Here is a 113,267-nt window from a genome sequence, read left to right as displayed (position 1 = left end):
GTTGCATGTCGAGACTCCGTGTTTGCAGATGAAACGCCAAAGCCCACCGAAGCGGCCGCCTGCACACCGGCGATGCGGCCAAACGCGGTACCGATGGCCATGCCGATGCCGGCGGTGTAGCCCTTGCCCAGAACATTGCCGGCCATCATTTCTCCCGCGACGAACAGGTTGGGGCTCGCCTTGCCGTTGAAATGCACGGCAGCGGTTTCGTCGGTGGCGAGGCCGAGGTAGGTGAACGTGACACCCGGTTTAAGCGGGTAGGCGTAGAAAGGTGGTTTCACCAATGGCCGCGCCCAATGGGTTTTGGCGGGCATCAGTCCTTGGGTGTGGCAGTCGTCCAACGCCGTGTGATCGAACGTGCCAACGCGGCAGGCGCTGTTGTAGTCCTCGACCGTCTTGACGAATTTTTCTTGAGGCAGCTTCAACTGGCGGGCAAGGTCTTGCAGAGTATTGGCGGTGGTGCCGGGAAAGACCGGCGGCATGAAGCGGCCGATGGCTTGTTGATCGATGATCGAATACGCCTGCTGACCGGGTTGTCCGGCCACCAGACGTCCCCAGATCGCATACCGTTTTGGCCAGAAATCCTCACCTTCGTCGTAGAAGCGTTCGCCATCACGATTGACCACCACACCCAGCGATACGCAGTCGATTCGGGTGCAGATGCCGCCGTCGTAGAGTGGCGCACGGGCATCAATCGCGACCATGTGTGCTTGCGTCGGATCGCCGATCACATCGGCGCCAAGGTCGAGCATGCGCCGTAGCAAAATGCCGGTGTTGAATCGGGTGCCCCGGATCAGGAAATTGTCCGATGGCCATTCACCGCGTTCGTTCTGACCCCACGCTTCGCGCAGCCACTCTCGGTTGGATTCGAAACCGCCGGCCGCCAACACGCAGGCCCGGGCTTCAATGCGTTCGGCGGCGAAACGCTGACCATCGATCTCATGTTCGCCCACATGGGCGGCGACGAATTTCCCCTCATCCAACTCGATGTCGGTCACTTGCGCGTTGTAGCGAACTTTTACACCCAGGCGCTCGGCGCTGCGGAAATAGGCATTGACCAGCGCTTTGCCGCCGCCCATGAAAAATGCATTGGTCCGTGCCACGTGCAGCGCGCCGGACAGCGGTGGCTGAAAATGCACGCCGTGTGAACGCATCCAATCGCGGCAAGAAGACGATGCGCGAATGGCAATGCGTGCAAGCTTTTCATTCGTAAGGCCACCGGTGACCTTCAGCAGGTCTTGCCAATATTCTTCTTCCGGATAGGCATCGATCAGCACGTCCTGCGGTTCATCGTGCATGCACCGCAGGTTACGGGTGTGTTGGGAGTTGCCACCGCGCCAGATTTTCGGCGAGGCTTCCAGCAGCATCACGCTGGCGCCCGCTTCTCGCGCCATCAGCGCGGCGCACAAGGCAGCGTTGCCACCCCCTATGATTAAGACATCGATCATTATCGCTCCTCGATTTGCAAGGAAGCGGGAACGAAGTGCTCCTTGCGAGTGGGGAGAACGATAGGGTGGGGAAGGAATGGTCGAAAGGCTGCTTTTGACGCGGGGTGTTTAGTTTTTCTAAAGGCTTGGTCGTCAGGTGAAGGAGGATGACACGTCTACCCCTTCTATCCACGTAGCGCCAGGCCATTGTCTGTCGACGACCAGCTGTCGCGCCACATCGACGATGACCAACCGCGTTGCCAGCGCCGCCGGAGAAAGTTCGTCGTCAGCCAGCGTCGCCAGAAGATTACGCCGGCCCACATGGGGATCGGCAATCCTGATCACTGAAAGTCCGGACCTGTCCTTCAATGCAGCGGCCGCCCCCGGTTGTATCGTTGCTGCATGACCTGCCCGAACGGCGTTCATCAACACAGCCAGACCGTCGACTTCCATAATGACATTGGGTGTTAGCCCGACCCGCTCGAACGCGCTCATCAATGCCGTGCGCAATCCATGTTGCGCGCTGGGCATCACCAGCGGCAGGCCGCCAAGGTCGGCTAACTGCACGCTTTCACCAGAAGGCGCCTGTGGCAGGCTGGGCGAGGCAATGACAAAGAGCTTTTCATCCAACAGAGGCGTCACGCTCCAGCGTTTACCCCCTTCGAGCTGGAACAGGATGGCCAGATCAATTTGCCGTGCGTTGAGTTGCGCCGCCAAGTGGCCGGATAGCATTTCCACCAAATGCAGTTGTATGTCCGGATAACGCGCACGCATTGCGTTGATCAACGGCAACGCGAGCACTGTTGCGGTAGTCGGCGGCAAGCCGACGCTGACATAACCGCTCATTCGCCCGCGATGAGCGGCCATGATGGCATTTTCCGCCTGGCGTAGCGTCAATTGGGCATGGTGTAGAAACGCAAATCCGGCGCTAGTGGGTGTCACGCCGGTAGAGGTTCGATTCAGGAGGCGGGTGCACAGTTCGCTTTCCAGTTTGGAGATTTGCTGACTGAGGGCTGACACGCCAACGTCCAGTTCAAGTGCCGCACGTCCCAGGCTGCCAAGCTCGATGATTTTTACGAAATAGCGCAGTTGTCTCAATTCCAATGTGGCGGCTCCTCGCGAATCTGTTATTCAAATACCTGAACGTTTGCCACGCAAGTTACCAGGCCCGAAGAGGCAGCATTGTCGCAGGTTTGGGTTGATCGTTAAGCGCGTGCGCGTCGTCGAGGACGGGTAGCCGTTGACTCGAAGGTGTCATCGACACTGTGGCCTGCGACCAGCTAGTGCTGATTATTAGATTATGTATGGGACTCGGAAGGAATGAGGAGGACCAGATCAGTATCGCCTACATCGACACCACCTTGTGACAGCAAAGTCGTAACTTGGCCTCGGTGATGGGTCTGGTGGTTGAAGAAATGCATGACCAAGCCATAAAAGTTCTTGTCAGCGGGGGTTCCATTCATGCTTGTGTAATTGAGCGTGTAATCCAGATCCGACTCTGTGATCGAGCGAGACCACTCGACAATTACCTGATCGAGCCAAACGCGATGTGCCGAAAGTTCTCGGATATTCGAGAGCAGTGACTGATCGAGGCTTTGGGGGGCAGGGAGCTGTCGAATCGGCTCCAGAGCCAAGTAATTCGCTGGGTGCTTGGCAAATCGCTTTAGCCAGATAGTGTCCCCGGCCACCAGGTGGTTCAACGTCCCGAGAATAGAACCAAAGAATGCTTTCCTGTCCACTGACAGCTCTTCATCTGTCAGGCTTCTGGCCGCCTCATAAACCTTTGCGTTCATCCAATCGTTATAGTTCGCCATCAGGCAGATATGGTTGGTGCGGCCCATCGTGTTCATCCTTTGAGTGAAAACCTGGCAAGCGATCCCCGCTCACCTGGGGGCCATTCTAGAGAAGGGCTTTTTGAATCGCCCCTGACTTGATAGACACGTGAGCGGCTGCTCGGCTCGATGGCGGCCACTCATGATTGGCCGCCATCCGCGTTCCAATCTTCGAAGGCTTGCATCATCCTGCACCTGGTCATCACATCGGCAGGTATCAAATGTTCGATTCGCAGCGACTCCACGGTGATGTCCAGGGGCATGCCGAAGGTAGTGAAGGTTGAGAGAAAGCTCAACTCTCCATCCGGGGTGCACACACGGGTCAGCAGCAAAGGGCTGGCAGCGGGTGTCTGCAAGGCAATGGCTGGAGCTGGCAGGTTGCGCAAGCGCTTTGCGAGCGCTGGATTGCCGACTGACTCTCTGGAGGCGCGCTGCCACGCAGCAGCGCGAATCTCCTGTGCATTGGCCAACCGATCACCGAGCCCGCCGGGGCAGAGCAGTGTTTCCAGCAGATTGAAACCTGGCGCCACGTCCTGCGCCACCCCCGCCATCGCCAACAGTAGCCCCGTGCTCACGTTCGCAGCAGTGATATCCCAGTTGCTGTCGATAACGATGGCAGGCGCCGGATTGTTCGCACGCAGGATGTGATCGATGGCCGTGTGGACCATTTCCAGGGCGGGTGCATCGAGCGACGTTGCGGCGTAGCGAGGCGCGTACCCAGCGGCAAGAAAGACTTCGTTGCAGTGATCCAGCGGCGCCCCAAGGGCCGAAAGTATGGCGTGCAAAGTACTGGTGCTCGCCTTGGCGCGGCCTGTTTCAACGCAACTGAGGTGGCGCTGCGAAACCCCGGCCATGAGTGCAAGATCGAGCTGGCTTAGCCCTGCCTGCCGACGCAGCTGGCGCAAGTGCTGGCCCGCCGATGTGGCTGGCGGGGGATGTTTATGATGGAACAGGTGATTGCTCATGCTTCGCCTTTGACGTCCTTGTGCCTGGCTTCAATGACCTCACAGGTCATTGAGCGCCAGCAACCCTACCACTACTGTGCCAGGAAACCCTACCAAGGACAGGACTATGGTACTTCGCCTCATTGCACTGGCATCGCTGGTGCTCTTTTCGATGTATACCGGCTGGACGATGCTCAATGCTGAGCAGTCGCTGTTGGCCTTTGGGCGTGAGCTGATTTCCCGACCTGACACTGCCCAGTTGGTCATCGACTTGTACCTTATGGCAGCGCTGGCCTGCATTGGGATGGCGAAAGACAACCGATCGCGAGGTGGTTCACTCATTGGCCTGCTTCCCTACCTGATACTGACTGCTGTATTCGTTTCCGTGGGGCCGTTGCTTTACCTCGTGGTCAAAGGCTCTGACAGGGCGCGCCAGGCATGACCAGTGCGATGACCGTCTACGCACTCTGCGTGGTTGTGCTGTTCCTCAAGATGTTCGCGATCTCCTGTTACCAGGGCTTCTTGCGCATACGCTTCAGGGCATTCACGAACACAGAGGACGCCGCCGTTTTCAATCGAATCGCTCGTGAAAACGAGCTTGCGCAAGTGACTCGCGCGGCAAGGGCCTGGACGAACGACCTGGAAAGCATTCCGGCATTCTTCGCGCTGGGCGGGCTCGCCATTGCCATGAATGCACCTGCTTGCATCACGGCATGGTTAAGCGTTGTGTTCACCCTCGCCAGAGTCCTGCACACGTTGGCATACCTCAAGGGCGTCCAGCCTTGGCGCACCCTGTTCTATGGTGTCGGGATCATGTGTCTCTTGGGCTTGTGCACGACGATCACCATTAACGTGGTGATGCCATGATCGGACGGGCCATGGCTTTGCGTTCGTTGACTGTAGGGAGGGCCCGATAAAGGGCGAGGGCGCCCTGGCACTCGGTCAATCACCGCGTGCCAGGCGGCGGGGCGGTGTCACGTGTTGCCAGGACCGAGTGGCAGCCTTGCCTGATGGATAAACCACCTCCACAGGCCCGGCTGCCATTCCACTGAACTGCCGGTTTCAGCGTTTGATCAAGGAAATCTTCGTCCCTTCGATACTGATCCCGGCCATCAAGCCTTGCTGGTCGAAGATGAACGCGTAGGCGTCGTCCTTCAGCGTTGAACTGGACAGGTTCTTGGCAACCCCTTCGTCCACCACGACCACCGTTGGCCCTACGCCGATTTCCCAGCCTTTGGTTTCGGTGATGTATTTCACTGCCTTGTCGGTCATCAGGAACACCACATAACCATAGGACTGGGCGCCTGCCTGCAAGCCCCAGGAGCCGCCGACCGAGTTGTAGTAGTCAACGGCTTTGTTGCCCTTGAACAAGACACCTTCGCCGTAGCTGCCGCCAAACACCAGGCCCGCCTTGATGATTTTCGGGAAGACCAGCACGGCCTTGGCTTTTTGCGAGATGGATTCGGATGTGGGGTTGGTCTTGTACAGCGTTTGCAGCGCTTGCCGGGAGTCGGTGTTGAGGTCCTCGGCAGTGGCGGCGCCTGCCGTGTTCAGGAAACTGGCCGATGCCAGCGCGGCAACCGCAAGCCAGGCCGTCAGGAACAACCGTATTGATTGAGTCATTTGCGTACTCCGATAAGGGAGCATTGGATGGCAGCAGTCAGCACCTGTTTCAGACAGGAACCGAACCCACTGAACGTTATCCGGCGCACCCTGGAATGTGTGGAATGCAAGCGTCGCGGCTGAGTGGTACAAGTGATCAGTTGCGATGCCATCACTTGTTGTGACCACTGAGTGATGGCGGCGTTCATCGCTGGCGTTCGCTTGGCATCAGTATTAGCAGCAAGGGCATCAAGCCTCGCTTGAAAATGCTTGTTTAAGCGTGTTCAAGGTTACTTCTTGAAAGCCACAGGACCGTGCGCCGTTGCCTACGGGACGGCCACACCGCAAACCCAGTAACCTGTCGATCCGCCCGAACAAACGGAATGACTATGTACAGCCGACCGCGACGCAGCGCCCCCACCAGAACGGCAGGGGCGCCAGGTGGGTCAGAGTTTCGGCAACTGCCCGATGCGGCCCATCATTTCGGTCACGATCTGCAGGTCGAGCAGGAACTGCTCAGTGGTCTTGAACTCGTTGTCGTTGTGACCGGTGTACTTGACGTCCGGCATGGCCAGGCCGAACTGCACGCCATTAGGTAGTTCATGCACCGAGGTGGCGCCGGCGGAGGTGCCGAACTTGTGCTGCATGCCGAGGTTTTCGCTGGCCACGGCGAGCAAAGCCTTGACCCATTCGCCCTCGGGGTTGCGGTACATCGGCTCGGCGATGGAGTAGTCCAACGCCGGGGCGATTTTGCTCTGCTTGCTCCAGGCATCGAGCTTGGTGGCAATTTCTGATTTCAGCGTTTGCGGCGACTTGCCCTTCGGCACGCGCAGGTTGACCGCGAGCTTGAAGGCTTTTTCATCCATCCCGACGTAGGTCAGGGAGGTGGTCAACGGGCCCATGAACTCATCGGAGAAGCCCACCCCCAGTTTGCCGCCCAGGTAGTCCAGCCCCCAGTTGTCGGCAGCGTAGCGCGCCGCGTCAGTGATGTGGTTGTGCTTGAGCGCGACCTTGCCGTCGAGGCTGTTGATGAAGTCGAGCATCCTGGCCACCGGGTTGACGCCGGACTCGGGCTCGGAGGAGTGGGCGGACACGCCGGTGACGGTCAGCTTGACATCTTTGCCGTCAACCTTGGCGGTGACCTCAAAGTTGCCGCCATTGCGCTTGGCGTACTCGGAGCCGGCCTTTTGCAGGCTGGCGGCCAGCTCGGCGGGTTTGTCTATCAGCAGGGTGGCGACCGAGGTCGACGGAATCTGGTTGGTAGCCAGGCCGCCGGTCATCGAGGTGATTTCGGCGCCGTTGCCCTGACCCTGGCGCTTGGCGAAGCTGGCCATGACGGTGCCATAGCCTTTCTCGGCGATCACCACCGGGTACCCGCCATCGAGCGCCAGGTTGTAGTTGGGCGTGGGGTTGCGTTGGAAATAGTAGGGAATGGCGTCGCCAGTGGTTTCCTCGGTGGTGTCGACCAGCAGCTTGAAGTTCCTGGCCAGCGGCAGTTTCTCTTCCTTGATGACTTTCATGGCGTAGAGCGCGACCACGATGCCGTTCTTGTCGTCCTCGGTACCCCGACCATACATACGGTCGCCAACCAGGGTGACCTTGAACGGGTCGAGCCGGGTGCCGTCCTGCAATACCCAGTTCTCTGGCGTCACCGGCACCACGTCGGCATGGGCGTGAATGCCCACGACTTCATCGCCGGTGCCTTCCAGGGAGATTTCATAGACGCGGTTGTCGATGTTGCGAAAGCTCAGGTTGAATGCCTGGGCCAGGCCCTTGATCTTCTCGGCGATCCTGATGAACTCGGGATTGTCGTGCTGGGCGACGCCGTCCACGCGCACGGTGGGGATGGCCACCAGTTCACGCAGGGTTTCGGTGGCCGCGCTGCCGTACTTGATCCGGGTATAGAGGCCAAGCAGGCGGTGGATTTCGTTTTGCTGTCCAGGCGTCAGCGTCTTGTTGTCCTGGAAGGCACTGATGGCCGGGCCGAGGTCAGAGGTTTTAGCGACATCGCTCTTGGCCAGGCTCGTCAGGAACTGCCGGAAATCGGTGACCGACTCATCACTGAAGGTCTTGAGGATGATCGCGCTCTGTTGCGGGGTGATGTTGGCTTGGGCAGCAGTGGTGAACGACGACAGGCTGGCGAACATCAGGGTGGCCGCGGCCAGGTGCTTGAGTGAAAAGTCCATTGCTGGAGGCATTCCTTTGCAGGTGGGTTTGTAGGAAATATCTGATCGTTTAATCAGAAAGATCTGCAAACTTACACTGCTAAGGGGGGATGGGGGAGCCTCTGAAGTGGGATCTGTCGCACAGAAATGCAAAAGCGGCGCAGAAACGAAAAAGATGTTTAAGGGTTGGTTGGTATTGATGGCGATGGGGCGTAAGGCGACATTTATGTCGTTTCTACCTCCGCTATCGCTGGCAAGCCAGCTCCTACACAGGAGCTTTTGTTGTGCGTTTGGGCGCGGGCTTGCGCTTGGCCGGCTTGCGTTTGTTTTTCCACGGCGTGGCACCGCGCCCGGCAGGGCTGGCCGGGCCGCTGATGGTCAGGCTCAGGCCGGCGCAGCGACTGACTTGCTTGCTCATCCAGGCCGCCTGTTTGGTGACGAACTCGTCCAGGCTCATTTCCCCGCTTTGCACCATGTCCAAGGCCTGCTCCCAGATAGCTGTGGTGCCCGGGTCGGCAATGGCGCGCGGGACGGCATCGATCAAGCTGAAAGCGGCCGGGGTCGCCGCCAGCGCCTTGCCGTTCTTGATCAGGTAGCCACGGTCGAGCAGGCCCTGGATGATCGAGGCGCGGGTCGCTTCGGTGCCGATGCCGGTGGTGTCCTTGAGCTTCTGCTTGAGCAAGGGATCTTCCACCAGCTTGGCGACGTTCTTCATGGCCTTGATCAGGTCACCCTCGGTGAACGGTTTGGGCGGTTGGGTCCAGAGGTCCTTGAGTAACACGTCGGCCACCGCGCAATCGAGCCCTTCCCTGAGGCTGGGCAGGGTTTGCGGGGCAGGTACCTCGCGGCCCTTGGCCGGCGCAAGGGCTTCGGGCAGGGCGCGTTTCCAGCCCGGTTCGACGATTTGCTTGCCAACGGCACGCAAGGCCTCGCCGGCGCAGTCGAAGTCGGCCTGGGTGCGATCGAATTCGTGATTGGGCAGGAACTGCGCCAGGTAACGGGCGCGGATCAGGGTGTAGACCGCGCGCTGCTTGCCCACCAGGCGATCGAGGTTCTTCGCCGCGGCGGTGGGGATGATGCCGTGGTGCGCGCTGACCTTGGCATCGTTCCAGGCCCGTGAACGGCGCTGGGGTTCCAGGTAGTCTTGCAAGGCGTCCAGTGCCGGGTCGGCCTGGCGCAGTGCTGCCAGGATGCCCGGTGCTTCGCTGTGCTGGCTGAGGGGCAGGTAACCGCAGTCGCTGCGCGGGTAGGTGATGACCTTGTGGGTTTCGTAGAGCGCCTGGGCGATGTCGAGGGTTTCCTGGGCACCGAGCCCGAGCTTTTTCGAGCAGACCTCCTGCAAGGTGCCGAGATCGAAGGGCAGCGGCGCCACTTCGCGCATGCGCTCGGTGCGCAGCTTGATGACCCTGGCGCTGTCGGCGGCGCGCATGGCCGCCGCTGCCCGTTGCGCCAGTGCCTGGTTGAGGCAGCGGTCCTGGTCGTCGCAGACGTCGGACGCCGCCCGCCATTGCGCGGTGAAGGTGCTGCCGTCGTGCAGCAACTGCACCTCGACAGCCCAGTAGGGCACGGGCACGAAGTCGGCGATGCTGCGATCGCGGTCTACCACCAGGCGCAGGGTCGGCGTCTGCACCCGGCCGACCGGTAACACGCCCTGGTACCCCGACTGGCGTCCCAGCAAGGTGAACAGCCGGCTCATGTTCATGCCGATCAGCCAGTCGGCCCGAGAGCGCCCCAGCGCCGAATGATAGAGGCTGAAGGTCTGCGCACCGGGCCGGAGCGCGGCCAGGGCCTTGCGGATCGAGGCATCGTCCAGCGCCGATAGCCACAAGCGCTGGATTGGCCCGCGATAGCGGCAATGTTCCACCAGTTCCCGGGCGATCATCTCGCCCTCGCGGTCGGCGTCCGTGGCAATCACCAGCTCGGACGCTTCGCCGAGCAGGCGCTTGACCGCCTTGTATTGACTGGCGGTGCGCGGCTTGACGGTCATTTTCCACTTGTCGGGAATAATCGGCAGGTCGGCCAGTACCCAGCGCTTGTAGCGCGCGTCATAGGCATCCGGCGGCGCGGTCTCCAGCAGGTGGCCGATGCACCAGGTCACCGTGACGTCCGTTCCCAGCCAGCAGCCATCACCGCGCCGCCGCGCGCCAAGCACGGCCGCAATGTCTTTGGCCTGGGAAGGTTTTTCACAGAGGTACAGCCGCATAACCACCATCGTCGATCAGTGTCCGGGAGGAGCACAGGATGGCGGGAGTCGCGCGCGAGAGCAATCATTATCTGTATGGATGTACAGCAAAAACGTTGCATCTGTTTGCCCGACCCGGTGAATCCGTTCGGCTGCGCAGCCGTCGCAGGCCGGCTACTTGGGTTATACCTGATAAACCGAGGTTTCCGGGGCGTCGTGCAGCCCTGCAGTTACAGGTCCATCACCGTCATGAGGTGCGTATTCCATGAAAAGCTCCGGTCCCAGCCCCGTCATCACCATCGCCGAGCAGCCCGGCTGCCTGTTGGTGAAATTTCACGGATTCCAGGTGGCAGCGACGTCTCGTGCGCTGGTGTTGCTGGAAGCCAATTACCCGCCGGTGTACTACGTGCCGCGCGAGGACATCGACGAGAAGTATTACGCCCGTACCGATCACACCAGCTATTGCCCGTACAAGGGCGATGCCAGTTATTTCAGCTTGCAGGTACCGGGACACGAAGGCGCTAATGCGGCGTGGAGCTATGAAAAACCCAAGGTGTCAGTGAGGCAGATCCAGGAGTATGTGGCGTACTATCCGGATCAGGTGACGTTTGAGTTGATTGATATTGACGAGTGAGATCGTCGGCATGCCGGAGAAGGCGGTCTTGAACCTTTCGCTCGTTTTTCGGGCCTCATCGCTGGCAAGCCAGCGCCTACAGTGGATCAGGTGCGGCCGTGGGAGCTGGGTTGGCTATCAGTCCGCCTTCGCCGGCAGTGGGTAACTACAGGCGAAGGCTCATTGGGTAAACGTCAGTTTTTATCCAGGTCGACGTTACGCGTCTCACGCAGGCACAGCAGCCCCACCACCAGGCTCACCCCGGTAATCACCACCGGGTACCACAGTCCGTAGAAAATATCCCCGGTATAGACCACCAGGGCAAATGACACCGTCGGCAGGAACCCACCGAACCAGCCGTTGCCGATGTGGTAGGGCAGGGACATCGAGGTGTAGCGGATGCGGGTCGGGAACAGTTCGACCATCAGCGCCGCCAGCGGGCCGTAGCACATGGCGGAGATGATGATCAGCGCGACGATCAATGCCACGATCATCGGCTTGTTGATCTGCTGCATATCGGCCTGTTGCGGGTAACCCACCAGGGTCACCGCGCCACGCAGGGCCGCTTCGTCGAAGCCGTCGATCTTAATGTCACCGACGCTGACCTGCACACCACTGCCGGCCGGGGCCGCTTCGCTCTGGTAAGGCAGGCCCTGCTTGACCAGGAAGGTCTTGACCTTGTCGCAGGGGCTGTCGAATTTCGCCTTGCCCACCGGGTCGAACTGGAAGGTGCAGGTAGCCGGGTCGGCCAACACGGTGATCGGGGCCTGGCGGCTGGCCTGGTCGATGGCCGGGTTGGCGTAGTGGGCCAACGTCTTGAAGATCGGGAAGTACAGTGCCGTGGCGAGCAGCAGGCCGAGCATCAGCACCGGTTTGCGCCCGACCTTGTCCGACAGCCAGCCGAAGAAAATGAAGAAGGGGGCGCCGATGGTCACACTGACGATCAGCAGGCCGTTGGCCACTGCGGGGTCCATTTTCAGGAACTGGGTGAGGAAGAACAGCACATAGAACTGCGCCGCGTAGAAGGTCACCGCTTGCCCGGCATTGATGCTGAACAGGGCGATCAGGACCACCTTGAGGTTGTCCCATTTACCGAAGGAGTCGCGGATCGGCGACTTGCAGAGTTTGCCTTCCTCTTTCATTTTCACGAACGCAGGCGACTCGTGCAGGCTCAATCGAATCCAGGTCGAGATGCCCAGCAGGACGATCGAAAACAGGAACGGAATGCGCCAGCCCCAGACTTCGAACTGATCGCCGGTGAAGTACCGGCAACCGAGTACCACCAGCAGCGACAGCAACAGGCCGAGGGTGGCGGTGGACTGGATCCAGCTGGTGTGGAAACCGCGTTTGCCGATGGGGGCGTGCTCCGCCACGTAAGTCGCGGCGCCGCCGTATTCACCCCCCAGCGCCAGGCCCTGGAGCATGCGCAGCACCACGAGGATGATCGGCGCGGCAATGCCGATGCTCGCGTAATTGGGTAGCAAACCGACACAGAAGGTGGCCAGGCCCATGAGCACGATGGTGGCGAGGAAGGTGTATTTGCGCCCGATCATGTCCCCCAACCGGCCGAACACCAGGGCGCCGAACGGCCTGACGATGAAGCCGGCAGCAAACGCCATCAGGGCGAAGATGAACGCCGTGGTGTCGTTGACCCCGGCGAAGAACTGCTTGCTGATCACCGCCGCGAGGGCGCCATAGAGGAAAAAGTCATACCACTCGAAGACCGTCCCGAGCGACGAGGCGAAGATGACTTTCTGGGTTTCCTGGCTGGTGCCCGCGCTGCGCACGGCTTCCAGGGGTTGAACGTGTTCTGACATATCGGTATCCCTCACAGTGATTGTTTTTGTTGTTCCACTGTCGGCGCTTTCCTTGTGGGCTGGCGCCGCTACTGTCGTTGTGTCGGATGTACGCATTTCCTGTGGGAGCGAGCCTGCTCGCGAAGGGCCTTGGAACGCCGCGTGGTGTCATGTTTCCAGCGTTATCGTTGGCGACCATCGCGAGCAGGCTCGCTCCTGCAGTGTCCGTGCTGGAGTCACGGATGTGTGACCAGTTCCATTGTCTCGGTGATGCTCCGTGTGGCGGGGTTGAGGATCATGTGTGCAGCCTTCTCCGCGATCATCAGCGTAGGCGAGCAGGTGTTGCCCGAAGTGATGCGCGGCATGATCGAGGCGTCGGCGATACGCAGGCCGGGGATGCCGTGCACGCGCAGTTCGGCATCGACCACCGCGTCCGCGTCGTTGCCCATCCGGCAGGTGCCGACGGGATGGAAGATGGTGGTACCGATCCGCGCGGCGGCTTCGTGCAGCTGTGCCTCGCTCTGCAGGCTGTCGCCGGGTAGATACTCAACCGGCTTGAACGGCTTCAGGGCGGGTGCGGCAACGATTCGCCGGGTCAGGCGAATGGCATCGGCGGCCACCCGCAAGTCCTCGGGATGGCTGAGGTAGTTGGGCTGGATCAGGGGCGCTTGCTGCGGGTTGGCGGACTGGATTTCCACCCGGCCACGGCTTTGCGGACGCAAGTCGCAGACCGAGGCGGTAAACGCCGGGAAGGCATGCAGCGGTTCACCGAACCGCTCCAGCGACAACGGTTGCACGTGGTACTCCAGGTTGGCTGAAGTCTGCTCCGGCCCCGAGCGGGCGAATGCCCCCAATTGACTCGGTGCCATGGACAGGGGGCCGCTGCGGTCATACAGGTAGCGCAAGCCCATGCCCATCTTGCCCCACAGGCTGCCGGCCATCTGGTTCAGGGTGCGGGCGTTTTCCAGTTTGTAGATCAGGCGCAGTTGCAGGTGATCTTGCAGGTTGCCGCCGACCCCTGGCAGTTCATGCACGACGCCGATGCCCAGGCGCTGCAGCAGCGGGCGGGGGCCGATGCCGGAACGCTGGAGGATGCTCGGTGAACCGACGGACCCGGCGCACAGGATGATTTCCTTGCGCGCCTTGAAGGTCCTGGCCTGACCTTGCCAATGGGCGCTGACCGCCCAGGCGCGAGCGTTTTCCAGGAGCACCCGGTCGACTTCGACGCCGGTCAGCACCGTCAGGTTGGGGCGCTGGCGTATCGGCTTGAGGAACGCCTTGGCTGCATTCCAGCGCACGCCTGCCTTCTGGTTGACCTGGAAGTAGCCACAACCTTCGTTATCGCCCTGGTTGAAGTCGTCGATGCTGGCGATGCCGCTCTGCTCGGCGGCGCTGCGGAAGGCATCGAGAATCGGCCAGGACAGGCGCTGGCGTTCCACTCGCCAGTCGCCGCTGGCGCCGTGGAAGGTTGATTCGCCGGCATAATGATTTTCGCTCTTCTTGAACAACGGCAGCACGTCTTGCCAGCGCCAGCCGGGGTTGCCGTCGGCCGCCCAGCCGTCGTAATCGCCAGCCTGGCCGCGCATGTAGATCATGCCGTTGATCGACGAGCAGCCGCCCAGGACCTTGCCGCGCGGGTAACTCAGGGTGCGGCCCTGCAGGCCGGGTTGCGCCTCGGTCTTGAAGCACCAGTCGGTGCGCGGGTTGCCGATGCAGAACAGGTAGCCCACCGGGATGTGAATCCACGCGTAATTGTCGCGACCGCCGGCTTCGAGCAGCAGCACCCGGTGCTGCGGGTTGGCCGACAGGCGATTGGCCAGCAAACAACCGGCGGGACCCGCCCCAACCACGATGTAGTCGAATTCATCAAGGGAAGCTTGCATCCCTGACCTCGCTTGTTGTTCTTGTTGGGATCCATCCTAGTTGTTAGCTTTCGTTTAAAGAATGTTAGTTTTTACCCAGCTGCTGTGCGTTTTTAAACAACGCTGACCTAAGGATGGATGATGTTCGACTGGAATGACCTGCGCTTCTTTCTCGAGCTCCAGCGTAGCGGGCGTTTGCTCACTGCCGCGCGCCGCTTGAACACCACCCATGCCACCGTGGCGCGGCACATCGAGGCCATTGAAAAGAGCCTTGGCAGCGCCTTGTTCGTGCAGCATGCCCAGGGCTACGAGCTGACCCCGGCCGGTGAAGCATTGCTCAAGCACGCCGAGGCCATGGAGAATGTCGCGCTGCTGGCGCAGGAAGAAATCACCCAGTCCACGGCGCCGCTGGGCAAGATCCGGGTGGGGGTGACGGAAGGGCTGGGCATCATGTTTCTCGCCAGCCGCATGAACGGCCTGTTCGAGCGTTACCCGGGGCTGGAAGTCGAGCTGGTGGCGGTGCCGCGTTTCGTCAGCATCCTCAACCGCGAGGCGGAAATCAGCATCCACCTGGAACGCCCGGCCGCCGACATGCTGGTCACGCGCAAGCTGGCCGACTATCGCTTGGCGCTTTACGCCAGCCAGGACTATCTCGACCGTTCGCCAGCGCTGCGCAATCGCGAAGACCTGGGGCGGCACGCCTGGATCGGCTACGTCGACGACTTGCTGTTCAGCCAGGAACTGATGTTCCTCAACAGCTTCTGCCGCAACCCGCAGGTGGTCTTCCACAGCACCAGCGTCATCGCCCAGCAACAGGCCGCACGCGCGGGCCTGGGCATCGCCGTGCTGCCGTGCTACATGGCCAGCGACGATCCCGCCCTGGTGCCGTTGCTCCCGCAGGAGAGCATCCTGCGCAGCTACTGGATCAGCACCCGCCGCGAGCTGCACAAGTCGGTGCGGCTGCGGGTGATGTGGGATTACGTGGTGGAGTTGTGTGAGCGGGAGCAGGAATTGTTGCTGGGGCCCAATCCTCTTCCCGGGGGGTGAAAATCCTGTGAGTGAGCCTGCCCATCTCTCTCGCTATACCCGGTCCTCTGTAGGAGCTGGCTTGCCAGCGATGGGGCCCGAAAGATCAACGCAATGTTCAAGGCCGCCTTCGCTGGCAAGCCAGCTCCTACAGTGGATCGCGTGTGGGCGCGAGAGAGATGGGCAGGCTGGCAGGCCGCCTTCGCTGGCAAGCCAGCTCCTACAGTGGATCGCGTGTGGACGCGAGAGAGATGGGCAGGCTGGCAGGCCGCCATCGCTGGCAAGCCAGCTCCTRCAGTGGATCGCGTGTGGRCGCGAGAGAGATGGGCAGGCTGGCAGGCCGCCATCGCTGGCAAGCCAGCTCCTGCAGTGGATCGCGTGTGGGCGCGAGAGAGATGGGCAGGCTGGCAGGCCGCCTTCGCTGGCAAGCCAGCTCCTACAGTGGATCGGGCCAGCCGTGAGAGCGATGGCGCCCGGAAGACCAACGCAATGTTCAGTAGCGCATCTCAACCCAGGATTTCGAAGGCGGTGCTCGCCAGCCGCTCCCCGTTCACCAGCACATGCACCGCGTGCTTGCCCGCGTAATGCCGGCGAGTGGTGAGTTCCTTGATGTGCTGGCCACGGGCGATGGATTGTGTCGCGTTGCCCGGCAGCGTCAGGGCCTTGAGCTTGAAGACCTTGGCCGAAGTGCTGCCGTTGGCCTTGACGTAATCGATGGCGTAGTCGATCACCAGGCGCTGGCTGTTGTGGGCCGTGGATTTGACCGCGAAGGACAAGGTGATTTTTTCGCCTAGGCCAATCACCGGCGGATTGACCTGTACATCGATGATCTGCACTTCAGGCTTGGCCCCCGCGCCGATGATCGCCAGGGCTCGCAAATTGCCCTGTTTGATCAGGCTGCGCAGCGCATGCCTGGCGATCCACGCAGTGTGTGGGTTGTCCAGCGACCAGCCCTCGATCAGGTCCAGCACCCACTCGGGATGGTCCTTGGTGATGTCGTTGAGGTGGTTGGCCACGGACTTGCGCACGTAAAGGCTGGGGTCGGCCTTGAGGTTGTCGAGGATTGCCGCCGCCAGGCGCGGGTCGGCCTGGATCTGTTCCAGGCGAAACGACCACGGCAGGCGCGGTCGGCTACCTTCGCTGGCGAGGCGCCGGACATGCTCGTTGGTGTCCAGTGACCAGTCATGCATCAGTTTCAGCGAGCGCTGCATATCGGCGCGCAGGAAGTGGCGGATGGCGAACTCCGAAGAACCGAACGCGGTGAAGTACTTGAGCGCCTCCATCGACAGTTCGAAGCGGTCGGCGCCATAGGTCGCCACGTAATGCGGCAGGCACATGCTGACAAAGCCACTGTTGAGGCGGGGGGCGAGTTCGCGCAATAGCGCAAGGGATGCTTCATACCCCGCTGGCAATACCGCGTGCAGGCATTCGCTGACGCGAGCCAGACGCTGCATCACCGACAACTCGGCCAGACCGTTGTTGGCCAGTTTCAGGAAACCCTTGGCATTGAAGCCGGGATACACCGCCGTCATCTCGGCGGCGATGTGCCGCAGGCGTTCGGCGTTGAAGATTTCCTTGAGCGCGGGGGATGTGTCGCCAGCCATGGTGTACTCCGTGTGGTTGTGGTTTATCGCAAAGCGGCCAGGTTCACCTCAACCGTTCCTGGCCTGCTCTTCCAACTGGTCCGACTCAAACAACCGTGCCAGTTCCGCCCGCGCTTCCTGGGCCGTCTGCTTGACCTTCACTGCGTCGTCGTAGATCGCATGCTGGGCTTCGAGCACCTGTTCGTCGTGATGCTTGAAACGTTTGATCCGTGCATCGGCCTGCTCGGGGGTCAGTCCGAGTCCGATCAAGGTCTGGCGGCTCATTTCCAGGCTGGAGTAGAAGGTTTCGCGCACCGCGTGGGCGCCCAGGTCCACCAGCCGGTGCACATGCTGGCGGTTGCGCGCGCGGGCAATGATCTTGATGTGCGGATAGAGCTTGTGGACCAGCTCGGCGGTCTTGATGTTGGTGTCCGGGTCGTCGGTGGCGATGATGAAGAATTCGGCATTCCCGACCTTGGCCGCGCTGAGGATTTCCGGGCGCATCGGGTCGCCGTAGTACACCGGCACGCCGCCGAAGCTGCGCGACAGTTCGATGGTTTCCACCGAGGTGTCGAGGGCCACGAACTTGATGTTCTGCGCCCGCAGGATGCGCGCGACGATCTGCCCCATACGGCCCATGCCGGCGATCACCACACGGGGTTCGTCGGCATCGATTTCGCGAAACTGCTCCGGCACCGCCACCGGTTGCACCTTCGGGCTGACCAGTCGGGCGCATAGCAGCAGCAACAATGGCGTCAGTGCCATCGACAGGGTGATCGCCAACACCAGCAAGTCGTACAGGCGCGGATCGAACAAGCCATGGTCACGGCCGATCTTGAACACCACAAAGGCAAACTCACCACCAGCCGCCAGCACGATGCCCAGGCGAATGGCGCTGATCTTGTTCAAGCCGCCGGCGACTTTACCCACGATAAACAGCAACGGCAGCTTGACGGCGATCAGCAGCACGGTCAGCCCCAGCACCACGATGGGTTCGCGCAGGAGCAGGCTGAGGTTGGCACCCATGCCGACGCTCATGAAAAACAGCCCCAGCAGCAGGCCCTTGAAGGGTTCGATCTGCGCTTCCAGTTCGTGCCGATATTCGGAGTCCGCCAGCAGCAGGCCGGCAAGGAAGGCGCCGAGGGCCATGGAAATACCAGCCAGGTCCATCAGCCAGGCGGTGCCCATCACCACCAGCAACGCGGTCGCGGTGGACACCTCCGGCAAGCCGCTCTTGGCCACCACGCGGAACACCGGGCGCAGCAGGTAGCGGCCGCCGACCACCACGATGGCGATGCTGATCAGCACGCGCAGGCCCTGGTTCACATCGTCGGCAGCGCTGACGCTTTCAGCGCTGCCCGCCAGCAACGGCACCATGGCAATCAGCGGTATCGCTGCGATGTCCTGGAACAGCAGGATCGCGAACGCCAGGCGCCCGTGGGGGCTGGTCAGTTCCTTGCGCTCGGCCAGGCTCTGCAGGCCGAATGCGGTGGACGACAGGGCCAGCCCCAGGCCCAGCACGATAGAGGTGTTCACGGGTTGCCCGAAGACATACAGGGCCAACGCCCCCAGCAGCGCTCCAGTCAGCAGCACCTGCGCCAGCCCGACGCCGAACACCGCCTTGCGCATCACCCACAACCGGCGTGGCGACAATTCCAGGCCGATGATGAACAGCAGCAACACCACGCCGAGTTCCGAGATGTGCGCGACGCTTTCCGGATTGCCGATCAGGCCCAGCCCCGAGGGGCCGATGATCACTCCGGCAAACAGATAACCCAGCACCGCGCCCAGCTGCAGACGCTTGGCCAGGGGAACGGTGAGTACGGCCGCGAGCAGAAAAACGACTGCGGCTTGTAACAGACTGCCTTCATGGGGCATTAGAAAACTCCATCAACTCGGTACGGCGGGTCGACAAGGATAAAGGCTGGTCTTGGGTCAACGCTATCGCGCGATAGAGATTATGGGCGGGCAATGCCACGCCGCTACAACAATTCGCCCAGGTCCCAGAGCCGCACCAGCTCAGCGGGCGCCTGGTCTTCCGGCACCTTCAACACCATCTGGTCGTCGTGTTCGCCTTCGTGGTAGTGCAACTCGATCTGGTAAAAACGCTGGTCGCCTCCACCTGCGACCGAACTGGCCAGCGGCAGGCAACCTTCAAGCAAGCCATAGATGCGCGAGCGTTGATCGATGCTGCACTGAGCGAAATCGATCTCCCGGGGGCGAGTCATGGCCTGGATCGCGGCAAAACCGCCCTGGCGCGAAACGCACACGACTGCGCGCTCATCCAGCGTTGGCAAGGTTTTCATGGTTCCTCCTGCATCGCATCGACACCCACTTCAGACCAGCCCTGCTGCACCGCCCGGGCTTCCTTGGCCGTGAAGCGCCGCCGTGCATGCTCCAGGGTGAGTTTTGCAAAGGCACTGAATGACGTCTCGCGGTCCAAGCGCTTGTCGCACAGCGTGTCGTACCAGATGAGCCCGGCCTTTTCCCAGGCAAAGCCGCCCAAGGTCTTGGCTGCCAGGTAAAACGCCCGGTTGGGAATGCCTGAATTGATGTGCACACCGCCATTGTCCTCCTGGGTGATGACGAACTTGCGCATGTGATCCGGTTGCGGGTCCTTGCCCAGTAGCGGGTCGTCATAGGCGGTGCCCGGGTGGGCCATCGAGCGCAGGCCGATGCCCTTGATGCGCGGTGTCAGCAAATCCGCACCGATCAGCCAGTCCGCCTGGTCGGCGGTCTGCTCCAGCAGATACTGCTTGGTCAGCACGCCAAACACGTCCGACAGTGATTCATTCAACGCCCCGGACTGGTCGGCATAGACCAGGCCCGCTTCGCTCTCGACCACGCCGTGGGTCAGTTCGTGCGCGACCACGTCGAGGGAGCGGGTGAAGCGCTCGAATATCTCGCCATCGCCGTCGCCGAAGACCATTTGCGCGCCGTTCCAGAAGGCGTTTTCGTAGTCCTGGCCATAATGCACGCTGCCGACCAGGGCGAAGCCTTTGTTGTCGATGGAGTCGCGCCCCAACACCTTCCAGAAGAAATCGTAGCTGGCTCCCAGCGCATCATAGGCTTCATCGACCGCCGGATCGCCGCTCGCTGCCTGCCCTTCAAGGCGCACCGGCATGCCGGGCAAGAGCATTTTGCCCTGGGCATCATGCACGCTGCGCTGGGCCTGGCCGGCTTTTCCGGAAGGCGGCAGGATTGCGGCGGCAGCAGGGCGCACCGGTGGGCCAGGCGGGTGCCGCAGGGTGCGCACGTGGGCCAGCGTGCTCATGGCGCTGTGACGCTGGCGTTCGGAGCCGTGCGCGACGATACGATGCAGGATGTACGGCGGAATAAAACTGCGCAGGTCGTTCATCAGAGCATCCTTTCTGAGTGCGAAGTCGATACTTGTTCTGAGCGGCACAGGGGCCTTTCGGTTCCGACGGTTGCCATCGACGGCGGATTCTGCGAAAACCTGCGTCCGCGCCCGCAAGTCAGGGCACTGTAGATGAGTTAAGAACATGAACGACGAACTGCAAATCATTGATCTTGAGCCGGGTGACGGCAAGGCCGCCGTCAAGGGCGCGCTGATCACCACCCAGTACCGTGGCTGGCTGGAAGACGGTAGCGAATTCGACTCTTCCTACAGTCGAGGCAAGCCGTTCCAGTGCGTGATCGGCACCGGGCGGGTGATCAAGGGCTGGGACCAGGGCATTTTGGGCATGCAGGTGGGTGGCAAGCGCAAGCTGCTGGTGCCGGCGCACCTGGCCTATGGCGAGCGCACGATGGGCAAGATCACGCCGAATTCGAACCTGATCTTCGAGATCGAGTTGCTGGAAGTGCTGACGCGGGATGATTGATGCGGAAAAAAAAACGCCGCCTTCGAAGTCGAGGGCGGCGTTTTCATGGCAGGGGACGTCAGGTCAGACCTTGACGATCCAGCCTGCTGGCGCTTCGACGTCGCCGGTTTGCACGCCGGTCAGCTCTTTGTAGAGCTTCTGGGTGATCGGGCCGACTTCGGTTTCGCTGTGGAACACGTGCAAGTGGTCGTTGTAGCTGATACCGCCGATCGGCGTGATCACGGCCGCCGTGCCGCAAGCGCCGGCTTCCTTGAAGTCCGACAGCTTGTCGATGAACACGTCACCTTCGATCACTTCCAGGCCCAGGCGCGACTTGGCCAGCTCGATCAGCGACAGGCGGGTGATGCCCGGCAGCACCGACGGCGAGTTCGGGGTCACGAACTTGTTGTCGTGGGTGATCCCGAAGAAGTTGGCCGAACCGACTTCCTCGATCTTGGTGTGGGTCATCGGATCCAGGTAGATGGCGTCGGCGAAGTGGGCTTTCTTGGCCTGGGAGCCCGGCATCAGGCTGGCGGCGTAGTTGCCGCCGACCTTGGCTGCGCCGGTGCCTTGTGGGGCGGCGCGGTCGTAGCTGGAGATCAGGAAGTTGTGCGGGGTGAGGCCGCCCTTGAAGTAGGCGCCGACCGGGATGCAGAAGATCGAGAAGATGAACTCGGGTGCGGTGCGCACGCCGATGTTGTCACCTACGCCAATCACGAACGGACGCAGGTACAGCGCGCCGCCAGTGCCATACGGCGGGATGAAGCGCTCGTTGGCGCGGACCACTTCCTTGCACGCTTCGATGAACTGCTCGGTAGAGACCTGTGGCATCAGCAGGCGCGCGCAGCTGCGCTGCATGCGGGCGGCGTTCTGGTCCGGGCGGAACAGGTTGATCGAACCGTCCTTGCAACGATAGGCCTTCAGGCCTTCGAAGCATTGCTGGCCATAGTGAAGGGCCGTGGAGCCTTCGCTGATGTGCAGCACATTGTCTTCTGTCAGGGTGCCCTTGTCCCACTCGCCATCGCGAAAGTGCGACAGATAGCGCTTGTCGGTCTTGATGTAGTCAAAACCCAGCTTGTCCCAATTGATGCTTTCGTTACCCATGACACCCTCTATCACTTAACAACCGCCGAAACGGTTCAATGTTTCTGACGTTTTCTGGATGGGGACAACAATACTTCATTCCGGACCGATTTCGCAGCCCGGATTACATTCCTTGTAGGCGCTGGCTTGCCAGCGATCGATGCGACTCGGTGTGCCAGATCCATCGCCTTCGCCGGCAAGCCGGCTCCTACAGGTTCGGTGTACGCTTTGAATCACAGGTGCAACGCGTGCCCCAGGGCCCGCAACGCCGCTTCCTGAACGGCTTCGCCCAAGGTCGGATGCGCATGGATGGTGCCGCCGATGTCTTCCAATCGCGCGCCCATTTCCAGGCTTTGCGCGAACGCCGTGGACAATTCGGAGACACCGACACCCACCGCCTGCCAGCCGACAATTACATGATTGTCCCGACGAGCGACCACGCGCACGAAACCGCTTCTGGATTCCAGCGTCATCGCCCGGCCATTGGCCGCGAACGGGAAGCTCGACACGATGCAATCCAGGCCAGCGGCCTTGGCTTCGTCCGGGGTCTTGCCGACCACCACCAGTTCCGGGTCGGTGAAGCACACGGCGGCAATGGCGGTGGGGTTGAACTCGCGGTGCTTGCCGCTGATCAGCTCGGCCACCATCTCGCCTTGGGCCATGGCCCGGTGGGCGAGCATCGGTTCGCCACTGAGGTCGCCGATGGCATACACGTTGCGCATGCTGGTCTGGCAGCGGTCGTCGACCTTGATCGACGCGCCGTTCATGTCCAGGTTCAGCGCTTCGAGGTTCCAGCCCTGGGTGTTGGGTTTGCGACCGACGGCTACCAGCACCTGGTCGGTTTCCAGGTTCAGGGTGTCGCCATTCGGATCCAGAACTTGCAAAGTATTGGCTTGTGAATCAAAGCCTTGCACGCTGTGCTTCAAGTAAAGCTTCATGCCGAGCTTTTTCAGTTCATCGTGCACCGGCTGGGTCAATTCAGCGTCATAGGCCGGCAGGATGCGCTCCTGGGCTTCGACCACGCTGACGTCGGCACCGAGCTTGCGATAGGCAATGCCCAGTTCCAGGCCGATGTAGCCGCCCCCCACCACGACCAGGCGTTTGGGCACGGACGTCGGCGCCAGCGCTTCGGTGGAGGAGATGATCGGCCCGCCAATGGGCAGCATCGGCAAGTTGACGCTTTTCGACCCGGTGGCCAGCACCAGGTGCTCGCACTGGATGCGCGTGTCACCGACGTCGACGGTCTTGCCGTCGACGACCTTGGCCCAGCCCTGGATGACCTGGACCTTGTGCTTTTTCAGCAGGGCCGCAACGCCGGTGGTCAGGCGGTCGACGATGCCGTCCTTCCATTCCACGCTTTTGCCGATATCCAGGGTTGGCGCCGAAACGCTGATGCCCAGGGCCGAATGCTGGCTGTGATTGTGCGTCTGGTGGAACTGTTCCGCGACGTGAATCAGCGCCTTGGACGGAATGCAGCCGATGTTCAGGCAGGTACCGCCCAGGGATTGGCCTTCCACCAGGAGGGTCGGGATGCCCAACTGGCCGGCCCGGATCGCCGTCACATAACCGCCAGGACCGCCGCCGATGATCAGCAGTGTGGTGTTCAGAGTTTGCATCGTGCTCTCCAACAAATATCAGTCCACAAACAAGGTGGCGGGTTGTTCCAGCAGGCCACGCACGGCCTGGATGAATTGCGCCGCGTCCATGCCGTCGACCACCCGGTGATCGAAGGAACTGGAGAGGTTCATCATCTTGCGGATCACGATCTGCCCTTTGACTACCATCGGCCGTTCGACGATCTTGTTCACGCCGACGATCGCCACTTCCGGCAGGTTCAGCACCGGGGTGCTGACGATGCCACCCAATGCGCCAAGGCTGGTCAGGGTGATGGACGATCCGGACAGTTCGTCGCGGCTGGCCTTGCCGTTACGGGCGGCGGTGGCCAAGCGGGAGATTTCCTGGGCGTTGTCCCACAGGCTGCGGGCTTCGGCGTGACGTACCACCGGTACCATCAGGCCGATATCGGCCTGGGTGGCGATGCCGACATGCACCGCGCCGAGGCGGGTGATGACCTGGGCTTCGTCGTCGTAGCGCGCGTTGATCTGCGGGAAATCACGCAGGGCGACGACCAGGGCGCGGACCAGGAACGGCAGCAAGGTCAGCTTGCCGCGGGTGGCACCGTGCTTTTCGTTGAGGTGTGCGCGCAGTTCTTCCACGGCCGTGACGTCGATTTCCTCGACATAACTGAAGTGAGCGGCACGCTGGGTGGCGTCCTGCATGCGCTGGGCGATCTTGCGGCGCATGCCGATCACAGGGATCTGTTCTTCGTCGTTGCGCTGGCTGTAAGCGCTGCTGACGGTCGACGCATTCGACTGACCCTGGGCCAGGTAGGCCTCGAGGTCTTCGTGCAACACTCGGCCGGCAGGGCCGGTGCCACGGACCAGGCGCAACTGGATACCGAGGTCCAGCGCGTGCTTGCGCACGGCAGGAGAGGCCAGGGGACGCTCATTGGCTTCGCGGGCGACCATCGGGCCCTGGCACACGGCGGCTTTTGGCGCTGCGGCAACGACTGGCTTGCTTTGCACCACGCTTTCGACTTTCGGCGCTGCAACTGGCGCTTCTTTGGCCGGTGCCGGTTGCGCCGACTCCTTAACGTTTCCCGCGCCTTCGACTTCAATGCTGATCAGCACACTGCCGACCGCCATCACTTCACCTGGCTGGCCGCCCAGGGCGATTACCTTGCCATGGACCGGTGACGGAATATCCACCATCGCCTTGTCGGTCATGACATCGGCCAGCACCTGATCCTCGACGACCATGTCGCCGACCTTGACGTGCCATACCGACAATTCTACTTCTGCAATGCCTTCGCCAATGTCCGGCATTTTAATGACGTGCGTGCCCATTCAGACCTCCATGACCCGTTTCAAAGCCGCGCCCACACGGGACGGGCCAGGGAAATACGCCCACTCTTGCGCGTGCGGGTACGGGGTGTCCCAGCCGGTGACGCGTTCGATTGGCGCTTCCAGGTGGTGGAAGCAATGCTCTTGCACCAGCGCCGTCAGTTCGGCACCGAAGCCGCAAGTGCGGGTGGCTTCGTGAACGATCACGCAGCGGCCGGTTTTCTTCACCGATCTGGTGATGGTTTCCAGATCCAGCGGCCACAGGCTGCGCAGGTCGATGACTTCGGCATCGACACCGCTTTCTTCAGCGGCCACTTGCGACACATAAACGGTGGTGCCGTAGGTCAGCACCGTGACGTCCTTGCCCGGACGGGCGATAGCGGCAACGTCCAGCGGTACCGTGTAGTAACCGTCCGGAACCTGTGCGGCGGGGTGTTTCGACCACGGGGTCACCGGGCGGTCGTGGTGGCCGTCGAACGGGCCGTTGTACAGGCGCTTCGGCTCCAGGAAGATCACCGGGTCATCGTTTTCGATGGAGGCGATCAGCAAACCCTTGGCGTCGTAGGGGTTGGACGGCATGACGGTGCGCAGACCGCATACCTGGGTGAAGAGTGCCTCGATGCTCTGGCTGTGGGTCTGGCCGCCGTAGATGCCGCCACCGCAGGGCATGCGCAGGGTCAGCGGCGCGGTGAATTCGCCGGCCGAGCGATAACGCAGGCGTGCGGCTTCGGAGATGATCTGATCGTAGGCCGGGTACACGTAGTCGGCGAACTGGATCTCCACCACCGGGCGCAGGCCGTAGGCGCCCATGCCCACGGCGGTGCCGACGATGCCGCTTTCGGAGATCGGCGCGTCGAATACGCGGGAGGTGCCGTACTTGGCCTGCAGGCCTTCGGTGCAGCGGAACACACCGCCGAAATAGCCCACGTCCTGGCCGAACACCACGACGTTGTCGTCACGTTCAAGCATCACATCCATGGCCGAGCGCAGGGCCTGGATCATGGTCATGGTGGTCGTGGTCATGGCGGTTTCCAGCTCGATATTGTTGTTGTGATCGTTCATGTCAGATCCCCAACTCTTGACGCTGGCGCTTCAAATGCTCCGGCATCTCTTTGTAGACGTCTTCGAACATGGTCGCGGCGCTTGGAATCTGGCCGCCGGCAAGGGTGCCGTACTGTTCGGCTTCTTTCTGTGCGGCGATCACTTCGGCTTCCAGTTCGGCGCTGACGGCGGCATGTTCTTCCTCGGACCAGTGGCCGACCTTGATCAGGTGCTGCTTGAGGCGCGCGATCGGGTCGCCCAACGGGAAGTGGCTCCAGTCGTCGGCGGGACGGTATTTCGATGGATCGTCCGAGGTGGAGTGCGGGCCGGCGCGGTAGGTGACCCATTCGATCATGGTCGGGCCGAGGTTGCGGCGCGCACGTTCGGCGGCCCAGGCGGAAGCGGCGTAGACCGCGTAGAAATCGTTGCCGTCGACCCGCAGCGAGGCGATGCCGCAACCGACGCCACGACCGGCGAAGGTGGTGGCCTCACCACCGGCGATGGCCTGGAAGGTGGAGATCGCCCACTGGTTGTTGACCACGTTGAGGATCACCGGTGCGCGGTACACGTGGGCGAAGGTCAGGGCGGTGTGGAAGTCCGATTCAGCGGTTGCGCCGTCGCCGATCCAGGCCGAGGCAATCTTGGTGTCGCCCTTGATGGCCGAGGCCATGGCCCAGCCCACAGCCTGGACGAACTGGGTGGCGAGGTTGCCGGAAATGGTGAAGAAACCGGCGTCTTTCACCGAATACATGATCGGCAGCTGACGGCCTTTGAGCGGATCGCGCTCGTTGGACAGCAGTTGGCAGATCAGGTCTACCAGCGGCACGTCGCGGGCCATGAGGATGCTTTGCTGACGGTAGGTCGGGAAGCACATGTCGTCGATGTTCAGGGCCAGGGCCTGGGCGCTGCCGATGGCTTCCTCGCCAAGGCTCTGCATGTAGAACGACATTTTCTTCTGGCGTTGGGCGACCACCATGCGGTTGTCGTAGATCCGCGTCTTGAGCATGGCACGCATGCCTTTACGCAGGATCTCGACCGGCACGCCTTCGGCCCACGGACCCAGGGCATTGCCCTGGTCGTCAAGCACACGAATCAGGCCACGGGCCAAGTCAGCCGTGTCAGCCGGTTCAACGTCAACAGGGGGTTTGCGCACCGTGCCGGCATCGGTCAGGTGCAGGTAGGAGAAGTCGGTTTTGCAGCCGGGGCGGCCCGAGGGTTCGGGAACGTGCAGGCGCAGCGGTTCGTACGCTTGGTTCATGGCTTCTACGCTCGATCTTGTGAATTTCTTGTAGTGAGCTGACAGATTTCGTTCTGTAGAAGAAATCTTGTCCTACAACAATCATAGGCCCGGCCCAGAAGAATATTTCTCTCTGTTTCATTGCGCTCAAGATCATTTGCAGATAAAAAATCTACATAAACATAAAAAACAGGTGTTTTTGTCTCATGCGCAAACTGGACCGTACCGATATCGGCATTCTCAACAGCCTTCAGGAGAACGCCCGCATCACCAACGCCGACCTGGCACGCTCGGTCAACCTCTCGCCGACGCCGTGTTTCAACCGGGTCAAGGCGATGGAGGAGCTGGGGCTGATTCGTGAGCAGGTAACCTTGCTGGACGCCGATTTGCTGGGGCTGCACGTCAACGTGTTCATCCACGTCAGCCTCGAGAAACAGGTGGAGGAGGCGTTGCAGCATTTCGAAGAGGCCATCTCCGATCGGCCCGAGGTGATGGAGTGCTACCTGATGGCCGGCGATCCGGATTACCTGATTCGCGTACTGGTGCCGACCATTCAGTCGCTGGAGCGCTTCATGATGGACTTCCTGACCAAGGTGCCTGGGGTGGCGAATATCCGCTCGAGCTTTGCGCTCAAGCAGGTGCGCTACAAGACGGCGCTGCCGTTGCCGGCCAATGGCTTGACCCTGGGTACCTGATCGTTCACCCGCGCAGCGTGGCAATGCCGCCGGTGACGCTCCGCGTTCCGCTTTGGATGTGACGCAGAGCGTCACGGGATGCATTCCCACGCGGAGCGTGGGAACGATCAATATCTCACAGCTTGTTAATGGGGATTTTCAGGTAGGTCACCCCATTGTCTTCCGCCGGCGGCAGATTCCCCGCTCGTACATTGACCTGGATCGCCGGCAGCAGCAGCGTCGGCATGCCCAGCCCGGCATCGCGGCGGGTGCGCATGGCGACGAAGGCGATTTCGTCGATGCCGTCGCGCACGTGGATGTTGCTTTTGCGTTGCTCGCCGACGGTGGTCATGCACTGCGGTTCCCGGCCCTCGGGCGGGTAGTCGTGGCAGACGTACAGGCGCACGCTGGCGGGGAAGGCCAGCAGCTTGTGGATCGAGGCGAACATCTGGTGCGCGTCGCCGCCGGGAAAGTCGCAGCGGGCGGTGCCGACGTCGGGCATGAACAGGGTATCGCCGACCAGGATCAGGTCGCTGCCGATCAGGTAAGCCATGTCCGCCGGGGTATGGCCTGGCACATGCAGGGCGGTGGCCTTGAGGTTGCCGATGCGGAAGGATTCGTTCGGGGCGAACAGGTGATCGAACTGTGAACCGTCGATGGAAAATTCCGGCTCAAGGTTGAACAGGGTCTTGAACACCCCCTGGACCTTGCAGATCGACTCGCCGATGGCGATCTTGCCGCCCAACTCCCGCCGCAGGTAGGGCGCGGCGGACAGGTGATCGGCGTGGGCGTGGGTTTCCAGCAGCCATTGCACCTGCAGGCGGTGCTCGCGCACGAACGCGATGATCCGGTCGGCCTGCAGGGTGCCGGTGCGTCCGGCAGCCGGGGTGTAGTCGAGCACCGGGTCGACGATCGCACACTGCCCACCGTCATTTTCGTAGATCACGTAACTGTAGGTGGACGAGGCGTCGTCGAAGAAGGCTTCAATCAGGGCTGGCATGGAGGTTGTTTCTTCAAGGGTAAGTCATGAGGGTAGTTTCATTTTCCCCGCGCTGACCAGCCCGCGACAATTCTGTTAACGAAAAAACCACGCGGGCTCTATCCTGTCATCAATCGATACCGGGCGTTCCCGGCCTTTGTCATGGATTACGAGCGTTCTATGTTGCTGGCGAGTTTTTTTGGTGTGGTCATGGGGTTGGTGCTCGGTTTGACCGGAGCCGGGGGCGGCATTCTAGCGGTGCCGGCGCTGGTGTTGGGACTGGGCTGGAGCATGACCACGGCGGCGCCAGTCGCCCTGTTCGCGGTGGGCAGCGCGGCGGCGGTCGGTGCCATCGATGGCTTGCGCCATGGCCTGGTGCGCTATCGCGCGGCACTGTTGATTGCCCTGCTGGGGGCGGTCTTTTCGCCGCTGGGCATCTACTTCGCCCATCAGTTGCCGGAAAAAGTCCTGATGATCCTGTTCAGCCTGCTGATGGTCATGGTGGCCGCGCGGATGTTGCGGCGCGAGCGCAAGGAGGAGGGGCCGAGCGACCATGGCCATGCCAACTGGGGCCAGAAAAACTGCATGCTCGACCAGCAGACCGGGCGCTTCTCCTGGACCGCCAAATGCACCGCGACCCTCGCGGCCCTCGGTGCGGTGACCGGTGTGGTCTCGGGGTTGCTGGGGGTAGGCGGGGGTTTTCTGATCGTGCCGGCCTTCAAGCAACTGACCGACGTGCAGATGCGCGGCATCATCGCCACGTCCCTGATGGTCATCAGTTTGATCTCGGCCATCGGCGTGATCGGCGCCTTGCATGCCGGGGTGCGCATCGACGGCCTGGGCGTGGCCTTCATCGTATCCAGCATCGTCGGCATGATCGTCGGTCGCAAGCTGTGCGCGCGGGTGCCGGCGCGGGCGTTGCAGCTGGGATTCGCCAGTATCTGCCTGATCGTCGCTGTCTACATGCTGTTCCGGGCGCGCCTCTGAAAAATTGTAGGAGCCGGCTTGCCGGCGAAGGCGCACTTCAGGACGCCTTCGTCGGAACGCCGCCCGCTGCAAGCCGGGCTCCTACGAGGGGCGGTATTGCAGTGTGAAGGCCAGTTCAGTGGATTGCCCCTGCTCCAGCAAACGCAACCCCGGCCGGCCGGGCAAGTGGTGCGCGTTGACCGGGTGGCTGACCGGTTCGATGCAGAAAAATGCCAGCCCTGGCGGACAATAAAGAAGATAATAATCGCTGCCGCTGGCCTGGCATTCCAGCTCGTAGCCGAGGTCGGGCTGCTGGATCAGGCAGTGGCCGTCCCAGTTACAGAACGCGTTGTCGACCAGCGTCCGGGGCAGCGCCCCGGGCTGCTGGAAATCCCATTCGGCCGGTAACGCAGCCAGTTGCGTCGGGATTTTTTTCTCATCGCACATCCATACCTGTCGGGCCGTGGCCTGCAATCTCGTGTTGACACTGCGTGGCAGGTACGGGTGCAGCCCCAGGCCATGCCAGGCCGCATGTTCGGCCAGGTGGGTGACGCTCAATTCGATGCTCAGGCGGCCTTCGCTCAGATGGAATCGCTGACGGGCGCAATAGGCAAAGGGCTCGCTGCTATCGAGTTGCAGGAGCACTTCGTCAGCGGTTGAGCAAACCACCTGCCAGCGCTGCTGCCAGGCGCTGCCGTGAATCGGAAACGGATCGGGGCTGTTGGGCGCCAGGGCCAGCCAGCCATCCGGACAGTCGAAACCCCGCTCGGCGATGCGGTTGGACCACGGGACCAAAGGGAAGCAGCCCAGTTTACCGGGAAGACCGGTGTTCAAGGCCTGCTCATCGGCGTGGCGCAACAAGGGCTGGCCGGTGCTGCGCACGGTCCAGTTGACGATGCTGCCGCCCAGTTCGGGGGCGAGGGTGAGGCGGGTGAAGGCGTCTTCGAGTTCGAGCAGTGTGGGTTTCATGTTCACCAGCAATGGAAAGAGATGCGCGGAATGCCCTCTGTAGGAGCCGGCTTGCCGGCGAAGGCGCCCTTGAGTACGCCTGCGCCGGCAAGCCGGCTCCTACAGTAAAAGCGTTACAACACCAGATGCGGCAACCACAGCGACAGCGCAGGAATGTAGGTCACGGCCAGCAGCACCAAAAACAGCACGCCGTAGAACGGCAGCAGGGCCTTCACAGTTGATTCAATGCTGACTTTACCCACGGCCGACCCCACAAACAGTACCGCGCCCACAGGCGGTGTGATCAAACCAATCCCCAGGTTCACCAGCATGATCATGCCGAACTGCACCGGGTCCACGCCAATGCCGAGAATCACCGGCATCAGGATCGGTGTGAGGATCAGGATCAGCGGCGCCATGTCCATCACGGTGCCGAGCAACAGCAGCATGACGTTGATGCACATCAGGATCACGTAACGGTTGTCCGACAGGGTCAGGAACATCGTGGTGATCTTCGCCGGGATCTGCATCAGGGTCATGATGTAGCCGAAGCTGGCGGCGAAGCCGATCAGGATCATCACGATCGAAATCGTGCGCACCGTGCGGTGCATCAATTTTGGCAGCTCGCTCCACTTGTAGTCGCGGTAGATGAACATGGTCACGAAGAACGACCAGAGCACGGCGATGGCTGCCGATTCGGTCGCGGTGAAGATCCCCGAGAGAATGCCGCCGAGGATGATGACCATTGCCATCAGCCCCCACAAGGCTTCGCCGCAAATCTTCAGTGCCTCGCGCATCGGAATGACTTCACCCTTGGGGTAGTCACGCTTCTTGGCGAAGATCAGGCACAGCACCATCAGGCACGCGCTCATCAACAGGCCCGGTACCACCCCGGCCATGAACAGCGAGGCAATCGACACCGTGCCGCCCGCGGCCAGCGAGTAGAGCACCGAGTTGTGGCTCGGCGGGGTCAGCAGGGCCTGCACCGAACCACTGACGGTCACGGCGGTGGCGAATTCACGGGGATAGCCGCGGCGTTCCATTTCCGGGATCAGCACCGAACCGACCGAGGCAGTGTCAGCTACCGATGAACCGGAGATCGCGCCAAAGAAAGTCGACGCCATGATGTTGACCAGCGACAGGCCACCGCGCACGAACCCCACCAGCACCCCGGCAAACGCCACCAGGCGCCGGGACATCCCACCCTCGGCCATGATCGCGCCGGCCAGCACGAAGAACGGAATCGCCAGCAGGGAAAACTTGTTCACGCCACCAGCGACCTGAATCATCAGCGCCTGGAACGGAATGTCGATCCAGAACGCGCCGATCAGCGCAGAAAGTCCCAGCGCGTAGGCGACCGGCATGCCAATCAGGATCAACGCGATAAAACTGCCCAACAGAATAAAAGCGTCCATTCAGGCAGCCCCTTCGTTTTCTTCAACGAGGTCGAAACGCACGACCCGACGGTTGCTCTGGTCACCGAACAAGAGCTTCTCCAGCACAAAGATCAGCGTCAGCAGACCGCCAATCGGAATGGGCATGTAAGTGATGCCCACGCGCAGGGTCGGCAGGGCGCTCATGAACTGGTTCCAGGTCGACAGGCACAACTTGGTGCCCCAGATCGCCATGAACAGGCTGATGGTCGCCATCAGCAATTGCGAAAATACGCTCATGGCCTGGCGCAGTTGCGGCGACATGCGGTCAGTGAGCATCGCCACCGCCATGTGCGAAGCGGAACGATAACTGGCGGCGGCGCCGATGAAGGTGAAGACCATCATCAGCAGTATCGCCGTGGGCTCGGGCCAGCTGGAGCCGGTGCCGAGCACGTAACGGGCGAACACGCCCCAGGGAATGATCAGGGCAATGGCCAGCACGGACAGCCCGGCGACCCAGATGCAGGTCATGTAGAGCTTGTCATTGAAACGCAGCAGTAGATTCTTCATCGGGTTCCACCGTAACCGGGCGCGCACGGACCTGTTCCCTGGTCAGTGCGCGCCGGGCCTTTCTTGAATGCAGGGAGGGTTACTGGACGGCTTCGATGCGCTTGATCAGGTCAGCGTAGGGCGCGCCGTATTTCTCGCGGATCGAGGCGGTTGCCTCATAGAAAGGTTTTTTGTCGACGGTGATGAACTCGACGCCGGCGGCCTTGAGTTTTTCTTCGCTGCTGGCCGACTTGGCATCCCATAGGGTGCGCTCCTGGGCCTGCGCAGCCTTGGCGGTCTTCTTCACCAGGACTTGCTGCTCGGGGGTGAGCTTGTTCCAGGTGATCTTCGACATCACGATCGGCTCGGGCAGGATCAGGTGGCCGGTCAGGCTGTAGAACTTGGCGTTCTGGTAGTGATTGTGTTCGAGCAGGGTCGGCGGGTTGTTCTCCGCGCCGTCGATCACCCCGGTCTGCAGGGCACTGAAGATTTCACCGGTGTCCATGGCAATACCGTTGCCGCCCATGGCGTTGATGGTTTCGATGAACATCGGGTTGCCTTGCACCCGGATCTTCATGCCCTTGAGGTCTTCCAGGCTGCGCACCGGTTTCTTGGTATAGATGTTGCGCGTGCCGCCGTCCATCCAGGCCAGGGCGACCAGGTTGAATTCGGAGTGGGTGATCTTGTCGAGGATCTCGTCGCCGACTTCGCCATCGATGACCTTGCGCATGTGCGCCTGGTCACGGAACACGAACGGCATGTTGAACACGTTCACGTCCGGTACCACGGGGCCGACGATGCCGAGGCTGACCCGGGCCATCTGGATGGCACCGACCTGGGCTTGCTCGACCACTTCCTTTTCCGAGCCGAGCACACCGCCGGCGAACATCTTGAAGGTCAGCTTGCCGTCGCTGTCGGCCACCAGGGTCTTGCCCAGTTGCTCTTCGGCGACCACGGTCGGGTAGCCTGCCGGGTGGATGTCGGCAAATTTGATTTCCAGCGCCTGAGCGGCACTGCTGAGGGTGAAAGCCAGGGGAAGTGCTGCGGCGAGCAAGGTACGTTTGAAGTCCATCGGGGGTGTCTCCAGTCTTGTTGTTGTTTTTATTCAGGGCACAGCGGTGTAGCGCCAACAGTTGCGGTTATTGCTTGAAGTGCGGCTCCGGCAGACCCTTGACGCCGGGATCGAGGGCGAACACGCCACCGGCCAGGGAGTGTTCGTCCTGGTCGTCTCCCGGGCGGATCGAGGTCACGAACAAGGTGTCCAGGCGACTGCCACCGAAGGCGCACATGCTCGGTTTTTTCACAGGTAACGCGAGGGAGCGGTCCAGTCGACCGTCGGGGGTGAAACGGTGGACCAGCCCGGCATCGTTGCCGCAGATCCAGTAGCAACCCTCGGCATCGACCGCCGCGCCATCAGGGCGACCGGCGTGCTGGTTCATGTCGATGTACAGACGGCGGTTGGAAGGGGTGCCGCTGTCGATGTCGTAATCGAAGGCCCAGACCTGCTGCACCAGCGGGTGGGAGTCGGACAGGTACATCGTCCGGCCGTCCGGGCTGAAGGCCAGGCCGTTGGGCACGATCAGGCCGTTCAATTGCCCTTGGAGCGGCCCCTGTTGCCCGGCGGCATAGCGATAGAGCGTGCCCTCGGCGGCATTGGCGCCCATGTCCAGGACCATGCTGCCAGCCCAGAAGCGGCCCTGGCGGTCACAGCGACCGTCGTTGAGGCGCATGTCCGGGCGGGCGTGATCGACCTGGGCCAGGGGTTCGCTGTCGAGGCTGCCGTCAGCATGCGCATGCAGGCGGAAGAACCCGCTCTCCATGCCGGCGACCCAGCCACCGTCGGGGTGGCGGGCGATGCAGGCAAGCATTTGCGGGGCTTTCCAGGCGTGTACATGCCCGCTTTGCGCACTCCAGCGTTGCAGACCGCCAGCGGGAATATCCACCCAATACAGGGCGTTTTCCTCAGGTACCCAGACCGGGCTTTCACCCACGGCGTTGCGGGCATCGACAATCAATTCGGCATTCATGGCAACTCATTCCCTTGGTTGTGGGGGGGATCAGGACGGTCAGTCGCCGAACGGGCCAGCCGCACAAAAGGCTCCGCCCTGGTAGACCCGCGCCGGGTCATCAGCGGCCGGCAGCGGCTGGGCTTCGACTTTTTCACGGAACACTTCGGAAGTGTCCTGGGCCACGAAGCCCAACGCGCTGGCGTAGCGGTTGTCCCACCAAATGTCCTTGTTGTCGGACACGCCATAGACCACGGTGTGGCCGACGTCAGGGGTGTAGAGCGCACGTTCGAGCAACCGGGTGAGGTCGCCGAAGCTCAGCCAGGTGCTCATCATCCGGCGGTTCTGCGGCTCGGGGAACGAAGATCCGATGCGCACGCTGACGGTCTCGATGCCGTAGCGATCGAAGTAGAAGGTGGCCATGTCTTCGCCGTAGGACTTGGACAAACCGTAGTAGCTGTCGGGGCGGCGAGGGGAGTGGGCGTCGATGACTTCATCCTGCTTGTAGAAGCCGATGACGTGGTTGGAGCTGGCGAAAATCACCCGCTTGACGCCGTGGCGGCGCGCCGCTTCGTAGATGTGGAATACGCCGCAGATATTGGCGCCGAGGATTTCTTCGAACGAGCGCTCCACCGAGACGCCGCCAAAATGGAGGATCGCGTCCACGCCTTCGACCAATTGATCCACGGCCTGCTTGTCGGCGAGGTCGCAAGGCACGACTTCTTCGCGATCATCGATGGCGGGGGCGATGTCGGCGATGTCCGACAGGCGAATGACGTTGGCGTACGGGCGCAGGCTCTCGCGCAGGATTTTGCCCAGGCCACCGGCGGCACCGGTCAGCAACAGGCGATTGAAGGGCGTTGGGGCGGATGCAGTGGTCGTCATGGGAATCCCTGGACAGCAGTTATTTTTATTGATTCGTTGTAAGTTGTCGTACGACTAGGTGGAAGTATCGTTAGGCTTTCCGGTTTTTGTCAACGCGACATTGGTGGAAATTGACGGAGGGTTGTCGCCATCAATGGTCCGGAAAACCTCGACCCCTGTGAATGATCCGTGATCGCACTCAACCTGTAGGAGCTGGCTTGCCAGCGAAGGCGTCCGCGAGATCGCCTTCGCCGGCAAGCCGGCTCCTACAGGTACGAGGTCGATCCCCGGGAATTACAACAACGAAATCGGATAGCTGACGAAAATCCGGTTTTCATCAAATTCGTTGGTGCTGAAATCCTTGCGGATGCTTGCGTTGCGCCATTTGACGTTGAGGTTCTTCAGCGCGCCGCTCTGCACGGTGTAGGCCAGTTCCGATTCGCGGCCCCATTCCTTGCCGTCGGTGATGGTGCCGGTGTGCACGTTGTCGCCGCTGATGTAGCGGTTCATCAGCGTCAGGCCGGGAATGCCGAGGGCGACAAAGTTGTAGTCGTGACGCACCTGCCAGGACTTCTCCCTGGCGTTGTCGTAGCTGGAGTTGTAGCTGTCGTTGGCCAGGGTGCCGCCACTGGTGCCATTGACCCGCATCCACACATCGTCGCCGCTGAGTTTTTGCAGGCCGACATAGAAAGTGTTGCCGCCGTACTTGGCCGAGAGCAGGGCAAATGCGGTCTTGTTATCGAGGTCGCCGGCCAGGGCGCTGCCATCTTCCTTGCCGATGAAGTAGCCGAGGTTGGCGCCCAATGTCCAATCGCCGATGGGCTGGCTGTGGCTGATGTTGAAATACTGCTGCTGGTAGATATCGCTGAGCTCTGCGTACCAGACGCCCACCTGGGTGCGTTTTTCGTTGAACGCGTATTCGCCGCCGCCGAAGTTGAAACGGTCCGAGGTAAAGGCCGCCGACTTGCCGTTCATGAACATGTCTTCCATGCTCGCATCGTTGCGCGGGCTGTTCTGGCGGAACTGCCCGCCATAGAGCGTCAGGCCGCTGATTTCGGTGGAGGTCACCTGGCCGCCGCGGAAGGTTTGCGGCAGCGAGCGACCGTCATCGGAGCGCAGGATCGGCAGCACCGGCATCCATTCGCCGACCTTCAGTTCGGTTTTCGAGATCTTGCCTTTGAGTGCCACGCCCAGGCGGCCGAAGTTGTCGGCCGGGCGCCCGTCGTCGTGGATCGGCAGCAACCCCGTACCCCCGGTGCCTTTGCCACCATCCAGTTTCTGCGAGTACAGGCCGAGTACATCCACACCGAAGCCGACCGGACCTTGGGTGTAGCCTGACTTGGCGTCGAGAATGAAGTTCTGCGTCCACTCTTGCGCCTTGCCCTGAGGGTAGGCCGGGTTGGTGAAGTTGCGATTGATGAAGGCGTTGCGCAGATTCAGCGTGGCTTTGGCGTCATCGGTAAAGCCTTCGGCCTGGCTGGTGAGGGGCAGGGCGATGACCAGGCTGCTGCAACCGATCAGGCTCAGTGTGTGCAAACGGATAAAAGATGGGCGTGGAGTACGGGCGGACGAATCGCGGACGAGCTTGCTCACTGTGACGCTCCCTTGCTGCTTTTTGTTTTTATTTTTGTCATACGTCGTCGTACAACATTGGCGCAGATATTTGCGAGATTTTCAGGAGTTGTCAATGGGAAGTTATACGATGACTTGAGGCAGCGGGCGCGCGTCCACAGGGCGGGTGTTACGCCGCTGAATCCGTGTTCGCCATGTATTACTGGCCAACCGTGAACGTGTAGACGCCCTCGCTTTTGTGGCTATCGACCGACACGACATGCCACTCGATTTTGTAGTCTCCGTCGGTGAAGGGGACAGCCGGAGTGACAATCAGGGTCCTTTTATCAGGACCTTGAGTGATCAGGCTTTTTACCAGGATGTCGTCACCGTCGTGGCTGATCGTGACTTTGCACAAGTCGGCTTCGACCCCTTCGGAAAAGGTCAGGCTCAATTCCGAGGGGGCGCTGACGGTGCTATCGGCGGCGGGCATCTGGCTTTGCAGATGGGCGTGAGCAAACACGGATGAGGCACACAAGAGCGAGGCAAGCAGGGCGGCGGTCAGGGTGTTCTTCAAGCGCATGTCGAGTCCCTCGGCGGCAGGTTCGAAGTGAGGGTCAGTCTAGCCGCGCAAGGCCTGTTGCACGAAGTTTGCCTGTCTGCTGTCGCCGCGAGGTAGAGCGGATGCTAGTCTTGTTCAATGTTGTTGCCAGGGAGCCCTCATGGGCAATCACAAGATCGAGATTCGTCGCAGTAACGTCGAGAAAATTCTGCTGGGGGCCGAGAAGGTCTTCGCCGAAAAAGGCTTTGGCAGTACGGCCATGGCCGACATCGCCGCCGAAGTGCAACTGCCGCGCTCCAACCTGCATTACTACTTCAGCACCAAGACCGAACTGTACAGCGCCGTGCTCTTCGACCTGCTGGAAGTGTGGAAGCAGGACGCGCTGTGCTTCGAGATGTTCGACGACCCGCGCGTGGTGCTCAGCAGTTACATCCGCGCCAAGATGAACCACTCGCGCAGCCGCCCCTACGGCTCGAAAGTCTGGGCCAACGAAATCATCCACGGCGCGCCGACCCTCGGCGAGAAGCTGGACGCGAGCCTGTACGACTGGGCCAAGATGAAAGAAGCGAAGATTCGCCAGTGGGTGGACGATGGCCGCATCCTGCCGGTGGAGCCTTCAAGCCTGCTCTACATGATCTGGGCCTCGACCCAGCACTACGCCGACTTCGATCACCAGGTGAACATTCTCAATGATCACCAGCCGCTGTCGGATATGCAGTTCGAGCGGGCGGTGCAGACGGTGACGAGTGTGATTTTGCGCGGGATCGGGTTGGAGCCTTGAGATTTGTGTAGTGGCGCAGGGCATCTTCGCGAGCAGGCTCGCTCCCACGTTGATCCCTGGTGTACATCCAAGTCATGTACGACCGCAATCCACTGTGGGAGCGAGCCTGCTCGCGAAGGCGTTGTCTCAGGCACCGAAAGCTTCAAGGACTGACGTGGTAGGGATTCCTCGGATCATGATTCCAGTCCAGAAACGGCTTGCCGTTCTCCATCGGCACCATCTCGATGCAATCCTGCACCGGGCACGTGATCTGGCACAGGTTGCAGCCTACGCACTCATCCTCGATCACCTGATACTTATGCGTGCCATCCGCCTGCTTGACGCTCGCCACCGCCTGGTGCGACGTGTCCTCACAAGCAATATGACAGCGCCCACACCCAATGCACGCCTCCTGGTCGATCTTCGCGATCACCTGGTAGTTGATGTCCAGGTACTTCCAGTCGGTGGTATTGCCTACCGCCCGCCCGGAAAATTCGGCGATGCTGGCGTAGCCTTGGCTGTCCATCCAGCGTGACAGGCCGTCCTTCATCTCCTCGACGATCCGGAAGCCATGCAGCATCGCCGCCGTGCACACCTGCACCGAACCACTGCCCAAGGCCATGAATTCGGCGGCGTCGCGCCAGTTGCCGATGCCGCCAATACCGCTGATTGGCAAGCCATGGGTCTGCGGGTCGCGGGCGATTTCGGCGACCATGTTCAAGGCGATCGGCTTGACCGCCGAGCCGCAATAGCCGCCATGGGTGCTTTGGTTGCCGACGATGGGATTGGCGACCATGCGCTCCAGGTTGACGCTGGTGATCGAGTTGATCGTATTGATCAACGACACCGCATCCGCGCCGCCACGGTGGGCCGCGCGGGCAGCCACGCGGATGTCGGTGATGTTCGGCGTCAGCTTGACGATCACCGGCAGTGAGCAATAGGTCTTGCACCAGCGTGTGACCTGCTCGACGTATTCCGGCACCTGGCCGACCGCCGCACCCATGCCGCGTTCCGGCATGCCGTGGGGGCAGCCGAAGTTGAGTTCGATGCCGTCGGCGCCGGTGGCTTCCACCAATGGCAGGATGTGTTTCCAGGACTCTTCGACGCAGGGCACCATCAGCGACACGATCAGCGCGCGGTCCGGCCAGTCCTTCTTGACCTGGGTGATTTCCCGCAGGTTGATCTCCAGCGAACGGTCGGTGATCAGTTCGATGTTGTTGAAGCCGAGGACCTCCCGGTTGGCCCCGAAGTGCGCCGAATAACGCGACGACACGTTGACCGCCGCCGGGTCTTCACCCAGGGTTTTCCAGACCACGCCGCCCCAGCCGGCCTCGAAGGCGCGGACCACGTTGTAGGCCTTGTCGGTCGGCGGTGCGGAGGCCAGCCAGAACGGGTTGGGGGACTTGATGCCAGCGAAGACAATCGACAGATCGGCCATTTATGCAGCCTCCACATTGAGCATCAGTTGAGCGTTCATCGCCTCGGCAGCGAGTTTGCCGTGCTGCACCGCCTGCACGGTCAGGTCCTGGTCAAGACTGGTGCAATCACCGCCGGCATACACCCCGGGTATGCTGGTGCGCAGTTGTTCATCCACCAGGATCCGGTCGCCCTGGCGCTGCAGTTCACGGGCCAGTGGATCGGCGAGGGCGCGGCTGTCGAAGGCCTGGCCGATGGCCTTGAAAATCCCGTCGGCGGCCAGTTCGAAGGTTTCGCCGGTGGTTTGCAGGCGGCCTTCCACCAGATGGGTGCGGGCGAAGCGCATGCCGCGTACCTGGCCCTGGTCATCGAGCAAGACTTCCTCCGGTTGGGCCCAGGTCAACAGGCGCACCTGATTGGCCTTGGCGATGTCCTGTTCATGGTGGGTCGCCCCCATGTCATCAAAACCGCGACGATAGACCAGGTTGACGTCGCGGGCGCCCAGTCGGGCCATCTGCACCGCCATGTCGATGGCGGTGTTGCCGGCACCGAGGACGATGCAGCGGTTGGCCAGGGGTAACTGGCTCAGGTCATCAGCCTGGCGCAGTTCGCGGATGTAGTCGGTGGCCGCCACCAGGCCGGGCGCGTCTTCATGGGGTAGGCCCAGCTGCTTGCTGGCCGCCAGGCCGATGCCAAGGAACACGGCGTCGAATTGTTGATGCAGGTCGCTGAGGCTGAGGTTGTCGCCGAGTTTGTACCCATGGCGGATTTCGATGCCGCCGATGTCCAGGAGGAAATCCAGTTCCTTCTGCGCGTAATCGTCCACCAGTTTGTATTTGGCGATTCCGTATTCGTTCAGGCCGCCGGCCTTTTCCCGCGCCTCGAATATCACCACGTCATGACCGTGCATCGCACTGCGGTGGGCACAGGACAAACCGGCGGGCCCGGCACCGACCACGGCAATGCGCTTGCCGGTGGCGGCGCTGCGCGCGAACGGGTGCTCGGGGAAGTGCGCGTTGTCCACGGCGTAACGCTGCAACAGGCCGATTAGCACCGGCGCACATTCATGGGCGTTGTTGCGCACACAGGCTTGCTGGCAAAGAATCTCGGTCGGACAGACCCGGGCGCAACTGCCACCGAGGATGTTGGCCGAGAGGATCTTCTGCGCTGCACCCTGCACGTTGTCCTGGTGAATGTTGCGGATGAACGAGGGAATATCGATCTCACTCGGGCAGGCATTCACGCAGGGCGCGTCGTAGCAATACAGGCAACGCGAGGCTTCCAGGTGGGCCTGGCGATCGTTGAGTGGCGGCGCCAGGTCGGTGAAATGGCCGGCGAGGGCGGCCGCATTCTCAACGGGATGCGGGAGGTGAGTCAGGGTCTTGATCACGGTGTTGGCCTCACGGTAATTGAGGTGTTGCCTCTGTCGGGCATTGTTTTTGTGTTGACTGGGCCGGCCTCTTCGCTGGCAAGCCAGCTCCTACAGGGGAATGCATTTCAAACTGTAGGAGCTGGCTTGCCAGCGAAAGGCCGCAGGCCGCTATCAGCGTTTCACAGCAACCGGCTGATTCAACTCAGCCCGCTTGCTCAGCAAGTCGAACACCGCCGGGTACGGCGGCCGTTCGATGTACCGCCCGGCACCGCGCTCGGCGCGCAAGTCGCCATCGGCCCAGACCACGCGCCCCTGGCTGATGGTGTGGCTCGGTACGCCGCGCACGGTCTTGCCTTCGAAAATATTGAAGTCGACCTGCTGATGATGGGTCTTGGCAGAAATCGTCCGAGTACCTTGCGGGTCCCACAGCACCAGGTCGGCATCGGAGCCGACGCGGATCGCGCCTTTGCGTGGGTAGAGGTTGAAGATCTTCGCGGTGTTGGTGGAAGTCAGGGCGACGAATTGCTGCATGGAAAAACGCCCGGTGTTGACGCCTTCTTCCCACAACACGGCCATGCGGTCCTCGATGCCGGCGGTGCCGTTGGGGATCTTGCTGAAGTCGTCCTTGCCCGCGGCTTTCTGCTCGGCGCAGAAGCAGCAGTGGTCGGTGGCGGTGGTGTGCAGGTTACCCGCCTGCAAACCGTGCCAGAGGGCTTCTTGATGACCACGAGGACGGAACGGTGGGCTCATCACATAACCGGCGGCGGTTTGCCAGTCCGGGTGCTGGTAGACGCTGTCGTCCAGCAGTAGATGCCCGGCGAGCACTTCGCCGTAGACCGGTTGGCCCTTGGCGCGGGCGTAGGTGATTTCGTCGAGGGCTTCCTTGGTCGAGACGTGCACCAGGTACAGGGGCGTGCCGAGGGTTTCGGCAATGCGGATGGCGCGGCTCGCGGCTTCGCCTTCCACCTGCGATGGGCGCGACAGTGGATGCGCTTCCGGCCCGGTCATGCCCTGGGCCATGAGCTTGCGTTGCAGGTGAAACACCAGCTCGCCGTTTTCCGCATGCACGGTCGGCACCGCGCCCAGTTCCAGGCAGCGTTCGAAACTCGCCACCAAGGTGTCATCGGCGGCCATGATCGCATTCTTGTAGGCCATGAAATGCTTGAAGCTGTTGACCCCGTGATGAATCACCAGCTCAGCCATTTCTTCGCGAACCTGTTCACTCCACCAGGTGATGGCGACGTGGAAGCCGTAATCGGACGCCGACTTCTCGGCCCAACCACGCCACTGATGGAAGGCCTCCATCAACGACTGCTGCGGATTGGGGATGACGAAGTCGATGATCGAGGTGGTCCCACCGGCCAGACCCGCCGCCGTGCCGCTGAAAAAGTCTTCGCTGGCCACGGTGCCCATGAAGGGAAGCTGCATGTGGGTGTGGGGGTCGATGCCGCCGGGCATCAGGTATTGACCGCTGCCGTCGAGTATCTCGGCACCTGCGGGAACGTCAAGGTCTTCGCCAATGGCCTTGATCACGCCATCTGCGCAATACACATCGGCGCGAAAACTTTCATCATGGGTAACAACGGTAGCGCCACGGATCAACAGAGACATTCCGAGTTCCTCGCAGGCAGTGACCGGCTGATGCCGGTTCTAGATGTTTTATAGACGCAAGCGGCAACCGGATTAATCCTGTCAACGCTGTCAGGAATAAAAGCTAGTCTGAGTTATAGGAATGAGCAAGAATATTTTTTATAAGCTTATTGCTGATTTAACTAATTGAAAAATAAGGAATTAATACATGAATCCGCATAATGGTGCGGCCTCTCACCATTTTGACGCACTTGACAGGAACCAAATATGGTCAAGATTTCTTATGTGAAATCAGCCGTTTGAGGATGGTCTATGGTTGAGGCGTGACGTTGAAAAAAAAAGGGCTGCACCAGATTGAGTCCTGACGGTTCGGACAACTTGCCTGGCATTCGGCCTGAGTGACATGGCAAGTCATCGAGGTGCCCTGATAAAACTGATACATATCATTTAGTTGCACAGTGTTTATGGAACTGCCCGATGCGCAAGCGGGGCACCCGGCACGTTTATTGATGCCGCCAGCCCTCGATGAGCAAAAAATAACTCAAAGAACAGTGGAGCGGCCATGCAACAGATCAGATCGCAAGTGACCGAGCGCGACGGCTTGTTTGAGCTGGAAGCCGGCAGCGATGTCCTCGACAGTCCCCGTTACAACCACGACATTGCACCGACCAAGGTGCGCGAACGAACCTGGAACAAATGGCACATCACGGCGTTATGGGTGGGCATGGCGATTTGCGTGCCGACCTATACCCTGGGCGGGGTGCTGACGGCGTATTTCGGACTGAGTGTCGGTGAAGCGCTGCTGGCCATTCTGTTTGCCAACATCATTGTGTTGATCCCGCTGACGCTCAATGCCTTCCCCGGCACCAAGTACGGCATTCCGTTTCCGGTGTTGCTGCGTTCGTCCTTTGGCATTATCGGTTCCAACATCCCATGCCTGATCCGCGCGCTGGTGGCCTGTGGCTGGTTCGGCATCCAGACGATGTTCGGCGGCCTGGCGATTCACCTGTTCCTGGGCTCGGTGTTCGAGGGTTGGAAGTCCCTGGGCGGCACTGGCGAGGTCATCGGCTTCATGGTGTTCTGGGCGCTGAACCTGTGGGTGGTGATTCGCGGCGCCGAGTCGATCAAATGGCTGGAAACCCTCTCGGCACCGCTGTTGGTGCTGGTGGGGGTAGGGTTGCTCGTGTGGGCGATGCCCAACGTGTCGATGACCGAACTGTTGGCAATCGCGCCCAAGCGTCCTGAAGGTGCGGGCGTGGCCAGCTACTTTGCCGCCGGACTGACCGCGATGGTCGGGTTCTGGGCCACGCTGTCGCTGAACATTCCCGACTTCAGCCGCTACGCGAAAAGCCAGAAAGACCAGATTGTCGGGCAGATCATCGGCCTGCCGCTGACCATGTTCCTGTTTGCCTCCCTGGGCGTGGTGATGACCGCCGCCTCGGTGAAACTGGTGGGTGTGACGGTGTCCGACCCGGTGACCCTGATCGGCCATATCCCGAGCCCGGTGTGGGTGGCGCTGGCCATGGCGCTGATCATCATTGCGACGCTCTCGACCAACACCGCGGCCAATATCGTATCGCCCACCAACGACTTCCAGAACATCGCCCCCAAGGCGATCAACCGGACCAAGGCGGTGATGCTTACCGGGCTGGTAGGGCTGGCGCTGATGGCCCATGAACTGCTGAAAAAACTTGGGCTGATCGTTTCCGATGTCAGCCTGGAAACCGTTTATTCCAACTGGTTGCTCGGCTATTCGAGCCTGCTGGGGCCAATAGCCGGGATCATGGTGGTGGACTATTTCCTGATCAAGAAACAGCGCCTGGACCTCGCTGGCCTGTATCGCGATGACGTTTATCCGGCGTGGAACTGGAGCGGATTCATCGCGTTTGGTGTGCCGGTGGTGCTGACGTTGTTGTCCTTGGGCAGCGATGCGTTCAGCTGGTTCTACAGCTATGGCTGGTTTACCGGATCGGCCCTTGGCGGGTTGATTTATTACGGGTTGTGCGCGATGCGTCCTAGTCCGTCGATCGCGAAATCTGCGGTGTGATCGAGGGCCCCTTCGCTGGCAAGCCAGCTCCTACAGGTGACCGCGATCCCTTGTAGAAGCTGGCTTGCCAGCGAAGGCGGCCTCAAGGACACCACCCAATTGCCTGAAGCAACACACAAGAATAGCCTGAGGAGATCCCCATGAACGCGGCCGTAGACGTTCTGCAATCCACCCATCAGCACATCAACCGCGACCGCCTGTGGCAGTCGCTCATGGAGCTGGCCAGGCTCGGCGCCACGGTCAAGGGCGGTGTGTGTCGCCTGGCCCTGACCGACCTCGATCGGCAGGCCCGGGACATTTTCGTGGCTTGGTGTGAGGCGGCCGGCTGCACTGTCAGCATCGATGCCGTGGGCAATATTTTCGCCCGTCGGCCCGGACGCAATCCGGATCTGCCACCGGTGATGACCGGGAGCCACATCGACACCCAGCCCACCGGTGGCAAGTTCGATGGTTGCTTCGGCGTGCTGGCCGGCGTCGAAGTACTGCGCACCCTCAATGACCTGGGCATCGAGACCGAAGCGCCGCTGGAAGTGGTGGTGTGGACCAACGAAGAAGGCTCGCGCTTTGCCCCGTGCATGATGGGTTCCGGCGTATTCGCCGAGAAGTTCACCCTCGAAGAAACCCTGGCCAAGGTCGACGCCGAGGGCGTGACAGTAGGCGAAGCGCTCAATGCGATTGGCTACGCGGGCACCCGCAAAGTCAGTGGCCATGCCGTGGGCGCTTATTTCGAAGCTCACATCGAGCAAGGCCCGATCCTGGAAGACGAACGCAAGACCATTGGTGTGGTCATGGGCGCCCTCGGACAGAAATGGTTCGACCTGAAACTGCGCGGCGTCGAAGCCCACGCCGGCCCGACGCCGATGCACCTGCGCAAGGACGCCCTGGTCGGGGCCGCGGTGATCGTCGGCGCGGTCAATCGCGCAGCCCTGGGTCATCAGCCACACGCTTGCGGCACTGTCGGTTGCCTGCAGGCCTATCCCGGCTCGCGCAACGTCATCCCGGGCGAGGTGCGCATGACCCTGGACTTCCGCCACCTGGAACCGGCACGACTGGACTCGATGATCGCCGAAGTACGCGAAGTCATCGAAACCACCTGCGAAGAACACGGCCTGACCTATGAACTGACCCCCACTGCCGACTTCCCGCCGCTGTATTTCGACAAGGGCTGCGTCGAAGCGGTACGCGGCGCGGCGCAAGGGCTTGGCCTGTCGCACATGGACATTGTCAGCGGCGCCGGGCACGACGCGATCTTCCTCGCCGAACTCGGTCCGGCCGGGATGATCTTCGTGCCGTGCGAAGGCGGCATCAGCCACAACGAAATCGAGAATGCCGCGCCGGATGACTTGGCGGCCGGGTGTGCGGTGTTGTTGCGGGCGATGCTGGCGGCGTCGGCGGCAGTGGCCAAGGGGGCGCAGGCCGCTTGAAACGAGGAAGATCGCAGCCTGCGGCAGGCTGCGAATTGATGATCTTCAAACGGTTGCCGAACACTCGAGCTTTGCACTGACCACAAGATCGACCTGATGAATCGGTTTGCTTCGATGCCGGAGCATCCCGCCCTGGCGCTGGTTCATTACCGCCGTCATCTCGGCGAGTATTGCCAGCGCCACACTCTGCGGGGTATCGCCACCGAGGTCGAGGCCCATGGGGTAGTGCAGCGCCGAGCTGCCCGGGCCGATGTCGGCCAGCAGGCGTTCGGTGCGCTCCCTGGGGCCGAGTTGGCCGAGGTAGGCGGGTGAGGCCTGCAGCGCCAGCCCAAGCCAATGGCGGTCCTGGCGGTAGCTGTGGGTCATCACCGCGACCGCGGCGCCGTCGATCAGCGGGGACAAGTCGAACGGGTTGTCGAGGCTGGCGAAGACGACTGCGTCGGCTTGCGGGAATCGTTCGGCGCGGGCGAAGTGGCTGCGGCTGTCGACCACGCTGACATGCCAGTCCAGCAGTTTGGCCATGCGTACCAACGGTTGTGCGTCGTGGCCGGCGCCGAATATCACCAGGCGCGGCGGCGGGTCGAGGTATTCGATAAACACCTCGACCTCTCCACGGGCGTCAGTGTAGAGGCGTTTCGAGGACTTTTTGTGCGCCAGTGCCTTGTGCAGGTCATGGCGAATCGCATCGGTCAGGTGCGGGCTGCGCAGGCTTCCCTCGGTGTCGGACAGCAAGCGCTCGCCGACCCGGACGCAGGCATTGCGCGAGGTGCCGATCACCGTGGCCATGGCAGCCGGTTGTTGACGGTCGCGCACCCGGCGCAGCAGTTCGATGGCCGGTGCAGGGGATTTTGCGCGCAGGCGTTCGAGCAAGACGAAAACCGTGCCGTTGCAACCCAGGCCAAAGGTCAGGGCGCTTTGCTCGTCGTCTTCGTCCTCGGTGGCGCCGGTGCTGTAGCGGCGCACCAGCGGTTCGCCGGAATCGGTCAGCCACCAGGCTTTTTTTGCCAGGTCCTGCTCCAGGCAACCGCCACTGACGGTGCCAACGGTGCGGCCGTGCAACGGGATGAGCATTCGCGCACCGGGACGGCGGTAGGCCGAGCCTTCCACCTTGACCACGGTGGCGAGAATGGTTTCTTCGCCGGCCTGGGCGGCGGCGTCGATGGCGTGCAAGAGTTCGTTGAGGCCGGACATGTAATCACTCCAGAAAATGACGGCGATCCTTGCAGGCGCTGGCTTGCCAGCGAAGAGGGCGCCAAACCCAGCGCAGATATGGGCCTGACACACCGCTTTCGCTGGCAAGCCAGCTCCTACAGGAAGGTGGGGTGGTGGGTCACTCGTCTACCTTCATCAACTGTCGCACGCCCTCCCAGGCCTCGGCCCGCATCCGCTGCACATCCAGCCCCGGTATCACGCCGTCATCCACCACCACCCGGCCGCCGACCAGGCTGTACTTCACCGCAATCGGCTCGCCCGCCACCACTGGCGCCACGGCGATGTCGTGGAAACCGAAGAAGCGCGGATGATCGAGTCCATAGATCACCAAGTCCGCCGCCTGGCCGATTTCCAGGGTGCCCACCGCGCCCAGCCCCAGTACCTGCGCACCGCCAGCCGTGCCCCAGTGGATGACATCTTCGGCGGTGGTCGCCGATGCGCCTTGCTCCGCCCGGTGAATCAGCCACGCGGTGTTCGCTTCGCCGACCATGCTCCCTGATTCGTTGGACGCCACGCCATCCACGCCAAGGGAAATCGCCACCCCGGCTTCGAACATCTGCGGCACCGGTGCCACGCCGCTGCCCAGGCGCGCATTGCTCACCGGGCAGTGGGAAATGCCGGTTCCGGTTTGCGCGAGCATGCGTATTTCGCCGGGTTGCAGGTGCACCGCGTGGGCGAACCACACATCCGGGCCGAGCCATTCGTGTTCGGCGACGAATTCCACTGGAAGGCAGTTGTATTTCTCGCGGCAGAAATTCACGTAGTTCTGCGTTTCCGACAGGTGCGTGTGAAGCCGCAAACCGAGGCCGCGAGCGGTGTGGGCCAGTTCCCGCAGCAGCGTCGGTGGCAGGGAAAAAGTCGGCGTGGTCGGCGCGACCACCACCCGGCGCAAGGCATCCGGGGTGTCCTGGTGATAGCGCGACTTGAGCCGTTCGATGTCACCAACCATCTGGTCGAGGGTTTCCGGTTGCAGCGCGGTTTTCGAGAACCCCGGGTGGGCACTGGCCGACTCCAGCGCGCCGCCCCGGCACAGGACGAAACGCAGGCCGAATGTCTCGGCCATGTCGAACAGCAGGTCACCGGTCTCGGTGGTGCCGTTGGCATGGTAGAGGTAATGGTGATCGGCGCAGGTCGTCACCCCCGACAGCAGCAGTTCGGCCATGCCCAGTTGGGCGGCGATCCGCGCCAGTTGCGGGGTGAAGCGGTTGAGGCGCGGGTAGGGCACGCTGGCCAGCCAGCCTTGCAGGTCCTGGTTCAGGCCTTCGGGCACGGCTTTGAGCAGGTTCTGGAACAAGTGATGGTGGGTGTTGATCCACCCCGGATACACCACGCAGTGGCGCGCATCGATCACCCGCTCACCGGGTTGCGCTTGAAGGCCTGCGGCCATTTCGGCGATGCGCCCGTTGACGATGCGGATGTCCACGCCGCCAGCCCTGGCTCGCGGGCCACGCAGGCCGGTCATCACCGCCACCGGGTTCTTGATCAGGATGTTTTGCAGTTGAGTCATGGTCGGCTCCAGTCAGAGGCTATGGGTAGCGGATTTGCTGGCGGCGGCATCGGGCACACTGACACCGTTAAGGGTGGCGTTGAGCAGCACCGACACCAGGCAGGCGATGACCACGCTGCTGTGCAGGAATGGCTGGCTCCACTCGGGCAATTGCTTGAACAGCGCCGGCGCCAGCACCGGCACCAGGGCGGCGGCGATGGTGAAACCGACGATCAGCACGTTGTAGCGATTGTGCTCATAGTCGACCTTGGCCAGGGTCTGGATCCCTGCTGCCGCGACCACGCCGAACATCGCGATGCCCGCACCGCCAAGGGCCGCGGTCGGCATGGACGCGATGATCGCCCCGGCCTTGGGCACCAGCGCCACCGAGCACATCAGCAAACCGCTGACGGCGACGACCCAGCGACTGCGCACGCCGGTGAGGATCACCAGTCCGACGTTTTCCATGAAGGCAATGAACGGAAACGCCGCGAACATGCCGGCGATGGTGCTCGCCAGGCCATTGGCCCGCAGGCCGTTGATGACCTGTTTTTCTTCCACCGGTTTGTCGACGATGTCGCCGATGGCCACGAACAACCCCATCGATTCGACCATTTGCACGATCATCACCACCACCATGGTGGCGATGGGGATCAGGCTGAAGGTCGGCATACCGAAGTAGAACGGGTAGGGCACGGTGAGCCAGGGCGACTCCTGCACACTGTGAAAACTGCCCATGCCCAGCCCGTAGGCCAACGCCGCGCCCACCAGCATGCCCACCAGCACCGCCATGTTGCGCAGCATCGGGCTGCCGTAGCGGCTGACCAAGAGGATGCTGAGCAACACCACGGCAGCGACTGCCAGGTACGCTGGCGCGCCGAAATCACTGGCGTGGCGGCCACCACCGACCCACTCGTAGGCGATCGGAAACAGCTGCAGGCCGATCACGGTGACGATGCAGCCGGTCACCACCGGCGGAAAGAACCGGCGTAATCGACCCACGAATGGCGCGATCAACATGGTGAAGATACCGGCTCCGATCACGGCCCCGCAGACTCCGGCGAAACCGACTTGCGGGTTGGTGCCGATGGCGATCACCGGCCCCACGCTACTGAACGCAACGCCCTGCAGGATCGGCAGGCGCACACCGAATTTCCAGAAGCCGACGGTTTGCAGCAAGGTGGCGATGCCCGAACAGAACAGTGTGGTGCTGATCAGCACCACCGTGTCGGCCTGGGACATTTTCAGGGCGCTGGCGACAATCAACGGCACGGCGATGGCGCCGATGTACGAGACGGCCATGTGTTGCAGGCCGAGGGTGAGCATTTGTCGGACCGGCAGAATCCGGTCGACGGGGTGGAGGGTGGATGTAGCGGGGGTATTGGCTGACGACATGGGGAATCACCTCTAGCTGTTGTTATTCGGTACAGAGGGGTATTCGTTCTGATGCCCGTTCAGGGACGCCTCATCCCTTGTGTAGGAGCTGGCTAGCCAGCGAAGGCGGCATATCAGTCGACATCCATGCCAACAGGCGCACCGCTTTCGCTGGCAAGCCAGCTCCTACAGGGTTTGTGTTGTCCTGAAAAATGGGCATCAGTTGTTCATGTGCCCGGAACCGCCATCCACCGGCTCCGATGCCTTTTTTCAGCCTGCCAGGCAGGCGGCGAAGCCCTGGTTCAGTGCCGCGCGGTCCAGGTCGCGGCCGATGAACACGATCTTGCTGGAGCGCGGTTCGCTGCCCCACAAGGTTGACGCACGGAACTCGACCAGGCTGTGCACCCCCTGCAACACGTAGCGCTGGTCCTGATCCGCCACCGCCAGCACGCCCTTCATGCGGTACAGGTTGTCGGCCTGTTCGGTGCGTAGCCGGGTGATCCAGCGGTGGAAGTCGCCCAGGTTGACTGCGCCGTCCACGGCAATGCCCACCGACGTCACGCTCGGGTCGTGCTCATGGTCGGGTTCGTCGTGGACGTGGTGATGCTCGTCGGCGTGGTGATCGTGCTCGGCACCGATTTCCATGAGTTTTTGCGTGGACTCGAAGGCGCCGATGCCGAGGATTTTCGACAGGTCGATTTCGGCATAGCTGGAAGTCACCAGATCCGCCGTGGCATTGAGCCCGCGGATTTTCTCGCTCAGGGCCGCCACTTCGGCGTCACTGACCAGGTCGACCTTGTTGATGACGATGCGGTCGGCGCAGACGATCTGGTCCACGGCCTGATTGTCCACGCCATCGAGTTGCAGGTCTTCCAGGTGCTGGGCGATGTGTTTGGCGTCGACCATGGCGACGATGGCGTCGAGCTCTACTTCATCGGCAATCGGGTCGTTGATGAAGAAGCTCTGGGCCACCGGGTACGGGTCGGCCAGGCCACTGGTCTCGATCAGGATATGATCGAGTCGCACCGGCCGCGCCACCAGTTCGCGGACGATGCGCACCAGGTCCTCGCGAACCTCGGCGGTGCAACACACGCAGCCGTTGACCATCTCGTAGATTTCTTCGGTTTCCGAGCTGAGCACCAAATCGCCGTCGATGCCGACTTCGCCGAACTCGTTCTCGATCACGGCGATCTTGCGCCCGTGGTTCTCCTTGAGGATGTAGTTGAGCAGGGTGGTCTTGCCGGCGCCGAGGAAGCCGGTGAGGATGGTCACCGGGATCTTGGTGTTGGGGGTTGGGGCGTTGAAGGGCGTGTTCATGTCATGCTCCTTGATTAACTAAAGGCTCGCAGTGCTTGCAACTGTGGGAGCGGGCTGGCTCGCGAATGCGGTGTGTCATTCAGCGAAAGTGGCGACTGATTCACCGTTTTCGCGAGCAGGCTCGCTCCCACAGGGGGGGTGTGTGATTGCTGGTTCTCGCCAGCGCGTTGCCGTGCCGGCATCGAGGCCGAACAGATCGAGGACGCGGCCGAGGCTGTGATCGACCATTTGCGCCAGGTCTTGCGGGCGGGCGTAGAAGGCCGGGACGGGCGGCGCGATGATGCCGCCCATCTCGGTGACCGCCGTCATGTTGCGCAAGTGGGCGAGGGTCAGCGGGGTTTCCCGGGCCATCAGCACCAGGGTGCGACGTTCCTTGAGGGTGACGTCGGCGGCGCGGCCGATCAGGCCCGATGAGGTGCCGGTGGCGATCTCCGCCAGGGTGCGCATGGAACAGGGGGCGACCACCATGCCCAGGCAGCGGAACGAACCGCTGGCGATCCCGGCGGCCACGTCGTCGGCGCGGTGGTAATGGCTGGCCAGCGCGGTGACGTCAGCCAGTTTGTAGTCGGTTTCATGGGCCATGGTCAGCAGCGCGGCGCGGCTGATGACCAGGTGGCTTTCGATGTCGAGTTCGGCGAGCAGTTGCAGCAGGCGCACGCCGTAGATGAACCCCGACGCACCGCTGATGCCGACCACCATGCGCTGGCGATTCATGATTGCAGGCCTGCGAGCAGTTGGCGGGCGCGCTCGACCACCTCCAGGTCAAGCTGCGCCTTGATCCCGTCGAATCCCGAACCGCGCGTGGCGTCCAGGCCCATGCGCGAGGTGGTACCGTTGACCGAGGACGACGGGTCCAGCGGGCTGCCGGGCAGGCCATCGATGACGAAAATGTCCTGGTGCGGCTGGAAGTGCGTGGCCAGTGCCCATAGCACCTGGCTGTCGTCACTGATGTCGATGTCGCTGTCCACCGCGATCACGGTTTTCAGGTAAGGGTCCCAGCCGAGCAGGGCGAGCATGATCTGCCGTGCCTCGCCGTCGCGGCTCTGCTCCAGGGCGACGTAGCAATGAAAATGGGTGCCGGAGTTGGGGTAGTGCACGGCGGTGACGGCGGGGAAGCGCGCCTTGAGTTTCTCGCTCATCTCCGCTTCCCGGGGCAGCCGCGCCAGGGTCAGGTGTTCGGCGTAGCGACCACCGACCACGTCCACCAGCCAGGCGTCCTTGCGCCGCATCAGGGTGTCGACCCGCAGCACGTTGTTGGTCGAGCGATCCGAGGAGTAACCGCTGAACTCACCGAACGGGCCTTCTTCGGCATAGGCCGTCGGATCGATCGCACCTTCGAGCACAAATTCGGCGAAGGCGGGCACGCCGATGCCATAACGAGGTGTCTTGACCAGCTGCAGCGGCTCGCCAAACAGACCGCCGGCCACCGCGCGTTCATCGCTGCCGAAGGGCAGGCGTGCGGCGGCCGCGAGCATGAACAGCGGGTGCGCACCCACCACCATGGCCACGCGCAGTTCTTCGCCACGTTCGCGAGCGGTTTGCAGCATGCGCCACAGATGGCCACGCGAATGCAGGCTGGTGGCCAGGGTCTGCCGGGCATGGCGCATTGAGCGGTGGTAGCTCATGTTGGCGATACCGCTAACCGGGTCTTCGGCAATGATGATCGCGTTGGTGATGTAGGGGCCGCGGTCGCTGGCGAAATGCTTGAGCATCGGCAGCAATGCGAGGTCGACCGCTTCGCCTTCGAAGATTTCATCCAGCACAGGGCCGGTCTCGACATAGCACGGGGCGATGGGATGGTTGGCGCGCTGTTGGAACGTCTCGTGCAATTGCGCCGGGGCGACGCCGAAGATCCGGGCGATGCGGGTGCGGGAGGCGAACAGGTTGGTGACCACCGGCGCACCGAAGTTGCCGACTTTTTCGCAGATCAGCAGCGGGTCGCGACCCTGGCTGGCGAGGGCATCGACCAGGGCGGTGACGTCCTGGTCGGCGCTGAGGGATTGCTGGACGGCGAGGACATCGTCCGGGTATTGCCGGCGATAGGCGTCGAGAAAATCGTGAAAATCCTGGGTATCGCCGAGCGTCGAGAGGGTCATGGTTTCACCTCGTGAAAAACGATGCGGTTATTTGTAGGAGCCGGCTTGCCGGCGAAGGCGTCCGTAAAAGCCGCACACGACTCACGGGCCTCTTCGCTGGCAAGCCAGCTCCTACAAGGTTGGCGCTAGAGGTAGGTGGTGGTCAGACGAATGTCCGCCTCGGCCAGGTCCTTGGGTGGCGGCGTCGGTTCGATGCCGCACAACCGGGCGATGTTGTTGCCCAGGTAGTCCTCCAGGTGATCCTCATCAATGCCCAGGCCTTGCGGCGCCGGCGAGCACAGCACCTCCAGCTCGCGCAGCCACATGCCCGGCTCGTTCGGCGGTGAGTCGGTGCCGAACACGATCTTGTTGCGCGGCAGGTCCTTGGCGAACTCGACGATCCGCGATTGGAAGCACCAGCCGGATTCGCAGTACACGTTCGGCGTGTCCATGGCCATCCAGAACGCCTCGAACGAGTAGTTGCCGCCGGTCTGGATGCCGAAGTGACCGATGATGAAATTGACCATCGGGAACTCGCGGATGATCGGGTAGAACATGGTCGGGATGGTGTACGGGCCGTCGCCGGTGTGGATCAGCACGACGATGTTGTACTTGGCGCAGACTTTCATTGCCGGACGCAGCCAGTCCAGCGCCCGGTCCGGGCGATAACCGTGCATGTTGGCGTGCAGCTTGAGCATCTTGAAGCCGTATTCCTTGATGTGGAATTCCAGCTCTGCCGCACCATTTTCCGGTCCCCAGCGCGGGTTGAAGTTGAAGTTGCCGATGAAGCGGTCGGGGTACTTCACGCACAGTTCGGCGACGTAGGACATGTAGTCGCGCACGCCTTCACGGCCGCGGCGGTTGCCGTCGCGGTAGCCGGTGTTGCCCGGTGGTGGCTGGATGAAACCCATGTCGATGCGGCGCGGCTTGCCATTGATCATGTACGGGCCGTCCATCAGCTTGAGCATGCGCTCGCCGGTGAAGGGTTCGCCGGTATGGCGCCAGGCCTCGTCGACCAGGTTGGTGGGGTGCAGATGGGTGTCGATGATCATCGGTTCAGCTCCTGGCCAGTTGAGTGGTGAGGGGGCGCTTGAGTTGCGCCTCTGCTTCGGCAACGGAACGTGGCGGCGGGGTTGGTTCGAGGCCGATCATCCGGGCGGTGTTGTTGCCCAGGTATTCCTCCAGGGTGTCCTCGTCGAGGTTCAGGCCTTGCGGCGGTTCGTGGCACAGCACTTCGAGCAGGCGCAGCCACATGCCTGGTTCGTTCGGCGGAGTGTCGGTGCCGAAGAGGATCTTGTGGGTCGGCAGGACCTTGGCGAACTCGACGATCCGCGATTGCAGGCACCAGCCGGATTCGCAGTAGACGTTCGGCAGCTCCATCGCCCATTGCATCGGTTCGAACACGTAGACGCCGCCGGTCTGCACGCCGAAGTGCGCCATGATGAAATCGACGTTGGGGAATTCCTTGATCATCGGCACCCATTCCGACGGGATGCTGTAGGGCCCGTCGCCGGTGTGCAGCTTGACCGGGATGCCCAGCTCGGCGCATTTCTCGAAGGCCGGACGCACCCAATCCAGGGCGCGGTCGGGACGGTAGGCGTGCATGTTGGCCTGCATCTGCACCATCTTGAAACCGTGTTCCTTGACGTAGCGCTCGATCGCCTCGACACCGTTTTCCACGCCGCAGCGCGGGTTGTAGACGAAGCAACCGATGAAGCGATCCGGGTAGGTCTGGACCATTTTCAGGGTGTAGGCCATGTAGGCGTCGATGGACTCGCGACCGGTCAGGTCGCCATCGGTCCAGGTGTAGATGGTGTTGCCCTGGGGCGGCTGGATGAAGGCTTTGTCGATGCGGCGAGGTTTGCCGTTGACCATGTACGGGCCATCCATCATCTCCAGCAGACGCTCGCCGGTGAACGGGTCACCGTCATGCCTCCAGGCGAGGTCCACCAGATCGGTGGGATAGCAGCTGATATCGATGATCATTGAAGTCGATCTCCTGATAGCGGGAAGGGAACCTTGCGGTTCACAAGCAGCCACGTCCGGGCAATCGGCCATTTCTATGCGTGAAGGCTCACGCATTCCCTCGCCTGGTCGCATCCGGCTCGGGACGCTGGCTGCTTGGGGAGGAGTATTGGAAGGGGGGGTGAGGTTCGTACAATATTAATTGGGCGGGGGTTTGATATGCGTTCGATATGGGGAGATGGGTGGCGGATGCGCCGGCCGCTTCGCTGGCAAGCCAGCGCCTACAAATGATCGCGATCCCCTGTAGGCGCTGGCTTGCCAGCGAAGGCGTCAGGATTGTGTACGCAAAGCCAACTCTTTGATCGCCTCAACCACCGGCGCCACCCGCTCACCGTGCCCCGGCGGCCATACGGCGTAAAGGTTGTAATGCGCCGCAATCCGCGCCTCGTTCAACACCACCAGCCGCCCGCTGCGCAAGGCGTCCGCCGCCAGCAACCCACGCACCAACCCTGCGCCAACGCCGGCTTCTGCAGCGGCAATCAGGTTCGCTGCGTTATCGAACACCACCCGTGCCGGTGGCTCGACGGGTGGCATTCCCGCCGCATCCAGCCATGGAATCCACGACCGTCGCGTGTAGCCCAATAACGGTAATTCAAGGATCTGCTCCGGACTCAACGGCCGTTGCACACCCTGGCGTTCCAGCAGCTCAGGCGACGCCACCGCCATCACCCGATCCCCGCAAATCTGCGTCATCTCGCAGTCTTCCCAATCGCCATAACCGTAGCGCAAGGCCAGGTCCACGCGTTCGAACGCACTGCGATCCGATCGCGGCATCGACAGCATCACCACCTCATGCCCGGGCAACAGATCCAGCAGCTGCGGCAGGCGCGGATTGAGCCAGCTCTGGGCCAGTTCGCTGTCGACATCCAGGGTCAGCCGCTGCGCCACGCTGCGGTTCTTCACCGAAGACAGCGCCCGGTCGATCTGTGCCAGGCCGTCGGACAGCACGCTGGCGAAGAGTTGCCCGGCGTCGGTCAGGTTGCTGCCGCCGCCTTCGCGCACGAACAGCGGCTGGCCGATGAAGTCTTCCAGGGCGCGGATCTGCTGGCTGATGGCGCTGTGGGTGAGGTCGAGTTTGCGCGCGGCACTGGAGAAACTGCCGCTACGGGCCGCCTGGATGAACGCACTCATGGACTGCACCGACGGGTATCGCTTGTACATGCTGTTAGTCCTACTTACACAGGATGGCAGAAATCGTCGCTGGCCCGATTTTCCCAAGGCTCCCAATAATCGAGCACCAGGCCTGCACAAAGACGGGCCGCTCTCTTGGAGCCTGACAATGATCGAATTCACGGTAAACGGCGAACGACGCGAGCTGGTAGAGACATCGCCCTCCATGCCCTTGTTATGGGTGTTGCGTGACCACTTGAAACTCACCGGCACCAAGTTCGGTTGCGGCATGGGCCTGTGCGGTGCCTGCACCGTGCACCTGGACGGTGTCGCGGTGCGTTCCTGCCAGGTGCCGGTCGCCGCCGTGGCGGGGCACCGCATCACCACCATCGAAGGCTTGTCGCCCACCGAACAGCATCCGCTGCAACTGGCCTGGGTTGCCGAAGATGTGCCGCAATGCGGCTACTGTCAATCCGGTCAGATCATGTCCGCGGCCGCATTGCTCAACACCGGGGTGACGGTCACCGACGATGCGATCCGCAATGCCATGTCCGGCAACCTGTGCCGCTGTGGCACTTACGGTCGGATCAACAAGGCCATCAAGCGTGCGGCGTCTGCGCCGAAGGAGGCGTGATGACGATGTCCCCGATGAATCTTTCGCGGCGCATGTTTCTGCAGCGAACCGCAACCGTTACCGGCGGTCTGGCCATTGCGTTTTACCTGCCTGCGGGCCTGGCTGCGACTGACCTGAAAGTCCCTGCGCCTGTCGGCGAGTTCGAACCCAACGCCTGGGTGCGAATCCTGCCCGACGGTACGGTCAAGCTGGTGGTGCACAAACACGATTCCGGCACCGGCACGCACACTGCGTTGGCCGCGTGCGTCGCCGAGGAACTGGACGTCGACCCGATGACCGTGCAGGTGATCTCGCCGGAAGATCCGTTCTTCGAGACCTACATTCATCCGATCTGGAAAGTCTTCTCCACCGGCGGCAGCACCAGCGTATCGCTGGAGTACGAGCGTCTGCGCATGGCTGGCGCCACCGCCCGGGCGCTGCTGGTCACGGCGGCTGCCAGGCAATGGAAAGTCAGCCCCGACGGGTGCACCACCGACGAAGGCCGTGTGGTTCATGCAGCGAGTAAACGCAGCCTCGGCTACGGTGAACTGGTGAACGTCGCCGCGCATCTGCCGGCACCGGCCACGGTCGCGCTCAAGGACCCGGCGCAGTTCAAGTACATCGGCAAACTGCGGCACAAGCGCGACGCCCGGGCCAAAGTCTGCGGCCGCTTCAAGTACAGCATCGACGTGGTGTTGCCGGACATGCTGGTGGCGGTGATTGAACGGGCTCCCGTGGTGGGGGCGAACGTTGTGTCGGTGGACAGCGCGGCTGCGTTGCAAGTGCCGGGCGTGCGCAAGGTGATCAAGGTGCCGGGGCGTCCCGATGTCCTTGGCGGCAACGTCGAAGGCGTGGCGGTGTTGGCGGATAGCTACTGGGCCGCGCATCAGGGCCGTGAATTGCTCGAGGTGAAGTGGAGTGGCTCTGCGTTGGAGGGGTTTGACAGTGATGAACTGGCCAAGGCCCAGGCTGCGGCGCTGGATGACCAGGGCGCGCAGCGGGTGACCGCGATGGCTGCGGGTGATGTGAACGCACAATGGCCGGTCGCTGCAAAGCTGCTCGAAGCCGATTACCGCATGCCCTACAAAGTGCAGAATCCGCTGGAGCCGATCTGCATCACCGCGCAGGTCAAGGATAACGCCATCACTTACTGGGGCGGTGTGCAGGTGCCTTCATCGGCGCTGGAAGCCGCGCAAACCGTGTGCAAGATCGCCAAGGACAAAGTCACTATCAACGAGCTGGTGTCCGGTGGCAGTTTCGGTGCCCGGGAGGCCAAATACTGGTTGTTCGAAGTCGCCTACCTGGCGCAGCAGGCCAAGGTGCCGGTGAAACTGATGAACAGTCGCGAAGACGAAATGCGCTCGCTGTTCATGCACCCGGCCACTTTGCACCGGGCCAAAGGCGCGCTGGACACCCAGGGACGCCTGGCCGCGCTACAGCTCAACGTGGTGTCGCCGGCCTCGCCGGAGCAGTGGGAGCCGGGCTATTTCGAGCGCCCGGACAAGATGGACTACAGCACCACCGAAGCCATCACTGCATGGGACTTCGCCTATCGTCCGCCCCATCTGGATCTGGTCTGGGTCAAGCACGAAAGCGCCGTGCCGAGCGGCTGGTATCGCTCGGTGAGCTTCATTCCCAACGTGTTCGCCGTGGAGAGCTTCATGGATGAACTGGCCCACGGCGCAGGCCAGGACCCCTTGGCGTTTCGCCTGGCCAACATGCAAGACCGACCGCGCCATGTGGCAGTGCTCAAAAGCGCCGCCGAGCGTGCCGGTTGGGGCCAGCCACTACCGCCAGGGACGGCGCTGGGGATCGCCACCAACCAGGGCTACACCAGTTTCATTGCGGTGGTCGCCCGGGTGGCGCACAAGGACGGCGAGACCAAAGTCGAGAAGCTCACCTGCGTGGTCGATTGCGGCCTGGCCGTTTCACCCGGCGGCGTCGAAGAGCAGATCTATGGCGGCCTGATGTGGGGCCTCGGCCATGCCTTGTTCGACCGCATGGACATCAAGCAAGGCAGGGTGGTGCAGAGCAACTTCCATGACTACCGCGTGACACGCATGTCGGACATGCCGGAGGTTGACATCCTGTTGGTCGAAGGTGAGCCATCCAAGCCAGGAGGTGTCGGCGAACTGGGCAGCCCATCGGTAGCCCCGGCCATCGCCAATGCCCTGTTCAGCCTGACCGGCGTGCGCCAGCGCTCGACGCCACTGACACTGGGGTAGCCACCATGGACTTGCGATTGCTGCGCTACTTCATGGCGCTGGCCGAGGAACTGCATTTCGGCCGGGCTGCCACGCGGCTGCACATCTGCCAACCGCCACTGAGCCAGCAGATTCGTTTGCTGGAAGAAGAGTTGGGCACGCCGCTGTTCGAACGCAGCCACCACCGGGTCGAACTGACAGCCGCCGGGCAGATGCTCAAGGAGCAGGCGCCACTGGTGTTCGAGCAGCTCAACCGTGCCCTGGACCTGACGCGTCAGACCGGTCGTGGTCAGTTGGGCGAGCTGGAAATCGGCATGATCAGTTCGGTGATGGTGGGGGTGCTACCACGGGCCTTGCACCTGTTTCGCGAGCGTTACCCTCAGGTGAACTGGCGCTTGCATGAAATGACCCCCGCCGCGCAGGTCAAGGCGCTCAAGGAAAAGCGCATCGATGCCTGCGTGTTCCGGGTCGGCTATGACGATCCGCAACTGCGCAACGAGCTGCTGATCTACGAGCCGATCCGGGTTGTGATGCCAATGGACCACCCCTTGGCCCGACGCGACAGCCTGGCACCCGCTGACCTTGCCCAGGAGCCGTTCGTGGCGCTGGAACTGAAGCAGTCGCGGTTTGCCGACTTTCTTTACCAGTGCTGCATCCAGGCCGGGTTCACACCGCAGATCCGCCAGCAGGTGATTGAAGTGCAAACCCTGCTCAGCCTCGTGCGCGCCGGTTTCGGCGTGGCACTGCTGCCTGCGTCCATCGAGCAGTTGGCGCCGGCCGGCCTGGTATTCCGGCGCCTGACCCCGGCCTTGCCGGAAGTGCCGTTGTACGCCACCTACCGTGCGGACGATGATTCTCCGGTGCTCAAGCTGTTTCTCGATACGTTGCGTGAACTCGTCGTGCAAGACCTCGACACCCTTCCCCTGTAGGAACTGCCGCAGGTTGCACGATCATGAACGCCTGTGGTCGTAACCTTCACAGAGGCACTACGCGTGGAGATCCAATGAGCCAGGACGTCCTGACCACCGAAACCAACCGCCGGCAATTGCAGCAGATCATCGCCGGTCTGTCCGACGGGGTGATTTTGCTCGATCCCGACCAGAGCATCCTCTGGGCCAATGAGGCGGCGCTGGCCATGCACGGTGTCGAACGGGTCAGCGACCTCGGCGCCGATGCCAGGGCGTACGCCAAACGCTTCGCCTTGCGTTATCGCAACCATCACCCGGTGCCGGTCGACAGCTACCCGATCAGCCGGGTGGCGCGGGGCGAAACGTTCAGCGATGTACTGGTCGAGGTCACGTCCGTTGCAGACGAAGAGCGCACCTGGGTCCATCGCGTACGCAGCATGGTGTTGGCCGACAGCCACGATGAGCCGGAATCGTTGGTGTTGATCATGGACGACGTCACTGACTGGGCCAGTGCCGAGCAACGCTTCGAGAAAACCTTCGCCGCCAACCCGGCACCGGCCGTCATCTGCCGTCTCAGTGACTTGCGCTACATCAAGGTCAATCCCGGGTTTCTCGAAATGACCGGTTACTCCCGAGACCAGGTGATTGGTACTTCGACCTATGAACTGGATGTGCTGGAGCAGGCGCAAAACAAGGAGCTGGCCAAGCAGCGCCTGCGCGAAGGCGCGACCATTCCGCAGATGCAGGCCGAGTTGCGATTGGCCGACGGTGGCAACAAGCAAGTCATCGTGGCCGGCCAGCCGCTGGAGCTCAATGACGAAGCCTGCATGTTGTTTTCCTTTGTCGACATGGAGCCCCGGCACAAGGCCGAGGTTGCCCTGCGCCAGAGTGAGGAACGCTTTGCCAAGGCTTTTCGCCTGAGCCCGGTGCCGATCATGGTGTGCAGCGCCAGCGATCAAGTGGTGATGGATGTGAATGAGGCGTTTCTGGTTACCCTCGCGTACGCCAACGAAGAAGTGCTCGGCAAAACCATCGCCGATATCGACGTCTTCCATGACAAGGGCGCCCGGACACGGCTCTTCACTGCCCTGGAGAAAACCGGAAGTCTGGACCGCATTGACGTACGCGTGCGCAGGAAAGACGACGAACTGATCGATTGCGTCGTCTGTGCCGATACCGTGAATATCCAGGACAGCCCTTGCTACCTGCTGGTGTTGATGGACATCACCGAGCGCAAACACACCGAGCTCGAGATGCTGTCGGCCATTGAAGAGGTGATGAAAGACGCCTCCTGGTTCAGCCGGATGCTGATCGAAAAACTCGCCAACGTGAAACACGTCAAATCGCCGCAGCTGCCCAGCGTGGCTTTTACCGACCTGACGGCCAGGGAACGCGACGTGCTGGAATTGATCTGTGAGGGCCTGGCGGACAAGGAGATCGCCGCGCGCTTGAAACTGGCGCCTAACACCGTGCGCAACCACGTCGCGACGGTGTATTCCAAACTCGATGTGCACAGCCGCAGCGAAGCGATTGTCTGGGCGCGCGAGCGCGGGTTGTTTTCCAGTCAATGGGGCACGAAGGGCCAGCGGTAAGGTGCAAATGCACTAGTGTGTGGGGTGCAAATTTACGTTCTGAGTGGCTTTGCCAAGCAGTAGCCTAAGAGCGGGTGGATGACAGTTCTGGATCATTCCCCGTTTCTCGGATGCTAAAGGAACAGCCATGCACGACGAACGCCCCACCAGCGCATTTGATTGCAACACCGGGTTATCGCAATGATTCAGGTGTCCCAGTTACGCACGCAAATTGAACGGACCTTTTCGCCCTTGGCTTGTGAGTGCAATGTCTCCGGCGATCATTCGTTGACCATCAAGCTTTACGACCCGGTGTCCGGACAAGTCGATCTGGTGGTCAGTGGGTTGAACGTGGCCAGGCTGCAGTCACCCGAATCGGTGGCGGCACTGCTCGAAGAATTGCGCTACGAACTGCAAAGCAACAGCCTGCAACGCCCGGACCCGGTAGTGTAGGAATTGCCAGGTTAGCCATGCCAGGACGGCTGAATGCGCGATAAAAAAGTACAAAAGTGATATTTCTGCGACCCCCCGTGAACTTTCCGGCGGGGTTCTGTTGTCACACAAATGTGTACATCCCTTATCGCGGGTCAACCTATGAAAAGTCTTGGGAAACGCGTTTTTGCACCCCTGTCGCTCTGCGCAATCATTCTCGGCGGCTGCGCCAGTCCGCCACCGCCACCGCCTGCCGCACCACCGCCACCGCCTGAAAAGACCTGCCAGACCTCCGATAGCACCCAAGTAATGGGCGATATGCGGGCGGAAGGGCAGGTGACGCGCGAAACCACCGTGACGCGGTGCGTCACACAGTAAACAAAGCGCCAAGTTTGTGCAGGAGCGAGCCTGCTCGCGAAAAACGGCAACGATGACGCAGGGTGCCTGACACCCCGCGGCGCTCTGACCTCCATCGCGAGCAGTCTCGCTCATACATTGACAGGGTCGTATCAGGTCAGGACAGGAAGCCACCGTCCACGTTCAGCGAAACGCCGGTGGTGTAGCTTGAGGCATCACTCGCCAGGTACAGCACCGCACCGGCCATCTCGCTCGGATCGGCTACGCGCTTGAGCGGGATTTGTTGCAACGCGGTATTCAGGATGGCCTCGTTTTTCACCAGCGCCGAAGCGAATTTGGTGTCGGTCAGGCCCGGCAGCAGCGCGTTGCAACGGATGCCGAACTGCGCGCATTCCTTGGCGAACACCTTGGTCATGTTGATCACCGCCGCCTTGGTCACCGAGTAGATGCCTTGGAATATGCCCGGCGACACGCCGTTGATCGACGCGACGTTGATGATGCTGCCGCCGCCGTTCTCGCGCATCAGCTTGCCGGCTTCCACCGACATGAAGAAATAGCCGCGGATATTGACGTCGACGGTTTTCTGGAAGGCGCTGAGGTCGGTGTCCAGCACGTTGCAGAATTGCGGGTTGGTCGCGGCGTTGTTGACCAGGATGTCCAGGCGCCCGAACTGTTCCTTGATACCGGCGAAGACCTGGCTGATCTGCTCCATTTCGCCAATGTGGCAGGCGATGGCGGTGGCTTTGCCACCGGCGGCGATGATCGCGTCGGCGACGTGTTGGCAGCCTTCAAGCTTGCGGCTCGAGACAATCACGTGGGCGCCTTGCTGCGCCAGCAGTTTGGCGATGGCTTCACCGATGCCACGGCTGGCGCCGGAGACGAAAGCGATCTTGCCGTCGAGGTCGAACAACTGAGTCTTGGACATGGTTTTTCCTTGTTATGGAGCCGAATCGCTGTTCGTAGGAGCCGGCGAGCCGGGCTCCTACAAGGGCTGTGTTGTATCAGAGGCTGGATTTGTGGATGACCTGCAGGCTCATCTGCTCCAGCAATTTGTTCATGTGAATGAACTGCGCGAAGCGTTTGTCCTGGGTCTGGCCATGGTAGAAGCGGTAGTAGATCTGCTGCACGATGCCAGCCAGGCGGAACAGGCCGTAGGTGTAGTAGAAGTCGAAGTTGTCGATCTCGATGCCGGAACGCTCGGCGTAGTAGTCGACGAATTCGCGGCGGGTCAGCATGCCCGGAGCGTGGCTGGGCTGGCGGCGCATCAGCTGTACCGGCGCCGGGTCACTGGCTTCGATCCAGTAGGCGAGGGTGTTGCCGAGGTCCATCAGCGGGTCGCCCAGGGTGGTCAGTTCCCAGTCGAGCACGCCGATGATCTGCATCGGGTTGTTCGGGTCGAGGATGACGTTGTCAAAGCGGTAGTCGTTGTGCACGATGCTGGAGGTCGGGTGATCGGCCGGCATCTTGTCGTTGAGCCAGGCTTTCACCGCTTCCCAGTGCGGCGCGTCGGGGGTCAGGGCTTTCTCGTAGCGCTCGCTCCAGCCTTTGATCTGCCGTGCCACGTAGCCTTGCGGCTTGCCCAGGTCACCCAGGCCATAGGCGTTGTAGTCGACACGGTGCAGCTCGACGAACTTGTCGATGAAGCTCTTGCACAGGGTTTCGGTTTTTGCCGAGTCCAGCCCCAGTTCCGGCGGCAGTTCGGAGCGCAGGATGATGCCGTTGACCCGCTCCATCACATAGAATTCGGCGCCGATCACCGCTTCGTCGGTGCAGTGCACGTAGGCCTTGGGGCAATACGGGAAGCCGTCGCGCAATTGGTTGAGGATGCGGAATTCGCGGCCCATGTCATGGGCGGACTTGGCCTTGTGACCGAATGGCGGGCGACGCAGGACGAATTCTTGCTCGGGGTATTCGAGCAAATAGGTGAGGTTCGACGCACCGCCCGGGAACTGGCTGATGCGTGGCAGGCCGCTCAGGCCTGGAATGTGGGCCTTGAGGTATGGATCGATCAGGCTGGCATCGAGCTCTTCGCCGGTGCGGGTGCGGGTGGATTGGTCAGTAAGCGCCATGCTTATCCCTTCTGCTTATTCTGGTGGCCTGAAACTATTGGCTAATCTAATGCGCGCACCCGGTACCCACAACCTCCGCCGGCCCTTATAGGTGAGCGTGTTGCCGGGCAATCATTGTTTTTGATACATCTGTTTGAATTGTCTTACTGGACGGCCTGGGTCACGCCCTTTGGCAGCTCGATGGGGGTCAGCACCGGCTGGCCGGAAAAAAACGCCACGAGATTGCGGCCCACCAGTTCCACGGTGCCTTGGGTGGCCTCGGGGGACAGCCCGGCCACATGCGGGCTGAGAATGACATTCGCCAGGACCTTGAGGGCATCCGGTACCTTGGGCTCGGCGTCGAAGACATCCAGCGCGGCACCGGCAATCCGCCGTTGCTCCAGCGCGCTGATCAGGTCGGCGGTGACCACTACGCTGGCGCGGGCGATGTTGACGAAAAAACCGTTGGGTCCGAGGGCTTCGAGCACCTGTTTGTTGATCAGGTGCTTGGTGCCCAGGCCGCCCGGAGTGGCGACGATCAGGAAGTCCGAGGCGCGCGCCAGTTCGGTGGGGGTCGAGCAGAACTTGTAGGGCACATCACTGCGGTGCTGGCGGTTGTGGTAGCTCACGCTCATGTCGAAGCCGGCGCCGGCGCGTTTGGCGATGGCCATGCCAACCGCGCCGAGGCCAAGAATGCCCAGGCGCTTGCCGGCCAGGGAAGGGCGCATGATTTTCGGCCATTCTCCCCGGCGTACGGCGGCATCGCAGCGGGGGATGTCGCGCACCAGCGACAACAGCAGTGCCATGGCATGGTCCGCCACCGAGGAGGCGTTGACCCCGGCGCCATTGGTGACGGTGAGGCCGCGGTCGGCGGCGGCTTGCAGGTCGACCTGCTCATAACCTGCGCCAATCACGCAGATGATCTTGAGGTTGGGCAGGGCGGCGATTTCGTCGGCATAGAGGCCGAGCGGGCCACGGGTCAGGACGGCGTCGATCTGGCCGCTGTGCCGGCTGATGGCCTCGGCGCGCTCGGCAGGCGTGGGCGCCAGGATCAGGTGAAAGCCCTGGCGTTCGAGAATGGGCAGGTAATCATTGATGGTTTCAACCAGTACCAGAACGGTTGCAGGCATGCTTTGCTCCTGTGGGCGCGGATCGTCGGGCTCGAACGTCGGTTGAGAGTGCTGGCAGCGGGGCAGATTGGCAACAGCCATGCTCCTAAGTGTAGGAGCTGGCGCAGCCTGCGAGCTTTTTTGATCGCAGCGAATTTTCAGGCCAAGGAAGGGGGGTCTGTCAGGAAGGACTGCGCCGCCTCGAGGATTTCCTCCGACAGCGGATCACCCCGGGTGGCCCGGGCCAGTGTCAACGCGCCTACCATCAGCGAATATTGCACCAGCGCCTGCTGCCGGTTTGCCGCGGGATCGTGCGAGTCCATCAATTGACTGAAGGCCTCGAGCAGGCGATTCAAGCCGGCCATGAAGGGTTCGCGCAAGGCGCTGTCGGTGGGCTCGTGGCACATGTCGCCGGCAAAGGCCACCACCGGGCAGCTTTCACCGGGATTGTCGCGGCTGTAGGCCGACAGGTAAGGCTCGATCAAGGCTCGCCGTGCCTGCGCTTTGTTTTCGCCGGTGATCCGTTCGCGCCATTTCGCCCCCACCTCCTTGAATGCCCGTTCACTGGCCTCCCTGGCCAGCGCTTCCTTGGATTCGAAGTGGCCATAGAAACCGCCATGGGTCAGGCCCGCAGCGGCCATGACGTCGACGACGCTGATCCCGTGCAGGCCGCGCTCGCGAAACAGCCGGGTGGCGGCCTCGACGATGATTTCGCGGTTAAGGTCGGCTTGTTTGCGGGAAACGCGGGGCATGGCTGGCTCACAGGTCAATAGGTGGTTGTCAGAGGGCGTATTGGGCAATCCCGTTGCCGAACGACCGGTTCTCTTTCTTCACTTCCACCAGGTTAATGAAAACATCTTCCAGGCGCACGGCCAGTTGGGTATTGAGGTTTTCGACGATGGTTTTATACAGCAGCTTTTTCTGCTCCAGGGTCCGGCCTTCGCTCAGGGTGATCTGGATGACCACCAGGCCGTCACTGCGCTGGATGCCCAGGTATTGGGGATCGAAGATGAAATGCTGTTCGTCGTGTTCGGCGAGGATCTGGAAGTTATCGTTTTCCGGCACGCCGATGGCGCTGCGCAGGGCGGCGTAGATCTGTTGGCCGATACGCTTGGCGTAGGTGGGGTCATGCTGTTTCTTGAGGTCGACGCGAACCAGTGGCATGGGAAGACTCCGGAAGGTGAGCAGGTTGAGTTAAAATACATGATGGATAACCTTTATCAAGCAGGGAGTGATGAGATGCAGCTCTTCATTGTGGGAGCGAGCCTGCTCGCGATAGCGGTGTTTCAGTCACTTTGAATGCTGGATGTGCCACCGCTATCGCGAGCAGGCTCGCTCCCACAGGGGAATTTGGTGTTCACGCGATCTCAAATTGGTACCACCGTTCCTCACCTAAGTCTTTGCTTCTGTTCACTAATCCTCCAGAATCGCGCCCCTGTTTCGGCCAGGGCGCTGCCTGTCGGGTATTCCGACGCGTTCTGGCCGGGTGGCAAGTGACCGGAATGTGGAGATCCCACCGGATGAATGATCAGGCCAATAGCGTTAACGAACGCTTTGTAGCAGCGACACCCGCAACCCTTTCGAGCTGGAACCGCCAGGACACCACCTGGATGCTGGGCCTGTTTGGCACGGCGATTGGTGCGGGAACCCTGTTTTTACCGATCAACGCGGGCCTGGGTGGCTTCTGGCCGCTGCTGGTGCTGGCAGTGCTGGCATTCCCGATGACGTTCTATGCACACCGCGGCTTGACCCGCTTTGTGCTGTCCGGTCGCGAAGGCGCGGACATCACCGAAGTGGTAGAAGAGCATTTCGGTCTCAAGGCCGGTGCCTTGATCACCTTGCTGTACTTCTTCGCGATCTTCCCGATCCTGTTGATCTACAGCGTGGCCCTGACCAATACCGTGGGCAGCTTTCTCGAACACCAGCTGCACATCATGCCGCCTCCGCGGGCGGTGTTGTCGTTCGTGCTGATCCTCGGCCTGCTGGCCGTGGTGCGCTGCGGCGAGCAGGTCATCGTCAAGGCCATGAGCCTGATGGTCTACCCGTTCATCGTCGCACTGCTGTTTCTGGCGGTGTTCCTGATTCCGCACTGGAATGGCGGCATCCTGAGCACGGCCAGTACGCTGCCCGAGCCGTCCGCGTTGCTGCACACCCTGTGGCTGGCGATTCCGGTGATGGTGTTCTCGTTCAACCATTCGCCGATCATCTCGGCGTTCGCCGTGGACCAGAAGCGCCGTTACGGCGAGCACGCCGAAGAACGTAGCTCGCAGATCCTGTCCCGGGCTCACGCCTTGATGGTGGTGATGGTGTTGTTCTTCGTGTTCAGCTGCGTGCTGACCCTGTCGCCGGCGCAACTGGCCGAGGCGAAAGCGCAGAACCTGTCGATCCTGTCGTACCTGGCCAACCACTTCAGCAACCCGACCATCGCCTTCGCGGCGCCGTTGATTGCCTTCGTGGCCATTTCCAAGTCGTTCCTGGGGCACTACATCGGCGCCAGCGAGGGGCTGAAGGGCCTGATCGTCAAGAGCGGCAAGCGTCCGGCGGCCAAGACCCTGGACCGTATTGTCGCGGCGTTCATGCTGGTGGTGTGCTGGATCGTCGCCACCCTGAACCCGAGCATCCTCGGCATGATCGAAACCCTGGGGGGGCCGGTGATTGCGGCGATCCTGTTCCTGATGCCGATGTACGCCATCCGCAAGGTACCGGCCATGGCGCGTTATCGCGGCCAGGCGTCAAACGTATTTGTGGTGGCGGTCGGCCTGGTGGCGATTTCAGCGTTGATCTACTCGCTGACCGCGTAATTCAAGGATTTTCAGCTACAGTGGCCGCTGCGCGTAAAACGTGCAGCGGTTTTTTTTTGCCTGGAGACACTGGATTGTCGAACGCCCCAAAGGCTTATCCCACCGAGCAACCCAACCGCTGGCAGGACCTGTTGGCCGGCTTGTCGATTGCCGGCCTGTTGCTGCCCGAAGCGGTCGCCTATTCAAGCATCGCCGCACTGGCACCCCAGGCCGGGGTGATCGCCTTGTTTGCCGGGTTACTGTGTTATGGCCTGTTCGGCACCAGCCGCTTTGCGATTGTCTCGGCCACTTCATCCTCCGCCGCCGTACTGGCTGCGGCGACCGCCACCCTGGCCAATGGCGACCCCGGGCTTCGTTCGACCCTGGCCTTCGGCCTGGTGCTGGTGACCGGGGCGTTTTTCTTGCTGGCCGGGTTGTTCAAGCTCGGCAGTGTGACCTCGTTCATTGCCAAACCGGTGCTGCGTGGTTTTGCCTTTGGCCTGGCGCTGACCATCATCCTCAAGCAGGTCGCCAGCGTGGTCGGCGTGCATTTGATTGATGCCAACCTGGTGCGCTTCCTGCCGCAACTGCTGGAGCAACTGCCGCAATGGAACTGGGTGGCAGCGGGCGTCGGCGCCGTGGCATTGGTCTTGTTATGGCTGTTTGCACGGTTTCGGCGCTTGCCGGGTGGTTTGTTAGTGGTGGTGATCGGCATTGCGGCAGGACAGTGGCTGGACCTGCCGGCCTATGGCGTGAAGCTGATCGGCGTGATCGACCTGAGCCTGGAGGTGCCGAAGCTGCCGGTACTGCCGTTTGCCGACTGGCTGCGTTTGGGCGAACTGGGGTTTGCCATGGTCATGATCCTGTACGCGGAGACCTACGGCTCGATCAGTGCCAACGCGCTTAAACACGGTGACCGCGTCAGGTCGAACCGGGATTTGCTGGCGCTGGGGGCCTCCAATCTGCTCTCAGGGCTGTTTCATGGCATGCCGGCGGGGGCAGGGTACTCGGCGACATCGGCCAACGAGGCAGCGGGCGCCACTTCGCGCCTGGCCGGTATCGTAGCGGCGCTGGTGGTGCTGGTAATTGTCCTGACGGTGCTGCCTTACATCGCCCTGACCCCGGAACCGATCCTCGCCGCCATCGTCATCCATGCCCTGGGGCGGGGCTTGAGCCTGCAGCCGCTTGGACGCTATTTCGTCTGGCGCCGAGACCGCTTGCTGGTGATCTGCGCCGTGGGCGCGGTGCTGGTGCTGGGGGTGCTGGACGGCTTGCTGGTCGCCGTGGCGATCAGTGTGCTTTTGATGCTCAAGCAGATGTCGGCCGCGGATATCCAGATCCTGGGGCGCATCGATGGCGGTCACGACTTTGTCGACCTGCAGCGCCATCCAACGGCGCAAACGGTGCCGGGCGTGTTGATTGTGCGGCCGGGTGAGGCGTTGTTCTTTGCCAACATCGAGCGGATTCTTGGCGGTGCCTTGCACTTGATCCGGCATTCGCAAACGCCGGTTCATGCGGTGATCCTCAGTCTTGAGGAATCGCCAGATCTGGACGGTACCAGCATCGAGGCATTGCAGGAGTTTTTTGTGCGGGTGCATCAGGAAGGCAAACGGCTGATTCTGGCGCGTCTGAAGGACGATGCACAGACGGCTTTGGCGATGTTGCCAGAGGTTGAGGCCAATGGGGTGATGCTGAGCGGGTTGAGTGTGGATGGGGCGGTGCAGCAGGCGCTCAAGCCGTACGCATAACCCAATGTGGGGGCGAGCCTACTCGCGAAGACGGTGGGTCAGCCAGCATCAATGTTGAATGTGCTGACGCTTTCGCGAGCAGGCTCGCTCCCACAGGGGCGGTGTTCAAATTGAAGGCATAAAAAAACGCCGCCCCTCTCACGATGGGCGGCGTTTTTCATTGCGTTGCAGCGTTAGGCTTGAACGACCGGGATGTTGGCGTTCGCAGCAGCTTCACGGAACTCGGCAATCTGGTCGAAGGACAGGTAGCGGTAGACATCGGCCGCCATGCTGTCGATCTTGCCAGCGTATTCCATGTACTCCTCGACGGTCGGCAGGCGACCCAGGATGGAAGCCACGGACGCCAGCTCGGCCGAAGCCAGGTAGACGTTCGCGCCGTCACCCAGACGGTTCGGGAAGTTACGGGTCGAAGTCGACACGACAGTCGAGTTCGGCTCTACACGCGCCTGGTTACCCATGCACAGCGAGCAGCCCGGCATTTCCATGCGTGCGCCGGCCTTGCCGTAGATGCCGTAGTAGCCTTCTTCGGTCAGCTGGTGAGCGTCCATCTTGGTCGGCGGCGACAGCCACAGACGGGTTGGCAACTGACCCTTGACCTGTTCCAGCAACTTGCCGGCAGCGCGGAAGTGACCGATGTTGGTCATGCACGAACCGATGAACACTTCGTCGATCTTCTCGCCAGCAACGCTGGAGAGCAGGCGAGCGTCGTCCGGGTCGTTCGGAGCGCAGAGTACCGGCTCCTTGATGTCGGCCAGGTCGATCTCGATGACTTCGGCGTATTCAGCGTCTTTGTCCGCTTCCAGCAGCTCAGGGTTGGCCAGCCAGGCTTCCATTGCTTGGGCGCGACGTTCCAGGGTACGTGCATCGCCGTAGCCTTCGCCGATCATCCAGCGCAGCAGGGTGATGTTCGACTGCAGGTATTCAGCGATCGACTCTTTGGACAGCTGGATGGTGCAACCGGCCGCCGAACGTTCAGCCGAGGCGTCGGACAGTTCGAACGCTTGCTCGACGGTCAGCTTAGGCAGGCCTTCGATCTCCAGGATGCGACCGGAGAAGGCGTTTTTCTTGCCTTTCTTCTCTACGGTCAACAGGCCAGCCTGGATCGCGTAGTAAGGAATGGCGTGAACCAGGTCACGCAGGGTGACGCCTGGTTGCAGTTCGCCCTTGAAGCGAACCAGGATCGACTCAGGCATGTCCAGCGGCATGACGCCGGTGGCTGCGGCGAACGCAACCAGACCGGAACCGGCCGGGAAGGAGATACCGATCGGGAAACGGGTGTGGGAGTCACCACCGGTACCGACGGTGTCTGGCAGCAGCATGCGGTTCAGCCACGAGTGGATGATGCCGTCGCCCGGACGCAGGGAAACGCCGCCGCGGGTCATGATGAAGTCAGGCAGGGTGTGGTGGGTGGTCACGTCGATCGGCTTTGGATAAGCCGCGGTGTGGCAGAAGGACTGCATCACCAGGTCGGTCGAGAAGCCCAGGCACGCCAGGTCTTTGAGTTCGTCACGGGTCATTGGACCGGTGGTGTCCTGGGAACCCACGGTGGTCATCTTCGGTTCGCAGTAGGTGCCCGGACGAACGCCGGTCACGCCGCAAGCCTTGCCGACCATTTTCTGCGCCAGGGTGAAACCCTTGGTGCTTTCAGCCGGTGCTTCAGGCTTCTTGAACAGTTCCGAAGGTGGCAGACCCAGCTCGGCGCGAGCCTTCTCGGTCAGGCCACGGCCGATGATCAGTGGAATACGGCCGCCAGCGCGAACTTCGTCCAACAGCACCGGCGTCTTCATTTCGAAGGTGGTCAGGACTTCGTCGGTGCCGTGCTTGCAGACTTTGCCAGCATGAGGGTACAGGTCGATCACGTCGCCCATGTTCATGTTGGAAACGTCGAATTCGATTGGCAGTGCGCCAGCATCTTCCATGGTGTTGTAGAAGATAGGAGCGATCTTGCTGCCGAAGCAGAAACCGCCGGCACGCTTGTTCGGCACGTAAGGAACGTCGTCGCCGAAGAACCACAGAACCGAGTTGGTCGCCGATTTACGCGAAGAACCGGTACCGACCACGTCGCCCACGTAGGCGATCGGGAAGCCGGCATTGCGCATTTCTTCGATCTGCTTCATCGGACCGGTGACGCCTTGTGCGTCCGGCACGATGCCGTCGCGAGCCATTTTCAGCATGGCCAGGGCGTGCAGCGGGATGTCAGGACGGGACCAGGCATCCGGAGCAGGGGACAGGTCGTCGGTGTTGGTTTCGCCAGGAACCTTGAACACGCGCAGGCTGATCTTGTCGGCCAGCACCGGGCGCTTCACGAACCACTCGCCGTCAGCCCAGGATTGCAGCACGCCTTTAGCGTGTACATTGCCGTTCTTGGCTTTTTCAGCGACGTCGTGGAAGGCATCGAACATCAGCAGGGTGTGCTTGAGTTCTTCGGCAGCTACTGGTGCCAGTTCGGCGTCGTCCAGCAGGTTCACCAGGGTCACGATGTTGTAGCCGCCCTGCATGGTGCCGAGCAGTTCAACAGCGCGCTTCTTGTCGATCAGGGGAGAGGTGGCTTCGCCTTTGGCGATGGCGGACAGGAAGCCGGCCTTGACATAGGCTGCTTCGTCCACTCCAGGCGGAACGCGATTGGTGATCAGGTCAACGAGGAATGCTTCTTCGCCAGCCGGGGGATTCTTCAGCAGCTCGACCAGGCCTGCAGTTTGTTCGGCGTTTAGCGGCTGGGGAACGATACCCAGTGCTGCGCGCTCTTCGATATGTTTGCGGTAGGCTTCAAGCACAGTATTACCCTCATCAGTGGTCCCAAATGGGTGTCCGGGACGCTCATCCCGAAATTGCCGTACTCATGCGCTGCATGGCGTTGTGGGCCACTTAGCCAGAATTACCGACAATTCCTTACAGAAGCTGCTTTCAAAGTTTTACGCCTGCAGAACGGGAGCTGATGAGGGTTGGCGCCGGGTTTTTCCCCGCTGGAAAAACCCTTCGCCAACACCGCTCTGAAGGAACGACTGTGCTCGTGACGCTTTGAAAACAGCTTCTAACGGACATTGGCGCCTAAAAAGGCAGGCTGATTCTACGGCAAAAAAATATTAAAGGTAAGTTGGCTCATGAAACTTTGAGGGGTGATCAATGTTAGACAAAGGGCTAACATGCCGTCCTGTTTTGCTTTTCGCGTTCTGCCTACCTATGCCCAATCAGACCATCAAGACCCCCTGCGTCGGCCTTTGCTCCACTGTTTACGGTGATCTGGTCTGCCGTGGCTGCAAGCGTTTCCACCACGAAGTGATCCACTGGAACGGCTACAACGAGGAAGAAAAACGCGCGGTATGGCTACGTCTTGAGCAGTTGTTGTCCCAGGTGATGGCTGCCAAGGTGGAAATTTTCGACCCGTTGCTGCTCAGAATGCAGCTGGAGCAGCGCAAGATCCGCTTCGTGCCCCATCAGTCGGAATATTGCTGGGCCTACCAGCTGATCGCCCGAGGCGCCCGGGTGATCAACAATCTGGAAGCCTACGGGATGGTGTTGTTGCCGGAATTTCGCGACTGGAACCTGCCGGAACTGCGTGATGCCATCGATCGGGAATTTTTCCTGCTGTCCGAGGCGCATTACCAGCGTTACATTGCGCCTGGATTCCTCAAAGACGCCTTCGGCGCGTAAAAGCATCGCGAGCAGGCTCGCTCCCACAGGTGAATACCTTTCGAGGGGGGAGCGAGCCTGCTCGCGATGGCGTCCTGAAAGGCGCGGAAAATCTCAATGCTTGACCGCCAGCTCCTCCAGGTGATCCTCAACCTCCCGGGGCTTGAGCACCAGCACATCGCTTTCCACCGCATCGAGCACCACTTCGGCGGTGTTGCCGATCAAGGTCCCTGACAACCCGCTGCGCGCCACCGTGCCGATCACCGTCACCGCCGCCTGCAGCTTGTGCACCATGAACGGAATCAATACATCCGCCGGGCCTTCGGCGATGTGCAGGTGTTCGTTGTCAATGTCGAACTCGGCCTGGAACGCCCTGCACTGTTCGCGATAGCGCGCCTCGATGGTTTCGCTCAGTTGCAACGTCGGGTCTGCTGCCGACAGCATGGGCGACGGATGCGCACTGATCACATGCAGGTGCGCCTTGGCCAGGCTGGCGATGTCATAGCCGTAATCGATGATGGTGTTGTGCAAATGGCGGTGCTCACTTTCCATATTGCCCACGTCGACGGCGGCCAGGATGACTTTGTCCTTCCAGGAACCGGCGGTTTTAACCAGCAGCACCGGGGTAGGGCAGGCGCGCAGCAGTTTCCAGTCCACCGGTGTCAGCAGGGCCTTTTTCAGCGAGCTGTCGGGGAAATGCTGTTTGATCACCAGCCCGCAGCCTTCCGCCTGCTGCACCTCGACGATGGTTTCGTGCAGGCTCTGGTTCCAGGCCTGCTCGGTGGTGACGCTGTAACCGTCTTCCAGCAACGCCGCCTTGAGCACGCTGAGCATGGCGCTGTGATCGTGCTTGGGATCACAGACCAGCAGGTGCAGGTGCGCCTGGGTCACGCCGGCGATCAATTTCGCCCGTTTGAGCGCCAGGCTTTCCGAATGTTCGGGGTCGATGACCACCAGGATGCTGCGAATGGCTTGCATGATCGGGATCTCCTGAAAATGAAAAAGCATGGCGTTGCACAACTATAGTTGCTGCGCGGCAGTCGGCGACTTGATGCATATCAACGGTAGTGGCTGGTGGTCTCTGGGCAGGCCGGTATAATCGGCGCCCTTCGTTTTATACCTATTTATTTTTCCGTGAGCCCCATGATCCTTCCCGAAATTCACGAGTTCCTTGGCTGCCGCACTCCCGACGGCTGGGTTCAAGCCGCGCTGGCCGACCAGGAAACGCTGCTGATCGACCACAAGAACTGCGAATTCAAGGCCGCCAGCACGGCATTGAGCCTGATTGCCAAGTATCACTCCCATGTCGATTTGATCAACATGATGTCGCGCCTGGCCCGGGAAGAACTGGTGCACCACGAGCAGGTCATGCGCTTGATGAAAAAACGCAAGATCGGCTTGCGCCAGTTGTCCGCCGGCCGTTACGCCTCGGGGCTGCGCAAGGTGGTGCGCAGTCACGAGCCGGTCAAGCTGGTGGATACGCTGGTCGTCGGCGCGTTCATCGAGGCCCGCAGTTGTGAGCGTTTCGAGGCTTTGGTACCGCATCTGGACGAAGAACTGGGCAAGTTCTATTTCGGCCTGCTCAAAAGCGAGGCCCGGCACTTCCAGGGTTACTTGAAGCTGGCGTACCAATACGGCGACGCCAAGGACATCGCCCAAGTGATCGACAAGGTCCGCGCGGCCGAGCAGGAGCTGATCGAATCGCCGGATGTGGAGTTTCGCTTCCACAGTGGTGTGCCTGTAACGTCAGCGGCTTAAACCCAGCCGCTCATGCCAGTCGGCGATGGACTCCTCGGGATAAACATCAAACTGTTTATCCCTTGGCCGTACCTCGGCTTCCACCCAAGGCGCCCTGGAACTTAGCATCAAGTGCGTATGCTCCGGCGGCACCGGCAGCGGTGTGTCGATGGCCGACGCAAACGGATGGATCAACTCGGGCCACTCCGGGCTGAACAGCCATAACCCCGAGCCGCACAGCGAACAGAAATGCCGCTCGGCGCTGCTGCGATGGGCGCGTTTCTCGCCTTCGCCCTTGAGCAGGGCATGGTAGATCGCGATGTTCTTGCGCCCGCGTACCTTGAGGCTGTTGGCATCGCCGGCGATGTTGATCGCATAACCGCTACCGCCCTGGGTCTTGCGGCAGATCGAGCAGTAGCAGCGTTGATAAGGGTAGGGATGGGCGCTGGTCAGGCTGAACGACACCGCGCCGCAATGGCAGGAACCTTCGAGTTGCATGAGAACCTCCGGCTGTCTTGAGCGAGCTTCAAGACAGCCTAGACCGTCAGCGCTCCTCGACCGCCACCCGTTTCAGTTGATCGCCGGTTTGCGCGAACAACTCGGCATGGGTAAATACCTGCTTCTTGCCGGCCTTCACCACGCGTCCCTTGGCGATGAACACCTCACCAACCGCGGGCGCCATCAGCATGGGTGATGGGCAGTCGGGGGCGCGGTGAATGGACTGAAGTCTTCGCGAGCAAGCCCGCTCCCACAGGGAACACCGCAGATCAACTGTGGGAGCGGGCTTGCTCGCGAAAAACGATAACGCGGTCCGACTGGACGCCCACGATCTACCGGGTCAGCATGAGCGCCTCGAACCCCGGACCCGACCCGATGCGACGACTACCTTCCCTGGCCGCCCTGCGAACCTTCGAATGCGCCGCCCGTCACGCCCATTTCGGCCGGGCGGCGGCGGAGCTGTGCGTCACCGACAGCGCCGTCAGCCATCAGATCCGCCAGCTGGAAGAACAGCTTGGGGTATCGCTGTTTGTGCGCGAAGGCCGGCAAATTCGCCCGACCATGGCTGCTGGACGGCTGATGCAAAGCTTGCAGCAGGCCTTCGAGCTGATCGGCGATGCCTGTGACGAACTGCGCGACCCATCGTCCCTGGCGGTGTTGCGCCTGGCGGTGACCGCCGAACTGGCGCAGAAGTGGTTGATGAGTCGTCTTTCGGATTTCTATGCGCGCTATCCGCACATCACCTTGCACCTCTATGAACAACCGATCGACGCCACGGCCCCGGGCGAGGACATCGACTTGGCGATCACCTATGGCACCGGTCCCGTGGACAGCAGTGCCTATTTCGTCCGGCCCTTGCCGGCGTTGCAGTTTTTTCCGGTGTGCAGTCCCGGGCTGTTCAACCAGGGCACCTTGAAAACCCCTAGAGACCTGGCCCGACACTGCCTGTTGCACGACGATCAGGACGGCAAGACCTGGACGGCTTGGCTCACCAGCCATGCCGGTGACCAGCGCCCCGAACGGCAACTGTATTTCGCCCACGCTGGATTGGCCCTGGAAGCCGCGGCCCAGGGGCAGGGCGTGGCCATGGGCGATAACCTGACAGCCCAGGAAGATCTGCTCAGCGGTCGCCTGGTGCGTCCGTTCACTTCCAGCATGACGGCATTGGGGCAATACGCGCTGGTGTGCGAACGGGTACGGCTGGAGAGGCCTGCGGTGGCGCAGATGCTCGAGTGGTTCAACGATCAGCTGATTGATTGATGAGTTCAATTCAAGTGTTCCGAAATAATCATCGTTGGCGAGGAGGGCGTGCGCAACCTTAGCCTGTGGTCATTCCAATCCCGGCTGATGAGGTTTGCCCATGGCACGTTTGCTCGATTCCACCCCCAAACTCGACGGTTTCCGTTTGCCTGGGGAATTCGAAACCAAGTCCGGATGCTGGCTCGGCTGGCCGGAGCGCACCGACGTGTGGCGCAATGGCGCAAAACCTGCTCAGAAAGTCTGGGTGCAGATCGTCACCGCCATCTCCCAAAGCGAACCGGTCACCGTCTGCGCCTCGGCCGCGCAATTCGCCACTGCGCGCCGGCAGTTGCCGCCGCAGGTGCGGGTGGTGGAAATGACCTGCAACGACACCTGGTTCCGCGACAGCGGTCCGTGTTTTGTGGTCAACGACCAGAGCGGTGAAGTGCGCGGCGTCGACTTCGAGTTCAACGCCTACGGCGGCCTCGACGGCGGCTTGTACTACCCCTGGGACAAGGACGACCAGATCGCCAGCAAAATCCTCGAGATCGAGCGCTTCGACCGCTATCGCGCGCCGTTGATCGCCGAACTCGGCGGCATCCAGAGCGACGGCCAGGGCAGCATCCTCACCACCGAACAATGTCTGCTCAACCGTAACCGCAACCAGCACCTGGGCAAGGACGAAGTCACTCGCCGCTTGACCGATTACCTCGGTGCCGAGCAGGTCATCTGGCTGCCGCGGGGGTGCAAGTTCGACGAAACCGACGGCCACGTCGACGACCTTGCGTGCTTCGTGCGCCCCGGTGAAGTGGTGTTGCAATGGACCGACAATCGCGACGACCCGCAGTGGGAAATTTATCAGGAGGCCTACGACATCCTGCGCAGCACCCGTGACAGCCGTGGTCGCGAATTGATCGTGCACAAGCTGCCGCAACCGGATGTGCTGGAATGGACCTCGGAGGAGGCCGAGGGCCTGGACCAGCAGGACAGCACCCATACCCGTCAGGCGGGTACGAAAATCTGCGCGTCCTACATCAACTACTACGCCGGTAACACTTCGATCGTGGTGCCGCTGTTTGGCGATCGCAATGATCAGGTCGCGCTGGCGACCCTGGCCGAACTGTTCCCGCAGCACAAGATCGTCGGCATCGAAAACTCCCGGGAAATCCTCCTCGGTGGCGGCAACGTCGCCTGCATCACCATGCCGCAGTACGCTGGCAAAGGAGTATAAAAATGGGCCTGCACAAACTGACCCAAGCCTTGATGCTGGTGCTTGCACCCCTGTGTGTGCAGGCCGCCGACACCGCCAAACCGGTGGTGAATCTCTACATCTGGGGCGAGTACCTGGCCCCGGACACGCTGACCAACTTCGAGAAAAAAACCGGCATTCATGTCGTCGCCGATCACTTCGACTCGCTGGAAACCGTCGAGACCAAACTGCTCACCGGTCGCAGCGGTTACGACCTGGTGCTGACGGCGGGACAGCATCTGTCCCGGGCGATCCAGAGCGGCGCGATCCAGGCCGTGGACAAGCAGCAGATACCGCACTTTGCCGGTGTCGGCGAAGAGTTTCGCCAGCACATGGCGGTGTTCGATCCGGGCAACCGTTATGCCGGGTTCTATGCCTGGGGCACCACCGGCGTGGGGTATCAGGAAGAGGCGGTCAAGCAGCGCCTGGCCGATGCGCCAACGGACAGCTGGGCCATGTTGTTCGACCCGGCGGTGGTGGCGAAATTCGCCGATTGCGGGGTCAGCCTGCTTAACGACCCCAATGAAGTGTTCGCCGCGGTCATGAAGTACATGGGCCTGGACATCAACCGCCAGAGCCTTGATGACCTGAAGCTGGCCGAACAGCAACTGGCGAAGATCCGCCCGTATATTCGCTACTTCGAGAACGACCTGAATATCAGCGACCTGGCCAACGGCAATACCTGCGTGGCGATGTCGTGGAACGGTAACGTGGCCATTGCGGCTGGACAGGCAGAGGCGGCGAAAAAGCCGTTTTCGTTGAAGTACCGGATACCCAGGGAGGGCACGCTGATCTGGTTCGATGCCATGGTCATCCCCAAGGACGCCCCGCATCCGGAGGCGGGGTTGGCATTGATGGATTACCTGATGACGCCTGAAGTGATCGCGCCGATCACCGACACCATCCACTACGCCAACGCGATCACGGCGGCGGACAGCTTGATCGACCCGGCGATTCGCAATGACCCGGGGACCTATCCGGCGCAGGCGGTGCGGGCGTCGTTGTACAGCAAGAATGACAATGGCAAGGCGTTCAACCGGGCGTTGATTCGGGCGTTCAGTCGGTTGAAATCCGGGTTGTGATGACTGACGCTTTCGTGAGCACAAATGTTGTGCTCACGAAAGCGTTGTGGGAGCGGGCTTGCTCGCGAAGAACGATAACGCGGCCTACCTGTTGGACACCCGCCACAAATACCAGGCCGCCACGGTGCGATACGGACGCCACGCCAGCCCGATGTCGATCATCTGCTTGCGCGTCGGCTGTACTTCAAGCCCCTTGAGCCGGCGATAGCCCTCGCGCACGCCAAAGTCATCGGCCGGCAAAATGTCCGGCCGTTCCAGGCTGTAGATCAACAGCATTTCCACGGTCCAGCGACCTACGCCGCGCAGGGCGATCAGGCGCTCGATCAGCGCTTCATCGTCCATGACCAGCGCCGTGGCGTAATCCGGTACCACGCCATCGAGCGTCGCCTGGGCTATGCCCTGGATGGTTGCGATCTTGCTGGCGGAAAAACCGCAGCTGCGCAGTCGATCAAAGTCCGTCGCCACAATTTGCTCGGGCCGCGGAAACGATACCGAGGGGTACAGCGCCAGCAAGCGACCGACAATCGCATCCCCGGCCTTGGCGTGCAGTTGCTGATAGGCAATCGCCCGCACCAGCGACTCATAGGGATCGCGGGCGGCATGGGGTTGATGCAGGCAGGGGCCGACGGCGTCGATGTGGCGACGCCAGTCATCATCCAGGTTCGCCAGCCATTGGCTGGCCAGCCGGTAGGGGTCAGGCATGAAGCTTCCTTGGCAGGCTGCCGAATGCAGCCTGTGATCAAAAGGCCAATTGCTCGGTGATCTGCACCGCCGCGTTTTCCAACCTGAGCAGGAATGCCTTGCGCGGCTGGCCTCCAGCGTAACCGGTCAGCGAGCCATCGGCACCGATCACCCGATGGCAGGGCACGACAATCGAGAGGCGGTTGTGACCGTTGGCCAGGCCGACGGCGCGGCTGGCGCCGGGTTTGCCCAAGGTGGCGGCAAGCGCGCCGTAGGTGGTGGTCCGGCCGTAGGGGATGTGTGCCAGCTCGGCCCAGACCTGGCGGGAAAACTCGCTGCCGGGCATGTGCAGGGGGACGCTGAATTGCGTGCGCTCGCCAGCGAAATACTCGGCCAGCTGTGTCTCGATGTGCTGCAAATGCCCATTGTGTCCTGGCGCCACGGCATACCCATGGCGGTTTTGCAGGGTTTGCACCTCGCGGGTCAGCGAAGGCTGGTCGAGAAACTCCAGAAGCACCAGCCCACGACGCTCGGCCATGGCGATCATCGGCCCCAGCGGCGTCGTCAACCGGGTGAACAGCAGTGGCTCACTGTTGGCGGCGCGTCCCGGTGTGATGTGGAAAGACTTTTGAAACGCATCGCGAAAGCCGCTCAGGGATTCGTAGCCGGAATCGAACGCTGCACTGTCGATCGACTCGCCCTGTTTGATGCCGCCCAATGCCATGCCCAGGCGTCGGGTGCGCAGCCAGGCATGGAAGGTCATGCCGAAATGCTGTTTGAACCAGCGGCGCAGTTTCAGTGGTTCGATGCCTTTGGCCTGCAATTGGGCGTCGCTCCAGCGAATGTCCGGTTCAAGCTCTACTGATTTCAGCAGTTTCTGTACCCAGTCCGGTGCAATCGCGGCGGCATCCAAAGGCTTGCATCGCAGGCAGGCTCGGTAGCCCGCCGCCAGGCATTCGTCGGCGTGGGCGAAGAACTCGACGTTCTCGGGTTTCGGGCTGCGTGCGGTGCAACCCGGGCGGCAGAAGATCCCGGTGGTCTTGACCGCGGTAAAGAACACCCCTTCGTAAGTGGTGTCTCGTTCGAGCATGGCGCGGACCATCTCGGCGTGGGGCGGAAGCAGCGTGTGTTGTAGGTTCATGGACGCAGCATAGAACGGCACAGGGACCGTCTCCACCGAAAAATGAACAGAGAATTCCGCTCCCGGCGCTGACCCGCGGCAGCTCCTGCAAGGCCTTGCGATCCGTCAGCTGTTCCAGCATATCCGCCGGGAATTGTCCGGCGTTCCTCGGGGCCGAACTCGCGGCGGGGCGCGGGTGGCCGAACATGAGCGGTCGTTAATCAGGCCCGACGGGCCATCAGCAACACTGAAGCCGCCGCCGACAACAAGCCCGCGCAGCAGCGATTGAACAACCGCTTGCCCGAAGGCTTGGCAAACCAGCGGCGCATGTGCAGGCCCATGTAAGCGTAGGCGCCGATGGCAATCCATTCCAGGATCAGGAACAGTGCGCCCAACACGGCGAATTGTGGCGTGATCGCGCGGGACGGATCGACAAATTGCGGCAGGAACGCGGTAAAGATCAGGATCGCCTTCGGGTTGCCCGCCGCCACCAGGAACTCCTGCCGGGCCAACGCCAGCATGCCCGCCGGCGGGGTGGTCACCGCGGTTTCTGCGCCGGGGGCACGCCACAGTTGCCAGGCGAGATAAAACAGGTACGCCGCACCGACGATCTTGATCCCGTAGAACAGCAGTTCCGAAGTTTGCAGCACCACCGCCAGACCCGCCGAGGCGAGGGCGATCATCCCGGCGAACGCCAGCAGGCGACCGACGCCGGCCAGGCACGCGGTGCGGTAGCCATAGCGGGTCGAGTTGCTGACCGACAGCAGGTTGTTCGGGCCCGGCGCCATGTTCAGGGCGAAGCAGGCCGGAAGGAAAAGGGTGAGGGTGGTGAGGTCCATGATCGGCTCCAGCAGCAGGAGCGATATTTTTATCACAGCTGTCGGTGGGCTTGACCCATACAGTCATGGACGCAGGCGGCAGAGCAGTGGCTAGCGCGCGAACTTTTTCGCCCCGGCCACACACAGGATCACGGCCAGCGTGACGCCGAGCATGCCCAGGCTGACGTGTTCATGCAGCAAGGTAGCGGCCAGTGCCAGGCCAAAAAACGGCTGCAGCAGTTGCAGCTGCCCGACCGCGGCGATCCCGCCCTGGGCCAGCCCGCGATACCAGAACACAAAACCGATCAGCATGCTGAACAGCGACACATACGCCAGACTGAACCAGGCCGGTGTGCTGATGTTGGCGAACGAGGCCGGCAGTCGCCAAAGGGTCAATGCAGCCATGACTGGAAGTGCCAGCACCAGCGCCCAGCAAATCACCTGCCAGCCACCCAGTGTACGGGACAACTTCGCGCCCTCGGCATAACCTAGCCCGCAGGCCAGGATCGCCAGCAGCATCAGGATGTCACCCTGGGGTGAAGCCGTCAGGCCCTGGGCGACGGCGAACCCGACCACCAACAGGCTGCCCAGCACCGAGAAGAACCAGAACACCGGCCGTGGGCGCTCACCACCGCGCAAGACGCCAAACACTGCGGTCGCGAGCGGCAGCAGGCCGACGAACACGATGGAGTGCGCGGACGTGACGTATTGCAGCGCCAGCGCGGTTAACAGCGGAAAGCCCACCACCACGCCCAGCGCCACGATCAACAAGGGCACGAGCTGGTTACGCGCGGGGCGTTTTTCCTTGAACAGCAACAGCAGGCACAGGCCCAGGGTCGCCGCGAGGGTGGCGCGGGCGACCGTCAGGAATACCGGGTCGAATTCCAGCACGGCCACCCGCGTCGCAGGCAGCGAACCACTGAAAATCACCACGCCGATCAGGCCATTGATCCAGCCGCGGGTGCTGCTTTCCAGCGCCGTGTCTTGCAAGTTAGAAGTCCGTTCCATTTGGCTCATGCTCATTGTCTGGTTGCACTGAAGCCATCGTATGGTCGACTATCGGGACAATCAAAAAATTGTCATGGATACATCTCGACATGCCTCGTTCCCGCTACAAGACGCTGGTGGATGCATTTGCCGCCGATATTCGCACCGGGCGTTTGCTGCCTGGTACGCGCCTGCCGACTCACCGCCAGCTTGCTACAGAGAACGGATTGGCCTTGGTCACGGCCAGCCGGGTGTATGCCGAGCTCGAGGGGATGGGGCTGGTCAGTGGCGAAACCGGGCGCGGGACTTTTGTCCGGGAAACATCGCTGCCGCCGGGCCAGGGCATTTCGCAGTCGGTGGTGGCGGCGGGGATGATCGACCTCAACTTTAACTACCCGTCGTTGCCAGGTCAGGCTGACCTGTTGCGCAATGCCTTGCGCCAACTCGCGTTGTCCGGCGACCTTGAGGCGCTCCTGCGTTACCAGCCCCATGCCGGGCGCCTGCATGAGCGGGCTGCGTTCGCGCGTCATCTGGCCGTGCGCGGCCTGAATCTGCCGGCCGAGCAGGTGTTGATCGTCAGTGGTGCCCAGCATGGCCTGGCGGTGGTGATGATGACCCTGCTCAAACCCGGCGATGTGATTGCCGCGGACGCCTTGACCTATCCGGGTTTCAAGACGCTGGCCGAAACCCTGCATCTTGAGGTCCTGCCCATTCCCGTCACGGACAAGGGGCCTGATTTGCCAGCCCTGGAGAAACTGTGCCGGCTTCGCCCGGTGCGAGCCGTCTACTCGATGCCGACCTTGCACAATCCGTTGGGCTGGGTGCTGGACGCCGATCAGCGCCAGCAATTGGTGGCGATTGCACGCCGCCATGACCTGACGATCATCGAGGACGCGGCCTACGCTTTCCTGGCCGAAAATGCACCGCCACCTTTGGCTGAAATGGCGCCGGAAAGAACCGTGTACGTCAGCGGTTTATCCAAGAATGTCGCCACCGGCTTGCGCGTCGGCTTTGTTGCCGCCCCCACGCAATGGATGGCCGGATTCGAGCGGACGATCATGGCAACCACCTGGAACACTCCCGGGGTGATGACGGCCATTGCCACGGCCTGGCTTGACGATGGCACTGTCAGCAAGCTCGAGGCGCAAAAACGCGTGGATGCCCAATCTCGGCAAGCCTTGGCCCGTGAGGTGCTGGTTGGGCTCAAGACCATCAGCCATCCTTCATCGTATTTCATCTGGCTGCCCTTGGCCGAAGACGCGCGGGCCGACCAGATCGCCATGGCGTTGATGCGCGAGCAGGTGTCGGTGTCGCCTGCCGAACCCTTTGCGATCACCCATCATGTCCCCCACGCGATACGCCTGGCGCTGGGCTCGGTGGACATGGTCGCACTGCGCCAGGCGTTGGTGAAGGTGAAGAAGGTGGTCGAGTATTACTCATAGCCCAGGGCAGTTTTCTTCAATACGTGCAGCCCGGGGCTCCTTACATTGGCGCCTGGTTCAATAGACTGAGCAGGTGTGCAAATGAGTTTGATCATGTCCATGGCGGCGTTTGCGTTGGCCGCTTCCATCACGCCGGGGCCGGTGAATATCGTGGCCCTGGGTTCCGGAGCACGCTTCGGATTTCGCGCCAGTCAGCGCCATGTGGCCGGGGCGACGTTGGGGTTCGTGTTACTGCTGGTGCTGATGGGGCTGGGGTTGCATGAGCTGTTGCTGCTGTGGCCGGCAATGACCCAGGTGGTGCAGTGGGCGGGGGTGGCGTTCCTGTTGTACATGGCGTTCAAGCTGGCCGCTGACGATGGGCAACTGCAGGCAAAGGACGCGGAGCGCGCGCCGTCGATGCTCTACGGCGCGGTGATGCAATGGCTCAACCCGAAAGCCTGGCTGGCCTGCGTGGCCGGCATGGGCGCGTTCGTCGCCGACGGCGAGGCCCGCCTGGTATGGCAGTTCGCGGCGGTGTACCTGGTGATCTGCTACCTGTCGGTGGGTTGCTGGGCCTACGCCGGCACGTTCTTGCGCGGCTACCTGAACAACCCGGCGGGCATGCGCTGGTTCAATCGGGGCATGGCGTCGCTGCTGGCGGTGAGTGCGGTGTATTTGTTGGTGCCGTAGGAGCCGGCCGGAAGATAGCAGTGTGGCTTAACCGCGATACTGCCCTGGCGTTGCCGCCAGATGCTGCTTGAACGCCCGTTGAAAATGCGCCTGATCGGCAAACCCCGCTTCCAGCGCCACGTCGGCGATCAGCTTGCCATTGCGCAATTGATCCCGGGCGAACTGGATGCGCCGGTTGACCAGGAAGGCGTGGGGCGTCATGCCGTAATGCTGCTTGAAGGCGCGGATCAGGTAGGACGACGACAACTGCGCTGCTTCGCAGATGTCTTCGAGCTTGAGCATTTGCGTGCAGTGCTCGCGGATGAAATCGGCGGCGCGCTCGAGCTTGAAGTTGGGCTCGCGAAGCGGTTGTTCGGCCGGGTTCAGTCCAAGCTGCACCTCGGTGAAAAACTCCACCGCGGCGCTCTGCTTGTGCAATACGTCTTGCTGCCCATCGACCAGCACCTGATACAACGCCTTCAAGCCAACGAACAGATCAGGGGCGGCGGTATGGGTGACCGCGAACCGGCGAAACGCCAGGTCGTCACTGAACCCGAGCTGATGCTGCAAGTCGGTGAGCCAGGCGGTGTCGACATACAGCATCAGGTACGACCAGGGCTGATCGTCGATCGGATTGCAGGCGTGGACATCACCGGGGTTCATCAGCACCACCGTGCCGGCACACACCTCGAAGTGCGAGTGCTCATGGACATAGGTGCTGCGCCCGGCGGTGATCGCACCGATGGAAAAGTGCTCGTGGGCATGCCGGGTGTAACAGACCTCGCGCCCGTCGGCGATGGAGCGGGCTTCGATGAAGGGCAGGGCGTCATCGCGCCAGAAGCGTGGGGCCTTGTCGGTGTCCCTGGGCGTTGCGAACTTCATGGTCAATCCTTGGCTGGTCAGCCACAGTGTATTAGCTCTCGCCGTTGAAGGCTCGTTGCAGTTCGGCGATATCAAGTTTTTTCATGTGCATCATCGCCAGCATGGCGCGCTGGGATTTTGTCGTGTCGGGGTCCTTGATCATCTCCATCATCGCTACCGGGAAGATTTGCCAGGACACGCCGAATTTATCCTTCAGCCAGCCGCATTGCTGGGCCTCGACCGGCCCGCCGGCGGACAGGCGTCCCCAGAAGTGGTCGACTTCTTCCTGAGTCTGGCAGTTGACCTGGAACGAGATCGCTTCGTTGAAGGTGAAGTTCGGGCCACCGTTAAGACCCGTGAACGTTTGCCCATCGAGTTCGAAACTGACCGTCATGACCGAACCGACTTCCCGGCCGTGGAACTCCTTCCCGGCCTCGCCGTAGTGAGTGATGGCGGTGATTTTCGCGTGATCGAAGATCGCACAGTAAAACTTTGCGGCCTCTTCGGCCTGACCATCGAACCAGAGGCAAGGTGTGAGTTTTTGCATATGTAGCATGGCGGGTCTCCTTGGCAGGTTTTGGCATGCTGGACTATCAGCGTAGCTAGCCTGAGGCAGTCTGGCCGTGCCGTAGATCGCCGAGTGTGTAAGGATTTCCTACAGGGTGTTGTCGAAGTGACTGCCTTGTGGGTCATATTGACTCTGTTGGGTGCGAGTCGTTATGACCCGTACAGGCTTAGATGGCTGATTTGCAAGGGGCAAATATCTGGCACGACACTTGATACAGCCAACGTACAACTGAACTGCTTCAGGAGTACGGGAAATGTTCCACTTCTTCTGCAATCCCCAGAAAGTCTTGCACCTTTCCACTCGCGTGCTCGGCGTTGGCCTGGCGATGTTGCTCGCAGGCATCTACGGCGCCTACCTGTATGCCGGTTATCTGTCGATCATGGCGCTGGTGTCGTTGCACGCCATGACCATCGTCGGGCCGACCCTGTTGAAGATCGGCTACGTCATGCGCCTGCTGGCCCAGCACCGGTTGAGTAAACCTCAACGTGTGGCGCTGGCATGATGCGCAAACTGGCTGCTGCTCCGGTCTTCAGTCTCGGTTTTCGCCCGTTCTTTCTCGCAGGTGCCGCGTTTGCCGCTGTGGCGGTGGCGATCTGGGCCCTGTGGTTATACGGCCGCTTGCCCGGCGCGCATCCGGTGGGCGGCATGCTCGCCTGGCACCGGCACGAAATGCCGTTCGGGTTCGCCGCGGCCATCATCGCCGGCTTCCTGCTGACGGCGGTGCCGAACTGGACCGCTCGCCCGGGGCTCAAGGGCTGGCCGCTGATCGGGCTGGTGCTGGTCTGGCTGCTCGCGCGACTGGCCTGGGTGCTGCCGATAGCTCCTGCAGGGTTGCTGCTTGTGCAGTTGCCTTTTTTGCCGTTGCTGGCCTGGGCGCTGGGGCGTGACCTGGTGGCCGCTGGCAAGCGCGACAACTATCCGATCCTGCTGATGATCACCTTGCTGGCCGGCTGCCAGGTCATGACGTTGTGGGGACTCTGGGCCGATGACGCGGGTTTGCAGCGGCGTGGTGTGTTGGCGGCCTTGTGGCTGGTCGGCGCGCTGATGAGCGTGATTGGCGGGCGAGTAATCCCGTTCTTCATCCAGCGCGGCTTGAATCGTTCCGCAACGCCTGCGGCCAATCCATTGCCCACCCGGGTGCTGCTGGTGAGCGGGTTGCTGGCCGCGCTGACGTTTGCCGCCGGTTTGAATGACCAGCCCAGACCCTGGCTGGCGGCGTTGTTTGTGTTGATCGGCAGTCTGCACCTGCTACGCCTCTGGCGCTGGCATGACCGCGGCCTCTGGCGCGTGCCGCTGTTGTGGTCGCTTTATCTGTCGTATACCTGGCTGGTGGTGGCGGTGTTTGCCATGGCGCTGTGGCACGCCGGCCTGATGCCACAACAGAGCCTGGCCACCCACTCGCTGGCGGTGGGCGGCATTGGCGGGTTGATTCTGGCGATGATCGCCCGGGTGAGTCTTGGGCATACCGGTCGGGTGCTGCAGCCGTCGAAAGCCATCGTCACGGGGTTTGCCCTGGTGTTGATCGCAGGGGGGGCGCGGGTGTTGCTGGTGCCGTTCTCCGGATTGGGGGTGGGGGTGTCGGCGTTGTTTTGGTGTGTTGCGTTTGGGTTGTTTCTGGTGGGCTACACCTCAATTTTGCTAAGGCCCCGGGTGTAGGAGCCCGCGGCCCCATTGTCGGAACGCCGCCCGCAGCAAGCCGGCTCCTACACTATGTTGCGCAGGGCGTTGAACCCGTGGTCGCCTCGGACCTGTAGGAGCCGGCTTGCCGGCGAAGGCGTCCTCGAATATTGCACTGGGCTTTCTGGCCTCTTCGCTGGCAAGCCAGCTCCTACAGTGGATCGGGGGCGGCAGCGAGAGATGGACGCCTTTATCGGCAAATCAGGCGGGTTTAGTGACCGGTGGTCGATACACCCCGGCCTGCCTGGCAATTTGCGCTTAGCTGTAGGGATAACCCCAAGGCGCGCGTAGGTTCTTGATCGCCACAGCGGCGCCCACTTCAGGACCCCGTGCGTCTGAGGACCTTCGCAATGCTGACCCTGAACATCAATGGCAAGGACCAGGAGCTGGATGTCCCCGCGGACATGCCGCTGCTCTGGGTCCTGCGCGATGTCGCGCACCTGACCGGCACCAAGTTTGGCTGTGGCATGGCCCAGTGCGGTGCCTGCACTGTGCACATCGACGGCACGCCTTTGCGCTCCTGTATCACGCCCGCCACGGCCGTGGCCCATGGGCAGAAAATCCTCACCATCGAAGGCCTGTCTACCGATGGTTCGCACCCGGTGCAGCAGGCCTGGGCCGAACTCGACGTGGTGCAGTGCGGTTACTGCCAGTCCGGGCAGATCATGTCGGCGGCGGCCTTGTTGGCGAAGATTCCGCAACCGACCGACAGCGATATCGACCAGGCGCTGTCAGGCAATATCTGTCGTTGCGGCACCTATCCAAGAATCCGCGCCGCGGTCAAGCGCGCGGCCCAACTGGGTTGATGGCCATGAACAGCATCGATCCGCTGTCGCGTCGTGGTTTTCTCAAGGGCAGTGCCGTGCTGGGCGGCGGGCTGGTGGTGGCGTTTGTCATCCCCGGGGCCCATCGTTTTGCCCTGGGCGCGGAGAACCAGGGCAATGTGTTCGCCCCCAATGCCTTCCTGCGCATCGGCAATGACAACAGCGTCACGGTGTTGCTCGGCCATTCGGAAATGGGCCAGGGCATCTGGACCGGCTTGACCATGCTGATCGCCGAAGAACTGGACGCCGACTGGTCGAAAATCCGCGTCGAACACGCACCGGCGTCGGCCACCGATTACGGCCTGGCGGGCTTCGGCGGCATGCAGATCACCGGCGGCTCGACCTCGACCTGGATGGAGTTCGACCGTTATCGCCAAGCCGGTGCAGCGGCACGCTTGCTGCTGGTCGAGGCCGCGGCCAAGCGCTTCAACGTCGCGCCCTCGGCGATTCGCACCGAGTCGGGGGTGGTGATTGCCGGCGACCAGCACGCCACCTATGGCGAACTGGCCGATGACGCCGGCAAGCTGCCAGTGCCGGACCCGGCGTCGATCAAGCTCAAGGAAGCCAAGGACTGGAAGATCATCGGCAAACCCACCAAGCGCCTGGATACCCCGGAGAAAATCACCGGTCGCGCCAAATTCGGCATGGACGTGCAGTTCGACGGCCTGATGACCGCGATGGTCGCTCGCTCGCCCGTGTTCGGCGGCAGCGTCAAATCCTTTGAAGGCGCCGAGGCGCTGGCGATACCCGGCGTGCACAAAGTGGTGCAGGTGCCGACCGGCGTGGCGGTGATCGCCGATCACTATTGGGCGGCGAAACTGGGGCGCGATGCGCTGCACGTCGAGTGGGACCTGGGGCCGAACAGCGGGCTCGACAGTGAGCAATTGCTCGAGGAATTTCGCAAGCTCGCCGCCACGCCCGGGCTGCCCGCCAGCCAGGCCGGCGATGCCCAGGCTGCGCTGGCCAAGGCGACCAGGACAATCGACGTCGAGTACAGCGTGCCCTACCTGGCCCATGCGCCAATGGAACCGCTCAACTGCACCGTGAGCATCACCCAGGACAAATGCGAGATCTGGACCGGTACGCAGTTCCAGACCCTGGACCAGATGATCGCCGGCAAGATCACCGGGCTCAAACCCGAGCAGGTGCAGATCCACACCGAGTTCCTCGGCGGCGGTTTCGGCCGGCGAGCCAACCCGACTTCGGACTTCGTCGCCGAAGCGGTGCAGGTCGCCAAAGCCGCGGGCGGGCCGGTGAAAACCGTGTGGGCACGGGAGGATGACATCCGCGGCGGCTATTACCGCTCGGCGTTCCTGCACCAGGCGCGAGTCGGCCTGGGCGCTGATGGCCTGCCGCTGGCGTGGAAGCACGTGCTGGTCGGACAATCGATCATGGCCGGCACCTCGCTCGAAGCCGCCATGGTCAAGAACGGCATCGACAAGACGTCCGTGGAGGGCGTAGCGGACAGTCCCTATCTGCAGGGAATGGCCAATCATCAGGTGGACCTGCATTCGCCCAAGACCGGGATCAGCGTGTTGTGGCTGCGTTCGGTGGGGCATACCCACACCGCCTTCGTTATGGAATCGCTGATCGACGAGCTGGCCGCGGCGGCAGGCAAGGACCCGGTGGAATATCGACGGACCTTGCTCAAGGCGCATCCGCGGCATCTTGGGGTGTTGAACCTGGCGGTCGAGAAGGCTAACTGGAAAGCGCCACTGCCGGACGGCCATGCCCTGGGCGTGGCGGTGCATGAGTCATTTGGCAGCTATGTGGCGCAGGTCGCCGAAGTTTCCCAGGACAACCTGGCGATCCGTGTGCATCGGGTGGTGTGTGCGGTGGACTGCGGGATTGCGGTCAATCCGCAGAGCATCGCGGCGCAAATGGAGTCGTGCATCGCCTTCGGCCTGGGCTTCACCTTACACAGCAAACTGACGATCAAGGACGGCAGGGTGGTGCAATCCAACTACCACGATTACCAAGTGCTGCGGCTCAACGAGATGCCATTGGTTGAAGTGCATATCCTGCCCAGCAGCGAGAAACCCGGCGGCATCGGTGAGGTGGGCGTGCCGCCTACGGCGCCGGCAGTGGCCAACGCGGTGTACGCCCTGACCGGCCAGCGTCTGCGTGAGCTGCCGCTGCAATTGTCGGGGGTGTGAGATGAAAAGCGAGATGAGGCGACATCATTGGGTGCTCGGTTCAGTCCTGCTGATCTGCCTGTTCATCTATGCGACAGAGCTCTTCGCCGAAGACCGGGAAGCCTTGAAGGCGTTCGATACTGTTCAGAAAGTCTTCCAGAGCCCGCGTTGCCAGAATTGCCACATTCCCGGCGATGCGCCGTTGCAGTTCGATGCCGGCATACCCCACGCGATGAACGTCGTGCGTGGCATGGACGGCAAGGGCGCGGCGGGTCTGCCTTGCGCCAGTTGCCATGCCGAGGCCAACCCTCCGGCCAGTTACGGCGCCAATGCGCCGCCGGGTGCTCCCCATTGGGGCCTGCCACCGGCGGCGCACAAAATGGCCTGGATCGGCCTGCCACCGGACATGTTGTGCAGCATGATCAAGGATCGTGCGGGCAATGGCGACCGCGATTTCGCCGCGCTGATCAAGCATGTTAGCGAGGACAAGCTGGTGCTGTGGGGCTGGAATCCGGGCGGTAATCGCGCACCGGTGCCGGTTCCCCACGACATTTTTGTAACCCAATTCAAGCTCTGGGCGGACGCCGGTGGGCCGTGCCCGGTGGCGGGTAGCTGACCAACGGCCCGTAAACAGGGAGTCAAACCCGGTATCGAGGACTCTAAACAACATACCCACCCATGGAGTATGTGATGCTGATTTCAGGCAAACCGCACAAACCAGGTGTACGTGCAGGGACGCCACAACAGGAGCGCGAGCTGCTGCGCGATCTCGCCCGCAAGGCCGAGCAGGAGCTGATCGGGGTGCAGATGGCGAGCATGGACGAGATGACGCTGCTGCCCAACCGGCACGGTTTCATCGCCCTGGCTCAATTGGGCCTGGAGGCCTGCAATGATCTGGGCAGGCCGGCGACGCTGCTGTTCTTCAACCTCGACGAGTTCAAGCGCATCAACTACCTGTTCGGTCGCACCGAAGGTGACAAGGCACTGAAAACCTTTGCCGACGTGCTGCGTATTGGTTTTCGGGAAAGCGATGTGATCGGGCGGCTGGAGGGTGCAACCTTCGTGGCCTTGCTCACAGGCTCTGGCGGCGTGGACATCGCGGCGGTCAAGGCGCGGCTTGAGGAAATGCTCGATGAACGCATGGCCACTGCGCATCGCGGGTATGAGATTCGTTTCAGTATCGGGCAGATCGAGCATGACCCGACAGTTCATGGTTCGGCTGAAGAGCTGCTGGTTGAGGTTGAAAAAGCGCTGGGTCATTAGTTCAGCGTTGATTGACGGGCCTATTGAGTCGCCACTCATTTGGCAAACAGCTGCCCAATATCCTTGAACGCCTTGAATTCCAGCGCATTCCCGCACGGATCGAACAGAAACATCGTCGCCTGTTCACCCACCAGCCCCTGAAAGCGAATCCCCGGCTCGATCACAAAACGCGTCTCCAATGCCTTCAGCCGCTCGGCCAACGCTTCCCACTCCGCCATCCCCAACACCACGCCGAAATGCGGCACAGGCACGTCATGACCGTCGACAGCGTTGGTGTGCGCCGCTTCTTGAGAGGCGTTTTTCGGCGCCAGGTGAATGACCAGCTGATGGCCGAAAAAGTTGAAATCGACCCAATGATCGCTGGAGCGACCTTCTTCGAGGCCGAACACATGGCCATAGAAATTCCGAGCGGCCGTCAGGTCGTAGACCGGGATGGCCAAGTGAAAAGGAGAGAGTTGCATCGGATGTGCCTCGACTGTGGATACAGACCGAGTTTAGCTCCGTGATTTTTGATTGAAAGACGATAATTCTTGCGTCGAGCTCAAACTATTTCTATCAACTGGAACCGTTATGCTACGGGAACTGAAAACCTTTATTCGTTATAGCCAGCGCACACAGCCGATCCAACAGCTGTTCGCGCAATGCCTGATACAAATGGATGGCTGAACACAAATACCAAATTTGTCCGAGTCCAATTTGAGACCGCAGACGAAGTGTGGCCGGTAAAGATACTAATACGGCGTATTGAGACACTAAAGTTGTCATTTTATACAGGTGCCAAACCAGCGCTACGTAGGCAATAGTCCTTCATGTAACCACGCCCGATCTTTTCTCCGTGATCCGTGAAGTTGTGGCAGAGACTGCTTGTGGAAAGAAGGAACCAACTTCCTGAAGGACTGGAACAATGGCTAAACAAGATCGCTCCACCTGATCCTGGACGGCGCAAGCCAGCCTTGACGAGATTTAACGAGAACGGTAGTCCTGATCTGGTTTTTGGTAACAAAGTCCTGCCTGGAACAGATACCATTGTTGGACTCTCTGGTTGTTTGCAGGCAGACGGAAAGATATTGCTGCTGGTGAGTAGCTCGGTTAAGGCCGGTGATAAAAAAACCGTTCTTTATCGTCTGCTGCCTGATAGTGATTTCGATCTTGAGTTTGGTGGACAAGGATTCATCGACGTCCGCTTCGACGATCAGCTATCTCAAGGTCAAGCCGTGGCCATCAGTGCCGATGGTAAAATTCTGGTGGGTGGTAATGTCGAGCGAAAGGATCCTGACCAATTGAGCGCGGCGGTTGCCAGGTATTTCCCGGATGGACGTCTTGATCCATCTTTTGGGCGGTCAGGTATGTGGGAGTCGGAGAAGGATAGGACAATTCATAACATGATCGTTGACCAAGACGGTGTTACGGGTGTCGGCCATTACCTTTTGGCTGGGGAGGGGTATGTTGCGAGCATCTCCAGATTAACCCCCGATGGCGCTTGTTCGCCGACGTTCAATAAGGGCAAATCCCTCACCATCGATGTTCCCGCCGATGTTCCCCGCTACTTTGTGAGTTGCAAATCAGTATTAGTGCAATCCGATAAAAGTATTGTCGTTGGTGGTTGGGTGGGGTTTGAGACTACGGCTTTCTGGTTGCGTATTTTGCCTGATGGTACTCCTGACCCGGCTTTTGGCAGCCAGGGGATTGTCGTTCACGATAGGCCATCCCTTCTCTATAACCTGCATCTGCAAAATGATCAGCAACGTGTGCTCGCTGCAGTTGTCGACACTCGCAGGCCTTATGTCCTTGGGATCCGGCTTTGATCGAGGAGCCCAGGAAGTATTTGGCGCTGTTGATATCACAGGCATAGAAAACCCGCCTGAAAAGGCGGGTTTTTTTATGGCTAACCGAAGATCACTCTTCGAGGTTGCCCATGGCCGTGGTGTTGAAGCCACCGTCCACGTACATGATTTCGCCGCTGATGCCGGACGCCAGGTCCGAGCACAGGAAGGCGCCGGCGTTGCCGACTTCTTCGATGGTGACATTGCGACGCAGCGGGGTTTGCGCTTCGTTGGCGGCCAGCATCTTGCGGAAGTTCTTGATGCCGGAAGCGGCGAGGGTGCGGATCGGGCCGGCCGATACGCAGTTCACGCGGGTGCCGTCCGGGCCCAGGGAGCCGGCCAGGTAACGTACGCCAGCTTCCAGGGAAGCCTTGGCCATGCCCATCACGTTGTAGTTCGGCATGGTGCGCTCGGCGCCCAGGTACGACAGGGTCAGCAGGCTGCCGTTGCGGCCTTTCATCATTTCGCGGCCGGCCTTGGCCAGGGCCACGAAGCTGTAGGCGCTGATGTCGTGGGCAATGCGGAAACCTTCACGGGTGGTGGCTTCGGTGAAGTCGCCGTCCAGTTGGTCGCCCGGGGCGAAGCCTACGGAGTGCACGATGCAGTCCAGGCCGTCCCACTTCTTGCTCAATGCTTCGAAGACCTTGGCGATTTCTTCATCGCTGGCCACGTCGCACGGGAAGCACAGCTCAGGGCTCGAGCCCCAGCCTTGGGCGAACTCTTCGACACGACCTTTGAGTTTGTCGTTCTGATAAGTGAAGGCAAGCTCAGCGCCCTCGCGATGCATGGCGGCAGCGATGCCGGATGCGATGGACAGCTTGCTGGCGACACCGACGATCAGTACGCGCTTACCGGCGAGAAAACCCATGTGTTGCTCCTCTTTTCAGGTTATTGCGCAGTGGCTGGTGCCAAAAAGGCGGCTTCCAGCAACTGCTGTGTATACGGATGTTGGGGGGCGGCAAAAATGCTTTGCGCGTCTCCCTGTTCGACCACTTGGCCATGCTTGACCACCATCAGCTGGTGGCTCAGCGCCTTGACGACAGCCAGGTCATGGCTGATGAACAGATACGTCAGGTTGTACTTGCTTTGCAGTGATCGCAACAGCTCGACCACTTGGCGTTGCACGGTGCGGTCGAGGGCCGAAGTCGGCTCGTCCAGCAGTATCAACGCCGGTTTTAGTACCAGTGCCCGGGCAATGGCGATTCTCTGCCGTTGCCCACCGGAAAATTCGTGGGGGTAGCGGTTCCGGGTTTCCGGGTCCAGGCCTACCTCCTTCAATGCTGCAATTATCGCCGCTTCCTGTTCCTCGGCGGTGCCCATCTTGTGGATCCGCAGGCCTTCGCCGACGATCTGGCTCACGCACATGCGCGGGCTCAGGCTGCCGAAGGGGTCCTGGAACACCACCTGCATCTGCCGCCGCAGCGGGCGAACCTGCTGCTGCGTCAGGCAGTCTAGCTGCTTGCCTTCAAAACGGATGCCGCCTGTACTGCCGATCAACCGCAAGATCGCCAGGCCCAGCGTGGATTTACCGGAACCGCTTTCGCCCACAATCCCCAGGGTCTGGCCCTGGGGCAGGCTGAAATTGATGCCGTCGACCGCCTTGACGTGGTCCACGGTCTTTTTCAGCAAGCCTTTCTTGATCGGGAACCAGACTTTCAGGTCCTCGACCGCCAGCAAAGGCGGGCCGACGACATTGGTCGCGGGCTTGCCGCTGGGCTCCGCTGCCAGCAGTTCCCGAGTGTACGGGTGCTGCGGCGCGCGGAACAATTCTTCACACGATGCCTGTTCGACGATGCAACCGCGCTGCATGACACATACGCGATGCGCAATTCTTTTAACCAGGTTCAAATCGTGGCTGATCAGCAGCAATGCCATGCCCAGCCGGGCCTGCAGTTCCTTGAGCAATTCGAGGATTTTCAGCTGGACGGTCACGTCCAGCGCGGTGGTCGGCTCGTCAGCAATCAACAGTTCCGGCTCGTTGGCCAGGGCCATGGCGATCATCACCCGCTGGCGCTGGCCACCGGACAATTCGTGGGGCAGGGCCTTGAGACGTTTTTCCGGCTCGGGAATGCCGACCATCTCCAGCAGCTCCAGGGTGCGCTTGGTCGCGACTTTGCCGACCAGGCCCTTGTGGATGCCCAGCACCTCGTTGATCTGTTTCTCGATCGAGTGCAGTGGATTGAGCGAGGTCATCGGCTCCTGGAAGATCATCGCGATCCGGTTGCCACGGATGTGGCGGATGGTTTTTTCTTTCAGCTCCAGCAGGTTCTGCCCGGAATACTCGATGGTCCCCGACGGGTGCCGGGCGAGTGGGTAGGGCAGCAGGCGCAGGATCGAGTGCGCGGTCACCGATTTGCCGGAACCGCTTTCACCCACCAGCGCCAGGGTTTCGCCACGCTTGATGTCGAAGCTGACGCCTTCTACCACCCGCTGGCAACGCTCGCCAACGACAAATTCGACGGCCAGGTCGCGCACTTCGATCAGATTGTCCTGATTCATTTCACTTCCTCGGGTCGAAGGCATCGCGAGCGGACTCGCCGATGAACACCAGCAGACTCAACATCAACGCCAGCACGGCAAACGCGCTCATGCCCAGCCACGGCGCCTGCAGGTTGGATTTGCCCTGAGCCACCAGTTCACCCAAGGACGGGCTGCCGGCCGGCAAGCCGAAGCCGAGGAAGTCCAGGGCGGTCAGGGTGCCGATGGCGCCGGTCAGGATGAACGGCATGAAGGTCATGGTCGAGACCATGGCATTGGGCAGGATGTGGCGGAACATGATCGCGCCATTCTGCATGCCCAGCGCCCGGGCCGCACGTACGTATTCGAGGTTGCGCCCGCGCAGGAACTCGGCGCGCACCACGTCCACCAGGCTCATCCAGGAAAACAGCAGCATGATCCCCAGCAGCCACCAGAAGTTCGGCTGCACGAAACTGGCGAGGATGATCAGCAGGTACAGCACCGGCAAGCCCGACCAGATCTCCAGGAAACGCTGCCCGGCCAGATCCACCCAACCCCCGTAGAAACCCTGCAGCGCCCCGGCAATCACACCGATCAGCGAGCTGAGCAGGGTCAGTGTCAGGGCGAACAACACGGAAACCCGGAAGCCGTAGATCACCCGGGCCAGCACATCGCGGCCCTGGTCATCGGTGCCCAGCAGATTGTCGGTCGAGGGTGGCGCGGGGGCTGGCACTTTCAGGTCGTAGTTGATGCTCTGGTAGCTGTAGGGAATTGGCGCCCAAAGCACCCAGGCGTCCTTGGCCTTGAGCAGTTCGCGGATATACGGGCTCTTGTAGTTGGCCTCCAGCGGGAATTCGCCGCCGAAGGTGGTCTCCGGGTAACGCTTGAGCGCCGGGAAGTACCAGCTGTTGTCGTAGTGCACCACCAGCGGTTTGTCGTTGGCGATCAACTCGGCGCCGAGGCTGGCGCCGAACAGGATCAGGAACAGCCACAACGACCACCAGCCGCGTTTGTTGGCCTTGAACAGTTCGAAGCGCCGGCGATTGAGAGGGGACAGGTTCATCTCAATGCTCCCGGCTTTCGAAGTCGATGCGCGGATCGACAAAGGTGTAGGTGAGGTCGCCGATCAGCTTCACCACCAGCCCCAGCAGGGTGAAGATGAACAGCGTGCCAAAGACCACCGGGTAATCGCGGTTGATCGCCGCTTCGAAACTCATCAGGCCGAGGCCGTCGAGGGAGAAGATCACTTCCACCAGCAACGAGCCTGTGAAGAAGATGCCGATGAATGCCGAGGGGAAACCGGCGATCACCAGCAACATGGCGTTGCGAAACACGTGGCCATACAGCACGCGGTGATTGGTCAGGCCCTTGGCCTTGGCGGTGACCACGTATTGCTTGTTGATTTCATCGAGGAAGCTGTTCTTGGTCAGCAGGGTCATGGTCGCGAAGTTGCCGATCACCAGGGCAGTCACGGGCAGCGCCAGGTGCCAGAAGTAGTCGAGGATCTTGCCGCCCAGGCTCAACTCGTCGAAGTTGTTCGAGGTCAGCCCGCGCAACGGGAACCAGTCCAGGTAACTGCCGCCGGCAAACACCACGATTAGCAGGATGGCGAACAGGAACGCCGGGATCGCGTAGCCGACGATGATCGCCGAGCTGGTCCAGACGTCGAAGTGGCTGCCGTGCCGGGTGGCCTTGGCGATCCCCAGCGGGATCGACACCAGGTACATGATCAGGGTGCTCCACAGTCCGAGCGAGATCGACACCGGCATCTTCTCCTTGATCAAGTCGATCACCTTGGCATCGCGGAAGAAGCTGTCGCCGAAATCCAGGGAGGCATAGTTCTTGACCATGATCCAGAGGCGTTCCGGCGCCGATTTGTCGAAGCCGTACATGTGCTCGATTTCCTTGATCAGCGCCGGGTCCAGGCCTTGTGCACCACGATAGGCTGAGCCGGCCACCGACACCTCGGCACCGCCGCCGGCGATGCGGCTGGTGGCGCCTTCGAAGCCTTCGAGCTTGGCGATCATCTGTTCCACCGGGCCACCGGGGGCGGCCTGGATGATCACGAAGTTGATCAGCAAAATGCCGAACAGTGTCGGGATGATCAGCAGCAGTCGCCGAAAAATATACGCCAGCATCTGATTACTCCATGCCCGCAGGGTCGGCTTGCAATTTGGTTTCGATCTCTATGGCCGGTTTCGCATCAGGCTTGATCCACCAGGTGTTGACGCCGATGTCGTATTTAGGCGAGACCTTGGGGTGGCCGATGTGGTTCCAGTAGGCCACGCGCCAGGTCTTGATGTGCCAGTTGGGTATCACGTAATAGCCCCATTGCAGGACCCGGTCCAGGGCGCGAGCATGGGCCACCAGGCTGCGGCGCGAGTCGGCGTTGATCAATTGTTCGACCAACTGGTCCACCACAGGGTCCTTGAGGCCCATGGAGTTGCGGCTGCCGGGCTTGTCGGCGGCCGCCGTCATCCAGAACTCGCGCTGTTCGTTGCCCGGCGAATTGGACTGCGGGAAGCTGCCGACGATCATGTCGAAGTCCCGCGAGCGCACTCGGTTGACGTACTGCGAGACGTCGACACGGCGAATCACCAGCTCGATGCCAAGGTCGCTCAGGTTACGCTTGAACGGTAGCAGCACCCGTTCGAATTCGGTCTGGGCCAGGAGGAATTCGATGCTCACCGGTTTGCCGTTGGCGTCGACCATCTTGTCGTCGACGATGCGCCAGCCGGCTTCTTGCAGCAGTTGGTAAGCCTTGCGTTGCTGGGTGCGGATCATGCCGCTGGCGTCGGTCACCGGGTTCTCGAACGCCTCGCTGAACACCTGCTCGGGAATCTTGCCGCGAAACGGGTCGAGGATCGCCAACTGATCGGCGTCCGGCAGGCCGGTGGCGGCCATTTCCGAGTTCTCGAAATAGCTGCGGGTGCGCGCGTAGGCACTGTTGAACAACTGCTTGTTGGTCCATTCGAAGTCCAGCAGCAGGGTCAGGGCCTGGCGCACCCGCACGTCCTGGAACACAGGGCGGCGCAGGTTGAAGACGAAGCCCTGCATGCCGGTGGGGTTGCCGTTGGGGATCTGTTCCTTGATCAGTCGGCCTTCGGTCACCGCCGGGATGTTGTAGGCGTTGGCCCAGTTCTTCGCGGTCATCTCCAGCCAGTAATCGAACTGCCCGGCCTTCAGGGCTTCCAGCGCCACGGTGTTGTCGCGGTAGTAGTCGGTGGTCATCACGTCGAAGTTGTAGAAACCACGGTTGATCGGCAGGTCCTTGCCCCAGTAATCCTTGACCCGCTCATAACGCACCGAGCGCCCGGCCTTGACTTCGGTGACCTTGTACGGGCCGCTGCCCAGCGGCACTTCCAGGTTGCCCTTGTTGAAGTCGCGGCTGGCCCACCAATGCTTGGGCAACACCGGCAACTGTCCGAGGATCAGCGGCAGTTCGCGGTTGTTGCTGTGCTTGAACTTGAAGAGCACCGTGAGCGGATCTTCGGCGACCACGTCGGCGACGTCGCTGTAATAACCGCGGTACATCGGCGCGCCATCCTTGACCAGGGTCTGGAAGCTGAAAACCACGTCTTCGGCGCGTACCGGATGGCCGTCATGGAAGCGCGCTTCGGGCCGCAGGTAGAAACGCACCCAATCGTTGTTCGGCGCTTTTTCGATCTTGCCGGCGATCAGGCCATATTCCGTGAAAGGTTCATCCAGGCTCTGCCGGGCCAGGGTGTCGTAGATCAAGTCGATGTCGTTAGCCGACACGCCCTTGCTGATGAACGGGTTGAGGCTGTCGAAACCGCCGAACCCGGCCTGGCGGAATTTTCCACCCTTGGGCGCGTCCGGGTCGACGTAATCGAAGTGTTTGAAGTCGGCCGGGTATTTCGGCGGCTCGTTGTACAGGGTCAGGGCATGTTGCGGGGCGGCGCAGGCCAGCCCTGCGAACAACAGTGCGCTGGCCTGCAGGAGCAGGGCGCTTGCGGGTTTCATCGATCTTTCTCCGAAGATTTCAGCCACCACGCGCTCAGGCCCAGGGTGTAGGGCGGCGTCGTGACGAAGGCCAGCCGGTTGCGGTAGGCCAGGCGGTGATAATTGAGGTACCAGTTGGGAATGATGTAGTGCTGCCACAGCAATACCCGGTCGAGGGCCTTGCCGGCGGCGACCTGTTCGTCACGGCTCTTGGCCGCGAGCAGTTGATCGAGCAGGTGATCAACCAGCGGATTGGCGATCCCCGCGTAGTTCTTGCTGCCCTTGACCCCGACCTGGCTGGAATGAAAGTACTGCCATTGCTCAAGGCCCGGGCTAAGGGTCTGGTTGAGGGTCATCAGGATCATGTCGAAATCGAACTGATCGAGGCGCTGCTTGTACTGGGCCCGATCGACCGTGCGCAGCCTGGCATCGATGCCGATGCTGGTAAGGTTCTCGACGTAGGGCTGGAGGATGCGCTCCAGATTTGGATTGACCAGCAGGATCTCCAGGCGCAGCGGTTGCCCGGCCGCATTCTGCAGGCGCTGGCCATTGAGCTTCCAGCCGGCCTCGGCCAGCAGGGTCAAGGCCTTGCGCATGGTTTCCCGGGGGATGCCCTGGCCCTGGGTCTGCGGCAGGCTGAAGGGCTCGGTAAACAGCTTGGCCGGCAATTGCTCGCGATACGGCTTGAGCAACAGCCACTCATGGCCGACCGGCAGCCCGCTGGCGGTGAATTCGCTGTTGGGGTAGTAACTCATGGCGCGTTTGTAGGCGCCGCTGAACAATGTGCGGTTGGTCCACTCGAAGTCGAACATCAGGCCCAGTGCTTCGCGAACCTTGGCCTCGGCGAAGATCGGGCGGCGGCTGTTCATGAACAGGCCCTGGGTCTGGGTCGGGATCTGGTGCGGGATCTGCGCCTTGATCACCTCGCCACGGCGGCTCGCGGGGAAGCCATAGCCGGTGGCCCAGTTTTTCGCCTGGTGCTCGATATAGATGTCGAACTCGCCAGCCTTGAACGCTTCGAACGCTACGTCGCTGTCACGGTAGAACTCGACTTCCATGCGATCGAAGTTGTACTTCCCCCGGTTGACCGGCAGATCCTTGCCCCAGTAGTCCTTGACCCGCTCGAACACGATCTGGCGCCCTGGATTAACCGATGTGATGCGATACGGTCCGCTGCCCAGCGGCGGTTCGAAGGTGGTCGCCTTGAAGTCGCGACCTTTCCAGTAATGCTGCGGCAACACCGGCAACTCCCCCAGGCGCAGGATCAGCAAGGGATTGCCGGCACGCTTGAAGACGAAACGAATGCGCTGCGGATTGAGGATGTCGACCCGCAACACTTCCTGAAGGTTGGTGCGGTATTGCGGATGACCTTCCTTGAGCAGCAGGCGGTAGGAAAATGCCACGTCGTAGGCGGTGATCGGCGTGCCGTCGTGAAAGCGTGCTTCGGGGCGCAGGTTGAATACCACCCAGCTGCGGTCCTCGCTGTATTCCACCGACTGGGCGATCAGGCCGTAACTGGAGGTCGGCTCGTCCCCGGAGGGCGCGTATTGGCCGGTGCCGACCATCAGCGGCTCGTTCAGCTCGTTGATGCCGTACTGCAGGAAATTCGCCGTGGTCACCGGGCTGGTGCCCTTGAAGGTGTAGGGGTTGAGCGTATCGAAGGTGCCAAATGCCATGACCCGCAAGGTACCGCCCTTGGGCGCTTGCGGGTTGACCCAGTCGAAGTGGGTAAATCTGGCCGGGTACTTGAGCGTGCCGAACTGCGCATAACCATGGCTTTCGCTGATCGTCGCGCTTGCGGTGGAGCTCAAGGCCAGGCTGATCAGGAGCGGGAGGAGGGGACGCTTCAAATAAGGAATCCGATCCGGGCGGCTTGGGCATTGTGGATCGTACAGTAACAGCTTGTATGGACAGGAAAAAGACGGCGGTTGATGGGGGTGCCGGTTGTGCGACGGCGGTGCGGGGAGGTCGGGTAACATGCGGATAAAAAAAGCCCCTGAATTCAGGGGCTCATTTTTAATGCGGGTTGGAAACCGTCAGCATCTGCCCCGGCTTCAACGCCTGGCCGACACGAGGATTCCAGCGCTTGAGGTGCTGCATTTCAACGTTGAAGCGCTTGGCCACCATGTACAGCGAGTCGCCTTGCTGAACCTTGTATTGCGACTGCGGCTTCTGGGTCTTGGACTTGGCCGCGACCACGGTGTTGATGCGCCCCGAGTTGCGCTTGCTGGTGTCTTGCATGACCAGCGTCTGGCCCGGCTTGAGATTCTTGCCGCTCAGCTTGTTCCAGCGTTGCAGGTCCTTGACGGCGACATTGTTGGCCTTGGCAATGGAGCCCAGGTTGTCGCCGCGCTTGACACGATAGCTCCGTTTGGCACTCGCCAGTTGAGTATCGTTCGAGCGTTCGAAAACCGGTTTGAGCGGCTTCTTGCTGATCAACTCTTCCGGGCGCATGGTCTGCAGGCTGGTGGTCAGTAGCTGTGCCTTGGACGTGGGGACGAGCAAGTGCTGCGGACCGTCGATAGTGGTGCGCTGCTTGAAAGCGGGGTTGAGCTGGAACAGCTCGTCTTCGTCGATGTTTGCCACCGCGGCGACCTTGGACAGGTCCATGCGCTGGTTGATTTCGACGACCTGGAAATACGGTTCGTTGGCGATCGGGTTGAGGTTCACGCCGTAGGCATCCGGCGCCATTACCACCTGCGAGAGTGCCAGCAACTTCGGCACATAGGCCTGGGTTTCGGCGGGCAGTGGCAGGTTCCAGTAGTCGGTTGGCAGGCCGAGTCTCTCGTTGCGCTCGATGGCGCGGCTGACCGTGCCTTCACCGGCGTTGTAGGCGGCCAGGGCCAGCAGCCAGTCGCCGTTGAACATGTCGTGCAGGCGAGTCAGGTAATCCATGGCCGCCGTGGTCGAGGCGGTGATGTCGCGACGGCCATCATAGAAGCGGGTCTGGCGCAGGTTGAAGTAACGCCCGGTGGAGGGAATGAATTGCCACAGGCCCACCGCATTGGCCCGGGAATAGGCCATGGGGTTGTAGGCGCTTTCAATCACTGGCAACAGCGCCAGTTCCAGCGGCATGTTGCGCTCTTCGAGGCGTTCGACGATGTAGTGGATGTACAGGCTGCCGCGGTCGCCGGCGTTTTCGAGGAAGGACGGATTGCTGGCGAACCACAGGCGCTGTTGCTCGATGCGCGGGTTGACGCCCAGGCCGTCCTGGAGCTGGAAGCCTTGGCGCATGCGTTCCCAGACATCCTGCGGAACCTGCGGTGTGGGTTTCTCGCTGAGCCAGACGGGCTTCTGCTTGGCGCGCGCGGCAATGTTCGGCGTATGCGCCGCATCGGTCTGCGGCGCATGACTGGAACAGCCCGCCAATGTCGCGGACACAGCCACCGCTATGGCTTGCGCCAGGCGGGTGAGGGCGTCCGAATTGATGGCTTTGCGTATAGATGACGACATTGGCTGGAAGTAAGTTCCGGGCAAAAATGTCGGGCGATTCTAGAAAGCGCACCCTCTGCGGTCAACCTTTCAGAGTTTTTGGACCATCGTGCAAACAGCTCAGAACGTATCTTTCCAGGCCCTTAGCGCAGCAAAAACCATATCGGGCGCGGAGTTATCGGTGCCGGTCCGTTCATCCGCTTTTTCTTTAACGGATGTTTCGCCGGTGCGCAAAAACGGATTTGTACGCTTTTCCAGGGCCACCGTGGAGGGCAGCGTGATGACCCCGGCTTCCCGCTGGCGGGTCACGCTGGCCAGGCGTTCGAGGGTGTCGACGTTGCCGGGCTCGACCGCGACAGCGAAGCGCAGATTGCTCAGGGTGTACTCATGGGTACAGAACACCTGCGTTTCCCCGGGCAGGGCGGCGAGGCGCGACAACGAGCTGTACATTTGCCTTGGCGTGCCTTCGAACAGGCGCCCGCAGCCGGCGGCGAAGAGGGTGTCGCCACAAAACAGCAGGCCGGTGTGATAATAGGCAATGTGTCCCAGGGTATGGCCGGGAACAGCGATGATGTCGAAATCATGGCCTAGCACATTGATGCGATCGTTGTCCTCGAGGGCCACGTCCCGCGCCGGGATGTTTTCGCTGGCCGGGCCGTAGACGGTCGCGTCTGTCGCTTTCTTCAGCGCTTCGACGCCGCCGACATGGTCATGGTGGTGGTGAGTGATCAGAATATCGCTCAAGGTCCATTGCGGGTTGTCCTTGAGCCAGGCTTGTACTGGCGCGGCATCGCCCGGATCGACCACCGCACAGCGGTGGGTACGGGGATCTTGTAACAACCAGATGTAGTTGTCGGTGAAGGCGGGCAGGGCAGTGATCTGTATCATCGTCGGATTCGCCAAGCGGAAAACAATGGCGCATCTTAGAACTTCCTGGCGCGTTGGAGAATGCAATGACCGATAAAGCGTTCGCTCAGGCTGATCCTGACTGGCTGGCGTTGATCAGCGCAGCCCGTGAGTGGCTGTCCGGCCCCCTCGGGCAATTGCTGCTGGATGAAGAACGGCGCATGCTCGAAGACGAGCTGGGGCGCTTCTTCGGTGGCTACCTGGTGCATTACGGGCCGTCGGCCCAGACGCCGCCGTCGGCGCCGCAGGTGCAGCGCAACGTGCGCCTGGGTGCGCCGTTGCCCGGGGTCGAGATCGTCTGCGAGGAACAGGCCTGGCCGCTCAGTGAGCATGCCGCCGATGTGGTGGTGCTGCAGCACGGGCTGGATTTCTGCCTGTCGCCCCACGGTTTGCTGCGCGAGGCGGCGAGCAGTGTGCGGCCAGGTGGGCACTTGCTGATCATCGGCATCAATCCCTGGAGCACCTGGGGGTTGCGTCACGTATTTGCCCATGACGGCTTGCGCAAAGCGCGCTGCATATCCCCGTCGCGGGTGGCCGACTGGTTGAACCTGCTGGGGTTCGCGCTGGAGAAACGCCGCTTCGGGTGCTATCGTCCGCCGCTGGCTTCGCCCACCTGGCAGACTCGTCTGGCCGGTTGGGAGCGCAAGGCCGGTGACTGGCAACTGGGCGGTGGCGGCTTCTATCTATTGGTCGCGCGCAAGATCGTGGTGGGCCTGCGGCCAGTCCGTCAGGAACGTCGCGAGCCGATGGGCAAGCTGATCCCGTTGCCGATGGCCAAGGTCAATCGTCGCAACATCGAACCGTGATACTCCCTTTTTTCCGGCCGGGGTAAAACCCGGTCCTGGGCGTCGTCGATCATCGATTGGCGAGCCACTGTATTTTTCTGGATAGATTGGCATGAGCGATAGCGTAGAACTCTTCACCGATGGCGCCTGCAAGGGCAACCCTGGTCCTGGCGGATGGGGCGCATTGCTGGTGTGCAAGGGGGTCGAGAAGGAACTTTGGGGCGGCGAAGCCAACACCACCAACAACCGCATGGAACTGATGGGCGCGATTCGCGGCCTGGAAGAACTCAAGCGATCGTGCGACGTATTGCTGGTAACCGACTCCCAATACGTGATGAAAGGCATCAACGAGTGGATGGCCAACTGGAAAAAGCGCGGCTGGAAAACCGCCGCGAAAGAGCCGGTTAAAAACGCCGACCTGTGGAAGTTGCTCGACGAGCAGGTCAATCGCCATAACGTCACCTGGAAATGGGTACGTGGGCACATTGGCCATCACGGCAACGAACGGGCCGACCAACTGGCCAACCGTGGCGTGGATGAAGTGCGCGGCTTCAAGCAGGCGTGATTTGAGCTCGACCGATGCACCGAGTCGCGACCTTCGCGAGCAAGCCCGCTCCCACATTTGATCTCCTTGAGCGCAAATCTTGCACTCCCCAGCGATCCAGTGTGGGAGCGGGCTTGCTCGCGAAGGGGGCGACACGCTCTATCTGAAAGACCCCGGCAGGCGTGTTAACATCGCCGCTTTTGCACGATTGACCGATTGAGAGCTGAGCACCCGATGGCCACCAGATCCGTTGTACTCGATACCGAAACCACCGGCATGCCGGTGACCGACGGCCACCGGATTATCGAAATCGGTTGTGTCGAGTTGGTCGGTCGGCGCCTGACCGGCCGGCATTTTCACGTTTACCTGCAACCGGATCGCGAAAGTGACGAAGGTGCCATCGGCGTCCACGGCATCACCAACGAGTTCCTGGTGGGCAAGCCGCGCTTCGCCGAGGTGGCCGAAGAGTTCTTCGAGTTCATCAAGGGCGCGCAGCTGATCATCCATAACGCGGCGTTCGACGTTGGCTTCATCAACAACGAATTTGCCCTGATGGGCCAGCACGATCGTGCGGACATCACGCAACACTGCTCGATCCTCGACACCCTGTTGATGGCCCGGGAACGTCACCCAGGGCAGCGCAACAGCCTCGATGCCTTGTGCAAGCGCTATGGCGTCGACAACTCCGGCCGTGAGCTGCACGGCGCCTTGCTCGACTCCGAGATCCTGGCCGACGTCTACCTGACCATGACCGGCGGCCAGACCAGCCTGTCCCTGGCGGGCAATGCCTCGGACGGCAATGGCTCGGGTGAGGGGGCGGACAACTCCGCCACGGAAATCCGCCGCCTGCCAGCCGACCGCCAGCCAACGCGCATCATTCGCGCCAGTGAAGAGGACCTGGCCCAGCACATGGCTCGCCTGGAAATCATCAGCAAGTCCGCCGGTGGGCCGGCGCTGTGGCTGCAGTTGGCAGAGGCCAAGGCCTCGGCGTAGATCCTGCCCTTGATAAGGCGCAGCTGACCCATTTCAGTGCGTCGAACTCGCCACATCCGCTCCAACCCTCTACCCTGAGGTGATTGGCAGTCTCTAGCCTGCCGCCTCAGGACACTGAGCACCATGTATAAAGATCTGAAATTCCCGGTCCTGATCGTCCATCGCGACATCAAGGCCGACACCGTCGCTGGCGATCGCGTGCGGGGTATCGCCAGGGAGCTGGAGCAGGAAGGTTTCAGTATCGTCTCGGCGATGGATTACACCGAAGGCAGGCTGGTGGCTTCGACCCATCACGGCCTTTCGTGCATGCTGATTGCGGCAGAAGACGCCAGTGCTCATTCGCATCTGTTACAGAATATGGCCGAGCTGATCGGGCTGGCGAGGGTGCGCGCGCCGGATTTGCCCATCTTCGCCCTGGGTGAGCAAGTGACCCTGGAAAACGCACCTGCCGATGCCATGGCCGAGCTCAACCAGTTGCGCGGTATCCTCTACCTGTTCGAAGACACCGTACCTTTCCTTGCACGCCAGGTGGCGCGAGCCGCGCGCAAGTACCTGGATGGCTTGCTGCCGCCATTCTTCAAGGCGTTGGTGCAGCACACCGCGGATTCCAACTATTCCTGGCACACGCCCGGTCACGGCGGAGGGGTGGCGTATCACAAAAGCCCGGTGGGGCAGGCGTTCCACCAGTTTTTCGGGGAAAACACCCTGCGTTCGGATTTATCGGTATCGGTGCCGGAACTGGGCTCGCTGCTGGACCACACCGGGCCCCTGGCCGAGGCGGAGGCGCGTGCGGCCCGTAACTTCGGCGCCGATCACACCTTCTTCGTGATCAACGGCACCTCGACTGCGAACAAGATCGTCTGGCACTCCATGGTCGCTCGTGACGACCTGGTGCTGGTCGACCGCAATTGCCACAAGTCGGTGTTGCACTCGATCATCATGACCGGTGCCATCCCGCTGTATCTGTGCCCGGAGCGCAACGAGCTGGGGATCATCGGGCCGATTCCACTGAGCGAGTTCAGCCGCGAATCGATCCAGGCCAAGATCGACGCCAGTCCATTGACCCGGGGCCGCGCGCCAAAGGTCAAGCTGGCGGTGGTGACCAATTCGACCTATGACGGCCTCTGCTACAACGCCGAGCTGATCAAGCAGCAGTTGGGCAACAGTGTCGAGGTCTTGCACTTTGACGAGGCCTGGTACGCCTACGCGGCGTTCCATGAGTTCTTTGCCGGGCGCTACGGCATGGGCACGTCGCGCAGTGAAGACAGTCCGCTGGTATTCACTACCCATTCCACGCACAAGTTGCTGGCGGCCTTCAGCCAGGCGTCGATGATTCATGTGCAGGACGGTGGCGCCCGGCAGCTGGACCGCGATCGATTCAACGAAGCCTTCATGATGCACATTTCCACGTCGCCACAGTACGGCATCATCGCTTCGCTGGATGTGGCGTCGGCGATGATGGAGGGCGGGGCCGGGCGTTCACTGTTGCAGGAAATGTTCGACGAAGCCCTGAGTTTTCGCCGGGCCCTGGCCAATCTGCGCCAGCACATCGCCGCCGACGATTGGTGGTTTTCCATCTGGCAGCCGCCGTCGGTGGAAGGTATAGACCGGGTGGTGACCGCGGACTGGCTATTGCACCCGGCGGATGACTGGCACGGCTTTGGCGAGGTGAGCGATGATTATGTCTTGCTCGATCCGATCAAGGTCAGCCTGGTGATGCCGGGCCTGACCGCGGGCGGCGCGCTCAGCGAACGCGGAATTCCGGCGGCGGTGGTCAGCAAGTTTCTTTGGGAGCGCGGGCTGGTAGTCGAAAAGACCGGGCTTTATTCGTTCCTGGTGTTGTTCTCGATGGGCATCACCAAGGGCAAGTGGAGCACGCTGCTGACCGAGCTGCTGGAGTTCAAGCGCAGCTACGACGCCAACGTCAGCCTGGCCAGCTGCCTGCCTTGCGTCGCGCAGCAGCATGGTGCGCGCTATCAGGGCATGGGCTTGCGTGACCTGTGCGATCAGTTGCACGCCTGTTATCGCAGTAATGCCACGGCCAAGCACCTCAAGCGGATGTACACGGTGCTGCCGCAAATCGCCATGAAGCCGGCGGACGCCTATGATCAGTTAGTACGTGGCGAAGTCGAAGCGGTCTCGATCGATGCCCTGCAGGGGCGCATCGCAGCCGTCATGCTGGTGCCATACCCGCCGGGCATTCCGTTGATCATGCCCGGCGAGCGATTTACCGAGGCGACCCGCTCGATCATCGACTACCTGGCGTTTGCTCGCACGTTCGACAGCAGCTTCCCGGGTTTCGTCGCTGACGTGCATGGATTGCAACACGAAGACGAGGGCAATGGACGGCACTACACCGTCGATTGCATCAAGGAATGAGGACCTTTCCCAGTATGCAACCGGTCATGAATCCGAATTACCCAGGGCTGTCGGTGCGTGTGGCCGACGAGGGCTTTGCCGCCTACATCTGGGGCAGTGATTTCAGTTTTGAAGTCGCCGCCTACGGTACTCCCGCAATAGGACACCCCGTGGAGCAGTGGCGGGTCACGCCAATCACCCCTTATCGCAAGTGCTATGGCATCGATCCGGAGGAGTTCAGCAGCTTTCGCGATGCCCCCGACAGTGCGATTTTCATGGCGTACCTGGACGATGAACCCGTGGGCCACCTGGTGATCAGTACCAATTGGAATGGCTTTGCCCATATCGACGAACTGGCGGTGCATGCACCGGCCAGGCGACACGGTGTGGCCAAGGCGTTGCTGGATGTGGCGCAGTTCTGGAGTCGCAAGAAGAAACTGCCTGGCATCATGCTCGAAACCCAGAACAACAACCTGGGTGCCTGCCGGTTATACGAGCGTTGCGGTTACGTGGTCGGCGGCATTGACCATCTGCGTTATCGGGGTATTGATCCCAACACTGCCGAAGTGGCGCTGTTCTGGTATCGATTGTTCGACAACCCACTGGAACACCCGATCAGTTCGCCAACATCACCGCGGCTTGTTCCGTGATGATCGTTAGCAACGCCTGGACGGCGGGCGAGGGTTCGCCGTTCTTCAGCGTCAGGGCATAAAGGCTGACCGGTACGGCCGGTGCCAGCGGGCAGGCATCGAGTCCGGACCCTTTGGCGCCGAGGGCGGTGAAGGGGTCGACAATGGCCAGGCCTTCGCCGGCCTCGACCATGCTGCGCATCATCTGGTGAGTCTGCACCCGGGTCTGTATGACCGGGGCCGGCCGCAGGGCATGCAGTTTGTGTTCAAGTGCCGGGCTGAGCGGGTCATGGCCTTCCAGGCCCACCATCGCCTGACCGGCCAGGTCCTGTAGCGAGATGTATTTCTGTTTGGGTTGCAGCCAGCCGTGGGGGGCGAGCAGTTGCAGCTTGCCCTGGGCGATCGGCTGGCAATGAATATCGGCGTGATCAGGATCATGCAGGCTCAGGCCCAGATCGCTTTCGCGCAGCAGCAGGCTTCGGACGATGTCGCGGGTGGGTTGACTCAAGAGGGTGCAAGGTGCGTCGGGCAGGCGTCGGCGCAGGGCAGCGATGCTTTGCGGCAACAGATGCTGGGCCAGGGGCGGGGTGCAGATGATGCGCAGCGGTGGCGCCAGGTATTGCCGCAGGCTATTGGCCAGGCGCTGCAGCGGTTCGAGGGCATCGTAGACACGGGTGATTTCAACCTGCAACTCCCGCGCTTCACGTGTGGCCTGCAGGCGCCCGCGAACACTGGCAAACAGCATGAAACCCAACTGATCCTCGGCGTCACGCAAGATGCGTTCGACTTCGGCCACCGGCAACTGCAGCCATTCGGCGGCGGTGCCCAGGTGACCGGTCTGCAGGAGCGCCTGGATCACTTCGATATGGCGTAAGCGCATGCGTGAAGTCCATGTTCAGCAGGTGAAGGAGTCAGCAACTGAATCCTAACCCAAGTCTGCGCATCTGCCTTCTGCTCATAACATCGAGTTATGAAACGACGTTTACCGGTTCGCGGGTGATGGTCACGCCCGACTGCACCAGCATGAATTCGTTTTCATCGAGCTTGTTCACGCGATCGCCAATGGCCAGCTTGTAGGTGGTGACGGGCGTCGAACCGGCAAAACCGTCTACCGGCGGGGTGGATTCCTGGAACTCATGTACGGAATAAATGCGGCCTTCCGCGTCTCTTGCATGGAACTGACCGACGAGTACTGCTGCCATCTGTTTAGAACCTCTGGAGATAAATCACTCAATGTGCGGTTGGATAGACCGCCATCGAGTACGGTAAGTTTTCCTGCACAAAAAAAATATAATCAGGACGCGATATACCCGCATTCATTGGTTGAACTCTCGCCTGATCATCTATAACTACAGGCTCCTCCCACGGACAATCGAGAGTCATCCATGAGCAACGTCTATAACATCGCCGTAGTGGTTGGCAGCCTGCGCAAAGCATCGATCAACCGCAAGGTCGCCCTCGCGCTGGCGGATCTGGCGCCGGCCAACCTCAAGCTGAACATCGTCGAAATCGGTGATCTGCCGCTCTACAACGAAGACATCGATGGTGCTTCACCGCCGGCAGCCTACAGTACTTTCCGACAACAAGTCAGTTCATCCGACGCAGTGCTGTTCGTCACCCCGGAATACAACCGTTCAGTGCCGGCCCCGTTGAAAAACGCCATTGACGTGGGTTCGCGGCCCTATGGCAAGAGTGCCTGGAGTGGCAAGCCGGGGGCAGTGATCAGTGTTTCGCCGGGTGCGGTCGGTGGGTTCGGTGCAAACCATAACCTGCGCCAGTCCATGGTGTTTCTCGATGTGCCGATGATGCAGCAGCCGGAAGCCTACCTGGGTGGCGCCGGTTCGGCGTTTGACGAGGCGGGCAACCTGTCCGAATCGGTCAGGCCGTTCCTGCAAAAGTTTATCGATGCCTACGGGAAGTGGGTCGAACAGCACAAAAAGCTTTGATGGCTGGGATTACATAGCGCTGGCCAGTCGGCCACAGATCAGCGTTTCCATTTCCGACAACCATGCGGCGGTTTGCGCCGCCGCAGGTTGCGCGGTGACGCAGTAACGCCGTCCACCCCAAGCCATGATGACCCAGGCATCGATCGTTGCCTGGGAGGGCTGTACTGGCAAGTCGGTACAGGCCGCGAACGCTTCACGCCATTTTCGTGACAGTTCGTCGAACACCCTTCGATGATGTTTCGGCTCGGCGATCTGGTGTTCGATGAGCGACACGGCATGGTTGAACAGGGGCTGGCGAGCATCAAAGGGATTGCAGGTCATGTAGATGAGGCGTTTGATCCGGGTCGGCCAGTCCAGGTCATTCGCTTTGACAACGGATTCATCCAGGTGCCGTAACAGGGCATC

The 113,267-nt window shown here is 61.5% G+C and carries 104 protein-coding genes (3 of these 104 cut by a window edge); 37 read left to right on the top strand and 67 right to left on the bottom strand.

Annotated elements, in window-relative coordinates:
• Positions 1-7, bottom strand: the start of a protein-coding gene (tcuB, locus tag BKX96_RS11095) for a tricarballylate utilization 4Fe-4S protein TcuB (RefSeq protein ID WP_077183865.1). 1,151 nt of this gene lie to the left of the window's left edge; only the first 7 of its 1,158 coding nucleotides appear in the window; the start codon lies at positions 5-7; the stop codon falls past the left edge of the window.
• Positions 1-1,448: the 5' portion of an FAD-dependent tricarballylate dehydrogenase TcuA gene (gene tcuA / locus BKX96_RS11090; protein ID WP_077183863.1), read on the bottom strand. The gene continues 7 nt to the left of window position 1, outside the view; the window shows 1,448 of its 1,455 coding nt (coding positions 1-1,448); the start codon lies at positions 1,446-1,448; its stop codon lies off the left edge, out of view. Before tcuA ends, tcuB begins: the two co-directional genes overlap by 14 nt.
• A 132-nt stretch (positions 1,449-1,580) precedes the next feature.
• Entirely contained in the window at positions 1,581-2,531 is a 951-nt protein-coding gene (locus BKX96_RS11085; RefSeq protein ID WP_077183862.1) for a LysR family transcriptional regulator, read from the bottom strand.
• Positions 2,532-2,725: 194 nt separating this feature from the next.
• Positions 2,726-3,268: a DinB family protein gene (locus BKX96_RS11080; RefSeq protein WP_077183861.1), complete on the bottom strand. Its 543-nt coding sequence runs from the start codon at positions 3,266-3,268 to the stop codon at positions 2,726-2,728.
• Between the two features lie 131 nt (positions 3,269-3,399).
• The gene (locus BKX96_RS11075; protein ID WP_077183860.1) at positions 3,400-4,224 is read right to left on the bottom strand and encodes a helix-turn-helix domain-containing protein; all 825 of its coding nucleotides are present in this window, start codon (positions 4,222-4,224) and stop codon (positions 3,400-3,402) included.
• Positions 4,225-4,330: 106 nt separating this feature from the next.
• Here BKX96_RS11075 and BKX96_RS11070 point away from each other — a divergent pair, with 106 nt between their 5' ends.
• Positions 4,331-4,645, top strand: coding sequence for a DUF2834 domain-containing protein (locus BKX96_RS11070; RefSeq protein ID WP_077183859.1), 315 nt, complete (start codon positions 4,331-4,333; stop codon positions 4,643-4,645).
• Entirely contained in the window at positions 4,642-5,070 is a 429-nt protein-coding gene (locus BKX96_RS11065) for an MAPEG family protein (protein WP_077183858.1), read from the top strand. Before BKX96_RS11070 ends, BKX96_RS11065 begins: the two co-directional genes overlap by 4 nt.
• 195 nt (positions 5,071-5,265) lie before the next feature.
• Here BKX96_RS11065 and BKX96_RS11060 read toward each other — a convergent pair whose 3' ends face one another.
• The 3 genes from BKX96_RS11060 to BKX96_RS11050 form a co-directional block, all read right to left on the bottom strand.
• On the bottom strand, positions 5,266-5,826 hold the full coding sequence (locus BKX96_RS11060) for a lipid-binding SYLF domain-containing protein (protein WP_046817387.1): 561 nt from the start codon (positions 5,824-5,826) through the stop codon (positions 5,266-5,268).
• A 425-nt stretch (positions 5,827-6,251) separates the two neighbouring features.
• Complete coding sequence (locus BKX96_RS11055) at positions 6,252-7,991, bottom strand: dipeptidase (protein ID WP_077183856.1); 1,740 nt, start codon at positions 7,989-7,991, stop codon at positions 6,252-6,254.
• Positions 7,992-8,235: 244 nt separating this feature from the next.
• Positions 8,236-10,173: a DNA topoisomerase III gene (locus BKX96_RS11050; RefSeq protein WP_077183854.1), complete on the bottom strand. Its 1,938-nt coding sequence runs from the start codon at positions 10,171-10,173 to the stop codon at positions 8,236-8,238.
• 244 nt (positions 10,174-10,417) lie between these two features.
• On the opposite strand from BKX96_RS11050, the gene BKX96_RS11045 reads away from it, so the two are divergent.
• A complete protein-coding gene (locus BKX96_RS11045; RefSeq protein WP_046817389.1) occupies positions 10,418-10,786 on the top strand; it encodes a DUF427 domain-containing protein in 369 nt (122 codons plus the stop codon).
• Positions 10,787-10,959: 173 nt separating this feature from the next.
• On the opposite strand, the gene BKX96_RS11040 is transcribed toward BKX96_RS11045, so the two are convergent.
• Together BKX96_RS11040 and BKX96_RS11035 are read right to left on the bottom strand one after the other, a co-directional pair.
• Positions 10,960-12,582: an MFS transporter gene (locus tag BKX96_RS11040; RefSeq protein WP_077183852.1), complete on the bottom strand. Its 1,623-nt coding sequence runs from the start codon at positions 12,580-12,582 to the stop codon at positions 10,960-10,962.
• A gap of 215 nt (positions 12,583-12,797) precedes the next feature.
• Positions 12,798-14,444 carry a GMC family oxidoreductase gene (locus tag BKX96_RS11035; protein WP_077183850.1) on the bottom strand — a complete coding sequence of 549 codons (1,647 nt, stop codon included), beginning with the start codon at positions 14,442-14,444 and terminating at the stop codon, positions 12,798-12,800.
• A 120-nt stretch (positions 14,445-14,564) separates the two neighbouring features.
• Here BKX96_RS11035 and BKX96_RS11030 point away from each other — a divergent pair, with 120 nt between their 5' ends.
• Positions 14,565-15,470 (top strand): LysR family transcriptional regulator, encoded by a 906-nt coding sequence (locus BKX96_RS11030; protein WP_046817392.1) that lies wholly within the window; start codon positions 14,565-14,567, stop codon positions 15,468-15,470.
• A gap of 485 nt (positions 15,471-15,955) precedes the next feature.
• Here BKX96_RS11030 and BKX96_RS11025 read toward each other — a convergent pair whose 3' ends face one another.
• The 4 genes from BKX96_RS11025 to BKX96_RS11010 all read right to left on the bottom strand — a co-directional run bounded on the left by BKX96_RS11025 (position 15,956) and on the right by BKX96_RS11010 (position 20,390).
• On the bottom strand, positions 15,956-17,053 hold the full coding sequence (locus BKX96_RS11025; protein ID WP_046817393.1) for a DNA alkylation repair protein: 1,098 nt from the start codon (positions 17,051-17,053) through the stop codon (positions 15,956-15,958).
• A gap of 48 nt (positions 17,054-17,101) precedes the next feature.
• Entirely contained in the window at positions 17,102-18,910 is a 1,809-nt protein-coding gene (locus BKX96_RS11020) for a monovalent cation:proton antiporter-2 (CPA2) family protein (protein WP_077183848.1), read from the bottom strand.
• Between the two features lie 104 nt (positions 18,911-19,014).
• Positions 19,015-19,338: a protealysin inhibitor emfourin gene (locus tag BKX96_RS11015; protein WP_077183846.1), complete on the bottom strand. Its 324-nt coding sequence runs from the start codon at positions 19,336-19,338 to the stop codon at positions 19,015-19,017.
• Positions 19,335-20,390 carry a M4 family metallopeptidase gene (locus BKX96_RS11010; RefSeq protein ID WP_077183844.1) on the bottom strand — a complete coding sequence of 352 codons (1,056 nt, stop codon included), beginning with the start codon at positions 20,388-20,390 and terminating at the stop codon, positions 19,335-19,337. Before BKX96_RS11010 ends, BKX96_RS11015 begins: the two co-directional genes overlap by 4 nt.
• Before the next feature lie 145 nt (positions 20,391-20,535).
• On the opposite strand from BKX96_RS11010, the gene BKX96_RS11005 reads away from it, so the two are divergent.
• The gene (locus BKX96_RS11005; RefSeq protein WP_077183842.1) at positions 20,536-20,874 is read left to right on the top strand and encodes an FKBP-type peptidyl-prolyl cis-trans isomerase; all 339 of its coding nucleotides are present in this window, start codon (positions 20,536-20,538) and stop codon (positions 20,872-20,874) included.
• Positions 20,875-20,937: 63 nt separating this feature from the next.
• Here BKX96_RS11005 and BKX96_RS11000 read toward each other — a convergent pair whose 3' ends face one another.
• The 5 genes from BKX96_RS11000 to BKX96_RS10980 all read right to left on the bottom strand — a co-directional run bounded on the left by BKX96_RS11000 (position 20,938) and on the right by BKX96_RS10980 (position 27,138).
• Positions 20,938-21,957 carry a branched-chain amino acid aminotransferase gene (locus BKX96_RS11000; RefSeq protein WP_046817398.1) on the bottom strand — a complete coding sequence of 340 codons (1,020 nt, stop codon included), beginning with the start codon at positions 21,955-21,957 and terminating at the stop codon, positions 20,938-20,940.
• Positions 21,958-22,169: 212 nt separating this feature from the next.
• Positions 22,170-23,552, bottom strand: coding sequence for a dihydrolipoyl dehydrogenase (gene lpdA, locus BKX96_RS10995; protein WP_046817399.1), 1,383 nt, complete (start codon positions 23,550-23,552; stop codon positions 22,170-22,172).
• Between the two features lie 18 nt (positions 23,553-23,570).
• The gene (locus tag BKX96_RS10990) at positions 23,571-24,842 is read right to left on the bottom strand and encodes a dihydrolipoamide acetyltransferase family protein (protein WP_077183840.1); all 1,272 of its coding nucleotides are present in this window, start codon (positions 24,840-24,842) and stop codon (positions 23,571-23,573) included.
• Positions 24,843-25,901: an alpha-ketoacid dehydrogenase subunit beta gene (locus BKX96_RS10985; protein ID WP_077183838.1), complete on the bottom strand. Its 1,059-nt coding sequence runs from the start codon at positions 25,899-25,901 to the stop codon at positions 24,843-24,845. It lies immediately after the preceding gene.
• Between the two features lies 1 nt (position 25,902).
• Positions 25,903-27,138, bottom strand: coding sequence for a 3-methyl-2-oxobutanoate dehydrogenase (2-methylpropanoyl-transferring) subunit alpha (locus BKX96_RS10980; protein ID WP_077183836.1), 1,236 nt, complete (start codon positions 27,136-27,138; stop codon positions 25,903-25,905).
• Positions 27,139-27,323: 185 nt separating this feature from the next.
• On the opposite strand from BKX96_RS10980, the gene bkdR reads away from it, so the two are divergent.
• Positions 27,324-27,812 carry a Bkd operon transcriptional regulator BkdR gene (gene bkdR, locus BKX96_RS10975; protein WP_008059350.1) on the top strand — a complete coding sequence of 163 codons (489 nt, stop codon included), beginning with the start codon at positions 27,324-27,326 and terminating at the stop codon, positions 27,810-27,812.
• 115 nt (positions 27,813-27,927) lie between these two features.
• Here bkdR and BKX96_RS10970 read toward each other — a convergent pair whose 3' ends face one another.
• Positions 27,928-28,791: an MBL fold metallo-hydrolase gene (locus tag BKX96_RS10970; protein ID WP_077183834.1), complete on the bottom strand. Its 864-nt coding sequence runs from the start codon at positions 28,789-28,791 to the stop codon at positions 27,928-27,930.
• 159 nt (positions 28,792-28,950) lie between these two features.
• Between BKX96_RS10970 and BKX96_RS10965 the strand changes: the two genes are divergently transcribed.
• Entirely contained in the window at positions 28,951-29,757 is an 807-nt protein-coding gene (locus tag BKX96_RS10965) for a sulfite exporter TauE/SafE family protein (RefSeq protein ID WP_046817404.1), read from the top strand.
• Between the two features lie 81 nt (positions 29,758-29,838).
• On the opposite strand, the gene BKX96_RS10960 is transcribed toward BKX96_RS10965, so the two are convergent.
• From BKX96_RS10960 to copC, 8 genes are all read right to left on the bottom strand, one after another.
• On the bottom strand, positions 29,839-30,705 hold the full coding sequence (locus tag BKX96_RS10960; protein ID WP_077183832.1) for an aldose 1-epimerase: 867 nt from the start codon (positions 30,703-30,705) through the stop codon (positions 29,839-29,841).
• A 113-nt stretch (positions 30,706-30,818) separates the two neighbouring features.
• On the bottom strand, positions 30,819-32,099 hold the full coding sequence (locus tag BKX96_RS10955) for a TRAP transporter large permease (protein WP_077183830.1): 1,281 nt from the start codon (positions 32,097-32,099) through the stop codon (positions 30,819-30,821).
• Positions 32,100-32,627 (bottom strand): TRAP transporter small permease, encoded by a 528-nt coding sequence (locus BKX96_RS10950; protein WP_046817407.1) that lies wholly within the window; start codon positions 32,625-32,627, stop codon positions 32,100-32,102. It lies immediately after the preceding gene.
• A 79-nt stretch (positions 32,628-32,706) separates the two neighbouring features.
• The gene (locus tag BKX96_RS10945; RefSeq protein WP_077183829.1) at positions 32,707-33,678 is read right to left on the bottom strand and encodes a TRAP transporter substrate-binding protein; all 972 of its coding nucleotides are present in this window, start codon (positions 33,676-33,678) and stop codon (positions 32,707-32,709) included.
• Positions 33,679-33,745: 67 nt separating this feature from the next.
• Entirely contained in the window at positions 33,746-34,633 is an 888-nt protein-coding gene (locus tag BKX96_RS10940; RefSeq protein ID WP_046817409.1) for an SMP-30/gluconolactonase/LRE family protein, read from the bottom strand.
• A gap of 39 nt (positions 34,634-34,672) precedes the next feature.
• On the bottom strand, positions 34,673-35,497 hold the full coding sequence (locus tag BKX96_RS10935; RefSeq protein WP_077183828.1) for an NAD-dependent epimerase/dehydratase family protein: 825 nt from the start codon (positions 35,495-35,497) through the stop codon (positions 34,673-34,675).
• 273 nt (positions 35,498-35,770) lie between these two features.
• On the bottom strand, positions 35,771-37,069 hold the full coding sequence (locus BKX96_RS10930) for an OprD family porin (RefSeq protein ID WP_077183827.1): 1,299 nt from the start codon (positions 37,067-37,069) through the stop codon (positions 35,771-35,773).
• 178 nt (positions 37,070-37,247) lie between these two features.
• Positions 37,248-37,610: a copper homeostasis periplasmic binding protein CopC gene (gene copC / locus BKX96_RS10925; protein WP_077183826.1), complete on the bottom strand. Its 363-nt coding sequence runs from the start codon at positions 37,608-37,610 to the stop codon at positions 37,248-37,250.
• 139 nt (positions 37,611-37,749) lie between these two features.
• Here copC and BKX96_RS10920 point away from each other — a divergent pair, with 139 nt between their 5' ends.
• Positions 37,750-38,370, top strand: a complete 621-nt coding sequence (locus BKX96_RS10920) for a TetR/AcrR family transcriptional regulator (protein ID WP_046817413.1) — start codon at positions 37,750-37,752, stop codon at positions 38,368-38,370.
• A 142-nt stretch (positions 38,371-38,512) separates the two neighbouring features.
• Here BKX96_RS10920 and preA read toward each other — a convergent pair whose 3' ends face one another.
• The 3 genes from preA to hydA all read right to left on the bottom strand — a co-directional run bounded on the left by preA (position 38,513) and on the right by hydA (position 42,748).
• Entirely contained in the window at positions 38,513-39,787 is a 1,275-nt protein-coding gene (gene preA, locus BKX96_RS10915; protein WP_046817414.1) for an NAD-dependent dihydropyrimidine dehydrogenase subunit PreA, read from the bottom strand.
• Positions 39,788-41,155 carry an NAD(P)-dependent oxidoreductase gene (locus BKX96_RS10910; RefSeq protein WP_046817415.1) on the bottom strand — a complete coding sequence of 456 codons (1,368 nt, stop codon included), beginning with the start codon at positions 41,153-41,155 and terminating at the stop codon, positions 39,788-39,790.
• 153 nt (positions 41,156-41,308) lie between these two features.
• Positions 41,309-42,748: a dihydropyrimidinase gene (gene hydA, locus BKX96_RS10905; protein ID WP_077183825.1), complete on the bottom strand. Its 1,440-nt coding sequence runs from the start codon at positions 42,746-42,748 to the stop codon at positions 41,309-41,311.
• A gap of 541 nt (positions 42,749-43,289) precedes the next feature.
• Between hydA and BKX96_RS10900 the strand changes: the two genes are divergently transcribed.
• Complete coding sequence (locus tag BKX96_RS10900; protein WP_077183824.1) at positions 43,290-44,774, top strand: NCS1 family nucleobase:cation symporter-1; 1,485 nt, start codon at positions 43,290-43,292, stop codon at positions 44,772-44,774.
• Between the two features lie 140 nt (positions 44,775-44,914).
• Entirely contained in the window at positions 44,915-46,198 is a 1,284-nt protein-coding gene (locus BKX96_RS10895) for a Zn-dependent hydrolase (protein WP_046817418.1), read from the top strand.
• 45 nt (positions 46,199-46,243) lie between these two features.
• Here the strand turns inward: BKX96_RS10895 and BKX96_RS10890 are convergent, their stop codons facing one another.
• The 9 genes from BKX96_RS10890 to BKX96_RS10850 form a co-directional block, all read right to left on the bottom strand.
• Positions 46,244-47,389: an XdhC family protein gene (locus BKX96_RS10890; RefSeq protein WP_077183823.1), complete on the bottom strand. Its 1,146-nt coding sequence runs from the start codon at positions 47,387-47,389 to the stop codon at positions 46,244-46,246.
• Between the two features lie 139 nt (positions 47,390-47,528).
• Positions 47,529-48,917 (bottom strand): amidohydrolase family protein, encoded by a 1,389-nt coding sequence (locus BKX96_RS10885; protein WP_077183822.1) that lies wholly within the window; start codon positions 48,915-48,917, stop codon positions 47,529-47,531.
• Positions 48,918-48,929: 12 nt separating this feature from the next.
• Positions 48,930-50,291, bottom strand: coding sequence for a nucleobase:cation symporter-2 family protein (locus tag BKX96_RS10880; protein WP_046817421.1), 1,362 nt, complete (start codon positions 50,289-50,291; stop codon positions 48,930-48,932).
• A 249-nt stretch (positions 50,292-50,540) separates the two neighbouring features.
• The gene (locus BKX96_RS10875) at positions 50,541-51,587 is read right to left on the bottom strand and encodes a CobW family GTP-binding protein (protein ID WP_077183821.1); all 1,047 of its coding nucleotides are present in this window, start codon (positions 51,585-51,587) and stop codon (positions 50,541-50,543) included.
• A gap of 75 nt (positions 51,588-51,662) precedes the next feature.
• Positions 51,663-52,301 (bottom strand): UbiX family flavin prenyltransferase, encoded by a 639-nt coding sequence (locus tag BKX96_RS10870; protein ID WP_077183819.1) that lies wholly within the window; start codon positions 52,299-52,301, stop codon positions 51,663-51,665.
• Positions 52,298-53,683: a UbiD family decarboxylase gene (locus BKX96_RS10865; RefSeq protein ID WP_046817424.1), complete on the bottom strand. Its 1,386-nt coding sequence runs from the start codon at positions 53,681-53,683 to the stop codon at positions 52,298-52,300. Before BKX96_RS10865 ends, BKX96_RS10870 begins: the two co-directional genes overlap by 4 nt.
• A gap of 125 nt (positions 53,684-53,808) precedes the next feature.
• Positions 53,809-54,714 carry an amidohydrolase family protein gene (locus BKX96_RS10860; protein ID WP_008059304.1) on the bottom strand — a complete coding sequence of 302 codons (906 nt, stop codon included), beginning with the start codon at positions 54,712-54,714 and terminating at the stop codon, positions 53,809-53,811.
• A 4-nt stretch (positions 54,715-54,718) separates the two neighbouring features.
• The gene (locus tag BKX96_RS10855) at positions 54,719-55,648 is read right to left on the bottom strand and encodes an amidohydrolase family protein (protein ID WP_077183817.1); all 930 of its coding nucleotides are present in this window, start codon (positions 55,646-55,648) and stop codon (positions 54,719-54,721) included.
• A gap of 309 nt (positions 55,649-55,957) precedes the next feature.
• Positions 55,958-56,848, bottom strand: a complete 891-nt coding sequence (locus BKX96_RS10850; RefSeq protein WP_046817426.1) for a LysR substrate-binding domain-containing protein — start codon at positions 56,846-56,848, stop codon at positions 55,958-55,960.
• A gap of 118 nt (positions 56,849-56,966) precedes the next feature.
• Here BKX96_RS10850 and BKX96_RS10845 point away from each other — a divergent pair, with 118 nt between their 5' ends.
• From BKX96_RS10845 to BKX96_RS10825, 5 genes are all read left to right on the top strand, one after another.
• Entirely contained in the window at positions 56,967-57,431 is a 465-nt protein-coding gene (locus BKX96_RS10845) for a (2Fe-2S)-binding protein (RefSeq protein WP_077183816.1), read from the top strand.
• Complete coding sequence (locus BKX96_RS10840; protein ID WP_077183815.1) at positions 57,431-59,635, top strand: xanthine dehydrogenase family protein molybdopterin-binding subunit; 2,205 nt, start codon at positions 57,431-57,433, stop codon at positions 59,633-59,635. Before BKX96_RS10845 ends, BKX96_RS10840 begins: the two co-directional genes overlap by 1 nt.
• A 5-nt stretch (positions 59,636-59,640) precedes the next feature.
• Positions 59,641-60,543 (top strand): LysR substrate-binding domain-containing protein, encoded by a 903-nt coding sequence (locus BKX96_RS10835; protein ID WP_046817429.1) that lies wholly within the window; start codon positions 59,641-59,643, stop codon positions 60,541-60,543.
• 74 nt (positions 60,544-60,617) lie between these two features.
• Complete coding sequence (locus BKX96_RS10830; RefSeq protein WP_077183814.1) at positions 60,618-62,114, top strand: helix-turn-helix transcriptional regulator; 1,497 nt, start codon at positions 60,618-60,620, stop codon at positions 62,112-62,114.
• A 180-nt stretch (positions 62,115-62,294) separates the two neighbouring features.
• A complete protein-coding gene (locus BKX96_RS10825; RefSeq protein WP_046817431.1) occupies positions 62,295-62,546 on the top strand; it encodes a DUF1652 domain-containing protein in 252 nt (83 codons plus the stop codon).
• Positions 62,547-63,039: 493 nt separating this feature from the next.
• Here BKX96_RS10825 and BKX96_RS10820 read toward each other — a convergent pair whose 3' ends face one another.
• From BKX96_RS10820 to BKX96_RS10800, 5 genes are all read right to left on the bottom strand, one after another.
• Positions 63,040-63,807 (bottom strand): SDR family oxidoreductase, encoded by a 768-nt coding sequence (locus BKX96_RS10820; RefSeq protein WP_007976320.1) that lies wholly within the window; start codon positions 63,805-63,807, stop codon positions 63,040-63,042.
• A 76-nt stretch (positions 63,808-63,883) separates the two neighbouring features.
• Positions 63,884-64,951: a phosphotransferase family protein gene (locus BKX96_RS10815; RefSeq protein WP_046817432.1), complete on the bottom strand. Its 1,068-nt coding sequence runs from the start codon at positions 64,949-64,951 to the stop codon at positions 63,884-63,886.
• A gap of 143 nt (positions 64,952-65,094) precedes the next feature.
• Positions 65,095-66,060, bottom strand: a complete 966-nt coding sequence (locus tag BKX96_RS10810; protein WP_046817433.1) for a 2-hydroxyacid dehydrogenase — start codon at positions 66,058-66,060, stop codon at positions 65,095-65,097.
• A gap of 137 nt (positions 66,061-66,197) precedes the next feature.
• On the bottom strand, positions 66,198-66,791 hold the full coding sequence (locus tag BKX96_RS10805) for a TetR/AcrR family transcriptional regulator (protein ID WP_077183813.1): 594 nt from the start codon (positions 66,789-66,791) through the stop codon (positions 66,198-66,200).
• Positions 66,792-66,819: 28 nt separating this feature from the next.
• Positions 66,820-67,203 carry a tautomerase family protein gene (locus BKX96_RS10800; RefSeq protein WP_077183812.1) on the bottom strand — a complete coding sequence of 128 codons (384 nt, stop codon included), beginning with the start codon at positions 67,201-67,203 and terminating at the stop codon, positions 66,820-66,822.
• 356 nt (positions 67,204-67,559) lie between these two features.
• Here BKX96_RS10800 and BKX96_RS10795 point away from each other — a divergent pair, with 356 nt between their 5' ends.
• A complete protein-coding gene (locus BKX96_RS10795) occupies positions 67,560-68,840 on the top strand; it encodes a serine/threonine transporter (RefSeq protein WP_046815632.1) in 1,281 nt (426 codons plus the stop codon).
• A 74-nt stretch (positions 68,841-68,914) separates the two neighbouring features.
• Positions 68,915-70,567 (top strand): SulP family inorganic anion transporter, encoded by a 1,653-nt coding sequence (locus BKX96_RS10790; protein ID WP_046815633.1) that lies wholly within the window; start codon positions 68,915-68,917, stop codon positions 70,565-70,567.
• A gap of 173 nt (positions 70,568-70,740) precedes the next feature.
• Here BKX96_RS10790 and acnB read toward each other — a convergent pair whose 3' ends face one another.
• Entirely contained in the window at positions 70,741-73,341 is a 2,601-nt protein-coding gene (acnB, locus tag BKX96_RS10785; protein ID WP_046815634.1) for a bifunctional aconitate hydratase 2/2-methylisocitrate dehydratase, read from the bottom strand.
• Between the two features lie 406 nt (positions 73,342-73,747).
• Here acnB and BKX96_RS10780 point away from each other — a divergent pair, with 406 nt between their 5' ends.
• Complete coding sequence (locus BKX96_RS10780) at positions 73,748-74,218, top strand: DUF1289 domain-containing protein (protein ID WP_046815635.1); 471 nt, start codon at positions 73,748-73,750, stop codon at positions 74,216-74,218.
• Positions 74,219-74,311: 93 nt separating this feature from the next.
• Here BKX96_RS10780 and uspL read toward each other — a convergent pair whose 3' ends face one another.
• A complete protein-coding gene (gene uspL / locus BKX96_RS10775) occupies positions 74,312-75,175 on the bottom strand; it encodes a universal stress protein UspL (RefSeq protein ID WP_046815636.1) in 864 nt (287 codons plus the stop codon).
• Between the two features lie 165 nt (positions 75,176-75,340).
• On the opposite strand from uspL, the gene BKX96_RS10770 reads away from it, so the two are divergent.
• Positions 75,341-75,955: a MiaE family protein gene (locus BKX96_RS10770; RefSeq protein WP_077183811.1), complete on the top strand. Its 615-nt coding sequence runs from the start codon at positions 75,341-75,343 to the stop codon at positions 75,953-75,955.
• Here BKX96_RS10770 and BKX96_RS10765 read toward each other — a convergent pair.
• Positions 75,944-76,432, bottom strand: coding sequence for a GFA family protein (locus BKX96_RS10765; protein WP_077183810.1), 489 nt, complete (start codon positions 76,430-76,432; stop codon positions 75,944-75,946). The two genes, BKX96_RS10770 and BKX96_RS10765, sit on opposite strands and share 12 nt — an antisense overlap.
• A 46-nt stretch (positions 76,433-76,478) precedes the next feature.
• Positions 76,479-76,622 (bottom strand): hotdog family protein, encoded by a 144-nt coding sequence (locus BKX96_RS10760; RefSeq protein ID WP_235431816.1) that lies wholly within the window; start codon positions 76,620-76,622, stop codon positions 76,479-76,481.
• Between the two features lie 185 nt (positions 76,623-76,807).
• Between BKX96_RS10760 and BKX96_RS10755 the strand changes: the two genes are divergently transcribed.
• The 3 genes from BKX96_RS10755 to BKX96_RS10745 all read left to right on the top strand — a co-directional run bounded on the left by BKX96_RS10755 (position 76,808) and on the right by BKX96_RS10745 (position 80,002).
• A complete protein-coding gene (locus BKX96_RS10755) occupies positions 76,808-77,692 on the top strand; it encodes a LysR substrate-binding domain-containing protein (protein WP_077183809.1) in 885 nt (294 codons plus the stop codon).
• Positions 77,693-77,792: 100 nt separating this feature from the next.
• Positions 77,793-78,902, top strand: a complete 1,110-nt coding sequence (gene aguA, locus BKX96_RS10750; RefSeq protein ID WP_077183808.1) for an agmatine deiminase — start codon at positions 77,793-77,795, stop codon at positions 78,900-78,902.
• Between the two features lie 2 nt (positions 78,903-78,904).
• Positions 78,905-80,002: an extracellular solute-binding protein gene (locus BKX96_RS10745; protein WP_077183807.1), complete on the top strand. Its 1,098-nt coding sequence runs from the start codon at positions 78,905-78,907 to the stop codon at positions 80,000-80,002.
• An 84-nt stretch (positions 80,003-80,086) separates the two neighbouring features.
• Here the strand turns inward: BKX96_RS10745 and BKX96_RS10740 are convergent, their stop codons facing one another.
• The 4 genes from BKX96_RS10740 to BKX96_RS10725 form a co-directional block, all read right to left on the bottom strand.
• Positions 80,087-80,704, bottom strand: coding sequence for a DNA-3-methyladenine glycosylase family protein (locus BKX96_RS10740; protein WP_077183806.1), 618 nt, complete (start codon positions 80,702-80,704; stop codon positions 80,087-80,089).
• Positions 80,705-80,741: 37 nt separating this feature from the next.
• A complete protein-coding gene (locus BKX96_RS10735; protein WP_046815643.1) occupies positions 80,742-81,824 on the bottom strand; it encodes a bifunctional transcriptional activator/DNA repair enzyme AdaA in 1,083 nt (360 codons plus the stop codon).
• Positions 81,825-82,024: 200 nt separating this feature from the next.
• Positions 82,025-82,642 (bottom strand): LysE family translocator, encoded by a 618-nt coding sequence (locus BKX96_RS10730; protein ID WP_077183804.1) that lies wholly within the window; start codon positions 82,640-82,642, stop codon positions 82,025-82,027.
• Between the two features lie 90 nt (positions 82,643-82,732).
• A complete protein-coding gene (locus BKX96_RS10725; RefSeq protein WP_077183803.1) occupies positions 82,733-83,629 on the bottom strand; it encodes a DMT family transporter in 897 nt (298 codons plus the stop codon).
• Between the two features lie 89 nt (positions 83,630-83,718).
• On the opposite strand from BKX96_RS10725, the gene BKX96_RS10720 reads away from it, so the two are divergent.
• Positions 83,719-85,050: an aminotransferase-like domain-containing protein gene (locus tag BKX96_RS10720; protein ID WP_077183802.1), complete on the top strand. Its 1,332-nt coding sequence runs from the start codon at positions 83,719-83,721 to the stop codon at positions 85,048-85,050.
• An 81-nt stretch (positions 85,051-85,131) separates the two neighbouring features.
• Positions 85,132-85,719 (top strand): LysE family translocator, encoded by a 588-nt coding sequence (locus tag BKX96_RS10715; RefSeq protein WP_046815647.1) that lies wholly within the window; start codon positions 85,132-85,134, stop codon positions 85,717-85,719.
• 27 nt (positions 85,720-85,746) lie between these two features.
• Here the strand turns inward: BKX96_RS10715 and BKX96_RS10710 are convergent, their stop codons facing one another.
• Together BKX96_RS10710 and BKX96_RS10705 are read right to left on the bottom strand one after the other, a co-directional pair.
• Positions 85,747-86,580 carry a helix-turn-helix transcriptional regulator gene (locus BKX96_RS10710; protein WP_046815648.1) on the bottom strand — a complete coding sequence of 278 codons (834 nt, stop codon included), beginning with the start codon at positions 86,578-86,580 and terminating at the stop codon, positions 85,747-85,749.
• Positions 86,581-86,611: 31 nt separating this feature from the next.
• Positions 86,612-87,115, bottom strand: coding sequence for a VOC family protein (locus BKX96_RS10705; protein ID WP_077183801.1), 504 nt, complete (start codon positions 87,113-87,115; stop codon positions 86,612-86,614).
• A 265-nt stretch (positions 87,116-87,380) separates the two neighbouring features.
• Between BKX96_RS10705 and BKX96_RS10700 the strand changes: the two genes are divergently transcribed.
• The 6 genes from BKX96_RS10700 (at position 87,381) to BKX96_RS10675 (ending at position 93,026) form a co-directional block, all read left to right on the top strand.
• Positions 87,381-87,629 carry a hypothetical protein gene (locus BKX96_RS10700; RefSeq protein WP_046815650.1) on the top strand — a complete coding sequence of 83 codons (249 nt, stop codon included), beginning with the start codon at positions 87,381-87,383 and terminating at the stop codon, positions 87,627-87,629.
• Complete coding sequence (locus tag BKX96_RS10695) at positions 87,629-88,783, top strand: NnrS family protein (protein WP_077183894.1); 1,155 nt, start codon at positions 87,629-87,631, stop codon at positions 88,781-88,783. The genes BKX96_RS10700 and BKX96_RS10695 overlap by 1 nt, the downstream gene beginning before the upstream one ends.
• Before the next feature lie 371 nt (positions 88,784-89,154).
• Positions 89,155-89,610 carry a (2Fe-2S)-binding protein gene (locus tag BKX96_RS10690; RefSeq protein WP_046818042.1) on the top strand — a complete coding sequence of 152 codons (456 nt, stop codon included), beginning with the start codon at positions 89,155-89,157 and terminating at the stop codon, positions 89,608-89,610.
• A gap of 5 nt (positions 89,611-89,615) precedes the next feature.
• Positions 89,616-91,784, top strand: a complete 2,169-nt coding sequence (locus BKX96_RS10685; protein WP_046818152.1) for a xanthine dehydrogenase family protein molybdopterin-binding subunit — start codon at positions 89,616-89,618, stop codon at positions 91,782-91,784.
• 13 nt (positions 91,785-91,797) lie between these two features.
• Positions 91,798-92,379 carry a hypothetical protein gene (locus tag BKX96_RS10680; protein ID WP_046818153.1) on the top strand — a complete coding sequence of 194 codons (582 nt, stop codon included), beginning with the start codon at positions 91,798-91,800 and terminating at the stop codon, positions 92,377-92,379.
• A gap of 74 nt (positions 92,380-92,453) precedes the next feature.
• Positions 92,454-93,026, top strand: a complete 573-nt coding sequence (locus BKX96_RS10675; RefSeq protein ID WP_046818043.1) for a GGDEF domain-containing protein — start codon at positions 92,454-92,456, stop codon at positions 93,024-93,026.
• A 35-nt stretch (positions 93,027-93,061) separates the two neighbouring features.
• Here BKX96_RS10675 and BKX96_RS10670 read toward each other — a convergent pair whose 3' ends face one another.
• A complete protein-coding gene (locus BKX96_RS10670; RefSeq protein WP_046818044.1) occupies positions 93,062-93,487 on the bottom strand; it encodes a VOC family protein in 426 nt (141 codons plus the stop codon).
• A gap of 405 nt (positions 93,488-93,892) precedes the next feature.
• Between BKX96_RS10670 and BKX96_RS10665 the strand changes: the two genes are divergently transcribed.
• Positions 93,893-94,831: a hypothetical protein gene (locus tag BKX96_RS10665; protein WP_179092140.1), complete on the top strand. Its 939-nt coding sequence runs from the start codon at positions 93,893-93,895 to the stop codon at positions 94,829-94,831.
• A gap of 91 nt (positions 94,832-94,922) precedes the next feature.
• On the opposite strand, the gene fabI is transcribed toward BKX96_RS10665, so the two are convergent.
• The 8 genes from fabI to gloB form a co-directional block, all read right to left on the bottom strand.
• On the bottom strand, positions 94,923-95,717 hold the full coding sequence (fabI, locus tag BKX96_RS10660) for an enoyl-ACP reductase FabI (RefSeq protein ID WP_025213267.1): 795 nt from the start codon (positions 95,715-95,717) through the stop codon (positions 94,923-94,925).
• Between the two features lie 20 nt (positions 95,718-95,737).
• Positions 95,738-97,348 carry an ABC transporter ATP-binding protein gene (locus tag BKX96_RS10655; RefSeq protein ID WP_046818046.1) on the bottom strand — a complete coding sequence of 537 codons (1,611 nt, stop codon included), beginning with the start codon at positions 97,346-97,348 and terminating at the stop codon, positions 95,738-95,740.
• 1 nt (position 97,349) lies between these two features.
• Positions 97,350-98,369, bottom strand: a complete 1,020-nt coding sequence (locus BKX96_RS10650; protein ID WP_077183799.1) for an ABC transporter permease — start codon at positions 98,367-98,369, stop codon at positions 97,350-97,352.
• Position 98,370: 1 nt separating this feature from the next.
• Complete coding sequence (locus tag BKX96_RS10645; RefSeq protein WP_046818048.1) at positions 98,371-99,444, bottom strand: microcin C ABC transporter permease YejB; 1,074 nt, start codon at positions 99,442-99,444, stop codon at positions 98,371-98,373.
• 4 nt (positions 99,445-99,448) lie between these two features.
• Positions 99,449-101,290: an extracellular solute-binding protein gene (locus BKX96_RS10640; protein WP_077183798.1), complete on the bottom strand. Its 1,842-nt coding sequence runs from the start codon at positions 101,288-101,290 to the stop codon at positions 99,449-99,451.
• Positions 101,287-103,095: an extracellular solute-binding protein gene (locus tag BKX96_RS10635; RefSeq protein ID WP_410454528.1), complete on the bottom strand. Its 1,809-nt coding sequence runs from the start codon at positions 103,093-103,095 to the stop codon at positions 101,287-101,289. Before BKX96_RS10635 ends, BKX96_RS10640 begins: the two co-directional genes overlap by 4 nt.
• Positions 103,096-103,285: 190 nt before the next feature.
• Positions 103,286-104,722, bottom strand: a complete 1,437-nt coding sequence (locus BKX96_RS10630; protein ID WP_046818051.1) for a transglycosylase SLT domain-containing protein — start codon at positions 104,720-104,722, stop codon at positions 103,286-103,288.
• A 99-nt stretch (positions 104,723-104,821) separates the two neighbouring features.
• Positions 104,822-105,589: a hydroxyacylglutathione hydrolase gene (gloB, locus tag BKX96_RS10625; RefSeq protein ID WP_046818052.1), complete on the bottom strand. Its 768-nt coding sequence runs from the start codon at positions 105,587-105,589 to the stop codon at positions 104,822-104,824.
• A 65-nt stretch (positions 105,590-105,654) separates the two neighbouring features.
• On the opposite strand from gloB, the gene BKX96_RS10620 reads away from it, so the two are divergent.
• The 5 genes from BKX96_RS10620 to BKX96_RS10600 all read left to right on the top strand — a co-directional run bounded on the left by BKX96_RS10620 (position 105,655) and on the right by BKX96_RS10600 (position 110,937).
• A complete protein-coding gene (locus BKX96_RS10620; RefSeq protein WP_077183796.1) occupies positions 105,655-106,413 on the top strand; it encodes a class I SAM-dependent methyltransferase in 759 nt (252 codons plus the stop codon).
• Between the two features lie 91 nt (positions 106,414-106,504).
• A complete protein-coding gene (rnhA, locus tag BKX96_RS10615) occupies positions 106,505-106,957 on the top strand; it encodes a ribonuclease HI (RefSeq protein WP_008062270.1) in 453 nt (150 codons plus the stop codon).
• A 213-nt stretch (positions 106,958-107,170) separates the two neighbouring features.
• Positions 107,171-107,929 carry a DNA polymerase III subunit epsilon gene (gene dnaQ / locus BKX96_RS10610; protein WP_046818054.1) on the top strand — a complete coding sequence of 253 codons (759 nt, stop codon included), beginning with the start codon at positions 107,171-107,173 and terminating at the stop codon, positions 107,927-107,929.
• Between the two features lie 123 nt (positions 107,930-108,052).
• On the top strand, positions 108,053-110,308 hold the full coding sequence (gene ldcA / locus BKX96_RS10605; RefSeq protein ID WP_046818055.1) for an Orn/Lys/Arg family decarboxylase: 2,256 nt from the start codon (positions 108,053-108,055) through the stop codon (positions 110,306-110,308).
• 14 nt (positions 110,309-110,322) lie between these two features.
• Positions 110,323-110,937, top strand: coding sequence for a GNAT family N-acetyltransferase (locus BKX96_RS10600; RefSeq protein ID WP_046818056.1), 615 nt, complete (start codon positions 110,323-110,325; stop codon positions 110,935-110,937).
• Here the strand turns inward: BKX96_RS10600 and BKX96_RS10595 are convergent.
• Both BKX96_RS10595 and BKX96_RS10590 read right to left on the bottom strand, forming a co-directional pair.
• A complete protein-coding gene (locus tag BKX96_RS10595; protein WP_077183795.1) occupies positions 110,903-111,796 on the bottom strand; it encodes a LysR family transcriptional regulator in 894 nt (297 codons plus the stop codon). The two genes, BKX96_RS10600 and BKX96_RS10595, sit on opposite strands and share 35 nt — an antisense overlap.
• A gap of 88 nt (positions 111,797-111,884) precedes the next feature.
• A complete protein-coding gene (locus BKX96_RS10590) occupies positions 111,885-112,118 on the bottom strand; it encodes a hypothetical protein (protein ID WP_077183794.1) in 234 nt (77 codons plus the stop codon).
• A gap of 183 nt (positions 112,119-112,301) precedes the next feature.
• Here BKX96_RS10590 and BKX96_RS10585 point away from each other — a divergent pair, with 183 nt between their 5' ends.
• Positions 112,302-112,862 carry an NADPH-dependent FMN reductase gene (locus tag BKX96_RS10585; RefSeq protein WP_046818059.1) on the top strand — a complete coding sequence of 187 codons (561 nt, stop codon included), beginning with the start codon at positions 112,302-112,304 and terminating at the stop codon, positions 112,860-112,862.
• A gap of 9 nt (positions 112,863-112,871) precedes the next feature.
• On the opposite strand, the gene BKX96_RS10580 is transcribed toward BKX96_RS10585, so the two are convergent.
• On the bottom strand, positions 112,872-113,267 hold the 3' portion of the coding sequence (locus BKX96_RS10580; protein WP_077183793.1) for a TetR/AcrR family transcriptional regulator. Its footprint extends 264 nt past the window's final position; the window shows 396 of its 660 coding nt (coding positions 265-660); its start codon lies off the right edge, out of view; its stop codon occupies positions 112,872-112,874.

The sequence above is a fragment of the Pseudomonas putida genome (assembly GCF_001976065.1).
Classification (GTDB): Bacteria; Pseudomonadota; Gammaproteobacteria; order Pseudomonadales; family Pseudomonadaceae; genus Aquipseudomonas; species Aquipseudomonas serbica.
The sequence above is the reverse complement of the archived record's forward strand: the minus strand, read 5'-3'. Positions and strand labels throughout refer to the sequence as shown.

Excerpts from the sequence above, each read along its gene's own strand:
- BKX96_RS10715 (WP_046815647.1), top strand. The coding sequence starts at position 85,132 with ATGAGTTTGATCATGTCCATGGCGGCGTTTGCGTTGGCCGCTTCCATC.
- BKX96_RS10940 (WP_046817409.1), bottom strand. The coding sequence starts at position 34,633 with ATGAATGCCGAATTGATTGTCGATGCCCGCAACGCCGTGGGTGAAAGC.
- BKX96_RS10695 (WP_077183894.1), top strand. The coding sequence starts at position 87,629 with ATGCGCAAACTGGCTGCTGCTCCGGTCTTCAGTCTCGGTTTTCGCCCG.
- BKX96_RS11055 (WP_077183856.1), bottom strand. The coding sequence starts at position 7,991 with ATGGACTTTTCACTCAAGCACCTGGCCGCGGCCACCCTGATGTTCGCC.
- BKX96_RS10825 (WP_046817431.1), top strand. The coding sequence starts at position 62,295 with ATGATTCAGGTGTCCCAGTTACGCACGCAAATTGAACGGACCTTTTCG.
- preA (WP_046817414.1), bottom strand. The coding sequence starts at position 39,787 with ATGGCCGATCTGTCGATTGTCTTCGCTGGCATCAAGTCCCCCAACCCG.
- BKX96_RS10640 (WP_077183798.1), bottom strand. The coding sequence starts at position 101,290 with ATGAAACCCGCAAGCGCCCTGCTCCTGCAGGCCAGCGCACTGTTGTTC.
- BKX96_RS10840 (WP_077183815.1), top strand. The coding sequence starts at position 57,431 with ATGACGATGTCCCCGATGAATCTTTCGCGGCGCATGTTTCTGCAGCGA.
- BKX96_RS10700 (WP_046815650.1), top strand. The coding sequence starts at position 87,381 with ATGTTCCACTTCTTCTGCAATCCCCAGAAAGTCTTGCACCTTTCCACT.
- BKX96_RS10600 (WP_046818056.1), top strand. The coding sequence starts at position 110,323 with ATGCAACCGGTCATGAATCCGAATTACCCAGGGCTGTCGGTGCGTGTG.
- BKX96_RS11070 (WP_077183859.1), top strand. The coding sequence starts at position 4,331 with ATGGTACTTCGCCTCATTGCACTGGCATCGCTGGTGCTCTTTTCGATG.
- BKX96_RS11030 (WP_046817392.1), top strand. The coding sequence starts at position 14,565 with ATGTTCGACTGGAATGACCTGCGCTTCTTTCTCGAGCTCCAGCGTAGC.
- BKX96_RS11035 (WP_077183850.1), bottom strand. The coding sequence starts at position 14,444 with ATGCAAGCTTCCCTTGATGAATTCGACTACATCGTGGTTGGGGCGGGT.
- BKX96_RS10735 (WP_046815643.1), bottom strand. The coding sequence starts at position 81,824 with ATGAACCTACAACACACGCTGCTTCCGCCCCACGCCGAGATGGTCCGC.
- ldcA (WP_046818055.1), top strand. The coding sequence starts at position 108,053 with ATGTATAAAGATCTGAAATTCCCGGTCCTGATCGTCCATCGCGACATC.
- BKX96_RS10585 (WP_046818059.1), top strand. The coding sequence starts at position 112,302 with ATGAGCAACGTCTATAACATCGCCGTAGTGGTTGGCAGCCTGCGCAAA.
- BKX96_RS10745 (WP_077183807.1), top strand. The coding sequence starts at position 78,905 with ATGGGCCTGCACAAACTGACCCAAGCCTTGATGCTGGTGCTTGCACCC.
- gloB (WP_046818052.1), bottom strand. The coding sequence starts at position 105,589 with ATGATACAGATCACTGCCCTGCCCGCCTTCACCGACAACTACATCTGG.
- BKX96_RS11020 (WP_077183848.1), bottom strand. The coding sequence starts at position 18,910 with ATGCCCCATGAAGGCAGTCTGTTACAAGCCGCAGTCGTTTTTCTGCTC.
- BKX96_RS10620 (WP_077183796.1), top strand. The coding sequence starts at position 105,655 with ATGACCGATAAAGCGTTCGCTCAGGCTGATCCTGACTGGCTGGCGTTG.
- BKX96_RS10895 (WP_046817418.1), top strand. The coding sequence starts at position 44,915 with ATGAACGCGGCCGTAGACGTTCTGCAATCCACCCATCAGCACATCAAC.
- BKX96_RS10985 (WP_077183838.1), bottom strand. The coding sequence starts at position 25,901 with ATGAACGATCACAACAACAATATCGAGCTGGAAACCGCCATGACCACG.
- copC (WP_077183826.1), bottom strand. The coding sequence starts at position 37,610 with ATGCGCTTGAAGAACACCCTGACCGCCGCCCTGCTTGCCTCGCTCTTG.
- BKX96_RS10780 (WP_046815635.1), top strand. The coding sequence starts at position 73,748 with ATGCCCAATCAGACCATCAAGACCCCCTGCGTCGGCCTTTGCTCCACT.
- dnaQ (WP_046818054.1), top strand. The coding sequence starts at position 107,171 with ATGGCCACCAGATCCGTTGTACTCGATACCGAAACCACCGGCATGCCG.
- BKX96_RS11015 (WP_077183846.1), bottom strand. The coding sequence starts at position 19,338 with ATGAAAACCTTGCCAACGCTGGATGAGCGCGCAGTCGTGTGCGTTTCG.
- BKX96_RS10880 (WP_046817421.1), bottom strand. The coding sequence starts at position 50,291 with ATGTCGTCAGCCAATACCCCCGCTACATCCACCCTCCACCCCGTCGAC.
- lpdA (WP_046817399.1), bottom strand. The coding sequence starts at position 23,552 with ATGCAAACTCTGAACACCACACTGCTGATCATCGGCGGCGGTCCTGGC.
- BKX96_RS11080 (WP_077183861.1), bottom strand. The coding sequence starts at position 3,268 with ATGGGCCGCACCAACCATATCTGCCTGATGGCGAACTATAACGATTGG.
- BKX96_RS10710 (WP_046815648.1), bottom strand. The coding sequence starts at position 86,580 with ATGAAGTTCGCAACGCCCAGGGACACCGACAAGGCCCCACGCTTCTGG.
- BKX96_RS10815 (WP_046817432.1), bottom strand. The coding sequence starts at position 64,951 with ATGGCGCTTACTGACCAATCCACCCGCACCCGCACCGGCGAAGAGCTC.
- BKX96_RS10955 (WP_077183830.1), bottom strand. The coding sequence starts at position 32,099 with ATGGACGCTTTTATTCTGTTGGGCAGTTTTATCGCGTTGATCCTGATT.
- BKX96_RS10630 (WP_046818051.1), bottom strand. The coding sequence starts at position 104,722 with ATGTCGTCATCTATACGCAAAGCCATCAATTCGGACGCCCTCACCCGC.
- BKX96_RS10810 (WP_046817433.1), bottom strand. The coding sequence starts at position 66,060 with ATGCCTGCAACCGTTCTGGTACTGGTTGAAACCATCAATGATTACCTG.
- BKX96_RS10900 (WP_077183824.1), top strand. The coding sequence starts at position 43,290 with ATGCAACAGATCAGATCGCAAGTGACCGAGCGCGACGGCTTGTTTGAG.
- BKX96_RS10960 (WP_077183832.1), bottom strand. The coding sequence starts at position 30,705 with ATGAAACCCACACTGCTCGAACTCGAAGACGCCTTCACCCGCCTCACC.
- aguA (WP_077183808.1), top strand. The coding sequence starts at position 77,793 with ATGGCACGTTTGCTCGATTCCACCCCCAAACTCGACGGTTTCCGTTTG.
- BKX96_RS11065 (WP_077183858.1), top strand. The coding sequence starts at position 4,642 with ATGACCAGTGCGATGACCGTCTACGCACTCTGCGTGGTTGTGCTGTTC.
- BKX96_RS11025 (WP_046817393.1), bottom strand. The coding sequence starts at position 17,053 with ATGGCTGGCGACACATCCCCCGCGCTCAAGGAAATCTTCAACGCCGAA.
- BKX96_RS10800 (WP_077183812.1), bottom strand. The coding sequence starts at position 67,203 with ATGCCACTGGTTCGCGTCGACCTCAAGAAACAGCATGACCCCACCTAC.
- BKX96_RS11010 (WP_077183844.1), bottom strand. The coding sequence starts at position 20,390 with ATGAACGACCTGCGCAGTTTTATTCCGCCGTACATCCTGCATCGTATC.
- BKX96_RS10860 (WP_008059304.1), bottom strand. The coding sequence starts at position 54,714 with ATGATCATCGACACCCATCTGCACCCCACCAACCTGGTCGACGAGGCC.
- BKX96_RS11045 (WP_046817389.1), top strand. The coding sequence starts at position 10,418 with ATGAAAAGCTCCGGTCCCAGCCCCGTCATCACCATCGCCGAGCAGCCC.
- BKX96_RS10705 (WP_077183801.1), bottom strand. The coding sequence starts at position 87,115 with ATGCTACATATGCAAAAACTCACACCTTGCCTCTGGTTCGATGGTCAG.
- BKX96_RS10870 (WP_077183819.1), bottom strand. The coding sequence starts at position 52,301 with ATGAATCGCCAGCGCATGGTGGTCGGCATCAGCGGTGCGTCGGGGTTC.
- BKX96_RS10645 (WP_046818048.1), bottom strand. The coding sequence starts at position 99,444 with ATGCTGGCGTATATTTTTCGGCGACTGCTGCTGATCATCCCGACACTG.
- BKX96_RS10765 (WP_077183810.1), bottom strand. The coding sequence starts at position 76,432 with ATGCAACTCGAAGGTTCCTGCCATTGCGGCGCGGTGTCGTTCAGCCTG.
- BKX96_RS10595 (WP_077183795.1), bottom strand. The coding sequence starts at position 111,796 with ATGCGCTTACGCCATATCGAAGTGATCCAGGCGCTCCTGCAGACCGGT.
- fabI (WP_025213267.1), bottom strand. The coding sequence starts at position 95,717 with ATGGGTTTTCTCGCCGGTAAGCGCGTACTGATCGTCGGTGTCGCCAGC.
- BKX96_RS10945 (WP_077183829.1), bottom strand. The coding sequence starts at position 33,678 with ATGGACTTCAAACGTACCTTGCTCGCCGCAGCACTTCCCCTGGCTTTC.
- BKX96_RS10805 (WP_077183813.1), bottom strand. The coding sequence starts at position 66,791 with ATGCCCCGCGTTTCCCGCAAACAAGCCGACCTTAACCGCGAAATCATC.
- rnhA (WP_008062270.1), top strand. The coding sequence starts at position 106,505 with ATGAGCGATAGCGTAGAACTCTTCACCGATGGCGCCTGCAAGGGCAAC.
- hydA (WP_077183825.1), bottom strand. The coding sequence starts at position 42,748 with ATGTCTCTGTTGATCCGTGGCGCTACCGTTGTTACCCATGATGAAAGT.
- BKX96_RS11050 (WP_077183854.1), bottom strand. The coding sequence starts at position 10,173 with ATGCGGCTGTACCTCTGTGAAAAACCTTCCCAGGCCAAAGACATTGCG.
- BKX96_RS10980 (WP_077183836.1), bottom strand. The coding sequence starts at position 27,138 with ATGAACCAAGCGTACGAACCGCTGCGCCTGCACGTTCCCGAACCCTCG.
- BKX96_RS10845 (WP_077183816.1), top strand. The coding sequence starts at position 56,967 with ATGATCGAATTCACGGTAAACGGCGAACGACGCGAGCTGGTAGAGACA.
- BKX96_RS10760 (WP_235431816.1), bottom strand. The coding sequence starts at position 76,622 with ATGCTGATGGCGCCCGCGGTTGGTGAGGTGTTCATCGCCAAGGGACGC.
- BKX96_RS10740 (WP_077183806.1), bottom strand. The coding sequence starts at position 80,704 with ATGCCTGACCCCTACCGGCTGGCCAGCCAATGGCTGGCGAACCTGGAT.
- BKX96_RS10950 (WP_046817407.1), bottom strand. The coding sequence starts at position 32,627 with ATGAAGAATCTACTGCTGCGTTTCAATGACAAGCTCTACATGACCTGC.
- BKX96_RS10685 (WP_046818152.1), top strand. The coding sequence starts at position 89,616 with ATGAACAGCATCGATCCGCTGTCGCGTCGTGGTTTTCTCAAGGGCAGT.
- BKX96_RS10590 (WP_077183794.1), bottom strand. The coding sequence starts at position 112,118 with ATGGCAGCAGTACTCGTCGGTCAGTTCCATGCAAGAGACGCGGAAGGC.
- BKX96_RS10920 (WP_046817413.1), top strand. The coding sequence starts at position 37,750 with ATGGGCAATCACAAGATCGAGATTCGTCGCAGTAACGTCGAGAAAATT.
- bkdR (WP_008059350.1), top strand. The coding sequence starts at position 27,324 with ATGCGCAAACTGGACCGTACCGATATCGGCATTCTCAACAGCCTTCAG.
- BKX96_RS10820 (WP_007976320.1), bottom strand. The coding sequence starts at position 63,807 with ATGTCCAAGACTCAGTTGTTCGACCTCGACGGCAAGATCGCTTTCGTC.
- BKX96_RS10655 (WP_046818046.1), bottom strand. The coding sequence starts at position 97,348 with ATGAATCAGGACAATCTGATCGAAGTGCGCGACCTGGCCGTCGAATTT.
- BKX96_RS10720 (WP_077183802.1), top strand. The coding sequence starts at position 83,719 with ATGCCTCGTTCCCGCTACAAGACGCTGGTGGATGCATTTGCCGCCGAT.
- BKX96_RS10650 (WP_077183799.1), bottom strand. The coding sequence starts at position 98,369 with ATGAACCTGTCCCCTCTCAATCGCCGGCGCTTCGAACTGTTCAAGGCC.
- BKX96_RS10970 (WP_077183834.1), bottom strand. The coding sequence starts at position 28,791 with ATGCCAGCCCTGATTGAAGCCTTCTTCGACGACGCCTCGTCCACCTAC.
- BKX96_RS10755 (WP_077183809.1), top strand. The coding sequence starts at position 76,808 with ATGCGACGACTACCTTCCCTGGCCGCCCTGCGAACCTTCGAATGCGCC.
- BKX96_RS10680 (WP_046818153.1), top strand. The coding sequence starts at position 91,798 with ATGAGGCGACATCATTGGGTGCTCGGTTCAGTCCTGCTGATCTGCCTG.
- uspL (WP_046815636.1), bottom strand. The coding sequence starts at position 75,175 with ATGCAAGCCATTCGCAGCATCCTGGTGGTCATCGACCCCGAACATTCG.
- BKX96_RS10850 (WP_046817426.1), bottom strand. The coding sequence starts at position 56,848 with ATGTACAAGCGATACCCGTCGGTGCAGTCCATGAGTGCGTTCATCCAG.
- BKX96_RS11005 (WP_077183842.1), top strand. The coding sequence starts at position 20,536 with ATGAACGACGAACTGCAAATCATTGATCTTGAGCCGGGTGACGGCAAG.
- BKX96_RS11000 (WP_046817398.1), bottom strand. The coding sequence starts at position 21,957 with ATGGGTAACGAAAGCATCAATTGGGACAAGCTGGGTTTTGACTACATC.
- BKX96_RS10875 (WP_077183821.1), bottom strand. The coding sequence starts at position 51,587 with ATGAACACGCCCTTCAACGCCCCAACCCCCAACACCAAGATCCCGGTG.
- BKX96_RS10865 (WP_046817424.1), bottom strand. The coding sequence starts at position 53,683 with ATGACCCTCTCGACGCTCGGCGATACCCAGGATTTTCACGATTTTCTC.
- BKX96_RS10855 (WP_077183817.1), bottom strand. The coding sequence starts at position 55,648 with ATGATCATCGATATCAGCTGCTATCCCACCGATCTGGTGGACCTCGCC.
- BKX96_RS10990 (WP_077183840.1), bottom strand. The coding sequence starts at position 24,842 with ATGGGCACGCACGTCATTAAAATGCCGGACATTGGCGAAGGCATTGCA.
- BKX96_RS10770 (WP_077183811.1), top strand. The coding sequence starts at position 75,341 with ATGATCCTTCCCGAAATTCACGAGTTCCTTGGCTGCCGCACTCCCGAC.
- BKX96_RS10725 (WP_077183803.1), bottom strand. The coding sequence starts at position 83,629 with ATGGAACGGACTTCTAACTTGCAAGACACGGCGCTGGAAAGCAGCACC.
- BKX96_RS10795 (WP_046815632.1), top strand. The coding sequence starts at position 67,560 with ATGAATGATCAGGCCAATAGCGTTAACGAACGCTTTGTAGCAGCGACA.
- BKX96_RS11075 (WP_077183860.1), bottom strand. The coding sequence starts at position 4,224 with ATGAGCAATCACCTGTTCCATCATAAACATCCCCCGCCAGCCACATCG.
- BKX96_RS10830 (WP_077183814.1), top strand. The coding sequence starts at position 60,618 with ATGAGCCAGGACGTCCTGACCACCGAAACCAACCGCCGGCAATTGCAG.
- BKX96_RS10690 (WP_046818042.1), top strand. The coding sequence starts at position 89,155 with ATGCTGACCCTGAACATCAATGGCAAGGACCAGGAGCTGGATGTCCCC.
- BKX96_RS11060 (WP_046817387.1), bottom strand. The coding sequence starts at position 5,826 with ATGACTCAATCAATACGGTTGTTCCTGACGGCCTGGCTTGCGGTTGCC.
- BKX96_RS10730 (WP_077183804.1), bottom strand. The coding sequence starts at position 82,642 with ATGGACCTCACCACCCTCACCCTTTTCCTTCCGGCCTGCTTCGCCCTG.
- BKX96_RS10670 (WP_046818044.1), bottom strand. The coding sequence starts at position 93,487 with ATGCAACTCTCTCCTTTTCACTTGGCCATCCCGGTCTACGACCTGACG.
- BKX96_RS10675 (WP_046818043.1), top strand. The coding sequence starts at position 92,454 with ATGCTGATTTCAGGCAAACCGCACAAACCAGGTGTACGTGCAGGGACG.
- BKX96_RS10885 (WP_077183822.1), bottom strand. The coding sequence starts at position 48,917 with ATGACTCAACTGCAAAACATCCTGATCAAGAACCCGGTGGCGGTGATG.
- BKX96_RS10965 (WP_046817404.1), top strand. The coding sequence starts at position 28,951 with ATGTTGCTGGCGAGTTTTTTTGGTGTGGTCATGGGGTTGGTGCTCGGT.
- BKX96_RS10835 (WP_046817429.1), top strand. The coding sequence starts at position 59,641 with ATGGACTTGCGATTGCTGCGCTACTTCATGGCGCTGGCCGAGGAACTG.
- BKX96_RS10935 (WP_077183828.1), bottom strand. The coding sequence starts at position 35,497 with ATGACGACCACTGCATCCGCCCCAACGCCCTTCAATCGCCTGTTGCTG.
- BKX96_RS11040 (WP_077183852.1), bottom strand. The coding sequence starts at position 12,582 with ATGTCAGAACACGTTCAACCCCTGGAAGCCGTGCGCAGCGCGGGCACC.
- BKX96_RS10890 (WP_077183823.1), bottom strand. The coding sequence starts at position 47,389 with ATGTCCGGCCTCAACGAACTCTTGCACGCCATCGACGCCGCCGCCCAG.